The organism is Xylanibacter brevis P6B11 (genome assembly GCF_000621825.1).
Taxonomy (GTDB): domain Bacteria; phylum Bacteroidota; class Bacteroidia; order Bacteroidales; family Bacteroidaceae; genus Prevotella; species Prevotella brevis.
Map to the genome: position 1 here is coordinate 288,356 of NZ_KK211352.1, position 115,343 is coordinate 403,698.

The 115,343-nt window shown below is 49.4% G+C and carries 80 protein-coding genes (2 of these 80 running past the window's edge); 7 read left to right on the forward strand and 73 right to left on the reverse strand.

Features of this window, described 5'->3' with window-relative positions:
- The 4 genes from T496_RS0110825 to T496_RS15265 all read right to left on the reverse strand — a co-directional run.
- A protein-coding gene (locus tag T496_RS0110825; RefSeq protein WP_027450773.1) for a TolC family protein crosses the window boundary here: on the reverse strand, positions 1–184 show its 5' end (the start). It extends 1,292 nt beyond the left edge of the window; 184 of the gene's 1,476 nt are visible here — the first part of the coding sequence; it begins with the start codon at positions 182–184; its stop codon lies off the left edge, out of view.
- A 279-nt stretch (positions 185–463) separates the two neighbouring features.
- Positions 464–1,570, reverse strand: coding sequence for a hypothetical protein (locus T496_RS0110830; RefSeq protein ID WP_027450774.1), 1,107 nt, complete (start codon positions 1,568–1,570; stop codon positions 464–466).
- A 176-nt stretch (positions 1,571–1,746) separates the two neighbouring features.
- Positions 1,747–2,826 (reverse strand): hypothetical protein, encoded by a 1,080-nt coding sequence (locus T496_RS0110840; protein WP_027450775.1) that lies wholly within the window; start codon positions 2,824–2,826, stop codon positions 1,747–1,749.
- 28 nt (positions 2,827–2,854) lie between these two features.
- Positions 2,855–3,091 (reverse strand): hypothetical protein, encoded by a 237-nt coding sequence (locus T496_RS15265; protein WP_027450776.1) that lies wholly within the window; start codon positions 3,089–3,091, stop codon positions 2,855–2,857.
- 470 nt (positions 3,092–3,561) lie between these two features.
- Between T496_RS15265 and T496_RS0110850 the strand changes: the two genes are divergently transcribed.
- The gene (locus tag T496_RS0110850) at positions 3,562–4,356 is read left to right on the forward strand and encodes a glycerophosphodiester phosphodiesterase family protein (protein WP_027450777.1); all 795 of its coding nucleotides are present in this window, start codon (positions 3,562–3,564) and stop codon (positions 4,354–4,356) included.
- A gap of 97 nt (positions 4,357–4,453) precedes the next feature.
- Here the strand turns inward: T496_RS0110850 and T496_RS0110855 are convergent, their stop codons facing one another.
- The 33 genes from T496_RS0110855 to T496_RS0111015 all read right to left on the reverse strand — a co-directional run bounded on the left by T496_RS0110855 (position 4,454) and on the right by T496_RS0111015 (position 53,479).
- The gene (locus T496_RS0110855; protein WP_155808875.1) at positions 4,454–5,554 is read right to left on the reverse strand and encodes a hypothetical protein; all 1,101 of its coding nucleotides are present in this window, start codon (positions 5,552–5,554) and stop codon (positions 4,454–4,456) included.
- Between the two features lie 135 nt (positions 5,555–5,689).
- Positions 5,690–6,886 (reverse strand): 6-bladed beta-propeller, encoded by a 1,197-nt coding sequence (locus T496_RS0110860; protein ID WP_027450779.1) that lies wholly within the window; start codon positions 6,884–6,886, stop codon positions 5,690–5,692.
- A gap of 86 nt (positions 6,887–6,972) precedes the next feature.
- Positions 6,973–8,046 carry a 6-bladed beta-propeller gene (locus T496_RS0110865; RefSeq protein WP_027450780.1) on the reverse strand — a complete coding sequence of 358 codons (1,074 nt, stop codon included), beginning with the start codon at positions 8,044–8,046 and terminating at the stop codon, positions 6,973–6,975.
- Between the two features lie 77 nt (positions 8,047–8,123).
- Positions 8,124–9,311, reverse strand: coding sequence for a 6-bladed beta-propeller (locus T496_RS0110870; RefSeq protein WP_027450781.1), 1,188 nt, complete (start codon positions 9,309–9,311; stop codon positions 8,124–8,126).
- Positions 9,312–9,378: 67 nt separating this feature from the next.
- Entirely contained in the window at positions 9,379–10,515 is a 1,137-nt protein-coding gene (locus T496_RS0110875; RefSeq protein WP_027450782.1) for a 6-bladed beta-propeller, read from the reverse strand.
- A 21-nt stretch (positions 10,516–10,536) separates the two neighbouring features.
- A complete protein-coding gene (locus T496_RS0110880) occupies positions 10,537–11,709 on the reverse strand; it encodes a 6-bladed beta-propeller (RefSeq protein ID WP_027450783.1) in 1,173 nt (390 codons plus the stop codon).
- Positions 11,710–11,796: 87 nt separating this feature from the next.
- Entirely contained in the window at positions 11,797–12,882 is a 1,086-nt protein-coding gene (locus T496_RS0110885) for a 6-bladed beta-propeller (RefSeq protein WP_027450784.1), read from the reverse strand.
- Between the two features lie 96 nt (positions 12,883–12,978).
- Entirely contained in the window at positions 12,979–14,031 is a 1,053-nt protein-coding gene (locus T496_RS0110890) for a 6-bladed beta-propeller (RefSeq protein ID WP_081783632.1), read from the reverse strand.
- Between the two features lie 79 nt (positions 14,032–14,110).
- Positions 14,111–15,295, reverse strand: coding sequence for a 6-bladed beta-propeller (locus T496_RS0110895; protein ID WP_027450786.1), 1,185 nt, complete (start codon positions 15,293–15,295; stop codon positions 14,111–14,113).
- A 408-nt stretch (positions 15,296–15,703) separates the two neighbouring features.
- On the reverse strand, positions 15,704–17,053 hold the full coding sequence (locus T496_RS0110900; RefSeq protein ID WP_197018956.1) for an ATP-binding protein: 1,350 nt from the start codon (positions 17,051–17,053) through the stop codon (positions 15,704–15,706).
- Positions 17,054–17,545: 492 nt separating this feature from the next.
- The gene (locus T496_RS15385) at positions 17,546–17,809 is read right to left on the reverse strand and encodes a DUF559 domain-containing protein (RefSeq protein ID WP_155808888.1); all 264 of its coding nucleotides are present in this window, start codon (positions 17,807–17,809) and stop codon (positions 17,546–17,548) included.
- Positions 17,810–17,897: 88 nt separating this feature from the next.
- Entirely contained in the window at positions 17,898–21,149 is a 3,252-nt protein-coding gene (locus T496_RS14500) for a metallopeptidase TldD-related protein (RefSeq protein WP_081783633.1), read from the reverse strand.
- Positions 21,150–21,177: 28 nt separating this feature from the next.
- A complete protein-coding gene (locus T496_RS14505; RefSeq protein ID WP_197018958.1) occupies positions 21,178–22,275 on the reverse strand; it encodes a thioredoxin family protein in 1,098 nt (365 codons plus the stop codon).
- Between the two features lie 5 nt (positions 22,276–22,280).
- Positions 22,281–23,642 carry a TlpA family protein disulfide reductase gene (locus T496_RS14510; protein WP_052342197.1) on the reverse strand — a complete coding sequence of 454 codons (1,362 nt, stop codon included), beginning with the start codon at positions 23,640–23,642 and terminating at the stop codon, positions 22,281–22,283.
- A 3-nt stretch (positions 23,643–23,645) separates the two neighbouring features.
- Positions 23,646–24,572 carry a hypothetical protein gene (locus T496_RS0110920; protein WP_027450789.1) on the reverse strand — a complete coding sequence of 309 codons (927 nt, stop codon included), beginning with the start codon at positions 24,570–24,572 and terminating at the stop codon, positions 23,646–23,648.
- A 9-nt stretch (positions 24,573–24,581) separates the two neighbouring features.
- On the reverse strand, positions 24,582–26,201 hold the full coding sequence (locus tag T496_RS0110925) for a RagB/SusD family nutrient uptake outer membrane protein (protein WP_081783634.1): 1,620 nt from the start codon (positions 26,199–26,201) through the stop codon (positions 24,582–24,584).
- 13 nt (positions 26,202–26,214) lie between these two features.
- Positions 26,215–29,676 (reverse strand): SusC/RagA family TonB-linked outer membrane protein, encoded by a 3,462-nt coding sequence (locus T496_RS14025; protein WP_197018959.1) that lies wholly within the window; start codon positions 29,674–29,676, stop codon positions 26,215–26,217.
- Between the two features lie 178 nt (positions 29,677–29,854).
- Positions 29,855–30,946, reverse strand: coding sequence for a FecR family protein (locus tag T496_RS0110935; protein WP_027450791.1), 1,092 nt, complete (start codon positions 30,944–30,946; stop codon positions 29,855–29,857).
- Positions 30,947–31,020: 74 nt separating this feature from the next.
- On the reverse strand, positions 31,021–31,566 hold the full coding sequence (locus tag T496_RS0110940) for an RNA polymerase sigma factor (protein ID WP_044111128.1): 546 nt from the start codon (positions 31,564–31,566) through the stop codon (positions 31,021–31,023).
- Positions 31,567–31,962: 396 nt separating this feature from the next.
- Positions 31,963–32,355, reverse strand: a complete 393-nt coding sequence (locus T496_RS14030) for an endonuclease domain-containing protein (RefSeq protein ID WP_044111132.1) — start codon at positions 32,353–32,355, stop codon at positions 31,963–31,965.
- An 828-nt stretch (positions 32,356–33,183) separates the two neighbouring features.
- Complete coding sequence (locus T496_RS15330) at positions 33,184–33,318, reverse strand: hypothetical protein (protein ID WP_262499110.1); 135 nt, start codon at positions 33,316–33,318, stop codon at positions 33,184–33,186.
- A 60-nt stretch (positions 33,319–33,378) separates the two neighbouring features.
- Positions 33,379–33,927 (reverse strand): DUF4488 domain-containing protein, encoded by a 549-nt coding sequence (locus tag T496_RS0110955; protein WP_155808876.1) that lies wholly within the window; start codon positions 33,925–33,927, stop codon positions 33,379–33,381.
- A gap of 117 nt (positions 33,928–34,044) precedes the next feature.
- Positions 34,045–34,776, reverse strand: coding sequence for a TonB family protein (locus tag T496_RS14515; RefSeq protein WP_081783636.1), 732 nt, complete (start codon positions 34,774–34,776; stop codon positions 34,045–34,047).
- 1,044 nt (positions 34,777–35,820) lie between these two features.
- Positions 35,821–37,308, reverse strand: a complete 1,488-nt coding sequence (locus tag T496_RS0110970) for an insulinase family protein (RefSeq protein WP_027450796.1) — start codon at positions 37,306–37,308, stop codon at positions 35,821–35,823.
- Between the two features lie 35 nt (positions 37,309–37,343).
- Positions 37,344–38,801, reverse strand: a complete 1,458-nt coding sequence (locus tag T496_RS0110975; protein WP_027450797.1) for an insulinase family protein — start codon at positions 38,799–38,801, stop codon at positions 37,344–37,346.
- Between the two features lie 405 nt (positions 38,802–39,206).
- Complete coding sequence (locus T496_RS0110980; protein WP_027450798.1) at positions 39,207–40,454, reverse strand: family 43 glycosylhydrolase; 1,248 nt, start codon at positions 40,452–40,454, stop codon at positions 39,207–39,209.
- Between the two features lie 89 nt (positions 40,455–40,543).
- Positions 40,544–41,698 (reverse strand): SusE domain-containing protein, encoded by a 1,155-nt coding sequence (locus T496_RS14040; protein WP_044111135.1) that lies wholly within the window; start codon positions 41,696–41,698, stop codon positions 40,544–40,546.
- Between the two features lie 45 nt (positions 41,699–41,743).
- Positions 41,744–43,744, reverse strand: a complete 2,001-nt coding sequence (locus tag T496_RS14045; protein WP_044111137.1) for a RagB/SusD family nutrient uptake outer membrane protein — start codon at positions 43,742–43,744, stop codon at positions 41,744–41,746.
- Between the two features lie 22 nt (positions 43,745–43,766).
- The gene (locus T496_RS0110995; protein WP_027450799.1) at positions 43,767–46,874 is read right to left on the reverse strand and encodes a SusC/RagA family TonB-linked outer membrane protein; all 3,108 of its coding nucleotides are present in this window, start codon (positions 46,872–46,874) and stop codon (positions 43,767–43,769) included.
- A gap of 274 nt (positions 46,875–47,148) precedes the next feature.
- Positions 47,149–48,081: a glycoside hydrolase family 43 protein gene (locus T496_RS0111000; protein WP_394331350.1), complete on the reverse strand. Its 933-nt coding sequence runs from the start codon at positions 48,079–48,081 to the stop codon at positions 47,149–47,151.
- A 63-nt stretch (positions 48,082–48,144) separates the two neighbouring features.
- Positions 48,145–50,514: a glycoside hydrolase family 76 protein gene (locus T496_RS14050; RefSeq protein WP_027450801.1), complete on the reverse strand. Its 2,370-nt coding sequence runs from the start codon at positions 50,512–50,514 to the stop codon at positions 48,145–48,147.
- 5 nt (positions 50,515–50,519) lie between these two features.
- Positions 50,520–51,986, reverse strand: a complete 1,467-nt coding sequence (locus tag T496_RS0111010) for a glycoside hydrolase family 125 protein (protein WP_027450802.1) — start codon at positions 51,984–51,986, stop codon at positions 50,520–50,522.
- Between the two features lie 185 nt (positions 51,987–52,171).
- Positions 52,172–53,479, reverse strand: coding sequence for an MATE family efflux transporter (locus tag T496_RS0111015; protein WP_044111140.1), 1,308 nt, complete (start codon positions 53,477–53,479; stop codon positions 52,172–52,174).
- Between the two features lie 205 nt (positions 53,480–53,684).
- Between T496_RS0111015 and T496_RS0111020 the strand changes: the two genes are divergently transcribed.
- The 4 genes from T496_RS0111020 (at position 53,685) to T496_RS0111035 (ending at position 57,620) form a co-directional block, all read left to right on the forward strand.
- Positions 53,685–53,921, forward strand: a complete 237-nt coding sequence (locus T496_RS0111020; protein ID WP_027450804.1) for an acyl carrier protein — start codon at positions 53,685–53,687, stop codon at positions 53,919–53,921.
- Between the two features lie 178 nt (positions 53,922–54,099).
- Positions 54,100–55,362, forward strand: a complete 1,263-nt coding sequence (gene fabF, locus T496_RS0111025) for a beta-ketoacyl-ACP synthase II (RefSeq protein WP_027450805.1) — start codon at positions 54,100–54,102, stop codon at positions 55,360–55,362.
- Between the two features lie 60 nt (positions 55,363–55,422).
- Complete coding sequence (gene rnc, locus T496_RS0111030) at positions 55,423–56,451, forward strand: ribonuclease III (RefSeq protein WP_027450806.1); 1,029 nt, start codon at positions 55,423–55,425, stop codon at positions 56,449–56,451.
- Positions 56,448–57,620 carry an aminoacetone oxidase family FAD-binding enzyme gene (locus T496_RS0111035; RefSeq protein WP_027450807.1) on the forward strand — a complete coding sequence of 391 codons (1,173 nt, stop codon included), beginning with the start codon at positions 56,448–56,450 and terminating at the stop codon, positions 57,618–57,620. The genes rnc and T496_RS0111035 overlap by 4 nt, the downstream gene beginning before the upstream one ends.
- Here T496_RS0111035 and T496_RS0111040 read toward each other — a convergent pair.
- From T496_RS0111040 to T496_RS14750, 3 genes are read right to left on the reverse strand one after another with little or no spacing between them, the layout of a single operon-like run.
- Positions 57,617–58,663: a lysylphosphatidylglycerol synthase transmembrane domain-containing protein gene (locus tag T496_RS0111040; protein WP_044111141.1), complete on the reverse strand. Its 1,047-nt coding sequence runs from the start codon at positions 58,661–58,663 to the stop codon at positions 57,617–57,619. The genes T496_RS0111035 and T496_RS0111040 overlap by 4 nt on opposite strands.
- A gap of 27 nt (positions 58,664–58,690) precedes the next feature.
- Entirely contained in the window at positions 58,691–59,674 is a 984-nt protein-coding gene (locus tag T496_RS0111045) for a CDP-alcohol phosphatidyltransferase family protein (RefSeq protein ID WP_027450809.1), read from the reverse strand.
- A 55-nt stretch (positions 59,675–59,729) separates the two neighbouring features.
- Entirely contained in the window at positions 59,730–60,815 is a 1,086-nt protein-coding gene (locus T496_RS14750) for a glycoside hydrolase family 43 protein (protein ID WP_044111202.1), read from the reverse strand.
- A gap of 1,792 nt (positions 60,816–62,607) precedes the next feature.
- Here T496_RS14750 and T496_RS14525 point away from each other — a divergent pair.
- Positions 62,608–63,639, forward strand: a complete 1,032-nt coding sequence (locus T496_RS14525) for a helix-turn-helix domain-containing protein (RefSeq protein WP_052342202.1) — start codon at positions 62,608–62,610, stop codon at positions 63,637–63,639.
- 102 nt (positions 63,640–63,741) lie between these two features.
- Here T496_RS14525 and T496_RS0111060 read toward each other — a convergent pair whose 3' ends face one another.
- Positions 63,742–65,184, reverse strand: a complete 1,443-nt coding sequence (locus tag T496_RS0111060; protein WP_155808877.1) for a hypothetical protein — start codon at positions 65,182–65,184, stop codon at positions 63,742–63,744.
- Positions 65,185–65,899: 715 nt separating this feature from the next.
- On the opposite strand from T496_RS0111060, the gene T496_RS0111065 reads away from it, so the two are divergent.
- Positions 65,900–66,592, forward strand: coding sequence for a hypothetical protein (locus T496_RS0111065; RefSeq protein ID WP_027450811.1), 693 nt, complete (start codon positions 65,900–65,902; stop codon positions 66,590–66,592).
- A gap of 24 nt (positions 66,593–66,616) precedes the next feature.
- On the opposite strand, the gene T496_RS0111070 is transcribed toward T496_RS0111065, so the two are convergent.
- The 32 genes from T496_RS0111070 to T496_RS0111235 form a co-directional block, all read right to left on the reverse strand.
- A complete protein-coding gene (locus tag T496_RS0111070) occupies positions 66,617–66,856 on the reverse strand; it encodes a DUF2442 domain-containing protein (protein ID WP_027450812.1) in 240 nt (79 codons plus the stop codon).
- A 306-nt stretch (positions 66,857–67,162) separates the two neighbouring features.
- Positions 67,163–67,633: a hypothetical protein gene (locus tag T496_RS0111080; protein ID WP_027450813.1), complete on the reverse strand. Its 471-nt coding sequence runs from the start codon at positions 67,631–67,633 to the stop codon at positions 67,163–67,165.
- 77 nt (positions 67,634–67,710) lie between these two features.
- Positions 67,711–68,193 (reverse strand): Imm26 family immunity protein, encoded by a 483-nt coding sequence (locus tag T496_RS0111085; protein ID WP_027450814.1) that lies wholly within the window; start codon positions 68,191–68,193, stop codon positions 67,711–67,713.
- A 199-nt stretch (positions 68,194–68,392) separates the two neighbouring features.
- The gene (locus tag T496_RS0111090) at positions 68,393–69,148 is read right to left on the reverse strand and encodes a hypothetical protein (protein WP_027450815.1); all 756 of its coding nucleotides are present in this window, start codon (positions 69,146–69,148) and stop codon (positions 68,393–68,395) included.
- 117 nt (positions 69,149–69,265) lie between these two features.
- Complete coding sequence (locus T496_RS15390; RefSeq protein WP_394331349.1) at positions 69,266–69,373, reverse strand: DUF4113 domain-containing protein; 108 nt, start codon at positions 69,371–69,373, stop codon at positions 69,266–69,268.
- A 59-nt stretch (positions 69,374–69,432) separates the two neighbouring features.
- The gene (locus T496_RS14530; RefSeq protein WP_155808878.1) at positions 69,433–70,359 is read right to left on the reverse strand and encodes a hypothetical protein; all 927 of its coding nucleotides are present in this window, start codon (positions 70,357–70,359) and stop codon (positions 69,433–69,435) included.
- Positions 70,360–70,789: 430 nt separating this feature from the next.
- Positions 70,790–72,853, reverse strand: a complete 2,064-nt coding sequence (locus tag T496_RS14535) for a DUF5005 domain-containing protein (RefSeq protein WP_052342205.1) — start codon at positions 72,851–72,853, stop codon at positions 70,790–70,792.
- A gap of 3 nt (positions 72,854–72,856) precedes the next feature.
- Complete coding sequence (locus T496_RS0111110) at positions 72,857–73,669, reverse strand: alpha/beta hydrolase (RefSeq protein ID WP_027450816.1); 813 nt, start codon at positions 73,667–73,669, stop codon at positions 72,857–72,859.
- Positions 73,670–73,739: 70 nt separating this feature from the next.
- Entirely contained in the window at positions 73,740–75,128 is a 1,389-nt protein-coding gene (locus T496_RS0111115; RefSeq protein WP_027450817.1) for an SGNH/GDSL hydrolase family protein, read from the reverse strand.
- A gap of 18 nt (positions 75,129–75,146) precedes the next feature.
- Positions 75,147–75,638 carry an RNA polymerase sigma-70 factor gene (locus T496_RS0111120; RefSeq protein ID WP_044110142.1) on the reverse strand — a complete coding sequence of 164 codons (492 nt, stop codon included), beginning with the start codon at positions 75,636–75,638 and terminating at the stop codon, positions 75,147–75,149.
- Between the two features lie 152 nt (positions 75,639–75,790).
- Positions 75,791–77,917, reverse strand: coding sequence for a TIM-barrel domain-containing protein (locus tag T496_RS0111125; protein ID WP_027450819.1), 2,127 nt, complete (start codon positions 77,915–77,917; stop codon positions 75,791–75,793).
- 21 nt (positions 77,918–77,938) lie between these two features.
- Positions 77,939–79,057 (reverse strand): glycoside hydrolase family 130 protein, encoded by a 1,119-nt coding sequence (locus tag T496_RS0111130; protein ID WP_027450820.1) that lies wholly within the window; start codon positions 79,055–79,057, stop codon positions 77,939–77,941.
- Complete coding sequence (locus tag T496_RS14075; RefSeq protein WP_044111144.1) at positions 79,050–81,188, reverse strand: GH92 family glycosyl hydrolase; 2,139 nt, start codon at positions 81,186–81,188, stop codon at positions 79,050–79,052. The genes T496_RS0111130 and T496_RS14075 overlap by 8 nt, the downstream gene beginning before the upstream one ends.
- A 32-nt stretch (positions 81,189–81,220) precedes the next feature.
- Positions 81,221–83,470 carry a GH92 family glycosyl hydrolase gene (locus tag T496_RS0111140; RefSeq protein WP_044111145.1) on the reverse strand — a complete coding sequence of 750 codons (2,250 nt, stop codon included), beginning with the start codon at positions 83,468–83,470 and terminating at the stop codon, positions 81,221–81,223.
- 36 nt (positions 83,471–83,506) lie between these two features.
- Positions 83,507–86,593: a SusC/RagA family TonB-linked outer membrane protein gene (locus T496_RS0111145; protein ID WP_027450822.1), complete on the reverse strand. Its 3,087-nt coding sequence runs from the start codon at positions 86,591–86,593 to the stop codon at positions 83,507–83,509.
- 3 nt (positions 86,594–86,596) lie between these two features.
- The gene (locus T496_RS0111150; protein WP_044111147.1) at positions 86,597–88,369 is read right to left on the reverse strand and encodes a RagB/SusD family nutrient uptake outer membrane protein; all 1,773 of its coding nucleotides are present in this window, start codon (positions 88,367–88,369) and stop codon (positions 86,597–86,599) included.
- A gap of 14 nt (positions 88,370–88,383) precedes the next feature.
- Entirely contained in the window at positions 88,384–91,227 is a 2,844-nt protein-coding gene (locus tag T496_RS0111155; protein ID WP_027450824.1) for a SusC/RagA family TonB-linked outer membrane protein, read from the reverse strand.
- Positions 91,228–91,247: 20 nt separating this feature from the next.
- Positions 91,248–92,330: a DUF4961 domain-containing protein gene (locus tag T496_RS14080; RefSeq protein WP_044111148.1), complete on the reverse strand. Its 1,083-nt coding sequence runs from the start codon at positions 92,328–92,330 to the stop codon at positions 91,248–91,250.
- A 9-nt stretch (positions 92,331–92,339) separates the two neighbouring features.
- The gene (locus T496_RS0111165; protein WP_027450825.1) at positions 92,340–92,792 is read right to left on the reverse strand and encodes a DUF5004 domain-containing protein; all 453 of its coding nucleotides are present in this window, start codon (positions 92,790–92,792) and stop codon (positions 92,340–92,342) included.
- A 28-nt stretch (positions 92,793–92,820) separates the two neighbouring features.
- Positions 92,821–94,692 (reverse strand): RagB/SusD family nutrient uptake outer membrane protein, encoded by a 1,872-nt coding sequence (locus T496_RS0111170; protein WP_027450826.1) that lies wholly within the window; start codon positions 94,690–94,692, stop codon positions 92,821–92,823.
- Between the two features lie 98 nt (positions 94,693–94,790).
- Positions 94,791–97,328 carry a family 78 glycoside hydrolase catalytic domain gene (locus T496_RS14085; protein WP_044111149.1) on the reverse strand — a complete coding sequence of 846 codons (2,538 nt, stop codon included), beginning with the start codon at positions 97,326–97,328 and terminating at the stop codon, positions 94,791–94,793.
- Positions 97,325–100,027, reverse strand: a complete 2,703-nt coding sequence (locus T496_RS0111180; RefSeq protein ID WP_044111151.1) for a glycoside hydrolase family 2 protein — start codon at positions 100,025–100,027, stop codon at positions 97,325–97,327. Before T496_RS0111180 ends, T496_RS14085 begins: the two co-directional genes overlap by 4 nt.
- A gap of 5 nt (positions 100,028–100,032) precedes the next feature.
- Entirely contained in the window at positions 100,033–102,339 is a 2,307-nt protein-coding gene (locus tag T496_RS0111185; RefSeq protein WP_027450828.1) for a GH92 family glycosyl hydrolase, read from the reverse strand.
- Positions 102,340–102,356: 17 nt separating this feature from the next.
- Entirely contained in the window at positions 102,357–104,759 is a 2,403-nt protein-coding gene (locus T496_RS0111190; RefSeq protein WP_027450829.1) for a glycoside hydrolase family 38 C-terminal domain-containing protein, read from the reverse strand.
- A gap of 3 nt (positions 104,760–104,762) precedes the next feature.
- The gene (locus T496_RS14540) at positions 104,763–105,965 is read right to left on the reverse strand and encodes a lipoprotein N-acyltransferase Lnb domain-containing protein (protein WP_081783638.1); all 1,203 of its coding nucleotides are present in this window, start codon (positions 105,963–105,965) and stop codon (positions 104,763–104,765) included.
- Positions 105,966–106,697, reverse strand: coding sequence for a hypothetical protein (locus T496_RS0111205; RefSeq protein ID WP_155808879.1), 732 nt, complete (start codon positions 106,695–106,697; stop codon positions 105,966–105,968).
- A gap of 120 nt (positions 106,698–106,817) precedes the next feature.
- Positions 106,818–110,789, reverse strand: a complete 3,972-nt coding sequence (locus tag T496_RS0111210) for a hybrid sensor histidine kinase/response regulator transcription factor (protein WP_027450832.1) — start codon at positions 110,787–110,789, stop codon at positions 106,818–106,820.
- Between the two features lie 192 nt (positions 110,790–110,981).
- Positions 110,982–112,814, reverse strand: a complete 1,833-nt coding sequence (locus T496_RS0111215; RefSeq protein ID WP_262499111.1) for a glycoside hydrolase family 2 protein — start codon at positions 112,812–112,814, stop codon at positions 110,982–110,984.
- A gap of 286 nt (positions 112,815–113,100) precedes the next feature.
- Positions 113,101–113,205 carry a smalltalk protein gene (locus T496_RS15025; RefSeq protein WP_231478044.1) on the reverse strand — a complete coding sequence of 35 codons (105 nt, stop codon included), beginning with the start codon at positions 113,203–113,205 and terminating at the stop codon, positions 113,101–113,103.
- A gap of 29 nt (positions 113,206–113,234) precedes the next feature.
- On the reverse strand, positions 113,235–113,678 hold the full coding sequence (locus tag T496_RS0111225; RefSeq protein ID WP_027450834.1) for an HU family DNA-binding protein: 444 nt from the start codon (positions 113,676–113,678) through the stop codon (positions 113,235–113,237).
- An 83-nt stretch (positions 113,679–113,761) separates the two neighbouring features.
- Positions 113,762–114,205: a D-Ala-D-Ala carboxypeptidase family metallohydrolase gene (locus T496_RS0111230; protein ID WP_027450835.1), complete on the reverse strand. Its 444-nt coding sequence runs from the start codon at positions 114,203–114,205 to the stop codon at positions 113,762–113,764.
- 171 nt (positions 114,206–114,376) lie between these two features.
- Positions 114,377–115,343 carry the 3' portion of a transposase gene (locus tag T496_RS0111235; RefSeq protein WP_155808880.1) on the reverse strand. 167 nt of this gene lie beyond the right edge of the window, so 967 of the gene's 1,134 nt are visible here — the last part of the coding sequence; its start codon lies beyond the right edge, outside the window; it ends in the stop codon at positions 114,377–114,379.

Sequence of the window (115,343 nt, forward strand, 5' to 3'; positions counted from 1 at the left end):
GGTCGGCCTTGAAAGACCTGTAGGTCCAGTAGCTGGACATAAACGAGAGTTTGGCCACCTGAGCATCAAACGAGTTCTCCTGCGCAATACGGATCACGTCGTTCAGTGTCAGCTGCTGAGCATGAACCACAGCCGACAGCATGAATGCCGCCGCAGTGATGGCTAATCTGATCTTCTCTTTCATGGAGGTTTCTAATGATTGGTTGTTGATTGACAGGACGACAGCTGCATCCTTTCTCTTTACTTACTACTTTAGTGTCCGTACGCATTCTCGTCATTGTTCACGGCAAAGGCAATACCTGCGCACTTCTCATGGCACAAAGATATAAAAAATGACACATATCGATGCCACATCTCTTATCATTTTATAAAATTTTGACATATCTACACTCATCATCTCATTTTACCACCAGACTTGCCGCCCATTTTCATAAGGAAAGAAGGAAAAAAATTCTTGCTTTCATTATTTTAAAGAGACCTTATATCTAAACAAACATCCATAATTATCTACACCATACAAGAATTCGGACTTCTCGTCGTATGCAATAGCACGAAGAGCCTCATTTATCACAAAACTGCGAAGAACTTTCCCCTCCCAATCACTCACCACTACAGTAGAATGATATGGTATATGCTCATTTACTTCTATCTCCATCATTTCTTTAATAGTCTTATCTGACTTCAGTTGAAAAATATAGTTATCCGTCACACTCGCATTGATATTGAAGGCTTTCAAAGACTCTGCGACCAAAGAAGCATCCTTTATCGTCGTGAAATATTCAAAATCATAAGCACCCTTGCCCCTGACACCTGTTACATGTTGTTCGTTCAAATCTACAATATCAATCTGATCAATGAAAAGATGCACCAGCACGCACTTTGCCAAGTCAGGCCGAACTTCAATATCACCCGCATACGCAGCAGATAAGATATCATAATCATCTATAGGCAGTATCTTGGGATAAAGATCATATACCGTCTCTTCACCTTGTTTGTTGAACCCAATACTTGGGGTGAAATAAATATGGTCTCTTGCATCATGACAAGACAACTCTTTATAGAATGCATAGTCCTTTTCGGATTTCTGTATAACATGATATTCATAGCCACAGATACTACTCGGACGCTTAATAACGCTCTTTACAACAGTTTTTGACTTTTGGTACGAGCGTTCCAAGTCAATAACTTTTGTGATGCGTGCGCCGCCATCAGCCACACACAATTCTATGCCGCTTTTTGACGCTCTGACAAATGCTTCATGGGGAGCATCTACAAAGTCATTCCGACTACGACCGTACTCGCCGAAACAAGTCACACAAGTATCATAATCAGGACGATACACCTCAAAAAAACGAGATGCCTGGCTCGTCAAACCGATCAAATAAGTATTAACAAAATACAACTTAGAAACTACGCCAAACTGAGTGTTTAGTTGCTCACCTTTAAGCGTATCTGAAGCTCCTGCATAATCTATTTCTATCAACTCATCAGGGTCATAACATTTGTTATTGCATGCGTAAAGGGCAAGAACAACCAACAAACAAACAATGATATTATTTCTTTCTTTCATTTTAACTTTATATTTATTGCAGAACCCACGATTTATGGGCTCTGCAATTCTGGTTATTTAATTTCATAACACTTACTTGAAGCCGTTCCGGGAATACGACCACCTCGTGTCTTTCCACATCAGCCATAGCCTCCACATTAGCCATCAGCAGACTACAAAATATCGTTTTTTCATCATTAGTATAATTTAATTAGCATTCTTTGTCCTTTACTATCGATTGCCGTGGCATAGAACGTATCTGTATCACGTCCTTTGGATATGGACGTCAAATACATCCCGACATGATATGACGCTTTAAAATGACCCTTCCAATCGAATCGTAAGATGTAAGTAGTCATCTTATTGATGTCTGACTCATTAGTCAAATAATCTCCGATGTACAATAAATAAACGTCGCTATCATCACAGCAATATCCCAAGTAGCAGTATGGAATACGATTGTTATATATTACGTTTTTTTGATCATTACCATCAATACTGTAAACGCTATATTGTGTTTTCATTATCCTTGGGCCTTTTACCATGTTGGTAAGTGTCAGCGTACTATCGTAAAACTCGACTTCGGACTTTCCAAAATGCGCATAAACATAATTTTTGTTTTCCATATCGCATATAATCCTACCATCAACAGCTACGCTTCTTGTGTTATACTCATATTGATCAAACTGATTTTCCTCACGACCTTCACCAAGGATAATAAAACGAGGAACGCCTTGTTCTATTCCCTGGTAAATATGAGCATCACTATCGCAATAGCAATAGGGGTTTTCTATAATGTATGTGTCCTTATAAGGCACCACAGTGGGAGACATCGTTATCTCATTTTTCAGCAGACTGCAATGGTATTCCCCATTGAGAATAGCAGAATCCAGATTAATGACAGAGAATTGAGATCTAACATAGTCATTGACAAACAGATGGTGATTGTTTAAATCCACATTTGCACTCTGCAGTTCTCCTGGGCCATTACCTTTCCTGAAAAATTGGCGTAATAAGTTCCCACTATCTAATCTGCGAACTTCCAGGTAGCAACCGTCTTGAGGCTCACCATTTAAAACAACAAGAAAGCTATCCTTATAAACAAGAAAGTCTCGGCTTCCTACGTATATAGAATCATTAACGTTGAGTGTGTCTATAACCAATTCGCGTGAATGACCAAGCATTTCGTCTGTAATATAGTTCACATTGACGAACTTGTCATCTGTACAACCACACGCCATTATCAAGGCGATTAAACAATATAATTTAGTCTTCATACTTATCTTAATTATTATTTACTAAGGTTCACTCAAAAGCATTAACTAAACTGTAACACCCCATTATTTGTGCCTTAGCTGTTACTTCACACGAACTCATAGCCTCCACATTGGCCATCAGCAGGCCACAAAAGTCATTTACTGTATAAGCAAAAGAGCGGAGTCCAATCCACTTAAATATACTTGATAAAACAAAGATAGTACCAACGAACTTCAAAAGAAATTCATTGACGCAATTAGGAACATTTGCTACTATATTCTTCATGAGAATACGAGGTTAAAGTATTATTGGTCTTTAGTCGTTGCAAAGATATCACATTATTTTGACATTTTTATATCGAATAACGGTTTGTATTAATGGTTTTACGATAATACAAAATGTAAACAACTGATTTTCTTCCTTTTACAAATACAGACTAACAAGAAATGTATTACCGAAAATACTTCATTTATCTCCATTTTCGACATTTAACATTCTCCATAATCTTTCAAAATTCAATTTACCACTATATTTTTCACGCCCAGCACACCTTTGAAGTTATTATTTCTATAATAGCCTCCTTTACAAAAATTTCAAAAAAATGTGCACTATATCATGTTAAAGTCTGTCATATCAAAGCCTACTTGAAGAATATTTCGTAACTTCGCAACCAAATTATCCATAGGATTGTATCATCCCCATGATCTCTCATTTGGAAATAATAATATAACCATTTAACATTAAAGACCAACAAAATGAAAACCCTGAAAATCTTCGCAATCCTCACCCTATCGATGCTGACGGCAACCCTTCAAGCACAAGAAAAAGAAAAGCCCCTGTCGCCCAAAGGCACACAAGTCATCGCCCACCGCGGCCACTGGGATGTCGACGGGTCTGCACAGAACTCACGCCGCTCGCTGCAGCTCGCCCTCGACATGGACATCTACGGCAGCGAGATAGACATCTGGCTGACACGCGACGGCCACCTCTTCGTCAACCATGATGCCAGCTACGACGGTGTCACCCTGCAGGATGCCACGGCCGACGAGTGCCGCGCCCTCATTCTGAAGAATGGCGAACACATGCCCGAGCTGAAAGATATGCTTGCCCTGCTGAAGAAGAGCACCACCTCGACGAAGCTCATCATCGAAATCAAGGAATGCCGCACGCTACAGCAGAACCTCGAGTCGGCGCGACAGATCGTGAAGGCCGTGAGCAAGGCCGGCATGCAAAAGAAGGTGGAGTATATCTCTTTCTCCCTGGCCGCCTGCGTAGAGATAGCACGCCTCGACCCGACGGCCCGTGTAGCCTTCCTCAGCGGATGGATAACGCCGAAAGAACTCCACAAGCTGGGCATCACCGGTCTGGACTACCACCTCGCCGTCTTCCAAAAGCATCCGGAATGGGTGAAGGAGGCTCATGAGCTGGGTATGTACACAAACGTATGGACGATTGACAATGACGAGCATTTCCGTGAGTTTCGCGACTTGGGCATCGACTACATCACCACCAACAACCCCGAGGGTGCCGTGAACGTCGTCAGCCAATAGCCAACAGCTAGTTTGATCATGGGGATGGTTCTAGTTATCTGTTGATCAATAGAACCATCCCCAGGGTTCTTCCATCTTCCTATATCTTAGATCAACACTATTTCAACATACCAGCATATAACTTTCCACTTGCCACATCTATCGCATACATTTTATGGTGTGAATCATCGTATGCAATATTAGAAATGTTTTTGTCTATACAATAAGCAAACTGGCAGTTGCCATCCCAATCATAGCCACATAACTTCAAGCCTTTGTTTTCCCTTCCGCTGGCTTCATCACGGTTGATCTCGTCAAGGGTTTTGCCATTCTCCAAGACAACAAAGATTTCCCTAGCTGCACAAGCAGACACGTTGTAGAGCCTAATCTTTTCATGAGCATTAGACTCTGTTATCTCCTTCTCCAGGAATTCATACGTGTAGCTATCAGGATTAACAATACCCAATGATTGCTTTTTGCTGAGATCAAAAATCGTTGTTATATCGATATTGCTATTCACGCTGGCTACATGAAGACCGTCTGTCGACACAATCAACATTTGATCATAATCTGCATCTACACTTTGCGGGAAGTCTTTGGGTTTTACTATATCGGGGTAAACATCCCATATCTTCTCTTCGTCGTCTATGAGACAGAATTCTGGCGGGTAGAACAAATTGTCTCTAGGGTCATCGTAACTGACTCGTTTGTATATGAAACGTTTCTGACCAGGCAAATAGAACGTGCTATGAAAAACACTTCTGTTCTGTCCTTTAATGACACTTTTCACTACACACTTCTTCGTGGCAACAGACCGCCTTAGGTCTATAACCTTTGTGCATGTCCCATCTTTCACAAATAGCAGCGGTAGTCCCTTTTCGTCTCGCAGACAATATATTTGACCTTCGAAGAATGGGAAGTTGCCAAACTCGTTGAGTGCATGCCCCAATTGGCCAAAGACGGCAAGTTCTTTTTCGGTCGAAGTATCCAGCACCCTAAAAAGGGCATCCTTATCCCTCTGGGCCAAAATCAGATAACTATCTATGCAAAGTAGTTTATATACATCTGCATTCAGAGATTGCATTTCGCTTAACTGAAGTGTATCACTGGTGGTTCTTACATCTTTATCTCTTCGGATGTCAGGATTGTAATACCTGTGCGACAGGTCGCATGAACATAAGGCTATGCACAATGCCACAGTAAACAATATATTTTTCATATCTAGCATAAGGAAGGGGACCCTCATAGCCCCTCCCTATTAATTAATCACGCTTTATTTTAATACACCATGAACTTTGTGAATATCGGTCTACACGTTCTACTACGTCACAATCTTTGAGAAGATATTTCCTAGTTATCGTAATGTTTTGCATAAATAATATTTCACTATAAAGGGATTCCCATCTGGGTTGATATTTTTAAACTTCTTTCTAATGTTTTTTACTTGCTGAGGATAACGCTTTTCAAAATCCATAGACTCAACTCCACCCTTCCAAGGATAATAAACAGATTGTGCCTGCACTGATGTATAAATTGCATCGTCTGTCATGTCAACAACATGTCCGAACTCGAAAAGATAATCGCCACAATACGTATCTAACCTATAGGTTTGAGTGTTGTTTTCTTTTTTATTCTGTACCGTAAGATAATAACATCCCTGATACAGGTAATAAAACATAATATAATTATCCGTTTCCCTAAAATCACTGATGTTCATTACGTACTTGTTTGAAATCTCAAACATACGCTGCCAATCAGAATAGTCTTCAGCCGTTAAGTGATGAGGATTCGCTTCACCACAATCCAACATAAACGACAAAGACGGCTTAGAGCTGATGCCGTTTAATCGATAGACTTCCCTACCTGAGTTCGAAAAGAAATACAAGTTGTTTTCATGTTCGGAAAATGTAGCGATATCACTATTATAAATACCTTCCAGATTGGGATTTATATCAACGTATGAATTTAGAATTTTGAAATCCTTATCCATAACCCACAAGTTATGAAACGCTTTTCCATCCTCACTGCAATTTCCCATAAATCCCACATATCCGCCATTGTAAGAAACAATTCGTCGGAAAGACATTGGAAGAGTTATAACCTCAAGCAATTTGGTACCAGCAGCATTATATTTCAGTATTTTCTTATCAAGCCCACACAATATGTTGATACAGCCATCTTGCTTATCAACAAAAATATCGTCTATCTCAATATATTCATTGGCTGCATGTCCTACATTAGATATTTTTGAGAGTGATTTTCCTGTATGAGAAAACACATAAACAGCTTTGCTCTTTTGATCCATCACATACAGAAGAGTATCAGATTCTACAACCTTATCAATTTTTTGAATCCACGAATCTGTGCCTTGCAGAGAGATGATTTCAACACTATCAATAATATCCTTGTCTGATAACGACTTAACATTATTCAGATTTGCATACACAACATTAGAAACCATTTCGCCTTCTGCGCATGACTCGAATAGACACACACTGCTGAACAAAAAGAGTCCTATGACCTTACAAAAGATATTCTTAAATACCATCATACAAATTATTAATTATAAATTCTCATTTCATTAATACCAAAATGACGTTGGACAGTTTCTCGGTTGGCACAAGTATACTTGATATGTCATTTTACGCTAAAGAAGATTACTGCCGGGAGTTTTGTCTTTCCATCGTATATTCTCTGCAGTTGCTCAGGCACTCTGTTATAACCGTAATCATACATTTCTTTGCTAAAAGGTTCACCAGTATCGAACACAAGTGAAATAATTTGGTTTTCATTCACAAAGAAATTATAAAGACCGCTGAAGCCATCTATCAAGGCAGTACTTGTGATGCTTTTCTTACTTTTTTTGTTATACAGCCAATAAGTACAGACAGATTGATACGTATATCTTAAAAGAACCAGGTTTTCTGTTTCTTGATAGTAATCGAGTCCTCTCACCCCTTTATATGCACTTATCTCCTTAGGGGTATGTTTGCCGACAACAAGAGTGGGTTCTTCGTCCATAATGAACCTGCCATTAAAATCGAACTTTACAACTTTCTCAAGGCTATCACCTTTAAACACCAGCACCGAGTCTGACAACAACGGTATATGGGACAATCTATCACCGTTAGCATAAAACGTTTGCTGTGAGGCAACATAAGTATAGACGTCTTCACGCTGCAGCAGCTCCCGTTCTACATAATTATATTTATCACACTTCACCAAGACAGAGTTGCTTTCATTTTTATTAATATTAAAGTCGAACATGTATTCCTTATTCGACAGCATTCCAAAATCTTCCGGATGGAGATACGCAACATCAACAACCTTATCGGTAGTACCAGAATCATTAAAGATAATTATCTTATATGCGTTACCATCGAAAACGTGAAGACAACGATGGTCATCGACGAAAAAGTCTGCAGGTCCGTCTATATACTCGTTCTTTGCTCTTCCCCTTTCGCCTGCTCGAAACAAGAACTTACCTGAAGTATCAAAAACATATATCGTCTTATCAAATTCCGAGTCCATGACATAGATTCTGCCGTTCTTAACAACAATCTTTGTGGCTTCATGCAGCTCCATCCCACTCGGCAACGATAATTCGCAAACAGAGTCTACGGTGTACTGATTCTGTCTTAACCCTTCATTATCTGCATCTGGCTTGAGTCTTACGACCTCCCTTTTATAGTCACCAAGTGCGTTAAACATAGACTGAGAGCACGAAATATAACACAAGGATGCAAATGCCACAAACAGCAGAGTCACTATAATCTTTACATAATTTATCATAGAGTTGGTTTTACATGATATACACATATGATTGGATTTTGCTCGTCAGAAATCTTGCTAATTATTTTTGCTATATTCTCATATTGAATACTATGCGGTTTGTCTTTAATCTCAGCAAAACTCTGACGCCATGACGCTGGATAAATTACGCCCCAAAAATTATCATTGTATAATAAAGAAAAGTCTGGCACTATTCTGTAATCAGCATAAGTAAGATCGTCCTTATAGCTATCACTGTTTATCATAAACGTCCGTTCAGAGTCTTTACTAGCCAACATAATGAATTGTCCTTCTTCCGATATTCGGTTACACTCAATTTCTACCTCATACATGTTACTGCTCTCATTGAAGCGTAGGATATTTACATTCCCCTTAGTATCATAGAGGATACGACAGCCACCAATATTCATAACATCCAAGTCTGACAACTTGAAATTATACTTTCCGAAGTCCAATAGATAGGCTTCTTCTATATCGCCATTCTCTAAAATGCGGAAATAAACATTTGAAAATGGTTGCTTGTAGTATAGTTGGTTATCACTCGAACGGATAAACACTTGCGGAATGGGACTCGAAAAACGTCTTTCATACTGGAAGTAAGACTGTAGACTATCCTCATCCTCAACATCAAGCAATGTGAGTCTTTTACCTTCCGCTCCATTGGCGCTAATCGCTATTTTGCGATTGTTAAGAGATTCTATGTGTTCGGGGAACATCGTGGTCTCAATTGTTTTCTCATAAACACCATCTTTTGAGAAAACCAATATCTTTTTAGATTGTGAATCAGCCAAAAATATACTTTTTTCCGAAATACAAAAATCATTTATTTCTATGTATTCGTTGATGGCATGCCCCAAATGTGAAATAACAAACTTATAATGTCCCTTTACATCATAGACAAACAGTTGATTGCTACTCAATACGTAGATATTGGAAGAATCTACCAGCAACTTGTCCACAATTCCAATCACAGATTTATCATTTGTTTCGAGTTGAATAAGAGAAACACTATCACAGATTTCAGACAAAAGTTTTACCTGGCAAGATGACTCCAGGTCGAAATGAATCTGTTTAAAAACATCACGTGTCACTTCTTCCTTGTTCTGACAAGAACTAAAGCCCACACCTGCGATGGCGAAGGCTGCGCAAAGCGCAATGGCTTTCTTCCTGCTTTTGATTTTCATTGTTTTTTAGTTATTTATTAACGGAACGAACTTGTCGTTCCCTAACTTACTGTACAACATTGACTTTTCACTTCAACTTCACCATCATTATCAAAGGGAATTTATACTTTTTGTCCATAATATCCAGCATTGTAGGCTTGGAAGAATTCCTAACTTCTGGTTTATTCGGATTAAACGCATTAACATGTTCCTCATCTATGTAATACAATAATTTATCCTTGGCCACATAGAATTCACTCATAGGTACATAGCCATGGAACAACGGACCATGAGTCGTATTATAGGTCTTTCCATTACTCATATTCTTTACGAAATGGGAATATGTCAAATTGTAAGCATATCCCACATGGATAAGCGAATCGGTCACTTCAATCTGATCAATAAATTGCGCTCCTTTATGCTCGTAAAGAGGCATAAAGTCTCCTTCTTCCATGCTTTTTTTTCTTATCTCTTCAGGCGTAAATTGACCTTGAAAATCGATCTTTATCGTATAGTCTAATTCATCACCCTTAAAAACAACTATTGAATCAGAGAGAAATGGATAACATGAAATTCTGTCGCCATCCTTATATATCGGCTTTCCCATCAAAGACAACTTTTTGACTGATGGCGCAGCCAGAAATGACTCTATCAGCCTGCCATCCTTATCATATAGCGCCAATTGAGCATCCTCGTCATTCATTCCTCTCTCTGAACAACACAGAAAGTTAGCATTTCCTGTAACCGCAAAACTGCCAGGTACACAGTTCTTAAATTCTATAGACTCCAGAAATTTTCCTTCCGAGTCAAATTTCAATATCTTGTCCGAATCCCTATCATACAAATAAGCAATGCCAGTTTTTTCATCAACACTAAACGACTCTGGTGCCTTAACATACTCGTTTCTGGCATGTCCTACCCTACCCAATTGAGAAATGAATTTCCCGTTTGTATCAAACATAAGGACCGTTTTATTAGCCAGTTGGTCCAGTATATATATCCGATCGTTCGCAATCTGTATATCCCTTACTACGATTGCAGGATATTTTTCAGGCAAATCAAGAGGTAGCACATCAACGATGTCGTATTCTGAAACATCCATCCATTTTTCTTTAGAAGGATCAATTGTCAGATATCTCGTCTCATGAGGACCTAGATTATCGTCAACACGACCGGCACACGAAATGACGGCTATAACTGTAAACAACAAGAATATTTGTTTCATATACGCATATTTATATGAATATTATTTATTGCTAATTTTATATTTTACAATAACAGGATTACCAATATCCGATTGTCTCTCTGTTGCTGCCTTATTTAATTGCTGCCAATACAATTTATCAATTGTTGTTTCAGAATCTTTCATGTATTCGACAATTTGTACAAAATCTTCTGCATCATAAACGTTATATACATAATCTCCGTTCATATAGTAGTACATCAACCCCATTTGATACATACTCTTTACAGAAATACCTCTACAAAGTAAGACCTGCTCTTTCTTGACGTAATCGATAACGAGAAGATAACTGTTTAGATCAAGATCAAACCTAACGAACAACAAATTGCCGGAGACCTGTATTTTCTCGATTCCGAGAGAATACTTTTTATAGTCTCCATCACTTTTAAACATCAGTTCTCTGGCATCCAGCCCTTTATATTTCTCCGGAAGATTATACTTGCCAAAATCGAGCGTTATAAAAGGCTCACACTTACCTTTCGTCACCTTGTATATGGTGTTCGACTCTCTATCGGCATAGAACATCGTATCTGCTGAACAAGGTGCACAGCAAATATCACAATCAAGACCAGGGGTTTTCTCAAAAGGGAGATATGACGCAACTAATGTGCCGTCTTTCGTAATTTCAAAGAGGCCCTTTTTACCCTCTTCCGTTTCACTTCCTTGATTGACAAGGAACAAATGGTCATCGATAACAAAGATGTAATTTGCCCAATATCTCTCAATGTTTGTAGAACCTTTGAAAGTTCCATCATAACCGTACTCAATGACCTTCTGCGACGACAGATCCAAAACGTACACACTGCCGTTGGCTGCATAGAAATCGGTTATCTCGATATATTCCTTAGACGATTTGCCAAGACGAGAAATCTCATTTTCGCAGACGCCCTTACTATTCAGAACATGAATTTTCTCACGATCGTCGCCCAACAAAAAGATTTTATCTTTATCAAACTTCATGTCCTCCACTTCACCAATTACAGAACTGCAACTGACAGATAACAAGTCTCCATCATCAGGAACAAGCAAGCCTGCTTCATCATTGGTAATTACCGGTTTTGAACTATCAACGTCCACAAACAGGACGCTACCTGTCTGGTTGGTATCAATTGCCCTGCCACAACACATCAACATTAAAGCGAGCAATGCAATTCCAAAATTATACAATACTTTCATACTGTCTATTGTTAAATATGTGTTTGGTAAAAGTTTATAGCGCTAACTGCAACGGGGAGTTTCCCCGAAACAGCACTATCGATTGTTTCATGGTAATGGCTTATACTTAAGAATTACGTGTTGATCGGTTTCCTTTGCTGGCTGGCTAACGAATGTATATTTCACGTTTGCGTTGTCCAGAAATCCGCCCATATCTTCATCGTGGTAATAAATAAATTCGCCTATCAACGAGCCATGGACACCAACTTTAGGAAGAATATAGTTCTGACACCCATCTGCAATCACTCTGTGATTTTTCCTGTCTATTAAGCATACCCGAGGTGCAATAGCATAGGAATATGTCACCATCATGATGCTATCTGTGACCACTACCTTTGCGATTTTGGGGAAAGGATATTCAAACAGCTCTTCTTTTTCTAATTTCGACTTTGTCATTCTTTCCATTGTTTCACGCTCGTTGGGATATGACAGATGGATAAGATTCTTTATTTCATTGCCATTGATAGCAAAGATTGTTGAGAAAGGCTCGGGAGTAAACAGAAGACCAGCGTCCGTCTTATGGAAAATGGTGGATTCACCATACACCCAAGCTCGTGTTTCGGGAATATCCATAAGCAATGTCGTCGTGTCGCCTTGCAACACGTCCAACTTGTGCAGGTAGTAAGAATAGAGATATATGCGCCCGTCAACAACTGCAAGACGCTCATAATCGCCCTGAGTTTCTATGGAACGAGAGAACTGGAAATCAGGTGTCAGCTCTATGATTTTCTCTGGATCACAGAGAAGATATATCTTTCCACTTACAGAATCCACATCAAAGTCCTTGATTCTCGCATACTCATTTCTGCTCCTACCTTTCTTTTCATAACAATTCTTCTGTCTGCCGTCTTGAAGATCAAACAGATACACGCCACGGTCGCCAAGAAGGAACACAGAATCTCCGCTATTAACCATCTTATGCACCAGTCCCAAGAAAACTGTTGAGTCGAGTGGAATAGCTGTCGCTTCTTTAGAGATATCGGAGACCTTTATGCTGTCATTTCTCTCTCCGACCATATAAGTGTTTAATGCACCTGCTGTAATATCTCGTCTTTCCTTATTACCACAGGAATAAGACAAAAAAAGTATGACACCACATAACGAATAGAGAAGTGCCTCATTCAATTTATTCATAAAAACAACTCTTTTTAAAATTTTATTATATCTTTAAGGACATCCGACCTTTCATAATTTAAGCATCTAAACGAAGTTTGCTTGGACAAGCATTCATTATAGTTTTTCATTGAGTTTTAAAAATATGACAACTGGATTGTGTACGTCCTGCAGACCATTATCAACCACAAACTTCCTCATGTATGAATTCTCGCCAACATATTCGGGATATAGCAATGCATAAAACTGATCTTGGTAGGTTCCTACTATGCCATAAGCTTCATCGAAGGGAGCCTTGCCAAAGAACACCTGTCCGCTCTTTTTGTTTATATAACCTTTGTAAATGCAATGATGGGGGCCTCGGAATTCGGTATAAAGCCATGTCTTCGTCTCACATGCACGCTGCAAACACTTGAAATAATCTTCCATATCGTCAACCTTCTCGAATTCCGGGCTTGACTGAGGTCTCATATTCTCGGGAAGCGCATCTTGGCCCATATCAAACTCATAGATGCGAGACAACTTCCCATCCTTGTATCTATCAATGAAGAATTGACCATAGTCTGAAACCACCATTGTCTCTTCTTGATTACGATAGAAGACATCTGAAAAGAACGCGTAGCCTGTCTTGTCGCGAACGCCAGCAATTTTCCCGTTTTTTAAGCATGTCACACTATATCTGCTGTCTTGACCATAAAATAGGATATCACCCTCTGAACTAAAATCAAACAACGCCACATCATCCATGGCCATGCGTTTCTTGAACTTTAAAGAGGAATCATACCACAAAAGGCCACGCGAATCTGCTACCACAAGATCACCGCTGCTTTGGTCGTATGCGATATCACTGATGCCAAGATATTCTGATTTCGCACGGCCTTTTTCGCCAACAGTTGATAAAAATTTTCCTTCAAGAGAGAACTTATACACCTTATCAAACTTTCTGCAAAGCGCATATATCGCATTGTCACCAATCACACATTTATCAATACCGGATAACAGGCTATTATCGGTTTCCTCTAGTACGATGTATTTTTCTACACTGACAAGCTGGTCCCACCTGTCAAAATCATGAGTTGTCATGTCAAAAGTGCGACAATTGTTCTGTTTTGCACAACCACAAACAAACAATGACACGACACAAAACACTATTACCTTTACTATTTTCATATCTCAATGCTTTTTAGAGATCACATTGGCATGTAGTAATGCTTCTTGTGCTCTCGTTCCTGGAAGTCGTAGTATAAGTTTAGTCTTTAAACCTTATCTGAACAATAGCTGGAAGACCGTATTTCTTGCACAACAAGTCCTTTACCACGGATGGAGTAACAGACCATTCCTTCTCTTGTTCTTTTTTTGAACTGCTTTTGTTTATGGCTAGATCCATTATCATATCGACATCTTCTTTAGTAATCAGCCAATATGATGTTGAGCCACTCAATGTGTAGGCTTGGGCAGGGAAAAAACCTTTAAACGGAACGGTCAGGAATTGATACTGAGATCCTGTCCTCTTGTCTATAATACAATTTACGTTTAACATCGATTTTGAGTAAGACAGATTGATATATCTAGGAGTTTCATAATAGTTTCGAATTCCATTAATACCTTCATATCGCATATATTCCTCAATGTCGCCTACATTCGCTTTTTTCTTGATGTCGCTAGTAAGAAAAGGAGATTTAAAACAGATTTTCTTCACTTCCACCAGAGAGTCTGACTTGAAAATGAGTACAGAGTCTGAGAGATTCGGAATGTGGTATAAATAATCTCCGGATCTAACAAAACACATCTCGTCGTTAATAAACTCATGATTACAATCTATTTCAAAAAATGGCTTGACAAGTTCCTCATCATGGTTGAATATACCCAACTGCAAGCCTCCCCCGGCTTCTTCGTTGTCAAAAGCAGCCATTATGTTATTGTCGCTTGTAATTCCTATTGCATAAGGCCACATCTTTAACTTCACGTAATTCTCCTGCTTGCCAGAACGGGAGAAGATATGGACTCTAGGGTTACTTCTTTCGAAAACCTCGACTTTATTATGCTTGGAATCCACAAAAAAATCGGAAGGCTTTTCTATGTACTCATTATTTGCATGTCCTCTCCGACCAAGTGATGCAACAAAATTTCCGAGACTATCAAACACAAGAACCGAATGATTCACTTCCTTGTCTAACAAGTAGAAATAGCCATCAACATATTCCATTTTCTCACACTGCAGCCCCAAAAATCGTTCTGGAACAGACAATGGGATGACCCTGTCTATTATATATTTAGTTGAATCGCAGCGAAGGTCAAAACGCACGCTGTCATCATTAATCTCAAGCTGGTTTCTTGCATATGACGTATGCAAACTTCCACGTGTACATGCGGAAAAAACAGCAACAACAAGAAACGCTGCAATGCAGGGCAGCAAGAATAAGTTCTTTTTCATTGGTTTTTTTATTGGTAAAAGTTTATAGCGCTAACTGCAACGGGGAGTTTCCCCGAAACAGCACTATCGATTGTTTATGGTTATATGGCCCACGTCTCTGCATCTTCACCACATCCTTACCCATGTGGCCGGGCCATCTCTTCAGTCAGCACATATATAATTGGCAGCAAAGGTAAAAAGAAAGACAACATCCTGCAAACCTTTTGTGTTAAAGTTTTTAAAACGTGAATATACTTTCACTTTTTAACCAGAAACACACGCCACAAAGCGTTTCGCGGCATCCATCACCATCATTGAGCCACAAACTTTTTCATCGTCTTATCATCATTCTTTTTGTTTGGTTTTTATTCTGAGTTAGACTGTTGGAAGACGAATATGGAGTATCAGATGGTTTGCATCTTTTTATGCTTACAACAAGGGCGTCATATAAACAGGAAGATAGGTGATTCCTTCCTCCACCTTGTAGTCAGCTGTGTGAAGCACAGTGGGAGTGGTTATGTATTCACCAAACTTCTTCATGCTTTTTTTCAGAGAGGAAAGTGTGTAATTCTTGCCGCTCTTGACTTCTATCGGGCGAATATTATGGCGACTGGTCACCTTATCTTTTGGGAGTAGAAAGTCGATTTCCATACGATCCTCGGCAGTCTCCGACGACTTGCTATAGAAAAAAAGCTTGTTTCCGCTGGCCATCAACATCTGGGATACGACATTCTCAATGAGCATTCCCTCATTAACCTCCAACTTTCCAAAAAGAAGTTTCTGGTATATCTCTGAAGAGACGATACCCTTTTCATCGAAGGCATGACTAATCAACAAGCCCGTATCGTTCATATAACACTTCAATGTCGTACGGTCTTCGTTCATCTTTAGTCCAATGTTAGGTTCTGTCGAATTGTAGCAGATGTTAACCACGCGCGCATCCTTCAACCAGAAAAAAGCGTCGTCCCAATCGCGATATTTTGCACCTGGTATCAGAGCAGACAAACGGAACTTTTTTTCGTGTTTGGAGAGCTGAGAAGGTATCTGATCAAAGATAGATACCACCTTTTCGGCCATGTCATCAGCATAATTAAAAATATCATTTCGATAAATGGCCAGTACGTCACGCTTGGCAGCATCCACAGCATCAAAGTCCTTGGTCTCAACATACTTCTTGACGGCTTGCGGCATCCCTCCCACTATCATATAGAGACGGAAAGCATCCATAGCCTGTCGATGGAAAGCCTGTCCCATTGGCTTCTGTTCTGTATACATCTTCCGTATCAAGTCCATTAACATGTCATTACCTGTAGCCCAAAGAAACTCCTCAAAATCCATCGGATACATCTGTATTGGGCGTTCTTCCGATGGAAGCACAATCCCCTGCATGTTTTTCTTAATGCTGACCAACGAACCTGTCTCAATATAGTCATATCTACCATCAGCTACAAGAAACTTGATGGCTGCTCTTGCTCTTGGGCATAACTGAACCTCATCCAGAATGATGAGCGACTTGCGCTCATGGAGCTTCACTTTGTAATGCTGACTTAAATAGAGAAACAGCGTGTCAAGATCTTCAAGATAGAGGTCGAACCAGTCTCTGACCATCTGGGGAGCCTTATTGAAGTCAATGAGGATGTATGACTCGTACTCGTTTTTGGCAAACTCCTCTACAATATAGCTCTTTCCAATACGTCGCGCACCCTCCACGAGTAGTGCCACTTCTCCATGTCTTTCCTCCTTCCATTCAAGGAGTTGCTGATAAATTTTTCGCTTCATAATAGTGCAATTTACACCTTTTTGAGATTTTTACTCTATTAGGTTTTACACCTTTTTGAGATTTTTTATGATGCAAATATACACCTTTTTGAGATTTTTTGCAAGGATTTTGGCAAAAAAGAGTAAAACTTTTATTTCACTTCCACAAACCAAAAGTGTTACTGACCCCACCCCTGCCCCTCCCCTACATGGGAGGGGAGTTCAGCGGATGATATATGCAATTTATAGAACATACCCTATAAAAGACTCTTTCGTACTATGCGGTTGAAAATCCAAGGACTCCGTAGCCCTCCCCTCCCATGTAGGGGAGGGGGCGGGGGTGGGGTCAGTATTGTTCTAACTGTCAATGGAGATACAGACCCCACCCCTGCCCCTCCTCTTCTTGCGTCCCTTCGGTAGCAAGCGAGCAGAGCTCGAGCGGAAAGGAGGGGAGTGGCTGCGTAGAAATCTGCGGAATATTGTTTAGTTACTGACCCCACCCCGACCCCTCCCCTACATGGGAGGGGAGTTCAGCGGATGATATATGCAATTCATAGAACATACCCCCAAAAAGGAATCTTTCGTACTATGCGGTTGAAAATCCAAGGACTCCGTAGCGCTCCCCTCCCATGTAGGGGAGGGGGCGGGGGTGGGGTCAGTATCTCCATTGGCTGCGCGCAAAATCTCAGCCAAGACACCTTGCATGGATGTAAACACCTGCTGATTGCTAAAGCGAAGCACACGGATACCCTGTTGGCGAAGATTATGTCTTATAATAAGGTTATTGTGTCTTTTAAAAGAAAAAGCCCCCGGAAGTCAGAAGAGGCTTTCGGGGGCGCGTTAGTAATTTTTATAGGAATATGTTTTATCGAGGCATCTGTACGGGGAAAGGCATGTCTTGCTTAGGCTTTTTCATATAGAACTCCATGTTCTCTATGATTATGCCCGCAGGCGTGATGAACGACGTGCCGACACCATTGATAATGGTGTTGGTGACATTCTCCTCTTTAGAAGCAGCAAGGATGTGCAGCAGATCGCTCTTCTGAACATCAGGCAACTGGTCGGAACGAACCAGCTCCTCCTCGCCAGTAGCCACGTTGACACGATAGAGGCAAGGGTTGCATCCCGCAGGCTGACGGATGATAAAGGCCGTCTGCAGTCCCTGGTTCTTGGCTGTCTTGCAAAGCAGTCCCTTCAGCTTAGCAAATGGTTTGGCATTGTCCACCGAGACCTTCAGTATGCCAGGGACAACAGTAGAGCCTACCGTCTGTGAGGCATTCATAAAGCGGTTGTTGCCAGTGGACGACAGACTGTTGAGGGCTGGGTAGCGTCCGTTGAGCAGTTGACGCACGAAGCCACCCTCTAGCAGTGTCAGCTCCTTGGCCGGTCTGACGCCATCGAAGTCGTATGTGTAGTTGCCAAGCAGTTTGACCGACTTGTAGATAGGCATGTTTGTGTACTGCCTGATGGACAAGTGAGGATCCAGGATACGCTTACCTACGAGCAAGCTGGACAAGCTGCTACCCTCTTCCAGCGTACGTTTAGCCGTCAGCAATGGAAGAATCCTGGCGTTTATGACGTTACAGATGGCCGTGCCTTCAATCATTACCGGACCACTATAATAGTCGTTGACAGCCTTTGACTGGCGTATCTGCATGAGGTGTTCGGCAAAGTTGCGAACCTCTGCCATCAGTGCCGGTGACTCGAGTTCTGCATCCGAGCATACCAACTTCTGCAGGTTGTCATGATACTCGTTGCCATCAAGGGTACGGATGCTGGCCACGACGTCGATCTCGGCAAAGCCATGATTGCTCTTTATCTTGATATTTTCCGATGTAAGCCTATACAGGGAACTGTTGCGGGCATACAGGCTGACACTTGAGTTGTAGATATCAGGATAGTCGCTGAAGATGGCAGAAAGACGCATGGCCACCTGTTTCATCTTGCTATAGTTGATGGTGTCGGTGACGGATGGCTCGATAATCTCTGTCGGTTTCATGACCAGTATGTCGGGGATGGCCTTTTCCTCTTCCGACTGGGGGTTGTTAGCACGAAATGTCATCTTCTGCGAGAGACCGTTCAGTCCGTACTTGTACAGATAGTCAGACGCTGACCAGAACCCGTGGCGGATGTTGTTGTAATCGACCTGATCAGTGAAGTCGATGGAGACCACCTGACCGGGCTTCATGTCGCCAATGAGCATACTGTTGCCCATCGAGAGATTCATGCTACCCGTCGTGGTAGCCGGCTGATAGGTCTCCTGCAGATTGCCGCCCAACACCGACCGTATATACGCACTATGGTTACGACTGATGTTGTAGCTGACGAGGAATGGCGTCGGGTAACCCGGATAAGACAAGCGGCTGGTGCGGTCCATCTCGTCGCTCATGGCCTGGAAGATGACATCCTCCTCCCTACTGCCGTTCAGCTCTTTGACCTCTGGTGCAGGCAGGATTTCGGGCTTCTGCAGGTTCTCCATGCGTCGCTGCGTCTCGATTTTAGAAACATAGATCATGGGAGAAGTGGCAGATACAGGCACCCAACCAGACTCGGCGCCACACATGCCCGTGAAGGTGCTGCTCTCGTTGCCGGCAGCCGTGATGTTGGAGAACATCGATAATGGTGTGCCAATCATATCCACACCACGTACAAGTTCATCGGGGCGTCCATCTGTGAACACGCGGTAAACCTCGAGTGGTGTGACATTAAACGAGTTCAGACTGCCGCCCTCGCCAGTCAGCGTGTAGCCGCTGGTGACACTCCTGAAGAAGTAGCCATAAGCCTTGCCCTGCTTCTTTGCCTCGGCGATGAGCATTGAACGGAGCTGATCTTCGGTGTACGACTTGGTCGTTTCGACAATCAGGTTAGACTGGCGCGACACTGGGTCATTGCCACCTGTGGTGCGACCGTGACCATTACTCTCGGGGAAGCCATCAAGCGGAACACGGCTCATCAGGAAGCTGGTCAGGACGCCATTGGTCACGCAATCGACACGACGGGCGCGCACGCCTTCGTCGTCATACAAGTAGTGACCGTTGAGTGCGGCACCCTTGTATTCCTTCAGCGTGGGGTTGCAGTAAACATTGAATGTCGAGGGCAGAACCAGTTCGCCAACCATCTTCTTGAATGTTTGTCCTCCCTTTTTCAAGCGATGGCCTTCGAGTCGGTGACCAAATATCTCGTGAAAGAAAACACCGCTGGCTGGACCTGACAGGATAGCCGGGCCGGTGTAGGGGTCGGCAACAGGTGCGTTCTTCAGCGCCTTCAGGCGTTCTATCATGTCCTTAGCATCACTGATCATCTGCTGTTGCGAAGGCATGTTGTCCAGCTCGTAAGCAAAGTAGTCCTTGTGCAACGGACAAGACATGCCGTCGAAAGCCTTCACCGAAGCCTGCACGATGATACGAGCCGCTTTGCGGTTTTGCACAACACGGCTACCCTCAGAGTTGGTGAAGTAGGTGCGGATGACCTGGAAGGTCAGTTCGGCTGTCCCCGCGTCAATGTCAGGATACGACCGAAGGACACGCGTGATTTCGTTCAGGCGCTCCTTCCATTTCGCTACGTCAATCTTGGTTGCCCTGGCAGGCAGAGGTTGCTCATAGTACTGTTCAACTGGCGCCTTAGAAAAGCAAGGTGCCTTGTCCTCGTCTTCCGAACTTGTGAAGGCCTTGGCCTTGGCCGCGTTATAATTATTGACAGCAATCTGATAGCGGCGCAACACCTCCTGCCAAATGGCCTGGCGCATAGAGGGGATGACGGCACCGTTGACGGGAATGTTGATGCCTTGGCCATTGCGCTGATTATCGCCCGAGCCCTGATTCTGGTATTTGAAGTTGTCGAGCGCCTCGTCGCCCAGACGAATCTGTGGCGTGATTATGCGGCTGTGGGCGGTATTGACGGTAGCAGCACCGAGATTACTGCGGACGATGGTGCTCTGCTCGTCAACCAGGCGCAAGCTCATGAAGTAGGGAATATTGTTGGGCTGCTGTTGCAACTGGCTCATGTTGTAGCGGAGCTCAGTGCCCAGAGTCACCAGGAGCGAATCGGAGTCCAGCGATTGTGCTGAGGCAACAGCGAGATTAAAGATGCACGAGAACAGAAGAAGTCGTCTCCTCATAACTACTAACAGATGGTTTGTGTTCATATTATTTCTTGGCTTTTGCATCCTGTTCCTTCATGAACTTCAGACTGTTCTCCATGCCCTGAGCCTCATAGGTAGCAGACTTGACGAAGCTATTGACATAGTTCTCGTATTTCGCCTTTTGGGCATCATTCATCTTGGGATACTGAGCCTGTAGCAGTCCGTTGAGGATTACCTTGAATGCATCGTTGGCGGGGACATAGCGCACCACCTCGTCGTAGAAGTCAATGAGCTTGTCGTAGTCCTGCTCAATGACATGCAGTGCGATGCGTGGCACCAATGCGATGCCCTCGGTGGGAGGAAAATCGAGCATCGCCGTGATGAGTGCCGCCTTGCGCACGTCGTCCACCGTGTAGTCATGTTCGCGACCGCTGGCTACCAGGTACATGCCTGTACGATAGGAGTCGAGAATCATGCGTCGCGTCTGTTCTGTGCCGATATGCTTGTTCAGTCGATCAATGTCGAGCATGATCTTGTCGAAGCGTGGTGAGCGGAAGTCGGTGTTGGCCAGAACCAGTGCGAAGAACGAACGGTCGTAGCGCTGTGACTCCCACTTGTTTTTCATCATCTCGTCAATCACGGGTGCCGGGTCCTGTCCATGGTCCATCATGGCCTTAATGAGTTTCATGCCCAGTTCGTATTCCGGTTCGCTGAAGAACTTCTTCTTCATCATGGGAACAGAGTTGTCGGGCTTCTGCGCCTCCTCAACGCGCTTGAGGAATTCGTCCAGACTTGAAGAGCCGCCAGTGATGCGGTTGATCTCGTCGCCATTGCCATCAAAGATAATGAACGTAGGGAAAGCCTGCACTTGGAACTTCTTCATCAGTTCGACGCCTTCACCCTTCTGCATGTCAACCTGTATGCTGACAAAACGCGAATTGAAATAGTCGCCACATTCCTTCAGTGGGAAAATCTCCTTGGCCATTTTGGCGCAAGGCACACACCACGACGTATAGCAGTCCATGAAAAGCATCTTGTTTTCCTTCTTTGCCTTGGCAACAGCCTGCTTGAAGGTGAGGCCTGTGGTGAAAGCAATGCCCTGGGCGTGGCAGATGATGGCTGAGAACAGCAGCACAACAAATAATATGTTTCTTGGCTTCATATGCATCAGTTCTTTTTCAGTTCGGTTTCAATCAGTTGCTTCAACTCTGGCTCCGAGGGGCGTGGCGCATTGGTAGTAACGACGTTGCCCTGTCTGTCGAACACCATGAAGCGGGGAACGGCATCGATGACGTAGTCGTCAACAAGTGGGCCTTTGCGGTAGCTGATGAGCTGAACGCCTCCCATGTGTTTTTCGGTGATCATCTTCTGCCAGGCGGCACGGTCGGTGTCGAACGAGACACTCATGAAGACAACATCCTGGCCTTGGAACTCCTGCTGGAGCTGTTCGAGCATGGGAATCTCCTTCTTACAGGGGGCACACCAGGTAGCCCATACATCAACGACAACCACCTTACCCTTGTAGTCAGAGAGCGCTTTCTGCTTTCCGTTCACATCTTCATAGGCGAAGTCGATGGCTGGATTGCCAGGCTGGTTGACCAACCAGCGGCGCAGCAGGGCGTCGCGGCGTGCCTTCTGGTCGGCCGTAACAAAGCTACTCTCGTACTGCTTGCAGCGCACGTCACAGCTGTCCAGCAAGTGGCGGTTCATGGCTTCAATCATAACCTCGCCGCGTAGCTGAGGGTCAGAGATGTAGGTCAGGGAAATAGGCAGTGTGGGCCCCATGATGAAATTATAGACCCAAGCACGGCCAAAGGCATAGATGCTGATCAGATCGAAAGGAGCAGCACTGTAGTTCCACATGTCCATGCTATCATACTGGTAGTTGTTGAAGAGCTTCTGCAGATAGGCAGGATAGTCCGTCTTCTGGCCAAACTCAATGCCGTTGGAGAAGACGTTCAGCACATCATACTGCAGGTTATAAGGCATGGCCTTCTTGACCCAGTTGTCAAAGTAGCTATTGCCGGTATTGACCTGAGCAATGAGCTGTTGCGCCAGCGGTGTGATGCTGTCTATCAGCTCGTGGTAGCGCTGCGACCCCGTGCTGCGGCCCAGGGGTGTATAGTCGAGCTGGCGCAGAGGGGCCAACAAGCTGTACCATGCAGCGAAAAACTTGTTTTCCTTGCTGAGCTTTCCATTGAAACGGATGGTGCCGTCCTTGACAGTGATATCGACGGTCTCGCCCTTTTTGAAATAAATGGGGTAGAACTCGCCGTCGGCTCCCACATAGTTCACCTTACCGATGATACCCATGTCGGGTGTGATGTTGGCCTGGAAAGACCGGTCGGTAGAGCGGAGGGCAGCCATGGACTTAGGCGCGAGCTGTCCTTTCTCGTTTTGTGCAATATAGAGCATATTGCTTTTTTGTCCCATAACGTCCTTCAGGAATGTTCCTTTCAGGCTTGCATTCTGGGCTCCCGCTGTGAGAACAGTCAGCAGGAGCCCCGTAAGAAAGAGATTTTTTTTCATTATTTATTGAATGGTTTCAATGATTTCCTTGAGGATATGATACTTCTCCATGATATAGGGATACTGACCATAGAGCGCTTCAAACTCAGCTTCATCATACGTGAGAATGGCTTGGCAGTACATCATGATGTCCATGAAGGTGCTGGCCGGCGTATAATAACTGTTTGACGGGTCGGGCCCCAGGAAGCCCACCTCCTCGACGGTGGGATGATTCCAGTCAGTGGGGTCGGCACCGGTGACATACTGTCGGAGATAGCCCGTGTACATGTTGTAGATATCCTTTGAGGGCGACAGGTCTCTCGACACGTTGTAGAAGCGCTCCAGCTTGGCGTTATACTCATCCGTGTGCGTGATGTAGTCGCCATACAGAACGCGCAGGATAGAGCCCTGCATGGCCTTCTTTTCCTTGTCGCTCATGTTGGCCAGATTAGCCACGTTAGAGATGACGAGGGTGTTCAGTCCCTTGAAGGCGTCGTTGCCAAAAGAGCGGCTGTACATTTGGTCAACGAGCAGAATGCTGTGGATGTGCACCTTCTTAGGTGTCAGCGGCATGATGTTAGCACGCAGGTAGCGCAGGAATGCAGGAATATACTGACGGGTGGCACATACAAAATTATCCACCACCGGCTCCGTGTAGGCCGAAGCGCCGCCACCCATGGAGTAGCTCAGTGTGAGCGTCTCGTAGTGTGTGTATTCGTGTCCGAAGACGTCCACGCGCTGCTGCTGACCTATCGTGTCGTTGGCAAACACGGGGATGTTGTAGTCCTTATAGAACTGATACATCGCGTGAGCAACCGAGTCGTCAGGGTTGTCCTGAAGCTCAAACCAGTTCTTCGTGTAGTCTGGAAACTCGGTGATCTCTTCTTCCTGGCATGCTGACAGGGCCAGTGCTGCAAGGACCGTTGCGAAGATATACTTATATGTTTTCATTGCTTTAATTTAGTTTTTGATGATTGTACGTGTCTGACGGAGAAGGTTGGTCAGGGTTCCTTCGTTGAAAGTGATGGTGGCACTGGGTATTGGCATCATCCAGGCAGCCTGGTCGTACTTGAACGCACCCAGACGATAGTCGCCAATGTGATAGTACGTGTTGGAAACAGCGTCGTAGGAGTAGGCCGGGTGTGTGATGGCGAAATCCTCGGCGAGCGGATAGCGGCTGTTCACGGCATAACGGCGCAGGTCGAACCAGCGGTGACCTTCGAAGCAGAGCTCCATGCGGCGCTCGGTGCGGATAAACTCTACCAGCTTCTCGTTGTCCGTAGGAATGTCGGCCAACTGGGCATCCGTCAGTCGCTTCTCGCGCAACTGCTGCAGGGTGGCACGTGCCTGCTCGGTCTGATTGAGCATGGCCAGAGCCTCAGCTCTGTTGAGCAGCACCTCGGCATAGCGTAAGGTGAAGATGTCGGAAGCCATATCCTGGAAGTTGTAGTCGTCTGGCTGTGGGAAGTACTTGTTGGGCAGTGGCGCCTTGTTCTTCGAACTGTTGCGGAAGAAAAACTCACGGCGCAAGTCGGTGGGCTTGAAGTTGTCCATCAGGCTGCTGCTGGCCTTGAAGCTGCAAGCACGGTTGTCATCGCCATTCCACGAGCCGGTAGAGTCGTTGATGAAGATGAAACTGGCATTGTAAGTGCCGGTAGTGAAGATCGTTTCGACGGAGTTGCGGTTGCTGAAGCTGTTGGCAGCATCATGCTGACGGAGGTCGGTGAGCTTGTAGCCCAACTCCTTGAAGGCATCAGTAGCATCGATAGCATCCTGATAGCGCTCCATATAGAGAGCCACACGCGACTTGAAAGCCTTGACAGCACCGATGCCTACACGCAATGTGAAGTCGGGGGTGTAGCCATTCAACTCTTTCTCGGCGGCCTCGAGGTCGGCCCATATCTGATTATAGACCTCCTTGCACGATGCCCGCTTGAAGTGCTTGTCTTCGATAACCTCCGACACCTTCAAGGGCACGCAGAAGTCTGTATTGGCAGTAGCCTCCGAGTAAGGCATTCCATAGGCATTAGCCAGGTAGAAGTAGTAGAAAGCACGAAGGAAGTGGGCTTCGCCACTGACATGCTTCAGCAATGTCACCTTCTCTGTTCGTGTATCTTTACCAGTTATCTCCTGTGCCTGGAAGATGATGGAGTTTAGGGCGCCGATATGCTTGTACAGTTTGGTCCAGTCCTTATCCTCCCACTGTATGTTCTGAATACTGCTGAAGGGGTCCTCGTTCCAGTTGGCCAGCTTGCCCAACATGTAGTAAGGCGTGCCTACATCCTCTGTAACATAGTCAACGAGGAACGCCTCGGCATCGTCATCGACCACGTGAATCCAGGGGAAGTAAAGGCTCTGGTCGTTCGTCGACTCCAGTTCCGACTTGCTCATGGTTCCCTGACCGTAGATAGCCCCCTTTCTGAAGCCCAGAAAGCCTTCGCCAATCATCAGTGCCTCGAGGTCATCCACATTTTCACAGTAGCGCTGGTCAGTAGAATACTCTTCCAGGAAGTCGCCACACGACGTCAGGAGCACGGGTGCCAGGGCCAGCAAAAGCGCATATATTGATAGTCTTTTCATTTTGCAGTGATTTTTAGATGGTTACGTTGATGTTGAATGTGTAGGTAGGACGTGTTGACAGGTTGATAGAGGGCGAGCTGCCGCTCTGTGTAGGATCCTGTCCCTTGAGTTTCTTGCTGCACAGCGTCCAGAGGTTGTTGCCCGTGAAGGTGATGTACATGGACTGCAGTCCGAGCGCCTTGACCAGGTTGTCCTCCACATTGTATTTGAACGACAGCGACTGGAGCTTCAGGTAGTTACCGCTGACCACACGGATGTTAGAGTTGTCGTACATCTCATACATGCTGCCGGCAAACTCATAGGTCGTTGCAGGATACTGCTGCCACCAAGAGGTGTTGTAAGCCTGATCGACAACGAGACCTGGGATATTGGTAAACGCCTCATCGCCCGGACGGCGCCAGCGGTTGACGTACTCCTTACGCAGGTTCTGCTGTGGATAGATGATGTTGGTGGCATAGCCAGAAGCAATCTTCAGCATACGGATCTTGTTACCCAGCGAGTAGGTGAAGTTGAACGACAGACCGAAGTTGCGCCAACCGAAGTAGTTGGTGATACCACCCTGGATGTAGGGTTCGCGCGTGCCCGATTCCTCCATGACGGTCTCGAAGATCTCCTCCTTGGTCATGTTGGCATACTTAGCCATCAGTTCGTCTTTGTTCTCGTCCTCTGTGTTGTAGAACGTGGGCGCACCAGTGTTGTGGTCCAGACCTTTGAACTTATAAGAATAGAACGTGCCGATAGGCTTTCCTGTAAACTCGATGGAGCCATTGAGGTAGTCTTTATAAGTGACCACATCGTGCAGCACATTGTTCTTCTTGTTGAGGGCGCGGTTGGCCACCTTGTTGATGACCTCGCCAATCTGTGGGTCGATACGCCATACGAAGCCACGCTTTGATGTTCCACCAATGTTTGTAGCATTGTTGATGGGCGTAAAGCTGAACGACAGCTCGATACCCCGGTTGTCGAGTGTACCGCCATTGATGACATACTGATTGACACCATTGATTTCCGACACCGTCTTGGTCAGGAAAGCGTTGGTGGTGTGCTTGTAGAAGTAAGACACCGTACCGCGAATCTTGTTGTTCAGCAGGGCGAAGTCAAGTCCGGCATTATAAGAAGCCGTGCGCTCCCACTTCAGGTCGGGGTTAGGATACTTGTAGATGGTGGCATAGTTCTCGTTGAAGTCATAGCTGGTGAGCTTTGACTGCTGGATAATCATGCGCGCGGTCTGACCCGGCAGCATGTTGCCCTGCCAACCCCATGAGAGGCGCAGAGAAGCATCGTCCACCCAGGACGTGTTCTTCAGCACGTCTTTCTTCATGTTCCAGCGACCGGAAACAGCCCAGATGGGCGAGAACTCCTCGTTGGCGCGCGTACCGAAGAGGTTCGAGCGCTCTCCGCGCAGGTGCACATTGAAGATGTAGGTGTCCTTGTAGCCATAGCCACCGGTGGCATACCATGCCATCTCGTTGGTGAGCTGACGGGTGCGATAGCCCAGTCCCTCCTTCGATGCCATAAACGACGAGTAATACATTGAATAGGTGGTTGGCACCTGATCGAAGTAACCGCCAAACTCGGTGAAGTAGCCGCGGCGGGTGATGTTGAAGCCCTTGTACTCTGTTGACTTTGCCTCGATACCGGCAGAAGCCGTAATCAGGTGACTACCCTTCTGCCCGAGTGTCTTCATGAAGTTGGCCTGCAGACGGGCCGTGTAGTCGGTGTTGCGTGTCTCCTCGCGCTTCAGCTGACCGCCGACGGGACACATGTCGTTGCGGAGCGAACGATCAGAGCGGAGGTTGTTGATGTAATACGTATCCTTGGTGTAGTATTCCTCGCGCGTGGTGTTCTGGATACCGTAGGCCAGCACGGCATCTACGTTCAGGCACGGCAGCAACTCGTAGCGCATCTGGGCACGGAGGTTGATGGCATTGCCATCGGTGTTGTCACCCGAGTTAGCCATCTCGTTGATGATGTTGTAGTCATAGCGGTTGCCATACATGTCAACGCGTGGATAGTAGAACAGCGAACCGTCGGGATTGTGCGCAGGCATGGTGCGGCTCATGTTGTAGGCATAGTCCATCACGTTGATGTCAGACGGTGTGTAGGTGCGCTCAGTGGTGTTGGCAGCCAACTGGAACTGCGAGCTGAACTTGCGGTAGTTGGCCGAGAGGTTCAGCATGGCCGAGTAGCGGTCGTTTTGCTCTTTCTTGATAGCACCGTCCTGCTGGCTGTATCCCACAGAAGCATAGTACTTGATGTTGGGCGAGCCACCAGAGAGGCTCACGGTGTGGTTGTGCGACAGGGCGTCGTGGGTCAGCAGCCCGAGCCAGTCGGTGTTGACGCTGCCGTAGTAGTCGGCACGCTGCTTGAATGTGGCGTAGTCGATGTTGCCACTATAGTAGTCCATCAGTGCCTCTTCATAGCCAGACCACTGGGTCACATTATTATAATACATCTTGCGATCGATCAGTTCCTTGCTGACGTCCAGTCGCTCGGCAGCGTTCATCATATAGATGTCACGGTCTGAGTAGCGGGGACGGCGTGTATAGGTGAAGCTGCCGTTATAGCCCACCGAAGGTTTACCGATCTTACCTTTTTTGGTGGTAATCACGATGACGCCATTGCCGGCCTTAGCACCATAGAGTGCGGTGGCCGAAGCATCCTTCAGCACGTCAATCTGCTCGATGTCGTTAGGGTTCAAACCAGAAATGGCGTTGCCCAACAGATTGACGAAGTCTGGGTCGTTGATGCTCTGGGGATCAACATTCACAGGATCAGAAAGAACGATACCGTCGAGCACCCACAGTGGTTCGCGATTGCCGAGGATGGTCGAGGTACCACGAATGCGCAACTTGGGCGCAGCACCCAGCTGACCGCTGTTAGGCATGAAGATCATGCCAGGCACCTTGCCTTCCAGCATCTGGTCGATGGTGTTCATACCAGGATTGATGATGTCATCCATCTTCAGGGTTGTAACTGCCGACGTGAGTTTCGAGCGGTCAATGGTCTGGTAACCGGTGACGATGACGTCGTTCAGTGTAGCCACGTTTTCGTGCATGACCACATCAATGTTTGAACGGTCAACGAGCACCTTCTGCTGCTTCATGCCGATGAAGCTGAAGCAGAGCACGTCCTGCTCGTGCACCTCGATGCGGTAGTTACCCTCGCTGTTGGTGACGGCAGTGCCCTTCTTGCCCGAAACTGTCACGGCCACTCCAGGCAGAGGCTCGGAGGCCTCGTCCATGACATGACCTGCTACAACGATCTTCTGTGCATCGGCATTGGCCTTGCGTATCACGGCACAGTCGCCATCCCACACCACCTCCAGGTCCAACTGCTGACAAAGACGGGCCAGGAAGGCGGCCACCGTTTCGTTCTTGGCCGTGATGGTGGCTTTCTTGCCTTTCAGCAGGTCGGCATTATACACATACGTGAACCGAGTCTTTCCCTGAACAGACTCCAGGATTTTAATCACATCTACATTGTTGTAGTTTCCTGAAAAACGTTGTTGCTGTGCCCACGAGGCATGAAGAGAGCAGCAGACCAACGTAAGCGTAAAGAAAAGTCTTCTCCCTTTTGTCAAGAACCTCGGGAGCGCAGAAAAATAATTGTTACTCATTTTTTTTCTTTGGTTAAGTTTTTGTTTTTTGTAACTATTGAATGGTGATCTTGTTTCCGTCAATCTCGTAGTCAAACTCGTCGGTCAGCCTCATCTTCTGCATGAACTCATCGACGGTCTCTGTTCTCCGGCATTCGCCCGAGAAGCGGATATCTCTGACATCGGCCTTAAACTCCACCTCGACGCCATAGATGCGTGCTATCTCGGCCATGATTGCCTCCAATCGCTGGTTGCGGAACACGATGAGTCCGTTGCGCCAGGCCGACGCTCTCGGGTCGCTGATGGGCTGAATGGTGATGTCGTTGCCCTCTTTCACGACTTCCTCGCCCGGAGCGAGCAGGTAGTCGTTGTCGCCTGCGCTAAACATCACCTGGCCCGAGTAGAGGGCCACGCCAGCATGGTTGGCGTCATAGCTTCTCACGTTAAACGTGGTACCCATGACGGTTATCGTGCCTGCGCTGGTGCTCACCTTGAAGGGGCGACCAGTCTTCTTGACGTCAAAGTAGGCCTCGCCCTCCAGATAAACGCGCCGGCTGAGGTCCATTCGGTTGGGGAACTTCAATTTAGAGCCCGAGTTCAGGGTGATGGCAGTACCGTCGGGCAGTGCTATCTGGTATTGCCGTCCGTATGGCACCACCAGTTCCAGGAGCGATTCTTCTTTGTCGGAATTATTCATAGCAATACCACTCTCGGTGACATAGGCCGATGTGCCCGCTACATCCATGTTGTCATCAGCATGGTCGAGCAGGATAACCTTGCCCGTGCTGGTGGTAATAACGGGCACCGAGTCTGTCAGTGCAGGGATGTGCTTTTCCAGCATCGCCATGACCTCGTGAGACGGTTTGTTGTCGCTCATGAACGGTATCATCATGATAAAGCCGGCAAAGATGGCAGCTGCCGCCCAAGCCACATAGCGCCGATATGCCACGGGGCGCTGCTCATGGGTATTGCGAAGAAACAATTTGTAGGCTTTTTTGATGTTGTATTTCTGGTAGTGAGCCAGTCGTTCGGAAACCATGGTGCTGCGATAGAAGTGGCGCACCTCTTCCAATCGTGGGTCAGCCTGTTGCTCATCTCGGGCAATGGCGTCAATGGTATCTATAAAGTGTTGCTCGTCGGCTTTCATACTTTTACTTTTTAAGTATATTATGCAAAAAATCGTAAAAGTATTATCGATAAACCCAAAAAAGTGATATTTTTCTATAAAAAGCAGATCAGAGGGTTGTCTTTGGCATACTTCCTCAGCATCTCGATAGCCTTTGCCTTGCTCTCCTTGACCGTACTGAGGCTAATCTGCAGAATCTCGGCAATCTCTGCCCCCGTCTTCCCTTCTATAGACAAGGTGATAACCTCACGCCGACGCTTGGGTAACTGCTGTATGCCCTCATATAATTGTCTCACCAGTTCTTCTTTTACCGCCATGGCGAAGTCGTCCTCGTGATGCCCCAGAGAGATGGCGTCAGATATCTCGACGTTGACAAACTGCTGGTGGTCGCGCAGGTGGTACAGCGTGTTGTTATAGACAGCCCTGTAGAGATAGAACGACAGGTGCTTCTGACTTTCAAACGTCTTGTCGTTGTTCCATAGCTTCATCAAGGTAGTCTGCACGATATCCTCAGCCAGCATATCGTCGTGCAGCAAGTCGCTGGCGAAAGCACACAAAGGGGCGTAGTAAAAGTCAAAAAGAACCTTCCATTCTTTTTCGTCTTTATTGTTTATGTGTTCGATACGCAGACCAGTTTGCATTGTGTACTTCTGAATTCGTAGCAAAGGCAGAAATTTGCCATATCAGAACTTTCGCCTACCTTAGAAAAGTATTTCGACATCAAGCGAAATCATCAATGGCATGGGGGCAAAGGTACAAATAAAAACTGAAAAAGAAATCCTTATGGTGGAATATTTTATGTGAGCAATCCAGAAAGTGCCACTTCTCCATGTCTTTCCTCCTTCCATTCAAGGAGTTGCTGATAAATTTTTCAACCTGTGCGGTTGTTTCCTTAGCTTGAACCTTGCGCAGGTACTCCCCTCCCATGTAGGGGAGTTCAGCAGATGATATATGCAAATTATAGAACATACCCTAAAAAAGAATCTTTCGTACTGCGTGGTTGATAATCCATGGTCCCAGTAGGTACTCCCCTCCCTTCAAGGGGAGGGTCTGGGGGTGGGGTCTGTAACTTCATTGGCTGCGCGCACAATCTCAGCCAAGACACCTTGCATGGATGTAAACACCTGCTGATTGCTAAAGCGAAGCACACGGATACCCTGCTCGCGAAGATATTCAGTTCGCTGCTCATCGTATTCGTATTTGTAATCATGGCTGGCACCATCGAGTTCTATGCCAAGCCGATACCCTGGGCAGTAGAAGTCAAGAATATAAGGGCCTATACCTTGCTGACGACGAAATTTCATGCCGCCAGCCCCACGACCCTTCAGGGCACGCCAGAGCGTAGCTTCTGCTGCGGTCATGTTGTTGCGAAGAGCCTTGCGATAATCTTTTTGTTCTGTAGCGTTTGCTTTAGCTGTAGGATAGTGCATTGGGGCTTTTCTTGTAATAACGTAGAAATCTGCGGATTATTGTTTAGTTACTGACCCCACCCCTACCCCTCCCCTACATGGGAGGGGAGTTCAGCGGATGATATATGCAATTTATAGAACATACCCAAAAAAGGAATCTTTCGTACTATGCGGTTGAAAATCCAAGGACTCCGTAGGCACTCCCCTCCCATGTAGGGGAGGGGTCGGGGGTGGGGTCAGTATTGTTCTAACTGCCAATGAAGTTACAGACCCCACCCCTACCCCTCCCCTTGAAGGGAGGGGAGTTCAGCGGAAGGGAGGGGAGTTCTGCAGATGATATATGCATTTAAAAGTGGCACTTTGAAGATGGAAAACAGCTGCTATTGCGGGGCAATAGTGGCCGTTTGGAATAGCAAGAGTGGCACTTTTGGTGCCAATCTAGAGTCTAGAAACACTATTTCTAGAGTCTAGAATGGGCGGTTTTAGAGTCTAAAAGTGGCAGTTCTAAAGTCTAGAAATGGCAGTTCTAAAGTCTAGAACCAAAACAATAGTTTCTGTTCTAGCCCCTGGAAAGCCCACATCTAGCCGCTAGAACTGCCACTTCTAGGGGCTAAAACGACCGCATCTAGCCCCTAGAATTGACCTTTCCAGGGGCTAGATGCGGAGCAAAAGTGCCACTATTGCAAGACAAAAGTGGCACTATTACACGACAATACCTAAGCTATGACTAGGCGAAAGTGCCACTATTAACAAGAATAGCGGCACTTTTATGTCAGGAAATCAATAGGAATAAGCTATTATCTTTTTTTCAATTCCTTTTTCATTGCTTCTATGCTTTCATCCTTTCAATCACTCCTTATTCTCCACGAATTGTCGGGATGAGGTTTGCTGCCAGGGCTCAAACTCCTGAAGCACATTGGTCAGTTCCTCTTTATATTTATTGCAGAGGTCTGAAGAGCCATCCGTTTTCAATCTCGTGGTCACGCCATGTTCACCACTATATTTCTATAGAGTCAATGGTATCGACCATTAGAAGCTGCTATTTCAACGAATAGGGCAATCATCATAAGACATTCTTCCGAATATTATTTTAGCCCTTTGCATATACTCGTCCCAGTTATCTGCCACCTTCTTCAGAAGTTCCTTGCGCTCTTTCTCGTCATAGACAGCCTTTATCCACACATCAGTGATGGTACGCTTAGTGCCATCGGGGAAGACATGCGTGAACTCTGCAAGCAAGATACGACTATTCAGAAACTTATAGGTGAAATAAGCATCTGTCTCCCACTGCGGCCCTGCCTGGTGCAGCGTTATCTTTTCATGATAAGTGTTGTCGCTGGTAACCTCATAATTACCAAAAAGCCACGGATTGAAATCAAAATCCTCATAGTGATCGTAATCAGCGGGATTTAAGTAAAAGCCGAACAAACGTCCATCGGGCATGAACACCTTACCAGCCGAGCCAATCATTATAATGCCAGGGCCTCTGTATTCCACTTTCTGCCATACTCCGACCAAAGGATTGTTTTTACCGGCAAAAGACACCATTGAACACAATGCCATAACGGCAAACGAAAAAAGAAACTTTTTCATAATTACAAATTGTTTTTAGTGATTATTGGTTTTTTATATTACACAGAATTCTTCGTCACTCCTTATTCACAATCTAAGGAGCTTGTCTTAGAGGTTGTTAGCTTTTGGCTCTCTATATTATTTAAAAAGGATGGGTATCGTATATTTCACATTCACGAGGCGCCCTCTATGCCTTCCCGGTTGCCACCTTGGCATGTGCTTAATAGCATACAAGACTACATTGTCTAGACAGGGACAGACACTCTGAATCACTTTCGGATTGCATACCTTGCCATCTTTCCTGACAACCACAGTCACAACGACCCGTCCCGACAAATTATGGGTTTTAGCATAAGTCGGGTAATACAAATTCTCTGTCAAGAATTTATTCATTCCCTCATCACCTCCAGGAAATGATGGAAAATGTTCGACAACACTCATAACATTATCTGCTGTCAGAGTCGTATCGATGCCATTATCCTCATCAATGTCGGTAACCATATATGACGTCTTCTCTTTCTTGACCTGATAACGAATATCATGTTGACGTTCCCTTTCTGTGTTGAGATCAGAAATAAAGTAAACAGAATACCAGTCTTTTCCTCGTGGGATAACCTTCAAAGTCACTAAATCCGTTGGTGTGCGGTCATAGTTGTCATAGATAACAAAACAATGGCGTTCTTTATTCAACCTGTTTATTTTATCACAGCATGCTTCAGTCATATACTGGTTCAGATCAACAGAATTCGACGTGAGAATGTCTGTATATACATTTTTCAGGAACGCCACAGCTCCCTCATCAAACTTCCGTGCATAACTGCCACACACAACCATGCACAGCAAGCAAATCAAAAACAGTTTCTTCTTCATCTGTTATTTATAGTTATTGGTTTTAATTGGTGTGATTAATATCTTGCTGCAAATGTAACAAAAAAGAGAATACGAAAATCGAAAAAACAAAACAAATTTATAAGTCAAATAAGTCAAAAGCATGATTTGACCGGTATTTTTCCTTCTCGTACTCAATAATGTTGTTTTTCGTACCCATATCATTTTATACGCTAGTCACAACAATAGCAGCGCATTGATTCCGCAAAATAACTTCCCCATGAAAAAACGAACATTTCCGAACACGTAAACGAACCATTTTGAACATGAGTGACAAAAACCTCAAAAACCCGCTTCTGTTGTTGATGGTCCTTCGGCCCATCCGTTTGTTGCCAATGCTTCATCGAAGCCAAGCAAGCTTGCCTTCGCCGCCGCATTACCCCCAAACCGCCTGTCGGCTACAACAACAGAAGCGAAAAACCGAGAAAACCGCCTACGGCATGAGGTATTCTTTGGCATTGAAATCAACAGAAAAGATATCAAATCGGAAAGGACAGAATTACACCCTCCTTTGGGAGGGCCGGGGTGGGGTTCCTTCTGGAGGGCCGGGGTGGGGTTCGGTTTTCAGGACCGAAGGTCCGTGGTTTTTCCTTTGTGAGACAGAAGCCCCAAAGGGGGCATGGTGTCAGTGGGAAGCCTGATGTGAACTTGTTCACAAGAAGGATTACCACTGGCAACATGAAAATCTCGACAGAGATTTCTGGCTCACAAAGGGGTTTTCTCGGTTTTTGTTCAATCTTTAGTTATTGATTATCCAAGATACACATTGATGTAATTACGTATTCATGAAACATGTATTACCTGATCACTTTCCCAACCGTATCACTGTATTATTCCAACCAAACAAGGACGGTTTTCTAACATAAAAGCGCCACTTTTCTTGTTGATAGTGGCGCTTTTGACAAGGCGAGCTTCACCAGAAAAATAAACTATTTTTCCAGATTATCACGAAAATACTTCATCATCGGTTCAAGAAACACCAAGATTAAGCTGGCCCACCATCATACTCCGGTGAGCCGGCTTCTCTTACTTTTCCATTTGCTCATAATGCTGCAAGACGGATTCCAACTTCGCCTTGATGTCGGCATCGGGATATCCATAGGGTGTGGAGCACACAATCCTCAAATCATAATCTTTGAAAACCTCCTTGCAACAGTCCTGAATGTCCTGTTCACCGATTTCATACTGGTAGTAATTTTGTGCTAGATAATTCTTAAAAAGTGGTGTAGAATAGAGAAAATTGTCTTTGATACATGAATGAGTATCCATAACTACATTTTCACGAAGATCTATCAATGCCTTTTGCTGAAGCTCCTTTCGTTTTTCCATCGACATCGTGTCTGGCTCAACATTCACCCCATTAAGCATGATATCATCCAGTTTCTTCGTAACATCATCTATGTAGTTCTTAAACTGACTCTCGCCTGCATACAGGTCTAGTCCAGCCACGAATTTTATATCAAAAAGAGGACTTTCAAAAAGCTTATCGTTTTCGTCCATAGACGACTCCACATATCCTTTAAAACAGGAACGGATATTATCACAAAAACGTTTGTATATCACTGCTTTTCGAACGCTGCCCAGATTCTTTGTTTCTGATAGCGCTACACGGGGTTTCAAGAAAAGAAACTGAACGACAAACATTGGAACATCTTGTTTTACCATCAACAACTTATTGTCGCTCAATTCATTTACACTTCTCTCAGGAGCAAGCAAACTTGGGCGACTGCCAAATTTTTGCTTTATCATATCAACGATATTGGCAGGCGCTTTGCCAAACACATACAGGCACTGATTTTGTGGGGCATACCATTTCTGGTAGTATGCTTCCAACTGCTGAAGTGTAATACTGCGAATACTCTCAACTTGCCTGTTAACCCATTCGTCAGGAGTACATCCTTCAACAAATGCTGCTTTCAAAGCCTCTTCCTCAGCCTTGGGAAAATCGTATCTTCTATTATTGATTTCATTCACAAGAAGTTCCTTCTGGTGCTCCAACTCTGAAGAAGAGAAACGGGCATCCCCAGCAATTTCAGCCAACAAATCCAGATACGACGCTACGAATGTTTTATCGTTTCTTAAGCGAAACAAATTATACTCTGTACATCTGTTTTCTATTTCTGAACAATAAGCAGAGACGTTAGGGACAAGACCATGAGCTGCACGAAACTGAGAGAGCCGTTGCAGTTGCAGTTCGTCGAGCTTATTCTTAAGCACACCGTTCGAACCTACAGTCAGATTCTCTGAGCAAAGCATCCGTTTTAATAAAAGAGATATACCAGGAATACCCCCTTCATCGTCGGTTCCCGATTTCTGGATGAGTCGTAGTTCCAGTTCGTTGTTAGGATTATCGTTATTACATATATAATAGCGGAAGCCATTGTCCAGAACGCCCTGGTGGATATTCGACGAGTCGGTCACGAGAAAGTCCTCATACTTTACATCCTCTGACTGCGCCAACGCCTGGATGGCGAAAGCACAAGCAATCGAAAATAATATAAGTTTTGTTTTCATATTGATATTCTTAAATCTATTATGATGGTATAAGACTAATTATTATATTGTCTCAAAAGGGATTTCAGTTTCTCTGTAATCTCCTTTTCAGGATAGCCATAAGGAAGGATACATTCTATCTTCATAGCAGACTTATTAATGAACTTCTTGAAGTAATTCGAGACATCCTTACCACTGAGTACATACGACCAGTAAGCATCGGTATCTTCCTTCTTATAGAGTGGCAAAGAATAAACGAAGCATCCATCAAATTGCATTAATGCAATGGAATTATCCCTACCATCTCCTTCTTGCAATTTTTTCATAGCTTTTACACGATGTGCCACAACTGTTTTCTTTTTAAGTGTATCTATGGGCATTGACACCTGAACACCGTTATTCTTAACATTATGCAAAAAAGCAGTCACACTATCAACAAGAGCAAGGAAGCCTCCGTCTGCTTCTTCTTCATTGATATTGCACGCAAAGTCCATCTCCAAAGTTAATCGTTCAAACGTCTGACAATTAATAGTCGAACTAAATGCTGTATTTCTGTTCTTCATCATATTATCACGCAGTGTGTTACATCCTTTTTCCAACGCAAAGCAGTCTCTGAAGAGTTTTATATTTTCTTTCTCCGACTGCGTCAGTAGAGGCTGTGTCATAAGTAGCATAATCTTACATTCTGCTTTTCCATGTCTTTCGATTACCAGATCATTCTTATTATAATCTATGGTTGTTGATGCTGGAGTAGGTATAGCAGGGCGCTTACCGAACTTTCTTTTAATCATATCTTCAACACCCTCAGGGATATTACCCGATACCAGAAGACACTGATTCTGAGGATGGTACCATTTTCGATAGAACGTCTCTAGTTGAGACTGCGTAATCGATCTTACACCTTCCAACCTCATTCTCCGCCATTCGTCGGGATTATGTCCAAACTTGAAAACTGCTTCAAAAGAATCCATCACTCTTGAATAAAAAGTGTAATTCCTGTTTGAAACCTCGTTGAGCAATCTTTCTCTCTGCTCTTCTATGTCCATGGTACAAATACTGGCACCACCTGCGATATCAGATAGTATATCCATACATGAATCAGCACGCGCCAGTTCAGGCTTCAAACCATACAAGTCAAATTTCATGTAATTAGGAGTTGTATAAGCATTGAAGTCCTTTCCGTAATCCATACCGAGCTTATTCAGATAGCTTCTTAATGTATCTCCTGTAGCCATTACTCGATTGGCCGTCATCATCATGTGCTCCAGAAAATGCGAAATCTCTATTGTTTCGTCATCATCATAACACCCAGTTTTCTGCAGTAGACTCATCTGAAGATGATTCACTGGTTGCTTAATGATGTAATACTGGAAACCATTGTCCAGCGTACCGTGAGTAACTCGAGAGGTATCTCTCAAAAGGAAATCCTCGTACCTAACTGTTCTCGATTTTGCAAAGCCTTGAACTCCTATAAAAAGAGCAAGTAAAACTAATGCATGATTAATTTTTTTCATGAATTTTTGGTTATTGGTTTTTGATCGCTGCAAAATTAGTGTTTTTTCGCCTTTGTTCAAAGGAATATAAAGTTTGTATTAATCACTTTTTTAGGTAAAATAAAAACACAAAATATAACTGACTAGTATTAAATTACTTACACGTGAGTTTGCAAAAGTTTGCACAATATTTGTATTACGTTTGTATTAACCAAAAAGGCCACAAAACACTAGATAATTATGATTCAAGGGAAGAATACAAGGCAAATTGAGGTCATTTATAAGCTGGTCCATCGTTAATTTACATAAGCTATCATAGGGGGGCATTTGTAGCTACTGGTGGTGATAGGACAAAAGCAAAAGAAAATCGGGCTCCATACCTTTTGGCTGGAGCCCGACAAACATCGAGATATCGCTGTGCGATAGTTATCCTTTGACGATCTTTTTAGACTGATGACCGTGCTTGTTTTGTACTTCGATGACATACATGCCTGAGGGCATCTGCGAGGCATCGACGATGATGGTGCCTGTGCCGGTGCCCTTGAGCATCTGCACGCCATTGGCATTGACCAGGCGCCAGGTGTAGGGCTGACTGTCGGGGCTCTCTATGCGATACATGCCCTGTGCCTCGGTGGGCAGGAAGAGGAACTCGTCGTCGGCCGAAGCAGAGACATTGTCGATGCCGGCAGCAGCGCCAAAGAGGGGCACCTCGGCCTCGGTAGAGGGCATCGAGTGTGCAATAGAGGGCCAGCCGTCTTTCTTCCATACGATGCGGTCCAGATAGGTGACGCGGCCCTGGTTGACATTGTCGGCAGGGAAGCCATGATAGAGCACCCAGGTCTGTCCGGCCTCGTCCTCGACAAACTCGGAGCAATGGCCGGGACCATAGACCTCAGGACTCTTTTGGAGCAGAAGTGTGAAATTGTCGCCAACGGCAGTACGTCCGTTGCGGTCGAGATAGGGTCCAAAGATATCTGTTGCACGCGTCATCACCAATCGGTAGGTGCTGTTGGCACCTTCGCAGCACGAGCCTGCCGAGCCGATGAGATAGAAGTAGCCATCGTGCTTGACAATCATCGTGGCCTCGATCAGTCCACCGGCAATCTTCTTGGGTGTGCAGCCCTCCTTGATGGCCAGTCCATCCTCGGTGAGCTCCACGCCATAGATGTCGTGGAACGAGCCCCAGAACAGATAGTTGTGGCCGTCGTCCTCGATGAAGAAGGGGTCTATGCAGTTTTCGATGCCAATCTCGCTGGAGAGGAATAGCTTGTGGGCGCTGTGGAAGCCGCCGTCGGGACGGCTGCTGACAGCCACACCAATGCCGTTCTCCCAGGTCTTGCCCCACTCCGACTTGGAGTAGTAGAGCACGTACTGACCATTGATATAGTTGATGTCGGGCGCCCAGATGCCGCCATTGGGACAGTAGTCCATGGGGCGTGTGGCATCGGTGAAGGCCGTGCCGGCATAGCGCCAGTTCACCAGGTTCTTAGAGCGATAGATGGGCACGTTGTGGGTGTCTTCGGTGGCATAAAGGTAGAAGTAGCCATCGGAGGCCTTGATGACGCTGGGGTCTGGCAGACTGCGATTGATGACGGGGTTGTAATAGTAGTCTTGCGCCATGCTGAGCGACAGCTGGCTGCAGACAAATGATAATGCAACAAATAATCTTTTCATATATTATTTTTAAGGGGGAGTTAAGAAATGGAAGCCGAAGGGGAATGATGTGTTTCCCCTTCAACTCCCAATTATACTCCAGTTATAACTTACTCGAACTCGAGGTGCAGGTCGTCGGCCAGCAGGATGAGCTTCAGGGTGTGAACACCCTCGCCCTCGGCAGGTACCTGCCACTTGTTGTCTGATCCGCCCTGTGTGCGAGGACCGTCGATGCCAAGATCGGTCATGGGGTTGGCACCGTTAGAAGGTGCGAAGAAGAACTGACCATTGTAGTCGCTCTCCAAGCCAATCTTGAACATGCCTTCAGAGCCATCCTTTGCAGTGTGGAACTCGCCTGTCCAGGCATAGATCCAAGGCTCGCGCAGACCGCCAACCATCTCGAAGAGACCAGCTGAGTTGTTGGGGTTCCAACCTACTGAGCATCCATCGCCCACAATCCAGATATGGCCGGGACGTGGCAGCTTGATCATCTCTACGATGCGGCAGTCGCTATAGTCGTCGTTGAGGTCGATGATCATGGTGCGATCGCCAGAAGCGGTGGTTGAGAAGGGCTCATAGTCGCCATCATTCACATACTTCAGCTTCTCACCACTGTCGTGGGCATAGACGGGATACTCGTCGGTGGCACTGGTACCAAAGACGAAGGTAGAGGGTGTGAGGGGTGCGGTGTACTGGTAGATGCCCGAACCGGTCTCTACCTGCTCCAGGCGCTCGGTCTTGGTGCTACCCGTAGCATTGTCGGTGATGCGGAGGTAGAGGTAGGTGGGGAACTTCTCGTAGCAGGTGACCCAGAACTTAGCCTCAGAGACAACGGGCTTCACGAACTTCTGCTCGTTGAACACATAGCACAGCAGCTGAGCGGTCACCTCGATGGGCACATCGGGGTGGATCCAGCGCGACACGATGTTGTTGAGCTCATTATGTGTGAAGCTCTTGGTAGTGGCGTTGCCCATGGGGATGGTGTCAGAGATATGCTCGGTCTTAGAAGCGGGATCGTAGAAGCGCAGGAAGTAGGCCACCGAGTCGTTGGCAGACAGGGGGCTCTTGACGGCATCCCAATTGAAGGTCACTGCGGTAGCATCGCTGGTGGACTTGTCGAGCTGGATGCGCTCCTGAGAGCAGGTGAGGTTCAGATTCATGCTGCCAGACACGTCGGGCACCTGGTAGTAGGTGGGGTCTTCATTACATGAGGCCAGCATGGCAAACATGCAAACGATACTTGCGAAACTAAATATCTTTTTCATAACGTTCTTTCTTTGATGTTTCATTAAAAACTGGTACACTCATGATTATTCGTCTCCACCTTCGGTATCACCGTCGGTAACAGTCTGGTCCCAGAAAGGAGGCTGGTGCAGCTTGGGGTTCTTGTCGGCTTCCTGATAGTAGATGGGGAACCAATAGTAGGCAGGACGCCATACGCGGGTCATGAACTTGGTGCGCTTGAAGAAGTCGGCCTTGTTGTCGCCCTGTGCGTTCATGCCGTAGCAAGCACCGTTCATCTCGGGGATGTCTTCGGCCAGCATCAGACGACGGATGTCGAACCAGCGGTTGTTCTCGCAGCACAGCTCTACGCGGCGCTCCATATAGACAGCCTTGCGCACAGCCTCCTGGGTGTTGTCGATGTGGATATAGTCGGGATCCTCGATCTCAACAGCGTCGAAGGTGTACTGGCGCACACCGGCACGCTCACGAATCTTGTTCAGATACTTCAGCGACTCCAGGCGGGCAGCGTCGGTGTCGTAAGCCTCGTTCTCGGCCTCGGCATAGTCGAGGTAGGTGAAGGCCAGACGATAGATGAAGCCCTGACGGTCGGTAATGGTGCCCTCCTTGTAGTTGTCGGTCACGCAGAGACCCTTACGAGCCAGGTAGCCGTTCTGAGGAGCATCGTGGGGAGATGAAGACTGGATGTTGTCGCGGCCATCATAGAAGAAGTCGTAGGCACGCTCGCCACCAGTCACGCAGAGGCGTGAGCCATGGAACGAGACAGCATTGTAGAAACGAGGCTCACGGTTGCAGTACATGGCATAGATGCCCTTGCCCGTGACCTCACCGGGCTTGCCTGTGCCATACTGCCAGGTGGTCTCGTCTGAACGATCGTCAACCTTTGTTGAAAAGATAGGCGTGCCGTCTGCCTTGTTTTCCTGATAGCCAGAGTTAGGATCGCTGATGGGCAGACCATTCTTGGTGAAGAATGCATCTACGAAGCCCTGGTAAACACCCAGACCATTACCGCCACCGTACTCACGAACAGAAACGACGCGCAGGAAGGTGTTGCGGTAGTCGTTGCCCTTGGTCACAGGGAACGTGATCTCGCGGTTGCCCTCAGACCATTTCTTGATGTGCACGTTGTAGGTTGACATAAAGGGGTCGATCTTGCCGTTGGGGCCCTGCTCGGTATAGAGGGCATAGCCTGCTTTCTCGGCCTCGTCGATACAGAGCTTACAAGCCTCGGCAGCCTTGATCCACTTGTTGTGGTCATAGACGGGATTGAAGATCTGCTCGTCCTTGTCGTTTTTATACTCTGCATATTCTTTAGCAAACTTCTTGTTGCCGTTGACCAGTGGGCTGGCAGCAAAAAGCAGCATGCGTGAACGCACGGTCAGCGCCATGATCTTGTTGATGCGGCCATACTTGGCAGGGTCGCTATAGACAGCAGGCAGGGCATTGGCAGCCTCGAGCATCTCCTTGTCGCAGTAGTTCACCACGTCGTCGAACGTTGACTGACCGGTCATCAGTGTAGAGATGTCGGCATCGGTAGCGGCAATCGTGTTGCCTGTGAAAGGCACACCACCATAGTTCTCGGCCATGAGCCACCAGGCATAGGCACAGAGGAACTTCACCTCGTTCTTCATGTTGTCAACCTCGCTCTGGGGCAGGTCGTGGTCGGGCATGGCATGAATCTTCTGCTGGAAGATCAGGCCGTGGCGCACGAAGAGGGGCATACGTGCCCAGAGGTCGCCATCCCAAGGAGAGTTGACGGTCCATGAACCAGTGATCTTATCAACCACCTGAGCCCAGTCCCACTGGCGCCAGCGCTCAGAGGGTACCATATCGTCGGACATGACCTCGTAGCCATCGGCCGTGAGCGACCACTTGTCGGGCTTGTGAATAACGTTATAGACAGTAGCCAACCAGCCATACACCTTGTCGCGGTTGGAGAACACCATGTCAGTGTCGAGCTCGGTATCGGGCTCCTTGTCCAGATAGTCGGAACAAGAAGTGGTGAGCTGTGTGAGCGACAGGGCCATCAGTCCGGCCGCCATATATTTTTTGAATTTAAATGTCTTCATAATTCTTTAATGCTTTATACGATTAGAATGTGATATCAAGACCAAACATAACAGAGCGGTTGAGCGGGTAGTTCAGACCGTTGCTGGTAGAAATCTCGGGGTCCCACAACTTGAACGAAGAGAGGCAGAACAGGTTGTTGCCGCTGACAAACACACGGCAGCTCTTGCCATAGATAGGCTCGATCCACTCCTTAGGCAGGGTGTAGCCAATCTCGATGGTCTTACAGCGCAGGAAGCTCATATTCTTCTTCCACCATGTAGAAGCACGGTAGTTGTTCTTGTTAGGACCATAGGTCAGACGAGGCCAGAAAGCATAGGGATCCTGGTTGTCCTCGGTCCAGCGGTCGTTGATATACATAGAGTAAGCATTACCCTCGGTTGTGGTACCACCACCAGGGAGGAAGTAAGGCTGACCACCAATGATGCGATACATGTCGCCAGAACCCTGGAAGAAGAAGTTCAGGTCGAGGTTCTTCCAGCTGACAACGCCACCGAAACCATAGACGATGCGGGGGTTGAGCGTACCGCCGATGAAGCCTTCATCCTTGTCGTCGATGACATTATCGTGGTTCACATCGACATACTTGATGTCACCAGGCCATACGGCTGCAGCACCTGCATTCTGATGAGGAATGCCTTCGAGGAGGATAGGATTGCCTGCAGCGTCGAGCTTCAGCGAACCGTCGTCGTTGAGTTCGAAGTCGCTATAGCCGAAGAGGCGCTCGGCAGTGAGTCCGTAAAGCTCACCCATAGAGCGACCTGTCTGGCGCTGGTGTGCGGCCTTAGCCTCGGGCTCGTCGTACTCAGTAATCTTGTTCTTGGCAAAGGTGAAGTTACCATAGGCTGAGGTGTACCAGTCCTTGTTCCACTGTTTGTGGAAGTTGAGGGTGAACTCGATACCCTTGTTCTCCATCTTACCATAGTTAGCGTAAGGCTGGCTCTCGTAGGGGATACCACTCTGTGAGGGCACGCTGCTACGACGCATGAAGATGTCCTTACGATTCTCGGTGAACACATCGAAGGTGAAGTCGATGGCATTCAGTGCAGAAATCTCGAAACCGAGGTTCTTCTTCAGTACGGTCTCCCATGTCAGGTTGGTAACGCCATACTCTTTCTCCTTGATACCAGAGGTGCTACGCTGACCGGTGGTACCCCAAGAGTAACCATAAGCATCATCATAGCCCACAACGCCGAGGTATGCGAAACGGCGACCACCAATGTTATCGTCACCAGCCAGACCGATGCTACCACGCAGCTTGATCTTGCTGAAGGTTGACTTCAAAGACTCCATCCAGGGCTCTTCGCTGATCAACCAACCGAGTGCGAATGAGGGGAAGAAACCGAAGCGCTGACCCTTGGCAAAGTTCTCAGAACCGTTGTAACCGAAGTTGAACTCAGCCACGTAGCGGTTGTCGTAGGTTCCAGACAGACGTCCGGCAACGCCCTGCTTACGGTAGTCCTGGATATCACCACTGTCATAGGCCTGCTGGTTGTAGAGGAACAGAGCATCAACGTCCATCTTGCCGAAGCGACGGCTATACATCAGGTCGGCCTCGAGATAGATATTGGTGTTACCATATTCGCCCTGAGAATAGTGAGGCATAGACTCGTCACCGGTCTGGTACTGGGTGTAAACGAGGTTACCCTCTACATCGCGGCCAGTGGCAGGGAACACGGTGCTGACGTTGGTACGGCGGCCGCGCTCACTCTGGTTCCAGCGGTCGAAGCTGAACAGCACCTTAGCCTTCAGGCCTTTGGTGATCATCTTCAGATCCTGCTCTACAGAGAAAAGGGTCTGCAACTTAGAAGAGGTGCGGAAGTTATAACCACCCTGAGTCACGTCGAGCCAGGGGTTAGAACGGTTTGATATCAAGGGAATGGCACCATCGCTATAGCGTGCGGGATAGGCGAACGGCAGCGTCATGAAGGCATGGTCGAAAGCCACGTTGGTGTCAACGCCCTGCTTCTTGAAGCGGTTCAGATAACCACCGATATTAACGCGCAGCAAAGTGGTCTTGGTGACGTCCATATCGATGTTGGTGCGCAGGTTGAACTGCTGGTTGTTGGTGGCATTGTCAATAGGCAATGTCTTGTCCTGCTCGAGGATACCACCCTCTTTGAAGTAAGAAGCTACGATAGAGTAACGAAGGAAGTCGCTACCACCGCTGACGTCCACATTGCCACGTGTGGTGTAGGCATGATCCTTGGTGATGACATCAATCCAGTTGACATCGGGATAGAGATCGGGGTCATAGCCAGAACGTGTGCGGTCGATACGCTCCTGTGTGAAGGGAAGAGGCTTGCCATCCTGGGCAGCCAGAGTGTTCAACAGGGTCATATAGTCGGGAGCATTCAAGAACTCGGGGAACTTGGTGGGCTCGCTGATGGCGTGCTCTACGTGGAAGCGTACCTGTGGAGCACCAATCTTACCACGCTTGGTGGTGATGACGATGACACCGTTGGCACCACGCACACCGTACATGGCCTGGGCAGAAGCATCCTTCAGCACTGAGAACGACTCGATCTCGGCTACATCGACATTGTTAAGGTCGCGGGCCACACCATCGATCAGCACCAGAGGGGCGTTGTTGCCGTGGAACGTTGACATACCACGAATCCAGAACTCTGAATCGTCGTAGCCAGGCTCACCAGAACGCTGGATACCAATCACACCGGCCAGCTTACCAGCCAGATTATTAGATAATGTACGCGTAGTACCGAACTGCAGCTCGGCAGGTTTGATGGTCTCGATAGAACCGATGATAGAAGCCTTCTTCTGGCTGCTATAACCGGTAACCACTACCTCGCTGAACTCGTTGACGTCTTCCTCCATCTGAACGTTCAGCAACTTGGCGCCATTCAGCTTCACCTGCTTCTTCTTGAAGCCCATGTAACTGAACTCCAGCATGGTGTTGCTCTTGGTGGGAGCCATGATTTTAAACATACCATCGAAATCTGTGATGGCGCGTACATCAGAACCAACCACCGTCACGGTAACACCGATAAGGGGCTGTTTCTCACCGTCGGTCACCAAACCGGTCACCTGTGCTTTGTTAGCACTCTGCTGTACATCGGCGCGAGCCTCCTGAAGGACAGGAGCTCCGACCAACATAGTCATTGTGCAGAGCATCATGGTGCCTGTTGGCAGCCACTGTTTGCAAAACTTTGATAATTGCTTTTTCATCATACTTACTTACGTTTTTAGCTATTAATGACTTTTGTGCAAAATTAAGCATATTTTAAAATAATAACTAAAGAATAACGGTTTGTATTAATGGAAAACGATTAATACAAATCGTAACATAACTGATATTCAAGCAATTATAATTTCGGAGAAACGGGTTTTGTATAACGAAAATATTAGCTTTTTAGCGTTATACAAGGCAAAAAAAAGGTAGCCGGAGCTACCTTTTTTTAAGCGGAGAGGGGCTGACGCCCTCAAAAGTCATCTTGACTGGCTTGATAAATCCTTGGTCATCGAACTCTAATTTATCGATGCAGGTGACGCGGTGATCGCGCCCCGTGTCGCCCAACGGACGACGGTGATAGACGATGTACCACTCGTCGGCACCGGCTCCCTTCACCACAGAGTGATGACCAGCACCGGTGGCCACCGATGGATCCTGCTGCAGAATCTTGCCGATGCGCTTGAACGGACCCATGGGCGTGTCGCTGATGGCATAAGCCACACTGTAGTCGGGACCTCCCCAGCCGCCTTCACTCCACATGAAGTAGTACTTGCCGCCGCGCTTCAGCATGAAAGGTCCCTCTACATAGTTCTCGGGGGTCACCTCTTTATACATGGTTCCATCGGCCAAAGGCACCACGCTGAGAAGGTCGGGGGCCATCTTGACCATATTGCAGTGGCCCCAGCCACCATAATACATATAGTACTGACCGTCGTCATCGCGGAACACAAACTGGTCGATGGGCTGCGCACCATTCACGATCTGCTGAATGAGGGGCTTGCCAAGGGCATCCTTATAGGGGCCCTGTGGCTTCTTGCTGACAGCCACGCCGATGCCGCCTACCTCGCCCTCGTGAACGTCGTTGGCCGAGAAGAACAGGTAGTAGAGACCATCCTTCTCGAGAATAGCTGGTGCCCACATGGCGCGACGCGCCCAACTGACATTCTCGCTGGTGAGCACGCGGGGGTGCTTCTTCCATTTCACCAGGTCGCGCGAAGAGAACGCATCGAAGTACAACTGGTCGTCGTACTCGGCAGAGAAGGTGGGGAATATCCAATACTGGTTGTTGAGCACGGCAGCCTCGGGATCGGCATACCACCCCTGGAACAGGGGGTTACCGCTGGTGCGCACCTTCTTGGCATAGGTCATAGAACCTGCGCACACTAGCAGCGAAAGAGCAAATATTATCTTTTTCATCATAATCCTTTTTATTTATTTGACCAAAACCTTCTTGTTGCCGTGGATGTAGAGCCCAGGACTGACGGGCGCATCATACTTGACGCCTGTCAGCGAATACCAGGCCTGCGACTGCGAGCTTTTGGCTACAGGGACAATGGCGGCGGGGTCGTCAACTCGGATGAGCTGAATCTTGTCGATATAGGGTGCACCGCCATTATCGTTGCCAAACGTGAGCAGGTTGGTGCCGGCCTTCAGCGTCACCTGCAGGCGCTTCACCTTGGCCTTAGCCGCATCCAGCGAGCCGGTGCTCTCGTAGGTGGTGGAAGCCTTGGTGCCGTTGTTCACACGGACGTACATCTGGCGGTTCTGCGAGTAGAAATAGGTGACGTCCACATAGTAGTCGCCAGCCTCAGCAGCATCGTATTTAAAGGTGATCGTGTTTGAAGAGCCATTACCGATGTTGCGGGCATACATGCCGCCAGAGGCGTCGTCCGACTGGCTCAGCGTCACCTGACCGGTGGTCACGGCATGCTCTGCCTCCAACTGATTAAAAACGTCGCTGAGGTAGGTCACCTCTATCTTTTCTATGGCGGGCAACTTATTGCTGCTGTTGCTGAGAGTGAGGGTGTTCTCGCCAGCCTTGAGGGTGGCGAACAGCATGCGCTGGCCCAGTGTACTACCGGTGGAAGCCAACGAGTTAGAACTTGCGCTGCCGTCATTAACCGTCAGCGACACGTTTGTCTTGCCGTCGGCACGATAGTACACCTTCACCATGTAATGGCCAGCACGCTCGGCCTGATAGATGAAGGCCATGCTGCGATTCTCGTCGCGCTGCGCGTCGTCCGATGAAATGGCCGTTTTTTGCAATTTGCCGACAGGAACACTGAAAGCAGCAGCCAACGAGGCTGCACCACCGAAGGCACACCCCTGGAGGCTGTAGTCAACCGCATCGTTGCCGCTGCCGAACATAAAGTCCTCGCTGGCCTTGGTCAACCAGGCGGAATGACCAAACGAACGAGAGTTCAGGTTGTTGTAGGCACGCGCTGCGTTGGCAAGCACCCACTGCTGGTAGTCCTCGTTGTTGAACTCGCGAGCATACAGGCCAGCATAGCGCATCAAGATGCCCTTGAAGCCCTGGAAGTCGCCATCGGCACTCTGACAAACATGGATGATGCCTTCGTTATTACAGAGGTCAACGCGCGCTCTGTTGATAATCTTGTCAGCATCCTGCTTATACTGTTCAGTACCGTAATGGCGGTACAACAAGATGGCAGCGCCCAGCATGGTGCCCTGGTTGTAGGTAGAAACCCAGTTGTTGCGACTCTTCACCGCCAGGGTGTTGGGGTCGAGCACCACGCTGTCCCACACCTTTCCGGTAGAGGGTTCAAACAGGTACTGGCGCTGGTTCTGATACAGTTCGCGGGCTTTCTCAAAGTAGCTCTCGTCGCCGGTGCCCATGCCGATGTAGCAGGCAGCCACCTCGGCAGGTCCGTTGATACACGAGTTGGTGCCATTACGATCGCCCGAGTTCTCGGCCCAGCGTAACATACCTATATATCCCAGATAAGCACGATTCCAAATCGTGTTGAAGTTGTTCTTGGCATCGGCCAGATAGGCCGTCTTGCCCGTCAACAGATGGGCACGGGCAGCCGCAATGATGAGCCACATCACGTCGTCGTTGAAGTCGTGGCCATACCACTTATAGTCATCCTTATAGACCAGCTTATTCCAGCTGCTGCCTACCTGCTGCTTCAGATAGTTATAACAAGACTCGAAGACATCGAGCACACGGCTGTCGCCCGTGGCCTCATAGCAGTCGAGGATGCTCTCGAGGGTCTCGGCCTCGCCCCATCCGCCGGCACAGAACGTGCGGTAGCCCGTGCCGCGGTCTTGCATATACTGCTGCAGATAGCCGTTGAGCATGCGCTGGCGTGCCGTCTCGTCGAAGGTGGTCTGTGGCTGCACCTCCTCGAGGAGCCACAGCGTGCCAGTGCCGCCAGCGATGGGTTGGCGCCCCTCGGTGGGGTTGGTCAGACGGAGTGACAACCTCTGCTTCAGCGTGTAGCAGCCTGCCTGCTCGGCATTGGCAGTCAGCGTCCAGCCCGTCTGGTTGGCAACTTGTGTCAGCGAAGCACTGGTGGCATCGAGATACATGCCCGTATAGACATTGCGAAAGGCCATCTTTCCATCACCAGCATCCTCAGCCGTCCACTGTTGGGCGGGCACGTTGGTCTCGGTCCACACCACCACTGGCGCACCAGCGCTCGTGCTGGCATTGCTGACCATCAGCGACTTAGTGGTGTCGGCCACCGGCGCGATGCGATAGCTCTTGCCCACCTCTATAGCCCCCATGGCGGCAGTAGATGCAGCCAGGAGGATCAAACTAAAAAAAGACTTCTTCATGGTGTTTACTGCTTCTGCACTTTCTTCAAAAGCTCCAGTTTTCCTTCGTCAATCAACTTCAGGATCAGTTCACCAAAGAGCGAGTTCTGCCAAGCAAACCACGAACGGGTATAGTTGGCGGCATCATCCTTGTGGAAAGACTCGTGGATGAAGCCCGTGCCATTGTCGGTATTCACCAACTGCTGCAAGCACCACAGAATCTCGGCATCGTCCTGACTGGTGAAGGCCTTCATCATGACAGACATCGGCCACACCATGTCGTAGCCCACATGAGGACCACCGATACCCTCGCCAGCCTTACCGCTGAAGAAATAGGGGTTGTCCTTGCTCCACACGAAGCGGCGGGTGTTCTGGTAGATAGGATCATCTACGGGCACATCGCCCAGGTAAGGCATAGCCAGCAGACTGGGCACGTTGCTGTCGTCCATCAGCAGGTGGTTGCCGAAGCCATCCACCTCGAAAGCATAGATCTTGCCATACTTAGGATGGTCATAGACAGCATATTTCTTCAGCGCTGTCTCTACCTCGTCGGCCAGCACCTTGCACTCCTTGGCCAGGGTGGCATTGTGGTTCACCTTGGTCAGCACCTCGGCAGCCTTGCGCAGAGAGGTGACAGCAAAGAAGTTAGAGGGCACCAGGAACTGGAACGTGGTGGCATCGTCTGAGGGACGGAAAGAAGACACGATCAGGCCAACGGGGTTGACGGGTGTGCCGTAACCGTTGTTGCTGGTGGTGTCAAACTGGCGGTTGGTCTTACGCTCGAAGTGGTATGGACCGTGGTTCTCCTTGCGCTGCTGCTCGCGGAAGGTCTGCAGCACTTTCTGCATGGCCTGCTGCCACAGGTCGCCAAAGATGCTGTCGTCGCCCGTCACCAGCCAGTAGTAGTAGGCCAGACGGATGGGATAGCACAGCGAGTCGATCTCGTACTTGCGCTCGTGCAGTTCGAGCTTCATATCGGTATAGTCGCTCTGCCACTCGCCACCGGTGGGACCGAAGTTGAAGGCGTTGGCATAGGGATCGATGATGATGCACTTCAGCTGGCGCAGAATGGTGCCGCGCACCATCTTGCGGATGTCCTTATCCTCCTTGGCAAACTGCACATAGGGCCACACCTGTGCGCCAGAGTCGCGCAGCCACATGGCGTGAATATCGCCAGTATAGACAAACGTATCGTCGTCGCCCTCGCTATCACTGTAGTGCACGGTGGTATCCAGCGTGTTGGGGAAACAGTTCTCAAACATCCAAGCCAGGTAGGGCGCATCCTTCAGGAGCTTCTTTACCTCCTTGATCTTCTTCTCGATGACCTCGGCATGGAAGAGACGCTCTTTGGCTGACGGACGTCGGCACACTTTAATGTTGTCGGCAGGCACAGCAATCTGGTCTGCATACTTCATGGATACTTGGTTTGACTGTGCCGCCGCGGGCATAGCCATGGCGACCATTACTGACAAAGCAATTGGTTTTAGGTTCATAAAAATGCGTTGTTTTACTAGTTACTATTCAGTTCTGCGTGCAAAATTACACATTATTTATATGATATGAAAGAAAAAACAAATCAAAAAACAAAAAAAGTGTTTCTAATGGTCGTTCTTTTTCTTGTTGTTCAGCCTCCTTTGCCGCGTATTTTTGTCGCTCTTTAGCGGCAAAACGGGTGCTTTTAAGCGGTAAAAGGGCTGCTCTTCATTTGATATAGCGTACACACGGCCCCTCTGGCGAGGAGATAGGCGATGAAAGCCAGCCACAGGGCGTGGTTTTGCATGACGGGGGACAGCAGCCAGTAGATGAGGAAGAAGCACAGGGCTGCCACCAAACAGGAGAGCAGCATGCCGCGCGTCTGCAGGATGCCGATGAAGATGCCGTCCCACACGAAGGCGGCCACACCGGCGAAAGGCACGGCCACTGCCCACCACAGGAAGCCCGTGGCCGTCAGTACCACGGCGGCATCGGTGGTCAGCAGGCTGAGCACGGTGGTGCCGCCCAGATAATATGCCAGCGTGAAGAGCGTGGCCACCACCACACCCCAACCGAAGATATAGCGGATGGTGCGCTGCAGCATGGCCTGGTTGCGGGCACCCTGATAGCGCCCTGCCAAGGCCTCGCCGGCAAAGGCAAAACCATCCATCACATAACTGAAGAACATGAAGAACTGCAACAGCAGCGTGTTGGCTGCCAGTATCTCGGCGCCTTGGCGGGCGCCAGCCGAAGTAAAATACAGGTTGACGGCCACCAGGCACACCGTACGCAGGAAGATGTCCAGGTTCAGGCTGAAGAAACGGGCCAAGCCCTGACAGAGTTCGCGCCACGGCGATGGATGGCGCCTGAGCATTCGGCCATAGAACCTGAGTATCAAGGCGATGCCCACCAGAAAGGTGGACCACTGTGCCACCATCGTGCCCAGCGCCACGCCGCGTATCTCCATGTCGAAGCCGATGACCAAGAAGAGCGACATACTGATGTTGACCACGTTCTGACCGATGGCCAGCAGCATCGGCACACGCGTGTTCTGCATGCCTATCAGCCATCCCATCAGCACATAGAGGCCCAACATAGCCGGCGCTCCCCATATACATATATTATAATAAGAGGCACAAAGGGGTGACACCTCGGGCGTGAGTTGCATCAGAAAGAACATGAGGCGACGCAAAGGCCACTGCAGCACCACGATCAGCAGTCCCACCGCCAGCGCCACCAGCAAACCGCGGCGCAACATGGTGGCGGCCACCTGCAGTTGGCGAGCGCCAAAAGCCTGTGCCGTGAGCCCGCTGGTGCCCATGCGCAGGAATCCGAAAAGCCAATACATCACATTGAAAATCATGGACCCCACGGCGATGGCTCCAATATGGCGCGCACCCCCCACATGCCCCATCACCACCACATCGCAGAGGCCCAAAAGAGGCACGGTGATGTTGGAAACGATGCTCGGCACTGCCAAATATACGATTTTTTTGTTCAATGATGTATCCATTTCGAATGCAAAAGTAATAAAAATCAGCAAGATTGCTTAAAAAAAGTAATGTATATTGCACAAAAGCACCCTGTGTGTGCACACAAAAGGTAGTTTTCTTAAAAAAAATTTGCGTAATTGAAAGAAAATGAGTTACTTTGCACCCGATTTTGGAGAAAACTTAATCACATTGAACATAAGTATTAACAATTAAAAGAAAAAAATCATGTCAGAAATTGAAAGCAAAGTAAAGGCTATTATCGTTGATAAGCTCGGTGTTGATGAGGCAGAGGTTAAGCCCGAAGCAAGTTTCACAAACGACCTGGGTGCAGACTCACTGGACACTGTAGAGCTCATCATGGAGTTCGAGAAGGAGTTCGGTATCTCTATTCCCGATGATAAGGCCGAGAAGATTGGCACCGTTGCCGATGCTATTTCTTATATTGAGGAGAACGCGAAGTAAAAAGGATAATAGTGAAAAGTGAAGAGTGAAGAATTTGCTACCGCTATGACCTTCACTGAAAAGGACGAAGGACGGTAGTAAATTCTCTACTCTTCACTCTTTTTTTAGGGATATTGTATCGGAAGCATATTTTTTACTCTTCACTATTCACTATTCAGTCTTCACAAAAATAAAACCTATGGAATTAAAAAGAGTCGTTGTAACAGGTCTGGGCGCAGTTACACCAGTGGGCAACACTCCCGACGAGATGTGGAACAACCTCATCAATGGCGTAAGCGGAGCAGCACCTATTACACATTTTGATACCACAAATTTCAAAACCAAGTTTGCTTGTGAGGTGAAGAACCTCAACGTAAACGACTTCCTGGATCGCAAAGAGGCTCGCAAGATGGACCGCTATACTCAGCTGGCCCTGATTGCTGCCAAGCAGGCTGTAGCAGACTGCGGATGGGATCTTGAGCAGGAAGACAAAGACCGCATCGGTGTTGTCTTTGGTGTAGGTATTGGCGGTATTAAGACCTTCGAGGACGAGATCACCTACTACGGTGTTCATCGCGAGGACGGTCCTAAGTTCAACCCCTTCTTCATCCCTAAGATGATTGCCGACATCGCAGCCGGACAGATCTCTATCATGTACGGCTTCCATGGTCCCAACTACATCACATCTTCAGCATGTGCTTCATCAAGCAACGCACTGGCTGACGCCTTCAACCTGATTCGTCTGGGCAAGGCCAACGCCATCGTTACCGGTGGTGCCGAGGCTGCTATCTGCGAGAGCGGTGTTGGTGGTTTCAACGCCATGCACGCCCTGTCAACTCGCAACGACGAGCCCGAGAAGGCCAGCCGTCCATTCAGCGCTTCGCGTGATGGCTTCATCATGGCAGAAGGTGCTGGTTGTCTCATCCTCGAGGAACTGGAGCACGCCAAGGCTCGTGGTGCCAAGATCTATGCCGAGATGGTTGGTGCAGGCATGAGTGCCGACGCTCACCACATCACAGCTTCTCACCCCGAAGGTCTGGGCGCTAAGCTGGTGATGAAGAACGCTCTGGAGGATGCCAACCTGCAGCCTGAGGATATCGACTACATCAACGTACACGGTACGTCAACACACGTAGGTGATATCTCTGAGGCAAAAGCTATCAAGGAAGTCTTTGGCGACGCTGCCTTCAAGCTGAACATCTCTTCTACCAAGTCAATGACTGGTCACCTGCTCGGTGCCGCTGGCGCTGTAGAGGCTATGGCCACCATCCTGGCTGTGAAGAACGACATCGTTCCTCCCACCATCAACCATGAGGATGGCGACGAGGATCCCGAGATTGACTATAACTTGAACTTCACCTTCAACAAGGCACAGAAGCGCACCGTACGCGCTGGTCTGAGCAACACCTTCGGTTTTGGCGGACACAATGCCTGCGTTGTATTCAAGAAATTTTCAGAGTAAGTGAGCAAAGTGAAAGCGTGCTTTCATTTTCGAACGAAAGAAAATTCATCGAAGATAAGTATGAAGATTAAAGATATCATTAATCGTATAAAGCTCCCTTTCCGCAAGGAAAAGGAGCTTTATTCTTCTCTGCGTGCCATCATCGGCTTCTACCCCCACAACATCAAGTACTACAAAACGGCCCTGACACACAAGAGCTCTGGTAAGCGCAACGAGAAGGGTCGTCCGCTGAACAACGAGCGCTTGGAGTTTCTGGGCGACGCACTACTTGATGCCGTGGTGGGACACATCGTCTATGAGCACTTTGCCGGCAAACGAGAAGGATTCCTCACCAACACACGCTCTAAGTTGGTGAGCCGAGAGACATTGGGCAAACTGGCCCAGGAGATGGGTCTCACCGAACTGATACAGAGCAGCGGCACCCAGCGCTCGCACAACAGTTATATGGCTGGCAACGCCTTCGAGGCACTGGTTGGTGCCATCTATCTGGACCAGGGCTACGATGCCGTGATGACATTCATGAAGCAGCGCATCCTGGCTCAGATGGTGAACATCGACAAGGTGGCCTATAAGGAGGTGAACTTCAAGTCTAAGCTGCTGGAGTGGACCCAGAAGAACCGCGTACGCATGGATTTCAAGATACAGAAGGAATCGCAGGACGAGAACGGCTCGCCCGTGTTCTGCTTTGTGGTCATGATCGAGGGCGTGGAAGGCGGCAAGGGTCAGGGCTTCTCGAAGAAGGAGGCCCAGCAGAACGCCTCAAAGGAGACGCTGCAGCGCCTGCGTCGCGAACCACAGTTCATCGATGCCATCTTCCAGGCTAAGTCCGAGCGCACCAAGATGGAGGAAGAGCCCACAGCCATTGCTCCCGATTTGGAGAAGGAAAAGGAGTTCATCATCCCTACCGAGAAGAAAGAGAAGGCAGATACGCCTCAGAAGGCCGAAGCCCCTCGTCCTGCCGACAAGCAGGAGAAGGCTGCTGAAAGCGATGTTGATGAGTTTGACCTCTCGGACATCAGCCATCAGCCCAAAGAACAGTCACGCGAAGATATTATCGCAGCTGCCGAGGCCGCTGCTTACGACGCATGAAGACAGCAATCGTAGGAGGCGGCGCAGCAGGTTTCTTTCTGGCCATCAACCTGAAAGAAATGTGTCCAGGAATGCAGATTGACATTCTTGAAGCCGGCTCACGCGTATTAAGAAAGGTAGAAGTTTCGGGCGGCGGGCGCTGTAACTGCACCAACTCTTTCCGTGAGGTTGCAGACCTGAAGAATGTGTATCCGCGCGGCCACCGACTGCTGAAACGCCTCTTCAAGCAGTTTGACCACCGCGCTGCCTATCAATGGTTTGAGCAGCGCGGTGTCAAACTGGTCACGCAGGAAGACCAGTGCGTCTTCCCGCAGTCACAGGATTCACATACCATCATCAACCTGTTTCTCAGCGAGGCCCACCGACTGGGCATCACGGTGAAGACCAATCAGCGCATACACACTCTGGAACAGCTGAGCGACTACGACTACATCGCCGTCACCACTGGCGGCCTGTCGCCACAGTCCACCCTGCTGGCCTCCCACGAACTGGAGACGCCCGTACCCTCACTGTTCACCTTCAGCATCAACGATGCCAAACTGTGCGACCTGATGGGCACCGTGGTCGAGGCCAGCGCCATGATTCCCGGCACCAAGTTCAGGGCCTCTGGCGCCCTGCTGATCACACACTGGGGGATGAGTGGTCCTTGCATCCTGCGTCTCTCCAGCTACGCCGCAAGGGCACTCAGCGAAGCCCACTACCAGATGCCGCTGGCAGTCAACTGGACAGGCAGCAACGAGGCCGAGGTGCTGCAGGTGCTCGACGAGACCATCATTGCCAACCGCCAGAAGCAGCTGTCGTCTGTACGCCCGTTCAACCTCCCCACCCGCCTGTGGAACTACCTGCTGGAGAAGAGTCTGGGCGCCCGCGCACATGCTCCCTGGGGCAGCCTCAACCGCAAAGAGCTGAACCGACTCACCAACACGCTGGTCAACGACACCTACCCCATCCAAGGCCGTGCCGCCTTCAAAGACGAGTTTGTGACCTGCGGTGGCGTGGCCCTGTCGGCCGTCAACCCCTCCACACTGGAGAGTCGCACGCAGCCACACCTCTACTTCGCCGGCGAAGTGCTCGACATCGACGGCGTCACGGGTGGATTCAATTTCCAAGCAGCCTGGACCACAGCCTATACCGTAGCCCAAGCCATCAGTCAATCAGTAAATGCTTAATTACTCGTCTTATCGAGCTTCATCAGTAGAAGACCGATAAGAATCCAAATGATTTCTCGCACACGGCAGATGATGCTGACAAAGATGCCGAGGGCAGCCGAGAGTTCCATCACAGCGATGGACACCACGAAGCCGCCTTCCTGCACACCTATCTGCATGGGCAGCCATCCTATCAGGTTGGCCAGCAGCGAGGTGAACGAGAGTATCAGCACCGAGTGCAGGAACGTCAGCACCAGTCCGCTCATGCCGCCACCACAGTCGATGCCAAAAAGCAGCAGCATGAACATAATCTCAAGGCTCTGTACCACGCGTGAAAAATACTCCAGCAGCAGACTGCTATAGAAGGCCCGCTTGTCGGTCTGATGCAAGGCAGCAATCTGCTCGTCCACATGATGCAGCGTCTCGGCATGCGTCTCCAGCATGCGGGCGCTCCAGTTCTTCAGTCCCGGCACCTTGCCAATCCAGCGCACGCCCTTCACCACCAGACCCTTGCGATAGCCACGCGAGAAGAGGTAGAACGCCACCAGACAAAAGACGATGGCCAAGGCAAACATGAAGGCCATCACTGGCGTCAGTTTCAGGTCGCCAATGGCCACCAGCGCCAGATAGAGGAAGATAGACGTGAACCAGAACCAGAAGTGGGCAAAGATGTGCATCATGGCATAGAGCACCACCGACGAGGAGGCATGCTCCTTGCTCATGTCGCGCGACAGTGCAATGATACGGTATGGCTCACCGCCAAGACCGCCCACGGGTGTGGCATAGTTCAGGGCATAGCCCGTAATGGTGAGACGGAAGATGCGCCAGAAGCCCACGTGCTCGTCGTCGCTGCTCACGCCGCGTATCACGCTCTGCCATGCCAAGGCGTTGATGCCATATACAAACACCCACACGCCCACGATTGGTATCAGCCAATAGCCGGCGTGACAGATGTGCTGCCACAGTTCTACGAAGCTCACGTCGAAGGTGAACATCATCACCACGACAGCCAGCACACCAATAAAGAATAAGAAATTATTGATTCTCTTTTTTGTCCACGTCATGTGTATGCCCGTTCTTTTAATTACAACCTAAGAGAGTTTCTCCACCATCTCTTTACAGAAGGCCTCATGGCGACGGTTGATCCACCATGCAATGAGTCCCAGACCGATGATCTCCCACAGGAAGTTCAGCACGGGCACGTCGAGCAGGCAGAACAAGAACAGGAAGGCCGAACGGAAGTTAAAGACAATGAGACCTACGCACTTCACCAGCGGCTTAGAGCAGGCATGCAACTGTGCACGCACGTCGCGTGGAATCTGGTCGCAGGCGCCAAACTTCTTTTTCAGCACGGCCATCAGGCGCTGGAACTGCGGTGTCACGCGCTCCTGCTTCTTGGTGTATTCCACGTATTGCTGTTGGAACAGGCGCTCTACGAAGGGAGCATCCTTGGGCATCTGGTCCAGTATCTCCTGCTGGCGCTCTGAGTTGTCGAGCTCACAGCCCTTCTCGCCCTTCTGGAAGAACAGGTGCACCTGGATGTAATAGTCGGCCAGGCGCTGCTGTCCGGCCAGTCCGTGCAAACCGGAATAGGCAGCCAGGGCAAACACCACGATGGTGGCAATGATGGCATTCGTGGGTGTGTCTTCGATGCCCAGCCATCCGAACTCGATGTCGTGGTGCTGATAGAAGCGCCAGATCAAGGCCAAATAGATGGGGGTGAACCACGCAAAGCCGGCCACACCGTCGAGGATGCGACCCATGCGACTCTTCTTGCCCGAGATGCGCGCCAACTGTCCGTCGGTGCAATCCAGGATGTCGCCCACCATCAGCAGCAGGATGCCCACCAGGTTCAGCAGCAGTCCTGCCCACGACTCATAGTGATAGCTGCCATGGGCAAAGAAGAAGCAGCTGGCAGCCCCAAACACCATCGACCATATCGTCACAGTGTTGGGGTGAATACCAAACTTATTGAAGAATTCTGCCAGATAATAACATATCGGGCGAACTATATAAAGATCAAAAATATCCTCCGTTTCCGTCGATTTTAGGCTCTTTAGTATCTTTTCGTTCATGGTCCTTTTTTCTAAAAACTCCGCAAAGTTACTAATAAGTGAGGAAACATGCAAATTATTCTCCACAAAATTCGTCGCACCAGCGCACAACTGGCTTGCCATTCTCAAAGTCGATGGGAATCCAGACGTAACGAGCATCGCGGGGATGGCGCGGGCGCCAGATGTCTGCCATGAAGATATGACGACCGTCGTCGAGGGTGAGCACAAAAGTACTCTGTCCGCCAAAGGTATTCTCTGCCTTTGGTCCCCTACAGGGATTGGGGTGCTGCGTCCATGGGCCCCAGATGCTGGGTGCCGAGAACATGCGGGCCTCGTTGGGGTCCCAACCGGTGCAACCCGAGGTAATCATCCAGTAGGTGCCGTCGTGCTTGAAGATGGCCGGTGCCTCGTTTTGTCCGCCTGCTGCCACACGGGTGTAACGGCCGGTGTGATGCAGGTAGTCGGCCGTCAGCTCAGCCACGTGCAGTGTCATGTTGTCTTCCGACGAGAAGATGTGGTAGGCCTTGCCGTCATCGTCGATATAGAGGGTCATGTCGCGCGCCATCTGACCTGTGGCGAAGTCGCGCTTCACGAAGAGTCCGTTTCGCAGGGCTTCGTACCATGCTGGCGTCCACCACTTCTCAAAATGGGCCACGTGGAGTGTGTCTAATAGCGCCTGACTCTGTGCATTCTGCATTTCCACGGGCCACGTGCCCGCATTGGCCCTTTGCGAATACAAGAACTTATAAGGTCCTTCGGGGCGATCAGCCACTGCCACGCCATAGCGGGCGGCAGCGTAGCCCTGTCCTTTCAGTTCCAGGTGGAACCACATGCAGAACTTGCCCGTCACCTTATTATATATTACCTTCGGTCGCTCCAATATGCAGCCGCGTTCTATATCGTGGCCGCGCTCGTCGCTGACGCTCAGCGCCACGCCACAGTTGCGCCAGTTCACCAGGTCTTTCGAGGCATAGCACATCACGCCCACCATAGCATTGCTGGTATGGTCGTCCTTATGTTCGCCAAACCAATAATACGTATCGCCATACTTCATGATGCCGCCACCGTGGGCATTGATGTGACGTCCGCTCTCGTCGCGCCACAGTGCGCCATTGGCAAGGGTGCGCGGCTTCTGTTGTTGCTGGTTCCAATACTGTTCCAGTCGCTTGGCCTCAGCCTTGGTGATATGAATCACCGACCCATGCTTTGGCGACTTCACCCCCTTTATCTTCATCACGCCCTCGTTGAATCGGCCCAGCGGCTTGAAGGTCTTGAAGTCGGACGTCTCCACGAAGCCGAAGTTATGAGGGTGTACGCTATAAACATCGTACATCACCACCCATTTCTTCTCACCGATGCGTTTCCACACATTGGGAGCCTCACAGCCACTGTTCTCGCCGTCTATCTGCTCGGCATGGTAATCGTCGAAGTGGTTGATGCGGTCAGAGATCATATACTTGATGCCGCCAGGGTTCTCTTGCGACACATAGGTCATGAAGTAGCGGCCGTCGGGCATCGGGCAGATGTCAGCGTCGAGCACCTGCGTCTTCTCGTCGGGGTATTCAAAGAGCAGCTGGGGCTCGGTCTCCAGTGTGGTGAAAGCCTCATCGGCATAGCTATAGTACAGCTTGGTGCGCTCGCCGGCCTTCTCGCGGATGGTGAAATAGACCATGGGCTTGCCCACCGTGGGGTCCCAGATGGTCTGTGGTGCCCAGGCGCATCCTATCTCTGCAAACTTTTCTGGAAAGAGTTTATCAATGCGTGCCACGTGGTGGGTCCAATGTATCAGGTCGTCGCTGGCCATCAGTACCAGTCCACGGTTGTTGCCCCAGCCATACCTGTCGGGGCGTTCCCACTGTGTGGTGCGCAGTCCTTTCTGCTTGCCAAACACATGCAGGTCGGTCATGGCTATATAGAACTTGCCGTTGGGTGCCCGGTAGATATGCGGATCACGTATGCCATGCTGCTCGGCAATGCTGTCGCCTGCGATGATAGGTTCGCCATTGTTCACAGGTGTGAAGTTATAGCCATCATAGCTGATGGCCATGAACAGCGAGTGGGTGGGGTCTGTGAAATAGGTGAAGAGATAGGCACCCATGTCCTTTTCGGTGAGTGCACGTTTCTGTTTGCCTGCCATCGTCATAGGCAAGCAGACAAAGCAAAGAAGAAATACTAGTAATAGTTGTTTTAGTTTCATGCCGCAAAGATACACAGAATTTTCGAAAATCAGACATACTAACAGATGAGAAAGACATAATAACTTTTCTTAAAGACATAATCGCTCGGCTCTGCCGCTTTCACTAAGCGAAGCGACTGAAAGAACAAACGAACATACTTTTCTATTTACTCCCCTCCATTCAGGGAGGGGTCGGGGGTGGGTCTCTTCCCCTCCCCCTTGGGGAGGTCAGGAGGGGGTCGTGGGGAGGTTGGGAGGGGGTTGTGGTCTTTCGGTTTTGGCTCTTTTCCCCTCTTATACACCAACTATTGCAAGCCAAGAGTGCCCCTTTCAGCTTGCAATAGTTATACTTTTGGTGTTCATCTAAAGTCTAGAAAGGTCATTTCTAGAGTCTAGAAACGGTCATTCTAAAGTCTAAAAGCACTAGTTCTAGAGTCTAGAAACGCCACTTTTAAAGTCTAGAATCAAAACAATAGTTTCTGTTCTAGCCCCTAGAATGGTCACTTCTAGCCCCTGGATGGGCCGCTTCTAGGGGCTAGAAGTGGTCGTTCTAGGGGCTCAGAACGTCTCGTCCAGGGGCTAGAATGACATCAAAAGTAAAGCTATTGCAGGATAAAAGCATAACTATTGCAAGACAAAAGTAGAACTATGACGGTGCAAAACCACCCCCATCATCATGCCATGGATAGCTTACATGGATACACCACAGGAACAGGTTGTGAAAAAAAAGACAGGCGAAATGTTGGTGCTTTGACGGGAAATACGTACTTTTGCAGAGATGGAAGACTATATGAACATATCGGCATTTATGATAGGCCTCTCGACGGCCTTCTTTGCCGGCTTCTCCCTGCATATCCTGTTCTGGCGTAAACAACGTACACGCTTCCAGCATGTGCTGGGATGGATTATGGCCGTCTGGGCTCTATGGTGCCTAAAGGATATCGTTATCACCTTTCCCGGGATGTACACCACGAAGGTGCTTAACTGGATTTTCATCATAGATGCCTGGTCGGCACTGACCTATACCGTCTTTGTCTTCGAGGCTGTATGGCCCGAATGGGTAACAGTCAGACGTCTGGGCATGCAGTCGGTACCTTTTGCCGTCTGTACCTTATTATATCTGATATGGCCTGTTCAGGAAATCATCTATGCCGAGTCGGTGTTTCTCTGGTTCTATGCCTGGACCATTGTCATCATCGGATGGGTAAAGGCGCGTCGGCGCATCCGCTATGTGCATGAGAACTTCTCCAATATTGACAGCATCGATGTGGCATGGCTGAAGCCCGTCTTCGTCTTTGCTGTCATCAGCCAGCTGGCATGGCTGTTTACCTCGCTATATGCCACGGTAGTGGGCGATATTGTATACTATGTATCTGCCGTCCTGCTGTGGCTGATGGTGCTGCACTACAGCTGGGATTTCTGTCCTATCATAACAGAAAGGGAAGAGGAGAGGAAGCCTGTAAGAAAGAAGGGGGTACTGCCTATTGCCGAGGGAACACTGGAGAAGGTGATGGAGGAGCAGCGCCTCTATCTGAACAAGGATCTGACACTTGCTGACCTGGCTTTGGCACTGAACACTAACCGCACGTACATCAGCAACTACCTGAGTCAGGTTCGCGGACAGACCTTCTACGACTACGTCAACCAGTTGCGCATCGAGCGTGTCTGTCTTCCCATGCTGAAAGAACATCCGGAATACACGTTGGATTATGTCGCCATGGCGAGCGGCTTCGCCTCTATCTCCACATTCCGCCGGGCATTCGTCAAACTGACCGGACATACGCCCCGCCAGTTATCCTCTAACCCCTAACAACCTCTATTTTCAATGCTCAGAAGAAATAGAAAATGAAGAGAGACTGCCAGGTTAGCAATCTCTCTTTTTTCCGTTAATTTACTTCCAGTATTCCATAGATTACTTCACAAGCACCTTGTGACCGTTCTCTACCACTATGCCTTTATAGCCTTTCTTGATACGCTGGCCACTGAGGTTATAACGGATAGATGAAGCATTGGTTCGGTTGGACAACACGTTTTCGATGCCAGTTAATTCACTGGCAAACTGTAGCTCGGTAATCCACAGTTTTGAGCCCGGTGCCGATGCACCACTGCCCTCTGTGCTGGAACTCATGCCACTGACACTCGAGGTGATGTCGATATAGAAGGCGTTGATGCCCCAATCAAGACCGGAAGGGTCTTTGCCATTTTCGCTCTCGGAAAGATCGATGTAGCCGAAAGTCCAGTCAGACGCAGCCTCGGTTATCTTCTTGCGGAACTTCACAGTACGGGTCATTTGCGGTTTAATCACCAGGTCTTCGTTGAATTGGATGAACACCTGTGCTACGTCACCAGTCACGGGTTGGTATTTGTACCAGAAGGTGAGATAGCGTGCGGGAATGTTTTTGCAAGGCACGCCCTGTTCGTACTCGCTGCCGCTCATCTTTTTCAGGAAGCAGTCGGTGACTAACAGCGACGTTGTGACCACCTCACCCGGCATACCTGCCGCCGACATGTCCACCACCTTCGACTCAAGCAGAGCTGCCGTAGACCCCGCAGTTCGGCCTTCGGTCTTCGTCACGCAGCCAGGAGCCAGAATGTTGAATGTGTCCCAATAGCCCGACGGTGACGTATAGCTTCCGCCACCCATCTCTGCGGGCAGGTTGCGCTCCTCCCAGTCGGCAAAGCTGCCGTTGGGCACCTGATACAAGGTTACTGGCGAACCTCCGCCCACTTTGCTGTCGTCCACTGTGAGGTTCGCGCCCGTACTCACCTTATATTTGTTCCAAGCCTCAGCACTCTGTTGGGTATATACTATTACGGTGAAATTCGGTTGGGTGTTCACTACGTCAGAGCCGAGCATCAGCGTGCCCTGCACGTTGCAGTCGAACGTTTCCAGATGTGTGTTTTCCATGAAGATTTTGTCGGGGATAGCATAGTCTCCACCGGCCTCTATGCCGATAATATGCAGTTCGGTATAATCTTTGAACTGATCCTCTTGCAATGATACATTCTTCACATATAGTCGCTTCACGTTGTTCTGTGCCGTCATTTCCTGACCCGCCATTTGCGACGTGTACTGACGGAACATCGGCTCCCAGTAATTGGGGTCGGTGAGGTCAGAGCCTTCGATATGTGCCAACTTGGTAGCGTCAATCGGTTCAATGGTGAGTTGGAACTGTGGCCCGCGGTCTGCCCATTCATAGGTGTCGAGCGTGAATCGGAAGTTGTTCATTTGGTTCTCGCCTACAAATGCCATATACGAGTCGGTGATAACGGGGTCGTGCAGCGTAATCTGCGCCTGTACACCCATTGCCAGCATGAAGAGAACCATCAGTAAAGGTAAAACTTTTGTTTTCATACGCTGCTGAATTTAAGTGAATATTATATTTAAGTGAATACTATGATAGATGATGTATTATGTAAAGACGGCCCGTCCCAACCATTTTTCATGAGGCTGGAACGGACAGAACAGGTTCCGCACCGTGGTGCATATACCATCTTCGTTATCATCTTCTTGAAGAAGCTGACTTCGTGGTTGGGAATATTGATGGTGATTGATGTCATGTCTTTATCAGATTTAAGGATACCAAAATTATGCGCATTAGAATGTTATAACAACTGCAAAGATACAAAATCTTTTCAATCATTGTCCATTTCGTCCGAAAAAAATGCAAAAAGCGGGCCAAGATGGGGTCACCTGCATAACCGTGTGGATTAACCAAAGATCTTGAGCAGTCTGAACATCATGGTTGTAGTGTACGCTCACACATGGTTATGCAGGTGACCCAGCATCTATGCTAAATACTCGCCTATGACCATCCTCAATTCTACTTATGGCGATGGTATTAATTTCCACCCAGTATCGTTTGGTGTATATTTCTGATACTGTTTAGGTTTTAGATAAAATAACTGGATTTGCGATAGCCTATCATTGTCGGTAGGCTATCGCTATTTTAGGAACCAGAATTACGAGAACGATTATACTACTCTTTTTTTTCTATTTTTCCAAGCAAACATTTTACTTATCGAAATAATATTAGTACATTTGCGCACAAATCAAATTCGGATTATAGATGAAACAAATAAAAGTATTTGAAGACGCATATAAAAAAGCAAAATTCAAACAGTTAAGGTTGATAGTCTTTGTGCTCGCTGTCATGATGCCTGTTGGTACATTTGCACAAAAGGAGAAAATAATAAAGAACTTCTGGCATGCAAAGGTTTGGTTGAAAGATGGAACTACCGATAGTGGATATATCAGGAATGGGCATAATACCGTATGTGTTTATGATGAAACAGTTGTGTTAAATAATCTGGATGGTTTATTCAGCAAAAGCAGGACACATGCAACTACAGACATAGACAGTATGTATATATGGTTTGATACTGAACCAGATGAGGTGTTGGTTAGCCACGCTGTTCCAGTACATTATTATTATGGTAACGAAACTCCTATGGAATACGGTTATCCCAGTATGTGTTATGTGCTTTATCAGAGCAAGAATATCACTATCTATGATGCATGGGACTTGTTCTTAGGGGATGTCTACTTATATAAGACACCCGATATGCAGTATGCTAAGGCATTATTTAGAAAGGGGAAGAAACTAACCGAAAAACGCAGAGCTACACTTTGTGATGAGTTCGATAACTACTCTATCATCAAGAATTATATCAGAACCATCCATAAGGATAAACTAAAAGATGATCCTTATTCATTTTTCTTAGTCATTGACAAAGCTTTGGGATCTGCAAAGAGATATTGATAATAATTACACTTCTTTTTCTCATTACACTTTTACAAAGTCTAGTGAATTTCTTTTGATAACGAGCGGATAGCGCTCCGGATGACGCAAACTATCTATTTCAAGATCTACGTCAAGGTCAGGCCATTCTATAGCTTCCGAACCAGACATCTGCACATTCAGCACGCTACGGATTGGGGCATCTTTCATCCAAGGTATACGATTATAGGATAGGAAATAATCATTACCAAGTACAGAAAGCATAATGCCTTGCGCATTAATCATCAATACGCTTGCCGATGTGCTGCTTGAATTGTTCCTTAAATCTGTCTGCATATTTTTCTACTATTTTCTTTATTTCATTCAACTTATGTTTTGGATACTATTCGCTACAAATCTACAAAATCTTGCACAGAATACCAAATAATTCTTTGATTTCCGTGCAAAAATTAATAGTTATTATTATACTGATTCATCCAAACATCCTGACTCTTGCGAGTCAATAGCAGTGCCAAACCAAAAGAATAGCGGCGCTATTCGGTGTGAATAGTGCCGCCAAACGATATGTATTCAATCCCAAAACGGTGAGAGTTACTTCATCACCCCAGTAGGGCACGCATATCTATACTCCAATAAGCGATCATGAAAGTCCTTCTTGGTTACGATCTGTCTGTCATAGAGCTTCTTCTTGCGAATTACATCCATAGGATAGTTCTTGGCAACACTCCACTTAATAGTATAAATGTAGTATGTATCATACTGTTGACATATATATGGATCAACAGATATCATGAAGTCTGGTGGTGCTAAACTGCCAATAATAGCTCTCGTAAATGCATCATCTTTTCCCCTAGTATCGCTTCGTGGCATAACATATGCATCTTGCATACCCCAAAAATCCCAATCATCAAGAGTGTCTGACTTGGACAAGTTTATTAGCAATGAGTCTTTTGTGCAGTTCTTTATATAGAATAATGATACTCTATCCATAACACAAGAGACCGTTGTGTTTAAAACCATTAATACGAACAATGACAGTCCTACTATTTTCCTTGTTTTCATATCTTCTTTGTTTTGTGATTTTCCGAGTCAATTACAACATATTCTCATGTAAATGTAGATGCCTCAAACTTTAGATTTTAGTCAATATGCTTGAGGAGGAAATATCCTGTTTTTATCTTTTCAACAATATCGAGATATGAATATACGAAGCCAACATTATAGTCTATATATTCATCTGTCATTTCGCCGACAAACACCAATGGTTGATTCATTGTCCATACATACCAACGATAAGACTTGTTTATTTTTGAGAAATCCAAATCACCAAACATCCTAAAACAAACATCTTTCTCTTCTCCAACATCATCATGACTTCCAACTTTATACCATGCCCCTCGCTCTATGCCAACACGAAGAATTGTATGAGCATAAAAAGAGACTCCATTACACACGATTTGATCCATTACCGGCTCTTCATCCAAGCTATAATGTTTCTTAAAAACTCGAATTACAGAACTGTTTAGTTGTGTCATATCATTTCCTATATATTGGAAAAAGACCTTATAACTTTGTTCAATCTCGACACAAAATACGTCACCTTTTCTCGTTGTTATTCTCATTTTTCTAGAAGTTTATTATTAAAGTGACGAGGAACCTGTCCCCCTGTCACTATCGTCCTCAACCTCCGAGATTTCCTCGCCGACAACATCGGCCAGTCATTCGTCGGTGTTGTAGCTAAAGCACTAGATGATAATTATCGTAGGTACAACCACTAATTGCTTATTATTTTTGATTCAAAATTGAATATCAGGTTATTTATCATTGCTTTATAAACAACAATGATGCACCATATATTTCTTTTGCTTCTTTTGAATATTCTTCTAATGTTTTTGTTTTATCATCAAATTTCAGTTTTATAGGGTCTGTGTAATTAAAGAAAATAGTGATAAGCTTCCCCTCTTGTTTCCATTTTATGCTGACTTTTTGACCTGAAGATATAAATATACCAGTATTGTCAGATTTGATTATATAATAATCTCGGCTACGCTCACAAAAATAAGTTCCAATCAAAGGGTTTGATTCATCAGCTATCTGTAAGAAATCGTTATATTTTCTTGGTTCAATAGGGAACGTTACATATTCCATTCCGTTAAGCTTGCAATATTCAGTTAATTCAGTTGTTAATAAGCCATGTTCTTTTATTATATTTATAAAAGCGTCAAGCTTTTCACTATCCTTGTGTGTAATCTTTAACAAGTAGTGCTGACCATCTCTAATATTTTTAAATAAGTCAATATATAAGAGCTGATTCTCGTGATTTGCCTTTATCGCTTCCTCGTAATATTTGTCTTGCAATTTGTGAAGGATATTTGTTTCTTTTTTTATAGCTGCTTCATCAGAATCATAAAACTCACCTTCGCTCACTTTTATGGATGGAGTTATTAAAGGAGCTTTAGGAGGTACTATTGAGACTTTATAGTATATAGTCTTAGGATTATCTTTACAACTGTGTAAAATAGTTGATACTACGATGAATACAGAAAAATTAATGAGTAGAATGATTATTCTCTTCATATATAATCAAGTAGTTTTTAAGTTAATAATATGCCACAAAGATAGGGAAAATATCTGATTCAACAATGAAATAGGGTGAATAATATTCAATAATGTTATGAAATTGAATATAAAGCATTATGTTGCCTCAGGTATATCACTCCAACGAGTCGTATAGCACGGACTCCTGAAATCGTGCTTGATGCTATCCTTAAAGACGCCCGCTTTGCCTTTGCCACCAGGCATGGTGTATTGCTGGGAGCCACAAGTGACGAGGAACCTGTCCCCCTGTCACTTACTGCAAGTTATTCTAAGGGTATCTTGAAGTATATGGCTGGCCAAGCGTAGTCTTGATACATGGTGGCTGTCAGATTGTGCTCCGTTGCGAAATCTCCCAGTTGGTCTATTATCATCTGTTTTCGCCAGTCGTCGTCACTACTCATCTTATGGAAGGCTTCGTACTTGTCGCCGAATATCTTCTTGGCGCTGGGCAGGTTATCTGCTCCGTCGGCCACTTGGTCGAAGGCTATTACCTCAAATCCCATTTCAGTCTTGCGGATGTGCATCAGGCCAGGATGGTTGCCGCCTGATACGCACTTCAGCGTATCGCCTACCTGATTGTAGTTGTGTATCCAGAATTCGCCCCAGTATTTTATGTCCTCAGGGTTGCTGTCGTCGATATCCACCTTGCTGTAGAAGGGCACACAGAACTCGGCCTGGGCATAATCTTTGCCAATCTCATTTACCAGATAACGTTTAATGGCTTGCTCATAGGTAATATCCTGGTCGTTTACCAGCACCACTTCCTGCTTCTCGAATTCCTTGTCGATGATGATGATGGAAACATACTGGCTCCAGTATGATTGTTTCTGTCCTACTTTAATGTCATAGCTATAGAAGAGGGTATCTCCCTTAGTTTCCACTTTGAGCGGATTGATTTCCATCTGCCATTTGGAGCCAGGTAAGAGAAAGTCCACAACAAACTGCTTGCCGAAGTCGATGGCTGTAGGCTTGCCTTCTTCACCCATCGTTGTGGCCATGTGGAAGCACTTATTGAAGTCCTCTTCGGTTGTTATTTTTACACTTGGTGTTCCGAGGTGATTGTAGAAGTAGTTCTTAGCTACCGTAAAGGGTATCTCACTACTTTCCTTGTTCTCTACACTCGTTGCCGTCTTGTTGTTGCAGGCTGCCATTGTCAGCAGCGTTGCAAAAGCGAATAAAACCTTTTTCATATTGATGTTTTCTTGTTGGAGATATGCTACGACATTTCTTTCATGAAGAATCTGGGGTTCTTAATTCAGTCGGAAACTGATGGAAGACTATCTACCGACAATTGGGCATTCGCAATAGAAACCATACCAAACAGGCAGGTCATGGTTAATAGAATTCTGGCTTTCATTATTACTTATTTTTAGGTTTATGTTATTTAATTATTGTATTAATGCTTCTATATAACTGAGGTTACTGACCCCACCCCCTGCCCCTCCCCTACAAGGGAGGGGCAGGGGGGGGGGGCAGTATTGTTATTATTCATGTCTGCTTTCGTCTATTCGAAAAGTTTGCTGCAAATATATAAAACAATGTGATTGGTTATAAGAGAAAAGCAAGAAATTGTAAAATTATTACGATTAATTAACCAAAATGAGTTACAAAAAAAGGTCTTCACTTGATGAAGACCTTTTTACCGTTTTTAATATAGAGTCCGCGACGGGGATGATCGATGCGCTGACCCTGGAGATTATAATAGGAGTTATCCTGAAGTCGTTCGGGAATACTAGGTGCCACACCGGCTGTTGACGTGGGCAGGTCGCTATAGACCTTCTGCCAGTCGAACACGCGATAGAAGAACGGACGATAGTAGTCGGCCGAACCTCTGGCGTTGAAGTTCATCCAGAAGTCGTCGGGGTCGCTATTGGTTGAGAACACCAGCTCGCCTTGGCGCGAGAGGGCTGGATGGAGGTTCACCATGTAGAGCCAGTGATAGGCTTGCGACCCAAGCTTGTCAAGATGGTCGGGCAAGCGGAACAGCAGCTTGCGCTCGTCGAAAGGACCGTAAGGCGTTCTGGAACGATAGATATAGACATCGGTAGAGAAGATGGGTGCCTGCGACGTCATGAAATACCAGTCGCCCTGCTTGAACACCCATGGCAACATGATGGCATAGCTGCTGGATGCCATGATGTTGGACCGACGGCGCTCCTCCTCAGTAGGATAGGTGTCCTGCCAGTGCCACTGTCCGTTGGCATCCTTGATATAGTATTGCCAAGGACTATAGAGGTCGCGGGTCTGCGAACGTGCCACCACCGTACCCATATTTTCTACGGCATAGAGATAGCAGTGACCGTCTTCATCCTCCCACAGGGTGGAGCCATAGGCACAAGGACCCACAAACTTGTTGGGTGTGTGACTCTCGCGATAGAGGTAGTCGCCCTCGTGAGGCAGGTAGTCGGGAATGGTGGGCAGATAGTAACCCTCGGGCTCGTTGCCATCCAGGCTGTAGGTGGCCAGCGAACCGTCGAGGTTGAGCAGTTCGGCCGATTCCACGCCCACCCATATCATCTGCAGTTTTCCGTTATAGACCGTACCATCGCCCGACCAATAGACCTTCGTCTGGTCGATGTCGCCGGCTGCGATCTCGGCAGCGGTCTTCTCGCCTTGTGGGTGGCGCAGGTGTGTACGGGCATGGAAATAGCGGTCGGCATTGGCATCGGTCCAGTTGACATAGTCGGCCAACCACACTAGGTCCTGAGGCGTCTCGCCCAGCACACCGTCGCGACACTTCTGCACCATGATGCTGTTGCGCGGGAAACTGCAATTGCCACGCGCACGCAGACGTTCGTTGACAACGCCATAGAAGCTGTCGTTGAAGGTCCACAGCACATCGCCATTGGGCAGTCCCACGGTGAGCACGCCATCACCACCATTCCATCCGAGCGTGCGTGTGAACAGCCCGTTATACTTCAAGTCCTTATAGGCCCGTGCCGTTCCGGCATAGGTGGCATTGGGCATGGGCTCCAGGTTCCACTCCACAGGTGTGGCCCACTCCATATCGCCAGGGCCGTCCATGCTGCCATCCGCATTGGTGACACGGATGCTGGTGTCGGTGAGGTAGAAGTTGGTGATGCTGTCGGCCTGGAAGGTAGCCACGCGGGTGGCCCAATCACGGTCCACGGCACCTATCTGGTTGACCTTGTCGTGGGCTATATGACCAGCCACATAGTCCAGATAATAGACACCGGTCTTGTCGCTTGAAGTAGCAATGGTGTAGTTCACGTAGATGCTATCCACACGTTTTGTCGCATCATTGCCACTGAGCAGGGTTTTGAAGTCGCTGGAGGTGACGAATCCCAACCATGTGTAACCCGCGCGCGGATAGCAGCGGTTCAGTAGGTCGGTATAGGCCTGGCTCGACTGCAGGCTACGCGTGATGGTTTGGTTATAGTCAGGGTCGCCCGTATCGGTCGTGGCCTTGGCCACCTGTGTCATCACGATTTGCCCATCGACCTCCCATCCTTCGGGCACACGAATGCCGAAGAGGCCATAGACATGTTCCACGCCACCGGCCGTGTTGTTGGTGTCCTTGATAACCATCTTGCCATTGAACACATTGCCCTTGACAATGCTGTGAGCTTGGACAACGAGCGTGATCTTATAGCACGACCAGCAGAGACAGGCAGCCACAGCCAACAAGGCAACATTGATAAACAGGAAACGTTTGCGATTCATAAGTTAGCGTTTGTTATGATGAAAAAACTTTTGGAAAAACAAGATCTGATAGTCGATAGCATTGGCCCAATATTCACTGTTGTGACCACCGGGACGCTGAATGAAGTCGTGGTCGATGCCACGCCCCAGAAGACGCTTGTGCAGGTCTTTGTTGACCTCCAGGAAGAAGTCGCTTTCGCCACAGTCGAAGATGATGGCCAGCTGATGGTTCTGGATGCGGTCGATGAGGTTCACAGCGACATGCTCGTCCCAGACGTGCTTGTTGGCAGCCATCTCGCCCAACTCGTCCTGGATGTTCCAGTTCTGAGGGAACGGACGGAAATCCACGCCACCGCTGGTGCTGCCCACAGCACCAAACATGTCGGGATGGCGCAGGGCTGTGTGGAGCGCACCATGACCGCCCATGCTGAGACCCGTGATGGCACGACCCTCGCGACTGGCGATGGTGCGGTAGTGGCTATCCACATAGTTAATAAGTTCGGAGGAGAGGAAGGTCTCATAGCGCACCTCGGGATGCTGGGGACTGTCGAAATACCACGTGTTATAGGCACGTGGCGTCACGAAGATGACGTGCTCACGGTCGGCCACATCGGCCAGGTCGGGACGAATCTCGAGCCACGACCGTTCGTGACCGTAGGCACCGTGCAACAGGTATATCACAGGACAAGGGCCTTCGCCCTTGGTGGGAATCACCACGGTCACCTCTACATCGCGGTTCATAGACTTGCTAAACACCTTCTTAGAATCAATGCGCCCCGCACTGACTACCATCACGACAGCCAGGCAGGACACAAAAGATAACAACCTCTTTACCATCATTAATAATAACTATAAACTAATAACTTCTGAAAAAAACTTGTAGATATACTAACTTTAAAACTTTTGATTATCGCTTGACTGGCGTCAGCACCACCTTGCGCACCTGGGGCTTGTTGATCTGATAGATGCGCTCCACGATGAGGTCCATCTGGCGCTGAAGCATGTCGCGCACCTCCTTGTGTATCATCTTGTCGTAGAGGCCACGCTTGGCAGCCACCCAACCATCGTCCTGTCCGGCACGGAAGGTGCGGGCAGCCTGTTCGTCGTTCTGGTCCAGCATGCCACGCTTCATGAAGAAGTTGTACTGCAACCAGGCGTAGTCGCGGAACTGGCGCTCAATCTCCCAACGGGTCTCGTTGAGCTCCATGATGGTCTTGGCCTGCTGATACTGAGGTGTGTGGCGATAGGTGGCCAGGTTGATGCCCTGAGCCAACTGTGCTGCCGAGAAGGTGTCGATGAGCTGACCATCAATGAGCAACTGATAGTTACCCTTCAGGCCCGTCACAGCGAAAGCCTCATCGTCCATCTCAGCCATGAACTGAGGAATGACCTTCAGGGCGTCGGCCTGCTGGCGCTTATACTCCCATCCACGAGCGATGGTGTCGATGGGGAAAGGCAGCGAGTTGGCCAGATAGTCGAAGCTGACCACACCGCTACGGTTTTCGACATTGGTGATGGTGCAGTTGTCGCTCTTCAGCACCTTCTTGCTCTTGGCGTTGACCTCGACGTCGGCCACCTTCTTGCCAGCCATGCCCTGCGCCTTCAGGAACAGATAGGCCATGACCAGATGACCGTCGTTGTCGGGGTGGATGCGGTCGTTGCCACAGATGGTGAACTTAGGATTGAGCTTCTGTTGCTCCTCGTTGATCTTGGTCATGGGTGCCCAGAAGTCCACGAACTCCCAGTGGTTGGCCTTGGCAGCAGAGTCTTGGAAAGCCACAATACGGCCAATGGTGTTGTTCTTGTTACGGAAGATGTTATCGTTGAAGGTGGATGTCTGGTCGTAGGGCGAAGTGCCAATCATCACCATACGTGTGTCGGGACGGTTCTGCAGTCGCTTCTCAATCTGATAGAAGTATTTCTTTGAGGTGGCCAGCTTCTCGGCTGCAAACTTTTCGGGCTCGGGACCGTTGTATTCGAAATAGCCGCTGTCGTTCATACCGAAGGTCAGGGTGATGACATTGGGGCGCTTGGCAAATACGTCGCCATCCAAACGGTTCAGGATCTCAAGACTGGTGTCGCCACCCACGCCACAGTTGGCCATCCACATCTCCTCGAAGGGGAAATGCGTCATGTAGTAAAGCCATATGTAAGAGTGGTAATGACCGCCATCGGTGATACTGTTGCCAACGAAACAAACGCGGTCTCCCTTCTTGAAGGGGGCTACCTGCTGGGCCTTCATAGCCAGAGGCATGCTAGCCAACAGCAGCAGAGAGATTAAGATATTCTTTTTCATATTGATATTGATATTTTTTTAAGATACATTCAGATAGAAATGAAGACGACGCAGCGCCTTGGTCATGTGGCACTCCACCGTGTTGACCGAGATGCCAAGCTGCTGGGCAATCTCAGCATTGCTTTTATCCTCGTAGCGGCTTAGCTGAAAGACGGTCCTGCTCTGGCGCGGCAGGTGACTGACGGCCTGCTCCACCCGAGCGGACAACTCACGATACTCCACATAGCGCATAGGGCTCTCCAACTCGCATGCCAAACACAGGTTGGCCCACTGGCTGCGACGATGTTCGCGCACATAAGCCAGATGCTTCAGGTAGTCCTGACACTTATGGCGCACGGCAGCATTGGCATAGGTGCGGATGTTGGCGACGAACGACAACCCTTCGCGGCGCTCCCAAAGCTTCACCAGCACATCCTGAACCAGATCTTCGGCATCCTCACGCGCTATCCAGGCCGATGCCATTTGCACCAGTCGAGGGAAGAGTTCCGTGTAGAGCTGATCATAATCCATCAATGCAGTTTTTAGCTTATTGGTTTTCGCTGGCAAAGGTAGCCAATAAGCCGATGACGATACATAAAAATCGAACACAAAAAAGCAAAAATCGAACCAAACTGCCTGTCAAAAGGCCTTTTGGTTCGATTTTCGCTTAGATTGCTATATTTTTATTTCTTCAGCTTGGCAGTGGCCGAGGTGCCTTTCTGCCAGGGTGAATAGATGACCTTGCCACCTACCAGCTGGCCGATGCGCAACCAACGAACGGGGTGCTCGCGGCGACCTGCCTTCTGCTCGAGAGAGACGGTGAGTAGCTTTCCTTCGGCCTTGGCCTGCACCTTATAATCGGCATAGTCGCCATTTCGATAGCCGAAACCTTCGCCAGCATCCTCATAGAGGCGACCGCAGGCCTTGCCATTGGCATCGAGGTTGACCAGGACGGTCAGCGAGTCGGTGCTATACTCCTCGGTGTTCTGACTCAGATTGGCCAAAGGCAGCACGGCACCCTCGCGCAAAGACAGGCGGGCCTGATAGCCATCGTCGCCCTGTTCCATGGTGAAGGTCTTCCAGTTGCCCTTTGGCAGTGCGGGGTTCTCGGCCCAACGTGGCACGATGAGCAGGTCGGCACCCAACATAAAGGCCTGCTGCTCGCTGCGCAGACTTGGATCCTCGGTGTCGCTCATGAAGACAGGACGCATGACGGGCAGACCGGTCTCTGAAGACTCGCGGAAGAGGGTGTAAACATAGGGCAGCAAGCGATAACGGCGGTTGATGGCCGTGCGGCACACCTTCTCTACCTTCTCGCCAAAGGCCCATGGCTCCTGCTGCACCTCCTCCAGACTGCAATGGTTGCGCACGAAGGGGAAATAGACACCGATGGCCGTCCAGTGAGCCAGCAGCTCGCCATTACAATCGCGGGCAAAACCGCCGATATCAGGACCATTGAAGGCCTGACCGGTGAGTCCCATGTTCAAGGTCATGGGGATGCTGGCCTTCATGTGCTCCCAGGTAGAGGCATTGTCGCCTGTCCACGTGGCAGCATAGCGCTGACCACCCAGGAAGTTGGAACGCGACAGCACGAAAGGACGCTTCTGAGGATTGGCTGTCAGGATGCCCTGACGTGTGGCACGCACCATGTTGTAGCCATAGACATTATGATAGCGCAAGTGAGAACCGGCCACCTCGACAGCGCCTGCGGGCGAGGCAATGCCATGCTGGTTGTCCTCAGGCATCGAACTGTCGGGACCATCGAAGACAGCAGGCTCGTTCATGTCGTTCCATACACCATCGATACCGGTGGCCATGAAATCCTTATAGAGTGTGCTCCACCAAGAGCGAACATCCTGACGGGTGAAGTCGGGGAAATGGCAATCGCCGGGCCATACCTTGCCAACGAAGTTCTCGCCATTAGCCTTCTTCACGTAGTAGTCGCCGGCCATACCTTGCTGATCGACGAAATAGGTGGAATCGACCTTCACGCCGGGGTCAATCATGAACACGGACTTGAAGTGCTTCTTATGCAGATAGTCATTGAACTTCTTGGGATCGGGCATCTGCTCGGGCGAGAACGTGAAGATGCGGAAGCCATCCATATAGATGATGTCCATCCAGATGACGTCGCAAGGAATCTGTTTCTCGCGGAACGTGTCGGCAATCTCCATGGCCCATGTGTCGGGCACATAGCTATGACGACACTGGTGGAAACCCAGAGACCAAAGCGGGGGCATCTCCATGGTGCCGCTCAACTGGCCCAGCTCCTGCAGCACCTCGGCAGGGGTCCGGCGCTCGATGATGATCACGCGGAAGGCAGGGCCCTCACTGTCGAAGCGCACCTCGCGACCCGTGGTCAGTTTTGACTTCCAAGTATTATCAGCAATGATACCAAAGGCGGTGCCATCCTTTCTGACACCAAGCACCCAGGGGTGGGTCTGGTAGAGACGTTTACCGCCTTCGGTCATATAAAGACCGTTGTCTTTGTTCCACATGCCGATGGTCTCGCCATTACGACGCAGGTCGCCATAGACCTCGCCAGTGCCGTAGAGGTCGGCATCGCCCACATTGATGGTGGCAATGCTATGACCGTTCTCCTGAGTGAACACAGGTTTCAATTGCCAATTGGCAGCCAGTTGGGTGGCTGTAGGCGTCAGTTCATGAACAAAGATAGGTGATGGCTGGTGGTTGGCAGCATCGTAGTTCTTGGGATAGAAGACAGCCACACGGTCGCCTACCATCGTGGACACCTGGGCTGAAGCCGTGAGCGACAGTGCCGTCAACAGCGAGAGAATTAATCTTTTCATTCTGGTTTTTACTTACTATTATTAATACTTAGTGTTACACACAGCGACACCGACACGCGAGTCGGCACAACCATAATAAAGAAGCCAACGCCCCTTATGATACACTAACCCTTCTGCAAAAACCGTGCCAGCCGGATACTGCCCGCTACGCTCGTAATCGGCCTCGGGAACAAAGAAGGGTTCGTCAAGTCGGTCGAGCAGTTGCGTGGGGTCTTCGGCACTGAAAAGGGCCTGTCCGGCGCAATAGGTGTTGGCCACATAGCGGGCATCGCCATCAGGGCCATCCAGGTTCTTGCCATTATAGATCAGCACGATGCCCTGCTGGGTAAGCACGGCGGGCGGTCCGCATTCGGTGAGCTGACTGTCGAAAGCGCCCTTGCGCGGCTCCATGACACGCAGAAGTTCACCATGCTCGTCGAGCAACGGGGTCCAGTCGATCAGGTTATCCGACGTGGCTACGTTGACAAACTGTTCGCCCCAGTACATCCAGTACTTATCGCCGATACGTGCCACCACCTGACGGCCGTCCTTAAGACAGGTGACAATAGACGCCGACTTGGAGAAGTCGTCCTTGAAACGACCGCCATAGGCCTGTGCAAAGGCAGGACCGTGCTTCTGCCAGGTGACCAGGTCGCGAGAGGTGGCAACGGCCAGTCGTGCCTGCTTGCGGTTCCACTGGGTGTACATCATCACATAGAGGCCATCTTCGGTCATGACTACACGGGGATCCTCGCAACCGCCGGGGCACTCGAGGTCGGCCTGGTCGTCAGTCTGAGAGGGATAGAGCACAGGTGCTCCATGCCGCTGGAAGAACAGTCCGTCGGGCGACGAGGCATAGCCGATGCGCGAGGTGCGCTGACCAATGCCGATGGCAGAGTTATCCTCGGCCCTATAGAGCAACACCACGCGGCCGTTGAGAACGGTAGCCGCAGGATTAAAGGTGTCGCTGCCCTCCCACTTCACCGCCTCGCCACGCATGGGACAGAAGAAGACGGAGTTGGTGTCGGGCGAGATGACGGCCCCCACATTGACCGGACGCTTGAAAGGACCAAGGGCCCAGGACTTGGACTGTTTTGAAGTGCTCTTGCAACCCGTTAAGGCCAACAAGGCCACTAAAGCAAAGACGATTGACTTATTCATAAGAAGGAGGTGCTATCTGCGTGCCCCACTTGCGATGAGGACTGGCAACGGTTTGATATTGGAGTGTGGCGCCATCGATGATGGTCTTCAGGTCTAACCAGGTGGACGGATGCTCGTGTCCGTTGACAGTGAGGCGCGTGGTATATATCTTCTGTTCTGAGCCACCCTTGATGATGACATCGCCATGAGGCAGGTGGATGGTGGCATGGGGGAAGACGGGGGTGCTCAGCGCAAAACCGCCCACGCCGGGGATCATGGGATACATGCCAAGACACGCCCACACATACCAGGCACCCATGGAGCCCAGGTCGTCGTTGCCAGGCAGACCATCAGGACGGTCGGTGTACTGCTCGTTGAGGGTGCGGCGCACCACCTGCGACGTCTTCCAAGGGCAGCCCACCCAGTTATAGACCCAAGGCACCTGGAAACTGGGTTCATTGCCTGAGGCGAACCAGGTGTCGCCATAGCCAGCATCCAAGCGCCTGAAATAGGTGTCGAGACGCTGTTCGGCCTTGGCAGGTCCGCCAATGATGTCGATGAGCCCCTTCAGGTTGTAAGGCACCATCCAGAAATAGTCTTGATAGGTGGCCTCGCGGAAATCCTCGCTGAGGGGCTTCCAGGAGCCATCCTCATTGCGGGATTGCAGCCATCCCGTCTCGGGATTGTACAGGTTCTTCCATGAACGCGCCGTGTGGAAATAGCGCCAAGAGACAAACTCGTCGCCGGCGGCATGAAGCGCATACTGGCCAATAGCAAAGTCGGCAGAGGTGTACTCCAGCTGGATGGATGCAGGACAATAGCCTTTCTCCAGATACTGCTTCAGGTGGGGGCGTGTCTCCTCCTGTTGTGACTTGGCGCCTGGCACCTCGGCACCACGACGCATGATGTCGAACAAAGGTTTGGGGTCGTAACGACGGGCACCAAATGCCCAGGCATTGCTGACCAGAATGGCCGAGGGATCGCCTTGCATGATGCCGGTCTCGATATTGGCCAGCACCCAACGAGGAAAGGAACCGCCCGACTGTTCGGCAAACAACTGGTGAGAGACCACGATATCACTGGCCCAATCGGGTTGTAGCAGGGCCAACAACTGAATCTGGGTGCGATAGGTGTCCCAGTTGCTGAACTGGGAATAGTACTTGGCATTGGTCTGGTGCACCTTGAAATCGGCTCCCATATACTCGCCATTGACATCGCTGGCCACACTGGGATGAATGAAGGAACGATACAGGTGGGTATAGAACTGCGCGGTGCGACTGCTGTTGCCTCCCTCTACGTCGATGAGGGAGAGCATCTTTTCCCAGGCATCCTCCGTCTGCTGACAGACAGCATCAAAGCACCAGCCAGGGTTCTCCTGGCGCAGATTCTCCTTGGCATTCTCTACAGAGACATAGCTGATGCCCACCTTATAGTGGACAACAGACTTGCTACGGGTGTCGAACGTGAAATAGACGCCCGAGAACTCGCCCTCGGCAAAGGTATCGCCAGGATGAAGGCGGTCGCCCTTCCACGTACCGGTGACAACAGCATCGGCATCAAACTCTGCCGCCATATAGACCTTATAGGGCGTGCGGATGCCACAAAAGTAGCCACCATCGGCATAGCCCTCTACACTGTGGGGCGACGTGACGACAAGCGCAGCCTCGGTGATGCGTGTGGCAGCAATACCGGCGCCGATGATGATGGTGTTCTGACGGGAAGAGTCGGGGAATACATATTCTGCCATGCCCGTGCGCTCGGTGACGGTGAGCGCTGCCTTGACATCGCCATTGACATGGGCCTCGTAATAGCCAGCATGACCACTCTCGCCCGTCACCTGAAAACGGGCATTACGTATCTTGTCGGGAGAGGATTTGAGAGCACCTTTCACAGGGAATGTGGGAAAGTTGCCCATGTGCTCACATCCGCCACCACTATTCTGATTGACAACGAATCCGGCGTTCTTGGCAAAATAGGTGGGGGTGAACTGCACCATACCACCAGGATAGGTGGCTCCGGGAAAGAGATAGCCAGAGGTAAGGCCTGCGCCCTGCGTGCCGATAAACGGGTTGACAAGACGTGCACGAGAGCCCGCCCATAAGGTCTGTCCAAGGGCAGCTAAGAGGAAAACAACAAATAGTTTTTTATGCATACAATCTTTTTATAATTAATCATAGAATCAACTCAGCGCTGTCTTCTTGTCCTGGCCTTGGAAAGCGAGAACGGTGCCGCCTGTTTGGAAATGGCTCGCTGGCAATTGGGGACTGACGACATGTGAAGGACAAGGTGGCCGCCCCGACTGATTTCATCGTAGGTCAGGTAGTTGCGCTCAAAAGGCTGTCCATTCAATGTGGCAGAATCGATATAGACATTCTCTGGACTGTTATTCAGCGCCTCGACCACAAACTGATGACCATCCTCGGTGGTCAATGTCATACGACCAAAAAGAGGACTTCCTATCACATACTGATCGGTGCCTGGAGTGACTGCATAGAGACCCATGGCGCTGAGCACATACCATGCAGACATGCCACCTTGGTCCTCATCGCCTGGGAAACCTTGTGGACCACTGTTGTAGAGACGGTTCATGATCTGGCGAACCCAATACTGAGTCTTCCAGGGCGCACCGGCATAGCTATAGAGATAGGGCAAGTGCTGGATGGGCTGATTGCCATGGGCATATTGTCCCATATCGGCCAACTGCATTTCTTTCATTTCGTGGATGACACTGCCATACCATCCGGGCTTCACGGTGTTCTCCATCGTGAAAACACTATCTATCTTTTCCACAAAGGAGCGATCGCTGCCAAAAAGGTTGATAAGACCTTGCACATCGTGGAAGACAGACCAGATGTAATGCCAGGCATTGCCCTCGGTATAAGGGCCACCCCACTCCAGTGGATCGAACGGTTCGACAAAGGTGCCATCGGCACCACGACCGCGCATGAAACCCGTGGCGGGATCCCACAGGTTGCGATAGTTCATCATCTGACGCCCGAACACACGTTCCCAATGTTTCAGGCCCGCAGAACGTGCCAACTGCCACGCACAGAAATCGTCGTAGGCATATTCTAAGGTCTGGGTGACACTGCCATGCGACTCGGGAAAAGGCACATAGCCCATGGTGAAGTACTCCTTCCATCCTGCACGACCATTAGCACCACCCCAGGGACCTTTATTCATCGCCTCGTGGGCATAGGCTCTCAGAATGCTATCGGCAGAAACCGTTCTGATGCCTTTGGCCCAAGCATCGGCCAAAAGAGAGATGGCGTGATTGCCCACCATGCCGCCGGTCTCGCCAGGGAAAGACCAGGATGGCAGCCAGCCACACTCGTGCTGGGCCTGAAGGAGTGCTTCCATATAGCGGCCTTGCTGAGTGGGATGTAGCAAACAGGTAAGCGGAAACTGCGAGCGGAAGGTGTCCCAGAAGCCGTTGTCGGTGAACATATAGCCATCGTGCACACGGCCATCGTAGGGACTATAATAATAAGGAGAACCGTCGGCACGGCGCTCATAGAACTTACGCGAGAAGAGGTTGGCACGGAACAGACAGGAGTAGAAGGTGCGCAACTGCTCGTCTGTGCCACCCTCCATCAAGACACGACCCAACAGGGCATTCCACGTCTGACGGCCGCGCTCACGGGTTTGTTCCAGCCGATGGTCGTTGCCCAGTTCGGTCTGCAGGTTTAAACGAGCCTGCTCCTCGCTGATATACGACGAGGCCGCTTTCACCTGCACCTTGGTGCCTGGTGCGAAGCCAACATAGATGCCCCCACTCCATTGGCCATGCGAGGTGAAGGGTTTGTCGAACTGCAAGACGAAATGACAACGGAAGGTCTCTGCATGATTGACAAAACGCTGGTTGTTGACCCAGCCCACGATCTGTCGATGGGGGGTATCGACCTTGAACTCAAACTGACCGGTATAGCCATCGAGCACCAGCCATGACTGCTGACCTTTGGGATAGCTGAAACGGAAATGGGCACCACGCGTGGTGGGCGCCACCTCGGCGGTGGTGCCATCGCTTAGGCGCACCCGATAATAATGAGGAAGCGCCGTCTCGTCGTCATGAGAGAAAGCCGTGGCACGCGCATCGCCATCGGTACGCAACTGTCCGGCAACGGGCATCAACGAATAGACAGCATAGTCGCCCACCCATGGACTGCACTGATGCGACTGACAAAGTCCACGCAGGGTCTTAGCCTGCCACTGGTACTTCCATCCATCACCATTAGCTCCAGTCTGTGGTGACCACAGGTGCATGCCAAAAGGCATGCCTGTGGCTGGGAAAGTATTGCCGTGGCTCAATCCGAAATCAGACGCTGTACCTTGGCGGGTATCCACGAAACGGGTCAGATCGACCGTCCGGGCATGCATGCCAGAGAACAGGACCATGACAAAGAGCAACAAGCATAGTATTCGTTTCGTACTCATGACGATATCTTTTTCTTTTATTATTATCTAATGGAATCAGAACGACATAGACACACCGAAGTTCAGCACGCGCTGGTTCATGTAAGCATCACCAGCAGAGTTGGTCTGAATCTCGGGATCCTGCTGATACTTGTCGTAGCTGGTCCAGGTGAAGAGGTTATAGGCATTCATATACAGACGCAGCGAACTGAGGAAGTTGGGGGTCCACTTACGTGGCATATCATAGCTCAGGTCGATGGTCTTCAGACGGACATACCAAGCATCGATCAACCAGAAGTCAGACATATAAGCCGAAGCACTGTTGATGGTTGCGGGGTTGCTGGTCAGACGTGGGAACTCGATGCTCTCGCCATTCAGGTAGCGCTCCAATGTCCAACGCTTCTGGTGCAAGGGCTGGAACTGACTCTTGAAAGGTTCGATACCAGTACCTACAACACTGAAACTGTAGTTGAATGAGCCTTGGAACAGCACACTCAGGGTCAGACCCTTCCACGAGCCGCCGATGGTATAACCCAACGTGGTGTTAGGCAGGTTGGGCAGTCCGATGGCACTCTTGTCATAGTCGTTGATGACGCCATCTTCATTCAGATCCTTATACTTCAGGTCGCCTGCCTGCACAGGGATGTCGGTGTTGGGCACGGCAGGAGCACCCTCAGCTCCGGCCTGTATGAGCGCGATATCCTCGGGGGTGTAGTAGCCAATCCACGTATAACCGAACTGCTGTCCGATGCTGTGGCCCGTCTGTGCCAACCAGGCATATCTTTGCTGAGCCTCAGCCATGTATTCAATCTTGTTCTTAGCATAAGAGAACACCAGGTTGGTGTTGAAGCTGAAGTCGCCCCAGTGGTTGCGATAGCCAATCTGACCGTCGAAGCCCTGGTTGGTGGTACGAGCCACATTGATGGGCGAGGTACCAATACCCAGCATCAGGGGGATATCATTGCGGTAAACGAGCTGGTCGTAACGCTTGTCGTAGAAGTAGTCGAGCGTGATAGACACACTGTTCCACAGGTTGATGTCAAGACCGAGGTCGAACTTCTTGGCCTTTTCCCATGTCACGCGGTCATTGCCAAGAGCACCTTCGCGATAGCCCTGGAACCACTCTTCCTCGTACTCGGCAAACTGGTAGCTGTTGCCCTTTTCATAAACCTGGTTATAGAGGTAACGGTTGCCCATGGCCACGTCGGAACCTACGAGACCATAGCTGGTACGGATCTTCAGCAGTTCGACACCTTTCACATGGTCGCGGAACCAAGGCTCCTCAGAGATGGCCCAACCGGCACCGACAGCGGGGAACCAGCCGAAACGATGGTCTTCCTGGAAACGATCAGAACCATTGTATGCCACGTTGAAATCGAACAGATAGCGGTTCTTGTACTTATAGCTCAGCTTGAGCGTAGAACCCATGAACTTCTCGGGCACCTTAGGCTGTCCGACGAAAGCGGGAGTATTCAGTTCGGTGGTAGTGCTCTCGCGGTTGTAGAACAGCATACCCTCCACATCGTGAGCCTCGTTGAACACACGGTGGTAGTTGAGCGAGGCCATGAGGTTCATATCCTTAATGGCAGTACGAGGCTCAACGGTGATGGCAGGCACGCCCTTGGTGAACACATTGTCGGGGTTAATGGTGTAGGTGCCATTGGCTGAGTTGTAGTGCCATGTGGGGTACTCGCCACGCCATGCTGAACGGGCATTTTCGTCGATGGTAGAATAGGCCAGACGCACATTAGACGACAGTCCCTTGGTCAGGAAGTCCATGTTCCAAGTTGCCTGATAGAGCAGGTTGTTGTCATTACGACGTGAACGCACATAACCCTCGTTAGCCAGGCGGGCATTCAGTGTGGGGCGACGTGAGTCGGTGTCATAGAGATAGGTATAAGTACCGTTGGGGTTCATGACGGGAGCCGAATAGGGATGCATGGCCGAGAAGTTGTAGATCTCGCCCGTGGCATTGATGCCTCGTGGCTCGTTGATGTTCATGAAACGAGAGGTGATGTCCAGGCGCATGGTGAGATTCTTGCTGACCTGGAAGTCGAGGTTAGAACGGAAGTTGAAACGACGATAGCGATAGTTACTGTTCAGATCATCGCCAGAGTCGAAGTCGCGCACCAGACCATTCTGTCCGAAATAGCCAACAGACACGAAATACTTCAGACGCTCGGAACCACCAGACACATCGACATTGACGTTAGACTGCTGGGCAGACTTCTTGAAAATCTCATCATACCAGTTGACATCAGGATGACCGTAGGGGTCATCGCCCGTGCGGAAGTGCTCGATATCGGCATCTGTGAAACGAGGAGTCAAACCATCATTGGCACGAGCCTCGTTGACGAGCTGAGCAGTCTCGTAGCTACCCAGGAAGTTGGGCGTACGTACCGGCATCTGAACACCCGTCTCCATACGCACATTGATCTTGGGCACACCGCTCTCACCACGACGGGTTCTAACCACAAGTACGCCATTGGCACCCTTGATACCATAGACAGCTGTCGTAGAAGCATCCTTCAGGATAGAGATGCTCTCAATCTCGTTTACGTTGATTTGCGACAACTGGTCGTATGTATATTCCACATCATCGACAATGATAAGAGGCTTGTTGCCATCGCTGTTGAGCGAGCTGACACCACGGATGAAGAAGTCACTGGCATCCTTACCAGGCTGACCGCTTCGCTGTTGTGAGAAGAAACCAGGCAGCTTACCGGCAAGCGCGTTCTGCACGCTGCTGACAGGCACCTTCTGAAGTTCCTTACCATTGATAGCGCTGACAGCACCGGTCAGTGTGATACGCTTCGCCTGGCCATAGCCCACAACCACCACTTCGTTGAGCAGACTATTGTCAGCCTGCATCACGACATCGAGTCTGGGCCCCTTTACCACGGCCGAGTACTGGCGGAAGCCCACATAGGTGAATGTGAGTTTTTCGCCCTTGTTGACCGTGAGCGTATAAGCACCGTCTATATCGGTGGCAGTACCTTTGCCCGAAGTACCAGCCTTGACAGTGACGCCAATCATCGGTTCACCATCATCTTCTGAGGTAACAACACCGCTCACCGTGATCGACTGGGCTGAGATGAGCATGCATGTAAACAGACACGCAAAGATAAATATGAGTCGTTTCATAACTTATTTCCAATTGGGGTTCTGAACCATGTTCCTATTCTTATTGACTTCACTGAAGGGGATGGGATAGAGATAGTTGCGAGTGGTGAAGTTGACATTCAACACATCCACACGGCTGTAGGTGGTAGTACCCGAGCTCTGAACAATCTGCATACCCTGCAAAGGCTTGGCAAAGACCTGCTCTGCGATTCGCCAGCGACGGATGTCATAGTAGCGCTGCTCCTCGAAAGCCATCTCGATACGGCGCTCGTTACGAATCACCTGGCGCATCTCATCCTGCGTCATGTCGTTCTTCAGACCATAGCTGTAGCCAGCCTCTGTTCCTTTCTTGATACCAGCACGCTTGCGCAGGAGATAGAGTGCATTATAAACCTCGGAAGTAGGTCCTACCGACTCATTCTCAGCCTCAGCAAAGTTTAGCAGGATCTCCGCATAGCGGAACATGACCCATACATGGATGACAGAAGAATACTCGCTGGCCGTCTGGAACTTACCCATGAACTTGCACATGTAATAGCTGGTGAGCGAATAGTCACTGCCATTCGCAGGGTTATGCGTACCACCCTGCCATGTGGCCAACTGAGTGCCTAACCACTGTGAGCCGTTGTGAAGAACAGTCATGTCCAAGCGTGGATCACGATTGGAATAGGGATCAGCATCAGAATAAGCATAGGCAGGACTGTCACCAGGCATACGACCATCGGCCATGGGGAACGCATCGACCAGGTTCTGGGTAGGACACGTACGGCCGTTACCCATACGACTGCCACTGAATCCGAGTGGACCATTATATACCTCAACACTGGTATTGTTTCCACCCTGGCGGAAGAAGATCAGTTCTGGATTTCCACCATAGTCGTAGAACTTCAGGAAGACATCACGCATATCCTCTGTCAGTGTGAGGCTGTCCTTACCCTTATGTCCCTCGCCCTCGATCAGGTCACGGGCTGCATCGGCAGCACGCTTCCAGCGTGCAGGGTCATAGGATGCGTAGCCCACCAGTTCGTTGCCACTCTCCAGTGTGTTTCCATTGAACAACGGAGAGGCCGCATAGAGCAGCACGCGCGATTTCAAAGCCTGACAAGCCTGCTTGGTGGGTGCATGGCCAAACTCAGCCACATTGCTCATGGTACCTACAGAACGGAGAGAGTCCTGGATATCGTCGAGTTCGGTGACGATATAGTCAACACACTCGGCAAAAGTGTTACGAGGCAGTTCCACATCATCATTGAGCGTAAACACACGATCGCCAATGATAGGCACACCACCATAGCGGCGCAACAGCTGGAAGTAGAACCAGGCACGCAGGAAACGAGCCTCGGCCTTGAAGGTAACGCCCAACGGACGAACCTGCCCGAGCGCATTCGTATAAGTGGCACGATAAGGCACCTTGTCGATGCCCGAGAGTAATATGTTCACTTTACGGATACCGGTGTAATACTGTCCCCAGCGCATGTCGCCGCCCACACCGTTACTGGCCGTGTAACGACCAGTGGCGAGACGCAGCACATCGGGCTCGCCATCCATATCAATGCTGATGGCATCGTCAGAGGCAGCATCCAGATAGTCGCCGCCCACACGGTTGTGGCCATTCTCCATGATATCATAGATGGTGTTCAGGTACTGACGTGCCTGCTTACCCAACGAGTCGGTGGTAGAAAACAGATAATCGTAGGTGAACTCATCAGCAGGAAGCGGCTCATAGCCATCCATACAGGACGTGAGCGTCATGATAGACCCTGCAAATATTAAGATATAATATTTAATTGCTTTCATTGAACTGTCTGAGTTTAGAAGTTGAGATTGATACCTGTAAAGAAGCAGCGCTGCAAGGGTGAAGAAGTGAAAGACACCTCGGGGTCAACCAAATCGCAGGCAGAGAAAGTGAGCGCGTTCTGTGCGTTGACGAACACCTTGACACCCACCCCTCCCAGATGCTTACGACAGAGATTTTCGGGCAGATTATAAGCTAACTGCACATTCTTAAGACGGATGAAGTTGCCATTATGCATCCAGAGTGATGATCCATAATAACCACCGTAGTTATAGGTGTTGCCACCAGCCGAGAGACGTGGGTAAGTAGCTGTTTCGGCTGTCTCTGGTGTCCAACGTCCAAGGATGTTCTGGTAAGCCTGTCCGTAGGTGTTACCAATGCTCTGGAATCCCTCAACGAGGGTGCGGTCGTCCACATAGAGGTCACGGTTGTAAACGCCCTGCCAAAGCATAGAGAACTCGAAGCCACGGTATTTCAGTCCCATGTCGAGACCGAAATACTGCAGAGGTTTGTCACCTCCAATGACGGTACGGTCGTATTCATCAATGACATTATCACCATTCAAATCAGCATACTTCACATCACCGGGCTGTACCTCAACACCCTGCATGACAGGATAGCCATCGGCAATATCGGCAGCCGTCAGGAAACCTAAAGCCTGCAAGCCATAGACCACACCGAGGGGGCGGCCAGTCTGGCGCAGATAGTTGAAAGGCTGCTCCTGTTCGTCCATGAACAGCAACTTGGTATATTCGATACTCCAGTTGGGTGCCACATAATAAGAGACCGGACCAATATGGTCATTCCAACTCAGGCTAACATCAAAGCCTGAACGGCGTGAGCGGCCGATATTCTCGGTAGGATAGTTTGCGCCAATCAGTTCGATGCTCTTACCACGTGTCTGCAACAGGTCGAGGTACTTGTCATAGTAGAACTCTGCTGTGGCCGACAGTTTTCCATCGAACAAGACACCGTCCACACCAATGTTCAGTTTGTGTGCCTTCTCGTAGGTGATGAAAGGATTGGCCATGGGCATGGTCTCACTGGTAAAGATACCGCCGTTGGTACCCATGGATGTTCCCTGAGGATAAGCCGCCGTGGCATTCTGTGAGAAGCGCTGACGATACTGGTAGTAACCAGAGTTGTCGATGCCGTTGCCGGTATGTCCATAGGTGGCACGCAACTTCAGTTCCTGAAGCCAAGTGGAGGTGGACTGCATGAAGTTCTCGCGAGTGATATTCCATGCACCACCCACAGCGAAGAAGCTGCCCCAGCGATTGTCGGGTGCATAGCGGTTGAAATAGCTCTGCGTGGCAGCTGCCTCCAAGAAGTAACGCTTATCATAGTCGTAGCGGATACTCTCCATGATGTCTGATGGAATCATAGGTAGGTCATACTGTACCACCTCATGGCGGGTATCACCCATGGCGCCCAGCGTCAGATGATGCAGACCGAACTGGCGGGTATAGTCGAGTGACAAACGTCCGTAGAGGTTCTGATAGGTTGACACAGCGGTGAAGCTGTTGCCCTGTGATACCGAGTTACCATAGCGAAGATAGGTGGGAACACCGTCAACAAGAGAATAGCTGTAAACAGGGTTCTGCTTGGTACGCACGATGGCCGTACGTGTCTGGTGTGCCACACTTCCTGTAAAGGTAGCAGAGAGTCCGCGTACAAGCTTATCGAAGTCGTACTTCAACGAGAGCGTAGCCATGATGTCACGCATGTTATCATTGATATAGCCAGACTCCCATGCCTGTGATGCGAGGTTGTTGGTAAAGGCGATGGTGCCGCCCCAGCTTCCATCGGGGTTATGCACAGGATAAGCATTGTTTGGCGTACGCCATATGTTCAGCAACAAGTCACTATAGCCAGAACCAGAACCACCAGGCTGATTACCTTCGATGACACGGCCTATGGCAGTCATCGTGGCAGTGAAGTCCTCAGTGATGTTAACATTGATCTTCGACGAGATCATATATCTGTTCACATCGAAGTTGGTGTTATAGCCATTGTCACTGTTGGTCTTAAACAGGCCTTCCTCGCCGGTATAGCCTAACGACACGAAGAACTGTGCCACCTTGCCGCCACCAGTCACATTCAGGTTGTAAGACTGTGAGAGGGCGTTCTTCTTCATCAACTCATCATACCAGTTGACATCGGGATGAGTGAATGGTGAAGTCTGGTGCCTATAGGCATCACGGTCTTGCGCGTTATAGATGGGCGAACGACCATCGTTCTGCAGAGCCTCGTTCAGCAGATAAGCATACTGACTGGCAGAAAGAGGCTTCTGGTCCTTGACGTTGCTATGGATTCCCCACTTGGCCGTGAAACCGAAATGCAAACGGTCGTGCGTAGGCATCTTAGTGGTGATGACCAGTGCGCCACGTGAGCTCTTCATGCCAAGGAACATGGATGACAGGGCATCGCGCTTGATGGTGACACTCTCGATAGCTTCAGGATCGAGCGACACCATGTCGCGCTCAATACCATCAACGATGATGACAGGTGCCAACCCACGACTGGATATCAAGAAACGGGTGTTGTCGCCATAGGGAAGCTGACCGTAAGAGGCAGGACGATAGCCGATGAGGTCAGCGGAAGTGTTCACCGAGATGCGAGGCAGGTCGCTACCACGGTATTGGCTGATGTTCAAACCAGCGATGCGTCCCTGTAACGAGGTCAATATATCTGTGGAGAGATACTTCTCCATATCTTTTCCGCTTACCGAAGGAGCCGAAGCCGAAACAAAATCGACGGTTGTCGAGTCGCCTCGCTGAGCAGCCGACTGGCCATAGGCTTTAGAGCAAATAGCAGCCAGAGCGATAAGCATGAGTGTTGTTCGGGATATTGCTTTCATTGTGTTATTGGTATTGGTTGTTATTCACATTCAAGCTTTAGGTTGAAGGGGGTGTCGTCACCATCAGATGCGCCAAGCTGAACTTTATCGTCAGTTGACTGATTGACGATGGCAGAACCATCGGCATTGCTGAAATAGTAGTCGATGTGGTCGATGATCTCGTCAGTAGGCACGTTAAAGAAACCTGCTGGCCAGATGGTCAGACTAAACGAGCGGCCTAAGTTTGACTGTCTGCGCATCAAGGTCTGCGCACCGATGGCAGGGGCATCATATGTCTTTCCACTGACGGTCACGGCCTTGCCCTGCAGATAGATTTCGTCGGTAGCAGCCAAAGGATTGGAAGACACAGAAGGATCAACATCGGCCTGATAGCTGATGGTCACATAATCATTCTGCAGAGCCGTCAATGGTGATAAACGGTTGAAATGACGGTTACAGAAGTCGATCGTCATACCTTTTCCGCCTGTCACCTCGAAACAGTCGTTAGCGAAAACCACTTTTCTATGATCGGTACCACCACTGAAACCATCGTCGGTATGGTTGATGAAGAAACCAAGCTTACACTTCAGATTACGCTGTCCTGCACGGGTACGTACGAAGATATAAAAAGGTTTGTCTTCGTTGTTGCGCACAACCCATGTCTTGTCTGTCTGAAAGACTATCCACTCCATATCGTCAAGCACGTTAGGCCCAACGCCATAGTCACTGGTCAAGCACTGTGCCCAGGTGCGGCCCTCACCATTCTTTGGCAACTGCGACTCAGGAATAACCGACATGGGCAATTCCTCTTCAGGGTCATCATGATAGCCTGTCTTATAGGTCACCTTTGCCTGATGCGCCACATCCCAGTCTTTGGGAGCCAACATAGCAAAAACAAGCTTCGAAGTGACGCCATTATTATCGGTAGTACGAGGTTCCAAGTGTCCCACGACAGAGAAAGTCATAGGACTGCCCGCCTTGACAGAATTGAGCTGACGACCTTCCTCGTCGGTCTGCATGATGTCGTACCTGTCGATGAAGACACAGTCAGCAGCAGACAAAGCCACAGCGGTAGCTAGGATAAAAACATATGTGATATGTTTGAAGAACATCTTCTTTTTCATAGTCTATTGTCATTTATCTGTTCGTTCAAGGGTGTAAGTATAAACATTGCTGGCACATCCAGGCGAGAGGGTGATGAGCAACGAGCGCTGACCATTAACAACAGGGAAGTTGAAGTTAACATCGACACTGCTGGCAGCTCCATCCTCGAGGAATGACAACTGGAAGGGATAGAGAGGGTCGTCGGTATGCCACGTGCCATCCTTCTCAACAACGAATGGCAAGTAGTTTTCAATATGGTAACGACCGTCGTCACCCATATGCAGTTCAAACTTGCTAAAGTCCATGTCGGCAGTGATGTCGATATTATTGCGGGTCACAGACTTCAGTTTCCACACCCCACCGAAACTCTTTACCGCCTCAGCGACATCATAAGGGTTTGAGTCGTCACTGAACTGCGAACAGCCCGTCAGCGCCAAAGCCATCAGTAGGACACTACCTGTTTTCTTAATTATATTTTTCATACGGAATCGTATTCTGTTAATTGACTAATTATTCTGAAACCATCTCATCATAGTAAGGGTTCTGAATGAGTTCTGGCGACTTTACAGTCTCAGCATAGGGAATAGGCCAGAAATACATGGCACGACGGAAGATGTGTGGACGCACATCAAACTCACGGGGCTCATAGGAAACCTTGCCCGTTTCCTCGTCAACGACACGTGTAATCTCTATACCATGCATCAGCTGATTCTCGGTCTGCTCGGCAATCATCCAACGACGTACGTCAAAGAAGCGGAAGCCCTCAAATGCCAGCTCAATGCGGCGCTCCAGCTGGATGGCCTCGCGCATCTCCTGTTGCGTCATGCCAACTTTCAGTCCGTACATGCCATCGGCTCCAGCGTCAATACCTGCACGACGACGAATAAGCTTCAACACTTCCAGTGGTCCATAAGTATTGCCATCGGCCAATGTTTCCTGGAAGTCAGGACCTTTCCACTCGTTGGCAGCCTCGGCATAGTCGAGCATCACCTCTGCAAAACGAATCAGCGGACGTGACTGAGGTGGCTCAATCCACCAGTTGCCCGATGCGGCACGTGGCAACATCTTACGCGTGTACAAACCGGTAGGTGTTCCCGAGTGGACAGCGTCTGACGTAGAATTCTCGCCCTGGTATGTATAAACGGGATATTTGTAATCCTGCTGGTTGCAGATACGACTACCATTATATATGATAGAGATGTCAAAACGCGGATCGCGATTCTGAGCCGGCTGCAAAGGATTGTAGGTATAGGCACTCTCACCAATGGGCTTACCGTCTATCATGGGGAAACACTTGGCAAGGTCATAGTAAGCATAGCCAGCACCACCATTGCCGCCGCATGATGGTGGGTCCAGCAACTGACAGGTTGTGATCTTGAGAGGCATCTTCTTCATCAGGATGATCTCCTGGTAAGAAGCATAGGGATAGGTGAATGTGCCGCGAGATGTATTGTCAGAAGTGACATTGACAAACTCGGCAGGCGACTGTACGGCATAAAAGCCCCAGCCGGGTTCAGGACCATCGTCTGGGAACTTATGACGGGTATGACACTCGAACAAGCGATAATCGCCCTGCATCTGCATACAACGTTTGGCAGCCTCGTAGGCACGACCCCAACGCTGAGGGTCTTTGTCAGCATAGCCTAACAGCAACTTCGTCTTGTCGGTGCCGAAGCCACTACCATTATGCAGGGGACTGGCAGCATCGAGCGTCACACGCATGATGAGAGCCAGACAGGCAGCTTGGCTGATGCGACCATTACTACGACCTGCGTTACGTGGGCGCAACACATTGTCATTGACGATGGCGTTACACTCACTGATGATATACTCTACGCAAGTCTCGTAGCTCTGTCGCGTGGCGTCAATCTTCTCGTTGGCACCATATATCTTGTCATAAACGATGGGCACACCGCCATAGTGGCGCAACAAGATATAGTAATACCATGCACGCAGGAAACGTGCCTCGGCCTTATACTGCAAAAGTGTTGCAGCAGCGATAGGAGCACGATCGGCAAGTTGCAAGAACTTGTTGCAGCGACGGATGTTGGCATAACACTTACCCCATACATCATTGGTCACAATGATTGGGTTGACGGTGCCTGTAGCGAAGGCCACACCCGACGAGATTGTTGAAGACGCACGTGCCTCCGACTCGTCGGTTGCTACTTGTAGTCCACCATTACCGAAACGATCCAAATCGGTATCAAAGCCTATGTCGGCATAGATCTCCGTCAGAAATCCAGTCGCATAAGCACTGTCGGCAAAGACACTCTCTTCGTCCAAATCAGTTGTAGCCGTCTGATCCAGGAAACTGTCGTTGCACGAGACTATGCCAAGTATCCCCAGCAATAGTACAAAAAGATTTCCTTTTGCTTTCATTACTTACATTTATAGTTTTCTTAGTTAATTGGTTTTACGAATCAAAGAGATTACATTAACATCACGATTAAGTTGCCGCCAACCACTAGGTCACCACGTTAATACTTGTTAAAACGCCATACTCCACTGCCAATAGTATGCTTCTTGTCTCCCCATATCACATCGGCCGTAACGCCGACGGGCAACTCCACGCGCAGTGTTTTCTTTTTCCATCTTACCGAGACATCACCATATGGTGTGGGCACTCTTGCCTGAACCCAACTGACACCTTCTGTCTGCTGCGGTCGAATGGTGATGTGGCGATAGCCTGGCTGCTGCGTGTCTATGGTGATGCCTGCCAAGGCCTGATAGAACCAAGTGCCTATACCGTTATAGCAGTTATGCACCCTGCTTCGTTCACCATTCCAATATTCCCAGGTAGTGGTGGCACCGTTGTTAATCATATGCAGATAACCTGGATAATCCGGTTGCCTGAGAATGGTGGCCATGAGGTCTGACTGCTGGTTGCGAACAGCCCACTCGGTGAAAACAGGTACACCGAAAAGACCAGCAGCAATATGTGCGTTGTATTTCTGATAAGAGTCTGCTATAAGCTGACTTTTCACCTTGTCATAGAGTGAGTCAGGAACAATGCCAGCCAACATAGCATAGCACATGTCGAGAGGAGTGCCGTTGGCATAGGTATGTGTTTCTGCATGGTAGAAAGAGTTGTGGATACGCTTGTTCAGACGCTCACGCTTAGCAGCAAAAAGACGGGCTTCGCCAGGCTTTTTCAGCCATCGAGCCATCTCTGCCATATTACCAAGACAGTCACTGATAAAGCAATTGTTGGCATGAATCACAGATTCTCCACCCACATCAACACCATCTGGTGCCAACCAGTCACCAAGAAACCACACACGGTTCTGGGTGTCTGGCCAAGGCTGCAACAGTCCGTCAACCATATACTTCTCGACATACGACATCCATCGCTTCATCAAGGGGTAGTAGCGTTCTACAAATCGTATGTCGCCATAGTTCAGATAAGAGCGCCAAGGAGCTTTCACCATGAAGCCGCACCAGTAGGGACCGCCACCACCGCCACCAGCTGGTGCCACATGCGGCAAAGAACCGTCCTCTTCCATCACGTCTTCCCATGCCGAGAGCCAGTTCATGTAGGTTGGCGCCACGTTATACATCGTCTGCAACGTCATGGTTGAGGAATTGCCGTCGCCACCATAGCCCATGCGCTCCAAATGCGGACAGTCCACCATATAGCCCGACATGGTGAGGCACTGCATCGTGTAGTGAATCATGTTGTGAACGGCATTAAGGCGCTGGTCAGAACAAGCAAACACCGACACCTCGCTGCCCTCTTTCGGTAAAGCACTAATCTGCAGTGCCTCTATGCGCTTCACCTGCTGCGTACTGACCTTCACATAGCGGAAGGCATGAAGATGAAACTTATTCTCGAAATGCTCTATCTGCGTGCTGCCCGATGCAACATACACATCGCCATTATCACTATTCGCCTGCTTGGTGAAGGAAGCGCCGCGGGGGATGTAGTCGGTATAGTCAATCTGCACCTCTTCCTTGTGCTTCAAATGTTCAAAATCCACCGTGAGCCATCCCGTTATCACACGTCCGAAGTCTATCAGAAGAGAGCCGTCAGCCAGACGACTAATGGTCTTAGGCAGCAGTCTGTCAGTTATCTCATTACCCTCGAAGAGCTGTGGTGTGGCACGCATGTTTCCCACATTGAATACCGTTGCCTGGCTCCATGTGTCAACAACATTAGCATCATAACGCTCCCCGCCAAACTGCAGAGGAAACCAACTGCCAGTATAGCTATAGGGCGATGCCGTTGCCTGCCAAGAGCCATTGGTCTGCAGCAGCGTCTGCCAATGGTCATTGTTCAACTGCGACACCTCTGCCTTCACCAGCGGACCTTCGAATGACGTATGGAAAGTGATGGCTCTGTTCCACCCTTGTCCCATCCACAGCATCATCTCGTTGTTGCCTTTATGCAGATAAGGCGTGATATCGTAGGTCACCACCAGCGAGTGCCTGTCCAATTGCGACATGGCCGGCTGAAGAACCTGACGACCTACCCGCTGACCGTTCACATAAAGCTCATGGTAACCTAAAGAGTTGACATGGGCAAAAACAGGTCTTTCCACATCGTTAACGACAAAAGCGCTTCTTACCTTACACGTAGGCGCTATCTGTTGACCCGACGCAGCTGTGACATATTGTCCTTTCATGCCATCAAGAGCACCAACAGCAAAACGTGCTATACGACTCCAAGAAGAGCAACGCCCTTTCTCATCCCATGTGCGTACACGCCAGTAGCAGAGCTGTCGCGGCTGTAAGACTGGTCCCCCATAGGCCACCATCACCTGGTTGGCCGATTCCATACGACCACTTTTCCACAAGAGAAGTTGCCCTTTACTCAGAGCAAAGCTATCCTTTGCCACCTCTATTTCGTAGGCTGTCTGTCGCTGTCCTCGGTGTGTCAGTGTGTTTTGCCAACTGAAGTGCGGCGTTGTAGTGTCGATACCGAGAGGATCTTTCAATCCTTCGCAGCGCAGTTCTATGACGTCGGCAGCAGCAACCTGTGTCATAAAGACTGCAAATAATAATAGATAGTTTTTCATTGTTTGTTTTTGTATTTCACCTTAGCGCACACGCGCTCCTTTTGATTAAATTGTTTCAGTAGAATATTCAGTCCGTCGGTCATCTTCTCGTTGGGTACCTCTACACGCAGTGTGCGCTGCTCCCCAGGCATCAACGTCACATAGCCGTCGCTCATAATGGCAGGCAGCACACGCTCACCGGTCTTGCTGTTCACCACGCGTAACCGGTTAGCAAAAGCCACCGACTTACCAGTGTTGGTAAGTGTGATGTTGAATGCGGCATATCCCGACCTCTCCGTCACCACGGGCTGATCCGCAACGACCTTCAGCTTTGCCTCAGGCAGTGTGAGAAGAGCACGATAGTCAAGCTCCTTCTCCCCATTACGCCAATAGAAGTTACGAGATAGCACCTGCCCCTGACTGGTCATTTCCAATTGAATGAAGTGCAGAGGCGAGAGCCCTTCATCAGCGAAGTCCAGCACAAAAGCCTCCTTGATGTTAGAAGCCTCAACAAGAGGCACACTCCTGGTGGTAGTCAATGCCGTCACTTCACGTCCGTTGATATCATAGATACGTGCCGTGACCACCACATCCCGCAATGGCTGACTCGAAGCGTTTATCACCTTCACGCTGTTTGTCAGACAGTTCCACTGCACATGAAGAGGTTCGCATGCCTGCTTTGCCCCCCAGTAGCAGCCCGTAGGGTCGTAATAGTAATCGTAGGTCTGCCACACGAACGACGGATAAGCGGGATGGCTCATCCAGATAAGAAGAGCCGAGGCATCATTCCACATTTTATCGTTCCAAGCCTCATACATACCCTTCATGTCCTCCAGGTTGATGAGCTGTGCTTTCTCGCAGAACTCCTCCAGGCTCTTTGATTCGCCATATCGTTCGTTGACCGACTTCTTATAGTCTATAGGTCCGCCGTTCCAAGCCTCCTTACCAAAGAAATGTTTGTTCCACACTGTTTCGTCGTCCTTTTCCAACTGCTCGTCAGTAGGCAACGGCCACCATTCCTTCTTCGGAATAAATTCACGCACCGACTCAAAAGTAGGGAATGTAGCCATACCAATCTCCGAGCGACAGCCATATCCATAATTGTTGCCGTAGGGATAGCTGGGCGTGTTGAACGCCAGATTGGAAGCCGACGTCTCGAAATGATGACGTGGCGGCATGTCTTTCCACCAGCCACTGCCCGACTTCGCATCCTGGTTTGAGCAGCTGGTATAAAGACGGTCATTCGCATCCTCTTCCATCACTATCATGCGCAGTGCCTGGTCAATATCAGCTACAGGATGTGTCTCGTTGGCTCCACACCAGAGGGCAATGCTGGGATGGTTGCGCAGTCGGCGCACCTTGTCGCGTGCATTTGTCTTAAAGGCATCATGCTCAGCCACATCATTCCATGCCACATAAAGCCAGAAGTCGTTCCACACCATGATACCATACTCGTCGCAATAGTCATAGAACTCATCATCCGTGACGCAGCCTGTCCACAGGCGAATCATGTTGTAGTTCATCTCTTTATGCAATCGGATAGGCGTTTCATATTGTTGTCCGTGCATGCGCAGCAGATACTCGCTCATGCCCCAGTTTCCGCCTTTCACAAAGACGCGCTGTCCATTGACATAGAAGGTCAGCACAGGCATATTGACCGCATTCTTCTCTATGCGATATTCATATTTCTTAATGCCAAAACGGATGGTACGCTGATCGGTCTGCTTGCCGTCAACAACGGTAGTCAGATGACAGGTATAGAGGTTGGGCTCACCATATCCGTTGGGCCACCACAACTTAGGCTTCTTAACAAGAAGAGCTTCCACATCGTTGCGGTCTATGTGGAGCGTACGCGTCTCACCACCACCCATCTCAATGCGCTTCTGAAAACGGATATTGCCTGGCTGAATAACACCTTCCATCACAACCGTCTTCTTCTCTGAAGAGACATTGCGCAGTTCGCTGGAAACGGTTATTTCCGCCTCATCCCACGAAGGAAGGAAAGAGCGCACCCAAGGATCGTCCATCACCACATCGCCCGTAATCTCTATACGTGCATTACCCGTGATACCAGCCAATCGTCCCGGCACATAAGGCATCCAGTCCCATCCGGCACCTGCCAGATAACTCGGACTGCAAGCCACGCCATAAGGTCCTTCTGCCTTGCGTGTTTTTTTCTGGTCAGCATCATAAATCAGCACAGCCACGGCATTCTTTCCCCTATTATTATAATAAGGAGTCACGTCAAAACGCGAACGAAGCATGTGTCCGCTGACGTCCTTGGTCGATTCCTCGGTGCCCGAGATTTTATGTCCATTAAAATAGAAGTCGGCATAACGGTTGGTGTTGTCGAAACAGAGCCAAACACGCTGCCCTTCCTGCAAAGAGAGCGCGTTGAACTCCGTACGATACCAATAGGGCTTACTGTATTTCGTCTCATCCACACGATAGATATTATCGGCAATGTCAGGGTTCTCCTCGCGACCTGCATTCACATAGTCCGCAAAGACGACACCTGGCACCGTGGCTACCACACCATCACGGAACGTAAAGCCAGCCTGCGACACGTCTTGTCCCTTGGCACTTACCTCGTCCTGCGGAGTGACGGTCCACACCACCTGCTTGTCGGCAGAATTCAGCGACATCATGCGCACTTGTGCTACTGCAGGAAGAGTCATCCCTATCGCACACACGAAAGCCAGTAAATCTTTCTTTCTCATCCTTTCTATTTCTTATTAGCTTTGTTACTCATCTCCATCTCCAGGACACCACCTTTTTCTATGTCCTTGAAGTCAATATGATAGTGATTGTAAGGTTTCCCGTTGAGGGTCATCTTCCCAATATACACATTCTCAGGAGCATTGTCATTGGCAATGATGGTGAACGTCTTGCTGCTGGGCAGATGGAAGGTGATCTTCGAGAACACAGGCGATGTTATCTCGAAACGCGTATCGCCCGGACAAGCCTGATGAATACCGGCAGCTGTCAACACATACCATGCCGACATCTGTCCCACATCCTCATTGCCACACAGTCCCTCAACCTTGTTCTTATAGGCATGCGCACAGATGTAGCGCGTCCAATACTGTGTGAGCCAAGGAGCACCCAATTGGTTAAAGATATACGGCACGAAATGCACGGGCTCGTTGGCATGGTTGTAATACACGTTCCAGAACATATCCTGCGGTGTCTGCTCAAACATCCATTGCAAATCTTTCAACACCGCCTTTCTGCCACCCATCAGGCTGACCATGCCTTTCACATCATGAGGTACGAACCATCCCTGCTGCAGGGCGTTGCTCTCCATGGCGCCATACCATTCCTGCAGGCGTCCCTGCTGGGGCCATTCCACCCACGAGCCGTCTTCATTCCTCGGGCGGAACCATCCTTTCTCTTTGTCAAACATCAGTCGGTAGGCCTGGCTCTTCTTCAGGTATTCCTTTTCATCGGCCTTCTTTCCCAGGGCCTTTGCAAGTTGAGCCACACACCAGTCTGTATAGGCGTATTCTAACGTATGCGACAGGCCAAGCGTACCTGGGGTGAAGCCCAGCTTGTCATTGCCAAACTTTGCAGAGGAGTTCTTAGCATACCGGTAAGCCTGCTCAATGTCATAACCACGGATACCCTTGGCATAGGCATCGGCTAATACAGAGATGGCAGGATTGCCCAACATACATCCCGAGTAGCTGTTCAGAAACTCCCAGCGTTCATAATATTCTTTTCCGCTTTGTTCTGCCAGAGAAATCAGCGAGCCCAGCATGTCGTTGACCAACGTAGGATTGATGATGGTCTGCAGGGGCATCTGCGAACGGAACACGTCCCATCCGCTGAAGATCGTACGCTTGGTAAAGGTGCCGTCGCTCTGATGTATCTGGTAGTCACCTCCCACATAGCGGCCATCCACGTCGGTATAGACGCGGGGGTCTATCATCGTGTGATAGAGGGCCGTGTAGAAAACCGTTCTCTCATCATCCGTACCGCCTTCCACCTCTATTCTACTCAATTCCTTGTTCCACAGTGCCTTGGCAGCATGACGCACAGCCTCAAAGTCTTTATCTCGAAGTTCTGCCTCAAAGTTCTTGCGTGCACCCTCCTGGTCCACAAACGAGATGCCCACCTTCAGCTCCACCTGGTCGTTGGGTTCGGTGGCAAACTGCGTAAAGAAACCAATATGGCTGCCCTGCAACGACTGCTGACCACGAATAATCTCGGCCTTCTCCACCACGTCCAGATACGCGTTGCTCACCACATCATCGTTATGACGACTCATCCCATCGGGGATATGAGCAGACCAGAAACCGTAGTCTTTCATCGGACGTGACAGCTCTGCATGGAAGAACACGGTATAGCGACCTTTTCCCTGACCGTCGCCCCAGCCGCCACCATCGGGCGTGCAACGCATCCACCCTTCTATGGTGCGATCGTCTATCACCTGCACATACTCCTCTTCGGCGGTTCCTCCTACCCTTCTAGCTAGGTCCACCTGTATGCGCGACTGGTCGTTCTTCGGGAAGGTCATTCTGAGAATACCGCCATGGGGTGTGGCAGATGTCTCCACCCGGATATTGTAGTCGGTCAGCAAGGCCGCATAATAACCGGCGCCAGCCACCTCGGCCGACTTATCCTGACGCGAGCGCCATCCCGGTCGTTTTCCCTCAATGCCGGCAATGGTCTTCATCGGTCCCGTCGTAGGCATCACGAGGAAGTTGCCCAAATCACCGTTCCAGCCTATTCCGCTCATCTGCGTCATGGCAAACCCCTCTATCGTCTCGTGTTCATAACTATAGCCCGAGCCGTTGTCGCCCCCCGTGATGGTCTGCGGACTCACCTGTACCAGTCCGTAGGGTGTCGTTGCACCGGGAAAAGTCTTTCCCAGTCCATGATAGGCACCTGCAGCATCCACATTCGTCGATGCGCCGATAAAGGGGTTCACTGCATCCGCAGGGGTTTGAGCGTTGATGTCAGTCAAGCATAGCAAGCTTCCCACAATAGACATCAGAGTCCAATGTGATAAGTATTTTCGTGTGTACATAACTATTTTTATATGGATTATCTTTCCGGATATATTTTCAGTGTCTTAATGGCAAAACGAGGCATCTTCATGCTGATGGTGCCCTTCGCATCTGGTCGATGGTGTGCTAATGGCTCTCCGTTCAGGTCCACCTCCACAACATCCTTCACGGGGAAACCCAGCCTCAGCTGTTCACGTCCACCCTTGCCGTCGGCATTGAAAAGTCGCAGTATCATGGCACCATCGTCTTGCATCATGGCAGCGCTCAGCTGACAGGTGGCTGCGAGCAACTGGCGTGTGGGGTACTGCTGTGCATGACAGCCCGAGGCCACCAGCGGGTTGTGCCAATCGTCCACCATATCCTGCAGCTGTGCCTGGTCCCATCGTCCCTGATGCGGAACCAAGGCATAGTTCATCTCCGTAGCACCATTGATTGGATAGCGGCGCCACCATAGTCCGTCGCCTGCATACTGCACAGTCAGTGCCAGCGGTTCGTCGGCACCATAAGAGTAGCTGGTGGTATGGTCCGACAACAATGCAAAACCCTGTCCTTTCCGTCCTTCACTGAGGTCCACCCAGTTCAGCACCACGTTGTGCTTGATACTGTCCCAACGGTTGTAGAACGTGTCATCAAGCCGACTCTCGCAGACGTCGAAAGGTGCATCCTTGCTCAACCGAGGCTGTTGCAGCGCCACAGGGAAGAGCATTCGTAACATGTAGCGCGTGTCATAGTAAGGCGTGCGGTTGGCATTACTGCGATAGCGGAAGGGATCACCCACAGAGGTATCTTCCGTCCAGTTTATAGTCAACTGACAGTCCACGCGCCGCTGTCCCTGTGTCAGTGTGATGGTATGCGAGAAAGGCACCCCTGCCACATAGCCGTCTATGCGTATTTGCTGTTTCAGCGGGTGGTCTGCCAAACAGGTGGCCGTGGCTACACTCTCTGTTGATGAGCGCATACCGCCGTGCTGATTGAAATAGCCTTTCAACTCGCCAAAATGCGATGTGCTCCGTTGGTCAACCAGTTCCCTGCCACCTTGTTGTTTGTCTATCCAGCTACTGACGATGCCACCTCGTTTCAAATCGAACGTCAACCGATACTGGTCGTTTTCCAGGACTGCCGTTGTCTCGCCCTGCCATCTGTCCTCACGAGCCTGCGCTGCCACGGCAGTATCCACGCGACACGTTGTCTGTCCGAAGGCCGGCACATCGACCCACAGCAGTCGCCCGTCGGCCGTCGTGGCCACCTCCTGTCGGCGGTGCGCCGTGGTGTTATAGAACGTCACATACGGGCCACCTTGCTTCCCGACGGCAATGGCGTCGCTCATCATCTTGCGTGCCGTCGCCACACTGCAGTCGGTCCACATGCGGATAGCATCTGCCCACGTGCCGTAGTCCTTCAAGTTGTTGTAAGGCACAATCCACGAGTCGTGATGCTGCGCCAACATCAGCGTGCGCCAAGCCTCGTCCATCTGCCACTGGTCCATACGATGCCCCGTCAGCACACCGAGTTTCTCGGCCTGCACCAACAGGTTCTCGGCCTGACGCACCTGTCGGCCAATGCGCTGCATCACCTGCGAGCCCCACATCAGTCCTGGGTGTATGTCCTCCTGCGACCAGCGCCATTCCTCCACGTTCTTCTTTTGCGTATAGCGGTCTATATAGTCCGTCCATCTCACATACTGCGTCTGTCCCTTACGGTCACGCAACCAGGGACCATAGGTCCAACCAGCATCCTGATAGCACATGCCCACAGGGTTCTCGATACCAGCCTTCTCACAAGCCCTGATATATTCCTCAGAGTTGGTCCAGCCAATGGTCTGCCACACCGACCCCTCCTGCAGTTTCTCGCAGGCATAGCGTGGCACCGCAATCATCTTGCTGCCGTCAGGTCCCACCAGGTTCACCAGCTGTCCGCCGTGCGCCTCGGTATAACCGCCCCAACAGGTGTCAGGACACTTCAGTGCCACATACTTAAAGCCCAGCAGCCTCAGCAACTGTGGCAACTGGCTCGTATAACACGGTTCCTCGCTGCTGTAGGTATTAAAGCTGATGCCAGGGAAATGGCTGCGCAGCTTCTGCATACCATACTGAAACTGGCGGATGATGCTCTCGCCATTAATATTATATAAATAAGGTTGCGCATAGGTAGGGTTGGTCACCTCCACCTGCGAACTCATCATTTTCTGCTTAAACAGGCGGTAGGCCTCAGGGGTGCGCACCGCCACCGTGTCCCATGTCTCGGGTTCTATCTCCAGACCTATGCGCCAGTCGGGATAGCGTTCCAGCTGATCCACCATAAACTGTGTGTAGGTGTCCAGCGGATAATGTCCGTAGAGTCCTCCATGGAAGCCATCTACGAAGAAGTTGCTGGTCTGTGCCTGGGCGGTCACCACCAGCATCGCATATAAAAAGAGTCTCAGTCGTCGTGTCTTCATCATTCATCATCCGTTTGCTGCCTTCAGTCCCTTCGCATTCCGCAGACATCTTACGGCCAGTATCGCCACGACCAGACTGTGAGCGGTGTCAATCTGCGACACAAAAGGAGTGAGCAGTATGAATACAATCAATAATAAGAAATAGCAAAATACCAGTCGGCGGTAGCCCTTCCACCGGCGCAGCCACAGCCATAGCAGCAGTGGCAGCGGGTTGAACACCACCACATACCAGTTGCCCGATGTGCCTTCCAGCGAAGAACAGAACGTGGTGTAGCACAGTGCCAGCGCTATCACGGTCTGCGTCAGTAGCAGCAACGCATCGACGCCGGCAGCCAACCGGCGCAGCCTGCCTCGTTGTTCTACGGCGGTGAGCACCACCACCAGCAGCAGCACGATGGCAAAACAGACCGTTGGGGTCAGCCACGAAGTGCCGCTACCGTCATCGCCGGCTATCAGCACATGGCCGTTTTTCTCCAACAGCAACGGGCGTCGGCTGCCTATCGTGTCCATCACAGACGCATGCTGCCATGTCTCCACCAACAGCGATGGCGAGTATTTCAGTCCCTTCTGCCCCACCTCGTCGCCCTCGGCACCCAATAGTGTGTTCCAGAAGAAGTCCACCCACGGACGGTCCTTCGAGATGTGGTGCACAAAGTGGCGGTAGGTGCCATTCAGAATGGGCGATATAGAATCATACACCAGCTTTGTATCGTCCTGCAGTGCGCTGTTCACAGCACTGGCACACATGCTGGCGCAGTTGGTTGTCAGGTAGTTATAGCGACGGTAGGCCCCGCGTGCCAGTTCATTGTCGAGCAGTTCCCACAGCCGTCTTTTCTGTTGCAGACTGAGGTTCAGCTCATACTCCACCACCTGTCGTCCTTCGTCGATATAGTCCTGCAAATAATCACGACTATGTGCAACGGCATATTCCCCCAAGGCCTCGCCCGTGAAGAAAGCCAGGCGGTTGGCTGCCGTGTCGTCAAGTCCATAAGTGAAAGAAAGGTCTAATCCCGCCGACGGACATTGCAGTCGCAGCGCACAATGACCATGTGCCGTATAGATGGTATAGCCCGGTGCCACGCTGAGCAGCGACACCTTGATATCTGTGGCCAGCCCGTCGTCGTCGGTTTGTGAAAAGCTCATCGCCGGCAACAGCCACAAGACTGTTGCCACGACGATGAGCCGAATAAAAACCTTCCTTAATATCATTTACTTGATGACTTTCTTTCCGTTTATAATATAGATACCCTTGCGCATAGAGGTCACCTTCTGTCCGCTGAGTGTGAAGACCTGCGCCTTAGAAGTCTGACGCACCACGTTGTTGATCTTGTCAGGATTGTCACCATCAGGCAGCACAGTGCCCTCTGGCAAGAACACCGCATAGACCACATGGTCTGGCTCTACGTTCCAGTTATCCTTGGCTCGCGCATCCTCACGCGCCATGTCAGAAGTATATCCTTTATTTTCATCTGTTTGGGCATCAACATCACGAGAGCAGTTAGCATTGAACACCAGTCCGCCGTCTGCAACATAAGGGTCGGTCCATCCGTTGCTGTCGGTTGTTGGGGCCACCAGCAGGTCGGCCTTGGTGTACTCGTTGTCGGCTTTCTTCACCAGACTGAAGCCAGCCAGTTCATAGCCCTCTTCAGCCTCACCGAAAAGGCCCACCATGTAAAAGCCGCGCAGCGGATCACCTTCCTCACGAGTCAGGTCGTTACCATTCTCACCAATTGTTGCTTTCAAAGTAGCTGTCTCACCCTTACGAGTTTGCTGGTTAGACGGGTCTTCAGTCTTCATATAGACAACACCACGTCCAGTCTCGTTGGCCACCAATTGCACATGAATGTTTTTGTAGGGAGTAGCCTGTGCACTAATTGCCACCACGCAGAGAGCCATTGCAGCCACCATTCTGCGTACCTTTGAAAAGTAAATCTTTTGCATAATGTTTTAAGTTTTGAGTTAATTAATAATTTTGGTAAAAACACGTTGCAAAAGTACTTACTATTCCTATTTTGGGCTATCAAAAAAGAACACAAAAGCATTAAAAACGAACCAAAAGCACTATTCCTGCACATTTTTCTGATTGACGAACTCCTTTGGCAACATTCCAAACTGTTTTTGGAAGCACTGTGTGAAGTAGCTGGGCGAATTGAATCCCACCATGTAGCACACCTCGTTGATCTTTGTCTCACCCTGCTTCAGCAACTGTGCCGCCCGTTTCAGTCGTTCCACCTTAATATAATTATTCGGTGTAAGGTTAAACAAACCACGCATCTTTCTGTTCAGGTTCGTTCTGCTCATACACATCTCGCTGGCCAGCGCATTGATGTCGAAGTCGCTGTCCTTGACATGGTCGGTCATCACCTTTTCCAGTCGCTGCATAAATGCCTCGTCGGCCTTCGAAATCGACACCGTGTCCTGTTGCAGGAATGGCGAGGTGGCATACGCCTGCTTGATGCTCTGTCGCGAACGTAGCAGATTCTGAATCACGCTGAGCAGGTAGTCCATCGAGAACGGCTTTTCGATGTAGCTGTCGGCACCGCTCTCCATGCCTTGTATCTTGGCCGATTCCAGCGTCAGGGCCGTCAGCAGTATCACGGGCACATGACTGAAGTTCACGTCGCCCTTCACGTGCTGGCACAACTCAAAACCGTCCATCGGCTCCATCATCACGTCAGATACGATGATGTCCACATCATGGTCGGTCAGCACCTTCAGGGCCTGTTCGCCATCGGTGGCCGTCAGCACACGGTAATGTCGCTGCAGGTGGTTCTTCTCATGAGCCAGCAGGGCAGCGTTATCCTCTACTATCAGCACCGTTGGCAACTGCTCCTGACCTGTCTGTTCGTCGGCCTCTGCTGTTGTCGTGTCGGCGATGACGGTCTCTTCGTCCAGCCTCATCACATAGTCTTGCTGTTCGATGGGCAGCGTCAGTCGGAACACGTTGAGTGTGTCATCGTCTATGATCTCCAGCTTGCCGCCGTGCAGCTCTGCCAGCGAACGCGCCAGTGCCAGACCGATGCCGGTGCCCGTCTTCGCCTCGGCATTGTCGGCGCGGAAGAAAGGCTTGAAAATCTGCTGTCGCATCTGTGCATCGATCAGTCGTCCGTCGTTGCGCGTGGTAATCTCCACCTGTTCTTCGCGGGCCGTCACCTCCACGCAGACCTGCTGTTCGCAGTACTTCGTGGCGTTGGTCAACAGGTTGCTCACAATCTTTGTCAGTGCCTCGCGGTCCACCCAAGCCATCAGCGGTGTTTCCGGCAGTATGATATTGTCGGCTATGCCACGCTGCTGCATCAGTGGTCTGAAGCGCTTATAGACATCCTTCACCACCTGTCCGATGTTACAGTGCTGGAAGTTCAGTCGCAGTCCGTCGCGTTCTATCTTTCTGAAGTCCAGCAACTGGTTTGTCAGGTCCAGCAGTCGTGTCACGTTCTGGTCCATGATGTGCAGGTTCTCGCGTTCATCATCATCATCGATGTCCTTCTGCAGGATGTCCGTCAGCGGACCCTTTATCAGTGTCAGCGGCGTGCGTATCTCGTGAGCCACGTTGGTAAAGAAGCTGATCTTGCTTTGGTATAGCTCCTGCTGCTTCTCGTGCTCGAACTTCTCCATAGCCAATTGCCTGTTCATGTGCGAGCGCTCTTTCAGATAGCGATAGACCAGCAGTCCTACACCCGTCATCAGCAACAGGTAGAGCAGCCATGCCCACCAGCGCTGATACCAGGGGCGCAGCACGGTGATGCGCAACGTATAGGGCTCGGCCGTCTTACCGATGTTCGACATGTCTTGCACGTGTAGCACATAATTGCCTGGCGGCAGGTTGGTATATCTGATATAGTTGTCGCTATACAGGTTTTGCCATTCATGGTCGAAGCCCTCCAGGTAATAGGCTATCTGTCGCATCTGCGCATCGCGGTACGACAGCACCGATATCTTCAGCGAGAAAGCATTCTGATCGTGGTTCAGGGTCAGCTCGCGCGTCACCGTGATGCTCTCGGTGAGGGGCGACTCGGGTGTGAAGTTATCTACCACGCTGCCTTGCAGCATCAGCTCGGTGGCAATAATCACCGGGGCAGAGGATACCCCCAGGAAACTCTCGGGCGAGAAGGCCACCAGTCCCGACTGACAGCCCAGATAGATTTGTCCCTTCGAGCTGCACAGCGACGAGTTGCCGCTGAAGTTGTTGTCCAGCAGTCCGTTGACTGTGGAATAAATACGCGTAGAACGGTCGTCGGGGTTGTAGCACATCAGTCCTTCGTTGGTGGTCAACCATAGCTGTCCCATTCTGTCTTCCACCATGCTCTGCACCATGCGCTGCGAACAGAAGCTGGGTATGGGCACGTGTTCAAACCGGCGTTTCTTCTTGTCATACAGGCTGGCACCGTTACAGTCGGTATAAACCCATATATCGCCATGCGATGTCTCGCAGAGGCCCACCACATTATTGCTGGCCAGCGTGCCATCTGCCTCACGGAAATGTTGCCACTGCTTGCTACCTGCTGTGCGCAGAAACACACCACAGTCATAGATAGCCACCCACAGGTTGTGACGTCTGTCTTCCATAATGTCTTTCACAATCTGCTGCGGCAACTCCTTGAGGTGGTTGAATCTGTCCTGTGCCGGGTCGTAGCAATACACGCCGCCCAGCGTTCCCACATAGACGTTGTTGCTCTGCCTGGCTTTTTCTAGCGTCAGGATGAAGTTGTCGTGCAACTGTCCGTCTTCACTGCTCGACTCATAGCTGCGCAACAAGCGCCCGGTGTTGACGTCCATCACCTTCAAACCGTTGTTCAGTGTGCCTGCCCACACCTCGTTGCCCACCAGACACAGGCTCTGCACATTGGGGAAGGCCACACTGGCTGCCAGGTGTTCAAAGCGCCCTGTTGCGGGGTCCAGTCGGTTCAGTCCACCATCCTCGGTGGCCACCAGGATATGTCCGTTGGCAGCCTCAACCATCTGTCCCACCCTTCGACCGTGCAACGAGCCTTCCACATCCACGCGCGGCATATAGTTGTTGAAGGCATAGGCCATGCGGGGTGCATAGCACACGCCACCGAAATAAGAGCCCACCCAGATGCCGCCATCCTTGTCGCGGAACACCTTCTGCAGCGAGTTGTCCGACAGCGAGAAGGGGTTGGTGGCTTCATACTTATAGTGTGTATAGCTGTTGCTGCTCATGTTGAAGGCAAACAGTCCGCTCTCCGTGGCCATGAGCAGCTGGTCGTCGTTTTTGATCAGGTCTCTGGCATAGAGCTCCTTGCCGTCAACAGAAGATATCAGGGGTATCAGCCGCTTCTCGGGTATGTTCAGTTCCGACAGTCCCGATGCCGACGAGCAGATAAAGAAGCGTCCCTGCTCCGTCGATGTCATCCCCATGATGGTCTGGTGCTCCAGGATGTTCCTGCCGTTAACACCCGTGAAGCTGACAATCGTCTTAAACAGGTTTCGGGTGAACGACAGGCCGCTCTCGTAGAAACCTATCCAGATGGTATGGTCACTGTCCATATACAGACTCGACACCGCCGGATAGCCCTCAAGCTTATGGTGTTGCAGCTTGCCTTTCTGCAGGTCGTAGATATAAATACCCTCGTTGTTACACCCTATCAGCACCCGTTGTGCATCGCCTGTGATCACATTGACCTGGCGCTCTATGCTTTCGCCCGCCGCCGTCTTGGTCGAGAAGCGACGGAAAGAGTCGGTCGTTGGCGAATAGATATAAACCCCATGATCCGTACCCACCCACAACTCGTGGTTAGGTGCCTCGTACATCACACAGATACGGTCGCTGCCCAACTGGTTGGCACCGTTGCCTTTATGATAAACCTTAAACGAACGCCCATCAAAACGGTTCATGCCGTCGTTGGTGCCAAACCACATAAAACCCATGTTGTCCTGAACAATAGACATCACCGAGTTCTGCGACAGCCCGTTGTTGGTGTCGTAATGTCTGAACTGATATTCTGCAGCAGTTGCCACGCCACCAAGCAGGCACAGCAACAAGTATAAAAGGCGAATGATTTTCAGTCTCATCAGCAATATATAGTTATCACTTACTTTTCATACAAAAGTAGCTTAAACCACAGACAACCCCTACTATCGTCCCGTATTCTTATTGATTTTTAACATTCAACGGGACCGTTCGTCATTCATCTGTAAAAACAAAAAGCTTCCCGCCCACAAGTACGGCGGAAAGCTTTTTGTTTTTACCAGAAATCTGTCTTATTACTTCTCTATGATGCTGGGAATCTTCTCGAAGATAGCCTTCCACTTGGCTGCATCAAACTTAGGACGACGGTCGTAATAGTAAACACCGTTCTTCTCCTGCTCCACGTCGGTGATTTGCGTATAGCAGAATCCAACCACGTTCTTACAAGCCTTGATGGCATCAATCTCCTTTTCCAGAATCTCGAAGAACTCGTCTTCGGTCTCAATCTGAGCGCCATAGCCCCATGAGTTGCCACGCTCAGCCTTGGGAATCCAGCCCAGTCCGCCAAACTCGTCGATCATATAAGGCTGACCTTCCCATTCTGCCAGGTAGTCCTTGCCAGCCATGTTGCGGTAGTGGGGAGCGCCATTTCTGAAGGTGTGGTTCTCCACCAGCTTGTCGTATTCGCGTGTGTAGTCATGAACGCTCCAGATATCGGTCTTCACATGACCGTCGCCACTGGCATCATTCACAGGACGTGTGGGGTCGATGGCCTTTGTCAGGTTATACAGGTCCTGCACAAAACGAACATAGGTGCCTGCCTGTGCTCCCCAGGTCTCGTTAAGGGGTGTCCAGGTCACGATACATGGATGGTTGCGGTCGCGCACCACGAGGTCGGTCCACTCACGCAGGAAGTTTCCTGTTGCCTCCTGGTTGTTGACGTTGGTGCCCCACGATGCCTGTTCGCCCCAGCAGATGTAACCCAGCTTGTCGGCCCAGTAGTAGTAGCGCTCCTCGAAGGCTTTCTGGTGCAGACGGGCACCGTTGAAGCCAACGGCCTTACTCATCTCGATGTCGTGCTTGAGAGCCTCATCAGTAGGAGCTGTCCAGATGCCGTCGGGATAGTAGCCCTGATCCAGCACCAGACGCTGGAAGTAAGGCTTGTTGTTCAGATAGAAGTAGCCATCGGCACAGTGGATCTTACGCATACCGGCATACGAGCTGACCTCGTCAATCACCTTGCCGGCAGCATCCTTCACGATGTACTTCACGTCGTAGAGGAAAGGACTCTCAGGGCTCCACAGCTTGGGCTTCTTAATGCTCAGCACCAGGTTGCTGCCGTTCACGGCATTGGCTGTCTTGGTGGCAACCACCTTCTTGCCGTCCAGCACCTGCACGGTCAGCGTGTTGCCGTTAGCCTCGCCATAGAACTCCGGACGTACCACCAGCTGCTGCTGGTCGATATCGGGAATGGCAAACACATTCTTCAGTCCCTGCGCACTCACGGGCTCCAACCATACGGTCTGCCAGATACCCGTTGTGCGGGTGTAGTCGCAACCGCCAGAGTAGTAGTTCCAGCACTGTTTGCCGCCAGGCTGCATACCGCTGCGCAGGTTGTCCACAACGCGCACAACCAAGTTGGCGCTCTGGCCGGCAGGCACATATTTCGTGATGTCCATCTCGAAACTGCTTCCCGTGCCGAAGTGCTGCATCACCTCTTTACCATTAATATATATCGTAGCCTCATAGTCCACGGCACCAAAGTGCAGCAGAATCTTCTTGCCAGCCCATGCTGCAGGCACGCTGATGGTGCGCTGATACCACATGCAGTTGATGAAGTCCGTGTGCTCTACGCCGCTGAGCTTACTCTCAGGACAGAAGGGCACCAGGATCTTGTCGTCGAAACCCTTACTGTTGCGGAAGTCGCGCGCATCGCCCGACTTTCCGAAGTCGAAAGTGTAGGTCCATGTGCCGTTCAGGTTCAACCACTGACTGCGCTCAAATTGCGGACGCGGATACTCTGCTCGTGGTGTGCTGGCTTTCACAGCAAAAGCCCCCATAAGAGTCATCATAGCCACAAAAATTACTCTTTTCTTGAAAGTTGTTCCAAGGATGTTGATTGATCTCATTTTTTTTGTTAATTAGGTTTGAATTGAATTGAGCTATGTGTCTATAGATTACCATCAAGCATGATAATGACTTTAATGAAACTAAGGACAGCTCGCAATATATATAATCGGGCACAAAGGTAAGTAAATTTTTAGAATTATCGGCCATTATCCTTGAATTATTATTGATTTACGTCAAATTTCCTAGCCACCGATCATGCACCCAAAACACCTCCGGGACGCCCCAAAGCACAAAAAAAACCTGGACCATCATCATGATCCAGGTTGGCAGGTTGGTGGCGCGCCGCTATGCTGCCACACACGATATCACACCCAGCGAGGTGGCAATAGCCGTCAGCACGGCAATGGCGGTCTGAAGCACAAACTTCCAAATGTCTATCTTCTTCATCATCTATACATTGTTTCGTTCATACTCGCTGATCAATCCTCGTTCTCGGTCTCCTCCTTCTTCGAGAAGCCATACATGGGCATCTCCATCAGTCGGCAACCGCTGGTCAGCTCCTTCACGCGGTGCTTGTCAGACGAGATGCGGGTCTCGGGCTGGAAAGTCACCCTCACGCTCTTCACGTTGTTGGCAGTAAACTCCTCGGCGCTGTCGGCACCAGTGGTACTGATAGACAACTTAAACGCACCCAGATAGGGCAGCTTCACGCGCTTAGAGTCCTGCAGCAGATCACGCACGGTGGGACCCAGCTCGCTCAGCACCGCCAGGATGTCGGCACGCTTCACCGTACAGTTGTCCTGCATCTTCAAGGCAATCTCCTCGATACCCACGGTCTCGGTGATGGCCACGCGGGCATACCACTTACCGAACATCTTAGAATTCTTCACTTCGTTAACATACTTCTTAAAAAACAGCTTCATAATTTTTTGTGTGTTTTAAATGGTTAATAAAAAATTTGTTGTGTTATCAATGTTGTGTGCCTCTGCACACGATCTTTTCTTTTTTAGACAGTCAGCTCCTTGACCATCTGTCGGTTGGCCCTCCGCCCCGGCTGGAAGATGTAGCTCACGTGGATCCAGCAGCAGCCATTGCTCAGTCGTCGTTCCAGCAGCAACTGATCGAACACCAGGTGTTTGCTGATAAAGAGGTAGTAGCGCTGTGCTGTCTGTTGCGAGCCGCAGTGAATGTCGGCCGCCTCGCCCCGCATGTGTTGTGAGTTCTTGACGCCGCCCACCGCTTTGTTCAGCGCCTCACAGCGATAGCCGCTCGCTATGATGATGCGTCCGAATCGTTGTCTCAGTGGCTCCAGCACCTCCTCGCACAGATGCCTCAGCGCTTCCACCTCTTTCTCGCCAGGTTCGTTTTTCAGTCCCAGTCGGATGGCCGTACCCGAGGCCATCATTTCTTGGAGCGTGAAATGCTCCGTCAGTTGTGTTTGTGTTCTCATGGTTTTTTCTATTATAATTATTAAGGTATTAAAGGTTGGTCAATCCTTGTCGGGATGTCTCTTATTCCTTTCGACGTTGCAAAGGTACAACATTTCGCCAGCCAAATCAAGTCCTTGTATGGTAGAGATAATGGTAGAAAAAAAATACCGTGGGGGAACCACGGCATTACACTATTCATCATATTGCCACCAGTCGTCACGTCGGCGGCATAATGCCTGCACTATACAGTTCATCGATTTGCACTCTGCCACTGATATCTTCTCATCCCTGCGATGGTAGCGATAATGCCAAGGCGTCGCAAACAGTAGCCGACCCTCAAGGCAGGCCTGCATCTTCTCTTCCGAAGGATGATACATCTCCGCAAAACCATTATCTAGCACAATAATCACAGCAGAGCCTTGCGCCATCACTGCAGCCATAATATCCTGCTCGCCTTTGGCTATGCGGGCAGACACCAACACAGCCCCATCCCTGGCCGCCTGCAGACACCGCTGCTTCTGTCGTTCAAAGAGGGACTTGTCCTTACGATGACACACCACTGGCAACAGCCGTTTCTGCAACAAGCTCCTGTGACCATAAGTGTTACAACCCACCTTTCCACCTTCATTCAGCAACCGTTCCTTCAGCATCAGCCAAGTCCCGTTATCCATTTGCGAGGCATCACACTCCCGTTCCAGATAGCCATACAGAGCAGGAAATGTCAACGCAGTATCAACACCACCCTTCTGAATCCTCAGTCCCCCACTGCTTGACATACGAATCAAGCGCATTCTTGGGTTCTTCCTGATATATTGCCGCTGCTGCTCCAACTGTTCGCTTTGCAGAGGCATCACGTCCACATAGCCTGAGTCAAAAAGAGGAGGTCTGTCACTACACGCCTTCGATGGCACCTTTTCACCTTCCACATAGCCATCCGTCTGCCTTTCCATCCCAGTCATTTCCCAAAAGAGCCTATTACACCCCTTCTTAAAACCAGCAATCACATTTCCCAGATGCATCACATGACCATTTCTGCTAACCACATCCCTATGTACCACAGCAATAAAATGCACATGATCTGGCATAATCACATAATCCTGAATCTCAACCATCGGGTAGTACTTAGAGATACTATTCAGCAATTCTCGTTGCACCATC

Bases quoted from the DNA above. Each gene is read 5' to 3' on its own strand.
- T496_RS0111115 (WP_027450817.1), bottom strand. From the start codon at position 75,128: ATGAAAAAGAATATCTTAATCTCTCTGCTGCTGTTGGCTAGCATGCCT.
- T496_RS0111185 (WP_027450828.1), bottom strand. From the start codon at position 102,339: ATGTACACACGAAAATACTTATCACATTGGACTCTGATGTCTATTGTG.
- T496_RS0111205 (WP_155808879.1), bottom strand. From the start codon at position 106,697: ATGCAAAAGATTTACTTTTCAAAGGTACGCAGAATGGTGGCTGCAATG.
- T496_RS0111155 (WP_027450824.1), bottom strand. From the start codon at position 91,227: ATGAAAGCAATATCCCGAACAACACTCATGCTTATCGCTCTGGCTGCT.
- T496_RS15265 (WP_027450776.1), bottom strand. From the start codon at position 3,091: ATGAAGAATATAGTAGCAAATGTTCCTAATTGCGTCAATGAATTTCTT.
- T496_RS0111090 (WP_027450815.1), bottom strand. From the start codon at position 69,148: ATGAAGAGAATAATCATTCTACTCATTAATTTTTCTGTATTCATCGTA.
- T496_RS14510 (WP_052342197.1), bottom strand. From the start codon at position 23,642: ATGAAAAAAAATCTCTTTCTTACGGGGCTCCTGCTGACTGTTCTCACA.
- T496_RS0111150 (WP_044111147.1), bottom strand. From the start codon at position 88,369: ATGAAAGCAATTAAATATTATATCTTAATATTTGCAGGGTCTATCATG.
- T496_RS0110920 (WP_027450789.1), bottom strand. From the start codon at position 24,572: ATGAAAACATATAAGTATATCTTCGCAACGGTCCTTGCAGCACTGGCC.
- T496_RS0110875 (WP_027450782.1), bottom strand. From the start codon at position 10,515: ATGAAACAAATATTCTTGTTGTTTACAGTTATAGCCGTCATTTCGTGT.
- T496_RS0110940 (WP_044111128.1), bottom strand. From the start codon at position 31,566: ATGCAAACTGGTCTGCGTATCGAACACATAAACAATAAAGACGAAAAA.
- T496_RS0111170 (WP_027450826.1), bottom strand. From the start codon at position 94,692: ATGAAAGCAAAAGGAAATCTTTTTGTACTATTGCTGGGGATACTTGGC.
- T496_RS0110935 (WP_027450791.1), bottom strand. From the start codon at position 30,946: ATGAAAGCCGACGAGCAACACTTTATAGATACCATTGACGCCATTGCC.
- T496_RS14075 (WP_044111144.1), bottom strand. From the start codon at position 81,188: ATGCATAAAAAACTATTTGTTGTTTTCCTCTTAGCTGCCCTTGGACAG.
- T496_RS0111035 (WP_027450807.1), top strand. From the start codon at position 56,448: ATGAAGACAGCAATCGTAGGAGGCGGCGCAGCAGGTTTCTTTCTGGCC.
- T496_RS0111000 (WP_394331350.1), bottom strand. From the start codon at position 48,081: ATGACCTATGCCAAGAAGGTGCGCACCAGCGGTAACCCCCTGTTCCAG.
- T496_RS0110880 (WP_027450783.1), bottom strand. From the start codon at position 11,709: ATGAAAGTATTGTATAATTTTGGAATTGCATTGCTCGCTTTAATGTTG.
- fabF (WP_027450805.1), top strand. From the start codon at position 54,100: ATGGAATTAAAAAGAGTCGTTGTAACAGGTCTGGGCGCAGTTACACCA.
- T496_RS14085 (WP_044111149.1), bottom strand. From the start codon at position 97,328: ATGAAAAACTATCTATTATTATTTGCAGTCTTTATGACACAGGTTGCT.
- T496_RS0111215 (WP_262499111.1), bottom strand. From the start codon at position 112,814: ATGAGATCAATCAACATCCTTGGAACAACTTTCAAGAAAAGAGTAATT.
- T496_RS0110850 (WP_027450777.1), top strand. From the start codon at position 3,562: ATGAAAACCCTGAAAATCTTCGCAATCCTCACCCTATCGATGCTGACG.
- T496_RS0110995 (WP_027450799.1), bottom strand. From the start codon at position 46,874: ATGCTCTGCACAATGACTATGTTGGTCGGAGCTCCTGTCCTTCAGGAG.
- T496_RS0110855 (WP_155808875.1), bottom strand. From the start codon at position 5,554: ATGAAAAATATATTGTTTACTGTGGCATTGTGCATAGCCTTATGTTCA.
- T496_RS14530 (WP_155808878.1), bottom strand. From the start codon at position 70,359: ATGAAAAAGGTTTTATTCGCTTTTGCAACGCTGCTGACAATGGCAGCC.
- T496_RS14040 (WP_044111135.1), bottom strand. From the start codon at position 41,698: ATGAAAAAGATATTTAGTTTCGCAAGTATCGTTTGCATGTTTGCCATG.
- T496_RS14535 (WP_052342205.1), bottom strand. From the start codon at position 72,853: ATGAATCGCAAACGTTTCCTGTTTATCAATGTTGCCTTGTTGGCTGTG.
- T496_RS0110895 (WP_027450786.1), bottom strand. From the start codon at position 15,295: ATGAAAAAGAACTTATTCTTGCTGCCCTGCATTGCAGCGTTTCTTGTT.
- T496_RS0111060 (WP_155808877.1), bottom strand. From the start codon at position 65,184: ATGAAAACAAAAGTTTTACCTTTACTGATGGTTCTCTTCATGCTGGCA.
- T496_RS14500 (WP_081783633.1), bottom strand. From the start codon at position 21,149: ATGAGGAGACGACTTCTTCTGTTCTCGTGCATCTTTAATCTCGCTGTT.
- T496_RS14525 (WP_052342202.1), top strand. From the start codon at position 62,608: ATGGAAGACTATATGAACATATCGGCATTTATGATAGGCCTCTCGACG.
- T496_RS0111120 (WP_044110142.1), bottom strand. From the start codon at position 75,638: ATGGATTATGATCAGCTCTACACGGAACTCTTCCCTCGACTGGTGCAA.
- T496_RS0110885 (WP_027450784.1), bottom strand. From the start codon at position 12,882: ATGAATAAATTGAATGAGGCACTTCTCTATTCGTTATGTGGTGTCATA.
- T496_RS14515 (WP_081783636.1), bottom strand. From the start codon at position 34,776: ATGAAGAAGAAACTGTTTTTGATTTGCTTGCTGTGCATGGTTGTGTGT.
- T496_RS0110900 (WP_197018956.1), bottom strand. From the start codon at position 17,053: ATGAAGCGAAAAATTTATCAGCAACTCCTTGAATGGAAGGAGGAAAGA.
- T496_RS0110975 (WP_027450797.1), bottom strand. From the start codon at position 38,801: ATGAAAAAAATTAATCATGCATTAGTTTTACTTGCTCTTTTTATAGGA.
- T496_RS14030 (WP_044111132.1), bottom strand. From the start codon at position 32,355: ATGCACTATCCTACAGCTAAAGCAAACGCTACAGAACAAAAAGATTAT.
- T496_RS0111225 (WP_027450834.1), bottom strand. From the start codon at position 113,678: ATGAAGCTGTTTTTTAAGAAGTATGTTAACGAAGTGAAGAATTCTAAG.
- T496_RS15025 (WP_231478044.1), bottom strand. From the start codon at position 113,205: ATGATGAAGAAGATAGACATTTGGAAGTTTGTGCTTCAGACCGCCATT.
- T496_RS0110925 (WP_081783634.1), bottom strand. From the start codon at position 26,201: ATGAAAAGACTATCAATATATGCGCTTTTGCTGGCCCTGGCACCCGTG.
- T496_RS14045 (WP_044111137.1), bottom strand. From the start codon at position 43,744: ATGAAGACATTTAAATTCAAAAAATATATGGCGGCCGGACTGATGGCC.
- T496_RS0110865 (WP_027450780.1), bottom strand. From the start codon at position 8,046: ATGTTTAACGCACTTGGTGACTATAAAAGGGAGGTCGTAAGACTCAAG.
- T496_RS0111230 (WP_027450835.1), bottom strand. From the start codon at position 114,205: ATGAGAACACAAACACAACTGACGGAGCATTTCACGCTCCAAGAAATG.
- T496_RS0110970 (WP_027450796.1), bottom strand. From the start codon at position 37,308: ATGAAAACAAAACTTATATTATTTTCGATTGCTTGTGCTTTCGCCATC.
- T496_RS15390 (WP_394331349.1), bottom strand. From the start codon at position 69,373: ATGCCTGGTGGCAAAGGCAAAGCGGGCGTCTTTAAGGATAGCATCAAG.
- T496_RS14050 (WP_027450801.1), bottom strand. From the start codon at position 50,514: ATGAAGAAGTCTTTTTTTAGTTTGATCCTCCTGGCTGCATCTACTGCC.
- T496_RS0110980 (WP_027450798.1), bottom strand. From the start codon at position 40,454: ATGAAAAGATTATTTGTTGCATTATCATTTGTCTGCAGCCAGCTGTCG.
- T496_RS0111180 (WP_044111151.1), bottom strand. From the start codon at position 100,027: ATGAGAAAGAAAGATTTACTGGCTTTCGTGTGTGCGATAGGGATGACT.
- T496_RS0111140 (WP_044111145.1), bottom strand. From the start codon at position 83,470: ATGAGTACGAAACGAATACTATGCTTGTTGCTCTTTGTCATGGTCCTG.
- T496_RS0111065 (WP_027450811.1), top strand. From the start codon at position 65,900: ATGAAACAAATAAAAGTATTTGAAGACGCATATAAAAAAGCAAAATTC.
- rnc (WP_027450806.1), top strand. From the start codon at position 55,423: ATGAAGATTAAAGATATCATTAATCGTATAAAGCTCCCTTTCCGCAAG.
- T496_RS0110955 (WP_155808876.1), bottom strand. From the start codon at position 33,927: ATGAAAAAGTTTCTTTTTTCGTTTGCCGTTATGGCATTGTGTTCAATG.
- T496_RS0111070 (WP_027450812.1), bottom strand. From the start codon at position 66,856: ATGATTAATGCGCAAGGCATTATGCTTTCTGTACTTGGTAATGATTAT.
- T496_RS0111020 (WP_027450804.1), top strand. From the start codon at position 53,685: ATGTCAGAAATTGAAAGCAAAGTAAAGGCTATTATCGTTGATAAGCTC.
- T496_RS0111010 (WP_027450802.1), bottom strand. From the start codon at position 51,986: ATGAACCTAAAACCAATTGCTTTGTCAGTAATGGTCGCCATGGCTATG.
- T496_RS0111080 (WP_027450813.1), bottom strand. From the start codon at position 67,633: ATGAAAACAAGGAAAATAGTAGGACTGTCATTGTTCGTATTAATGGTT.
- T496_RS0110830 (WP_027450774.1), bottom strand. From the start codon at position 1,570: ATGAAAGAAAGAAATAATATCATTGTTTGTTTGTTGGTTGTTCTTGCC.
- T496_RS14080 (WP_044111148.1), bottom strand. From the start codon at position 92,330: ATGAAAAAGAAGATGTTCTTCAAACATATCACATATGTTTTTATCCTA.
- T496_RS14505 (WP_197018958.1), bottom strand. From the start codon at position 22,275: ATGAAGCCAAGAAACATATTATTTGTTGTGCTGCTGTTCTCAGCCATC.
- T496_RS0110840 (WP_027450775.1), bottom strand. From the start codon at position 2,826: ATGAAGACTAAATTATATTGTTTAATCGCCTTGATAATGGCGTGTGGT.
- T496_RS0110860 (WP_027450779.1), bottom strand. From the start codon at position 6,886: ATGATGGTATTTAAGAATATCTTTTGTAAGGTCATAGGACTCTTTTTG.
- T496_RS0111015 (WP_044111140.1), bottom strand. From the start codon at position 53,479: ATGGATACATCATTGAACAAAAAAATCGTATATTTGGCAGTGCCGAGC.
- T496_RS0111125 (WP_027450819.1), bottom strand. From the start codon at position 77,917: ATGAAAAGATTAATTCTCTCGCTGTTGACGGCACTGTCGCTCACGGCT.
- T496_RS0111045 (WP_027450809.1), bottom strand. From the start codon at position 59,674: ATGAACGAAAAGATACTAAAGAGCCTAAAATCGACGGAAACGGAGGAT.
- T496_RS0111145 (WP_027450822.1), bottom strand. From the start codon at position 86,593: ATGAAACGACTCATATTTATCTTTGCGTGTCTGTTTACATGCATGCTC.
- T496_RS0111210 (WP_027450832.1), bottom strand. From the start codon at position 110,789: ATGAGACTGAAAATCATTCGCCTTTTATACTTGTTGCTGTGCCTGCTT.
- T496_RS0110890 (WP_081783632.1), bottom strand. From the start codon at position 14,031: ATGAAAATAGTAAAGGTAATAGTGTTTTGTGTCGTGTCATTGTTTGTT.
- T496_RS0111110 (WP_027450816.1), bottom strand. From the start codon at position 73,669: ATGGTAAAGAGGTTGTTATCTTTTGTGTCCTGCCTGGCTGTCGTGATG.
- T496_RS0110870 (WP_027450781.1), bottom strand. From the start codon at position 9,311: ATGAAAATCAAAAGCAGGAAGAAAGCCATTGCGCTTTGCGCAGCCTTC.
- T496_RS0111190 (WP_027450829.1), bottom strand. From the start codon at position 104,759: ATGATGAAGACACGACGACTGAGACTCTTTTTATATGCGATGCTGGTG.
- T496_RS0111130 (WP_027450820.1), bottom strand. From the start codon at position 79,057: ATGAATAAGTCAATCGTCTTTGCTTTAGTGGCCTTGTTGGCCTTAACG.
- T496_RS0111085 (WP_027450814.1), bottom strand. From the start codon at position 68,193: ATGAGAATAACAACGAGAAAAGGTGACGTATTTTGTGTCGAGATTGAA.
- T496_RS0111040 (WP_044111141.1), bottom strand. From the start codon at position 58,663: ATGACGTGGACAAAAAAGAGAATCAATAATTTCTTATTCTTTATTGGT.
- T496_RS14540 (WP_081783638.1), bottom strand. From the start codon at position 105,965: ATGATATTAAGGAAGGTTTTTATTCGGCTCATCGTCGTGGCAACAGTC.
- T496_RS0111165 (WP_027450825.1), bottom strand. From the start codon at position 92,792: ATGAAAAATATAATTAAGAAAACAGGTAGTGTCCTACTGATGGCTTTG.